Below are 115,343 nucleotides of genomic sequence, written 5' to 3'. Positions count from 1 at the left end.
ATCGGCACAGGAAAAACAGCCACTTCAGAGCAGGCAAATGAAGTGTGTGCTCATATCCGCAACGTTGTAAAACAATTTTCTTCCGAAGAAGCGGGCGAAGCGATCAGACTACAATACGGCGGCAGTGTAAAACCAGCCAATGTCGATGAACTATTGTCACAGGCTGATATCGATGGCGCACTTGTCGGAGGAGCAAGCCTGGAAGCTGATTCATTTGTTCAATTAGCGGAGGCTGGTGCCAAATGAAACAAGATAAACTAGCGGCGTTAATTATCCTGGATGGTTTCGGCATCCGGGACGAAGTGAAAGGGAACGCTGTCAAACAGGCGAACATGCCGAACTTCGACCGTTATTTTAATAAATATCCGCATACACAGTTGAATGCGTCGGGAGAAGCTGTCGGTCTTCCAGAAGGACAAATGGGCAACTCCGAGGTCGGACACCTGAACATCGGTGCCGGCAGGGTTGTTTATCAAAGCCTGACACGGGTCAATAAATCGATCAAAGAAGGCGACTTTTTCGAGAATGAAGCCTTGGTTAACGCGGTCAATCACGCCAAGGAAAACAACAAGGCCCTTCATGTTTTCGGTTTGCTTTCCGATGGCGGTGTACACAGCCATATTGAACACTTATTCGGTCTGTTGAAGCTTGCTTCCACTAAGGGACTTGAGCAAGTGTATGTTCACGGAATCCTGGATGGAAGAGACGTGGGCCAAAAATCTGCAGAGCAATATATCAGACAAACCGAAGAAATCATGGAAAAATACGGTGTAGGGGAATTTGCTACGATTTCCGGCCGTTATTATTCCATGGACCGTGACAAGCGCTGGGACCGCGTGAAAAAATCCTATGACGCCATGGTTTACGGTGAAGGTCCGAAATATAAAACACCATATGAAGTCGTTGATGACTCATATGAAAATGAAATCTATGATGAGTTCGTCCTGCCGTCGGTGATCGTCGATGAGAATGGACAACCGAAAGGGACGATAAAAGATGAAGACTCCTTGATCTTTTATAACTTCCGTCCTGACCGCGCCATCCAGATTTCCCGGACGTTTGCCAATGAAGATTTCCGTGACTTCGAACGTGGCGACAAATATCCGAAAAACCTTTATTTCGTGGGACTTACCCAGTTCAGCGAAACGGTCGACGGCTTCGTAGCCTACAAGCCAGTCAACCTCGATAATACAGTCGGAGAAGTATTGTCGCAAAACAACTTGAACCAGCTGCGCATTGCGGAAACGGAAAAATATCCGCACGTGACCTTTTTCATGAGCGGCGGAAGAGAACAGGAATTCCCGGGCGAAAAACGGATTCTTATCGATTCTCCAAAAGTCGCTACCTATGATTTGAAACCGGAAATGAGCGCGTATGAAGTGACAGATGCCTTGTTGAAGGAATTGGATGAGGGGAACCAGAACGCCATCCTCTTGAACTTTGCCAATCCAGACATGGTCGGTCACTCCGGTATGCTGCAGCCAACCATCGATGCGTTGGAAGCTGTAGATGAATGCCTCGGAAAAGTTGTCGACAAAATCATCGAGCTGGGCGGCGAAGCAATCATTACCGCCGACCATGGTAACTCGGATGAAGTGGTGACATTGGAAGGAAAACCAATGACAGCCCACACAACCAATCCTGTACCTGTGATTGTCACAAGAGAAGGGATTGAACTCCGCGAAGGCGGCATTCTAGGTGACTTATCGCCAACATTGTTGGACTTACTCGATGTAGAACAACCAAAAGAAATGACAGGTCAGTCATTAATCAAAAAATAAAGGAGAGATTTACATGCCTTACATTACAGACGTATATGCTCGCGAGGTATTGGATTCCCGCGGCAACCCTACAGTTGAAGTAGAAGTATTCACAGAATCAGGAGCATTCGGCTCTGCATTGGTACCAAGCGGTGCTTCCACTGGAGAACACGAAGCAGTAGAACTTCGCGACGGTGACAAAGAACGCTATCTAGGAAAAGGCGTCCTGCGCGCAGTGGAAAATGTCAACGAAACCATTGCACCAGAACTGATCGGCATGGATGTTACCCGTCAAATCATCATCGATCAGCTATTGATTGAATTGGATGGAACAGAAAACAAAGGTAAACTAGGTGCCAATGCAATTCTTGGTGTTTCCATGGCAGTAGCCCATGCGGCAGCCGATTACCTGGGGCAGCCTTTGTACAAATACTTGGGTGGTTTCAGTGCTCATACCTTGCCAACACCAATGATGAACATCCTGAACGGCGGTGAGCATGCAGACAATAACGTCGATATTCAAGAATTCATGATCATGCCTGTAGGTGCTCCGACTTTCCGTGAAGCACTGCGTATGGGTGCGGAAATTTTCCATTCCCTTAAAGGAGTATTGAAATCGAAAGGCTACAATACCGGTGTCGGTGACGAAGGCGGATTCGCTCCGAACTTGAAGTCGAACGAGGAAGCTTTCCAAACGATTATTGAAGCAATCGAAGCAGCTGGCTATAAGCCTGGCGAGCAAGTAAAACTTGCAATGGACGTCGCTTCTTCTGAGTTCTATGAAAACGGCAAGTACAACCTGAAAGGAGAAGGGGTTGTCCGTTCTTCTGAAGAAATGATCGACTGGTTCGAAGAAATGATTAACAAGTACCCAATCATCTCTATCGAAGACGGTCTTGATGAAAACGACTGGGAAGGCCACCGCATGCTTACAGAGCGTATCGGCGACAGAGTGCAGCTTGTCGGTGACGACTTGTTCGTAACCAACACCGTTCGCTTGAAGCAAGGTATCGAACAAGGTGTCGGCAACTCGATCTTGATCAAAGTAAACCAAATCGGTACACTGACAGAAACATTCCAGGCTATCGAAATGGCGAAACGTGCAGGCTACACAGCGGTCATCTCCCACCGTTCCGGTGAAACCGAGGATGCAACGATTGCGGATATTGCCGTTGCAACGAATGCCGGCCAAATCAAAACGGGAGCACCTTCCCGTACAGACCGTGTAGCGAAATACAACCAGCTTCTTCGTATCGAAGACGAATTGGTTGGCACTGGCGTATACGGCGGACTGGATTCTTTCTACAACCTGAATAAATAAGATTTTGAAGTTCCTTTCCTTTAACGAAAGGTCAGACTGTCGGATAAAAATCCGGCAGTCTTTTTTTGTGTTGTTCCTCCTTTCATCACTCCGAAATAAGTACTAGTCCTTTCTCTTATCGCTCTTCTCATCTCAATCCCAGCAGTTGATAGATGCTGCGCACTACCTATAGCGGTTATCCAACGCTTCGGTAGCATCCTTCGCTTTCCGCGGGCACGGCTTCAGCTAACTTGGTAAAGAAAAGCCCTTTACCAAGTGGATCTTCAGCTCGCGCTATTCCCGCTGGAGTCTTCGTATGCTCCCTGCGCTAAGGAGCATGCTGATTAGCGGAAGCGTAGACTTTTTCCTGAGAACCAACAAAGCCATCTTAAAAACGTTTGTCAGGAAGTAGGTATTCCTTTTCATAAAAGACAGTTGGAGTTCCCGTCTTATCTCCTGTTCTTGGACTTTCCGCTTGTTTTTCTAGCAATGTCATTTGATGATACGGGCCATGAAGTACGATGAATAAAAAAATGTCCAGTACACGCGTTTATAAACAGAAAGCTGTTCCTAGCGAAGAAAATACCCGGAGACTCCCGCGGGAGGAAAGGCCTCGGTGAGATCCCGCAGAGCGTCAGCTCGAGGAAGCTCACCAGCCGCCCGCGGAAAGCGCAGGGTATTTTCGCAGCGTCGAATTCCAACTCAACAAAAGTAAGAAGTCAGGAAGACGCATCCAAACTATGTCGCAGTTTATATTTTATACGAAAAAATCAAATGGTCAGCTTGATAGGGCGGAGCTTCGTTACAAGTAATTCAGTGAATTTTTTGTTGACAAGCGAGGGAGGAAATTCTATCATGATAATGAGAATCATTTTCAATTAAAGAGCTCTAATTGAAAACCACTCTATCTATACTGCTGCAAATCACCACTATTTTTATCGGCTGCCAAAAAACATGCTGCATGCTGGATTGATGAGACAGCTGGTCATTGATACATAAAAACAAAAGAGGAAAGGAATGGTTTTACAAATGAATACAAAAGGGAAATTTTCACTGGCAATCACGGTTATTTTGACTTTTAGCATTCTGGTTTTGTTTGGATGCTCAGTGGGCCAAACAAGTTCTGCATCTAAATCAGAAGATAACGAGGACGCTTCGGCCAATGAAGAAAACACCGAATATCCAATTGTGATCGAGCATGCCTTTGGCGAAACGGTCATTGAGAGCAAGCCTGAACGAGTTGCGACCGTTCAATGGGCGAATCACGATGTTGCACTTGCCCTTGGAGTAGTACCTGTCGGTTTCTCGGCAGCAAATTACGGGGTCCAGGATGGCAGCGGGATGTTGCCTTGGACAGCTGAAAAACTGGAAGAACTCGGAGCAGAAGATCCGAATATTTTCCAGGATACAGATGGTCTTGATTTCGAGGCGATTTCAGATACTAATCCGGATGTCATTTTAGCCGGTTATTCCGGAATCACACAGGAAGACTATGATATCCTCAGTGAAATCGCTCCGGTTGTTGCTTATAAGGATGGTCCTTGGCTGACCACTTGGCGGGAGCAAGTCAGATTGGATGCAGCAGGCATGGGAATGAAAAAAGAGGGGGAACAACTTATAAAAGACACCGAGAACCTGATCAAGGAAAAAGCAAGCGATTACCCTGAGATGAAAGGGAAAAAAGTTGTTTTTGCCAACTTCTCTGCCGATGATTTATCGAAAATTTATGTTTATACACCTGAAGATCCTCGAGGAGCATTCTTGACCGAGCTAGGAATGGAATATCCGGAAAGTGTAACGGATGAAATCACGGATCCAAACAGCTTTTCCCTGACCCTAAGCGCCGAGAATGCCGATGTCCTTAACGATGCGGATATATTGATCGGCTATGGTGATGAAAGTTTATACCAGGCAGTGAAAGAAGATCCTCTGCTCGGAAAAATCCCGGCCATTGAAAGAGGTTCTGTTGTATTCATTGGAAACAATACACCTCTAGCGGCATCTGGGAATCCAAATCCGCTTTCGATTGCTTATACCATTGACGACTATCTAGAACTAATTGGAGGAGCTATTGAAAAGCTAGATGAATAGTTTACCAAATTCCAAAAAGAAAGGCTTCACCCCGCATGTTCCGCACAACTTTGTCGCGGTGCTGGTTATTTGTTTCATTTTGCTGTGTTTATGTGTGGCTGCGTCCCTCGTCCTTGGCTCGCGCCCGATAAGTTTCGATGAATTGATAGATGGTTTGTTTCATCCGTCTATCGACTCTTATGAGGCTAATGTAGTGCGTAAAAGGGTCTCCCGCACCGTATTCAGCTTGTTTTGCGGTGCGGCACTTGGCATTTCCGGTGCACTAATGCAGGCGGTCACTCGCAACCCGATTGCGGATCCAAGCATATTGGGCGTCAACACAGGTGCTTCCTTGTTTGTGGTAGGCGGTATTGCATTCCTGAACATTAACACTGCCAATCAGTATATCTTGCTTGCCTTAGCAGGGGCGATGCTTACTGCTGTTTTCGTGTTTGGAATCGGGTCTATGGGACGGGGCGGTGCCACTCCCCTTAAGCTTGTGTTGGCTGGAGCCGCCACGAGCGCTGCCCTTTCTTCTCTGGTGACAGCAATCATGATTCCGCGCTCTTACGTTATGGATCAATTCAGGTTTTGGCAAGTGGGAAGCGTCAGCTCAGCAAACTGGAGCGATATTACTACCTTCCTCCCATTTTTGTTGATTGGAATTCTGCTGGGGATCATTTCCACCACCGCACTCAATGCATTGGCCTTAGGGGATGAAGTTGCTACAGGGTTGGGTGTTCGAACTGGCATGCTGCGCCTTGTTGCAGCTTTGGCTGCTGTTCTTTTGTGTGGAGCGACTACGGCATTGGCAGGGCCGATCGGTTTTATAGGCTTGCTGGCGACTCATGTCATGCGACTTATTCTAGGGTCGGACATGCGGTTTATTATTCCGATGTCAGCCATCTCCGGAGCCGTCATTTTAACGATATCAGATGTATGCGGGAGATTCCTCGGCAGCCCAGGAGAGCTTGAGGTCGGGGTTGTAACAGCTTTTGTAGGGGCTCCCATATTGATTATACTTGCCAGAAAGGCGAAAGTGCGTTCATTATGAAGAATAATAAATCTGTAGAGTTTATCATTGCAGGCAGACGTCAAAGACGCCGGCGATGGATAATTGTCACAGGAACTCTTGCAATACTTTTATTTATATTATGCTGGGCGATGCTCATACTGGGGAGCACCGTTTACCCAATAAAGGATGTATTGCAAGTCCTTCTGGGAGAAAAAATCAAGGGTGTGTCTTTTGCCGTCAATAACATTCGCTTGCCGAGAATGCTGGCTGGTCTTCTTGCGGGCTTTGCTTTTGGCATCGGCGGAAACACCTTTCAGACGATGCTGCGCAATCCACTCGCCAATCCGAATGTCATTGGAATCACTACAGGATCCAGCGCGGCTGCCGTTTTTTGTATTGTCATCCTGCATACTAGTGATGCGATTGTTTCTATGGCGTCCATCATTGCCGGTCTGGCCACTGTTTTGTTCATTTATCTGTTCTCAAGGGGAAAAACATTTTCGATAGGGCGGATCATCTTAGTCGGAATCGGTATACAGGCGATGCTTAATTCATTGATATCCTATCTTCTGTTAGTGGGAGCGCAACAAGATATACCCGCCGCACTTAGATGGCTCAGCGGCAGTCTCAATGGTTCGCAAATGCACGAACTTCCACTGCTTATTATCAGTGTTCTGTGCTTGGCGCCTATCATTGTAGCACTGGGGAAACAACTTGGCATTCTGGAGCTTGGAGAACAATCGGCCACTTCTCTGGGAGTAAGAACGGATATGACCAGAATTGTTCTGATTTTGAGTTCCGTGTGTATCATTGCATTGGCAACGGCCGTCACGGGGCCGATCGCCTTTGTGGCATTTCTTGCTGGACCGATTGCGAAAAGACTCGTAGGTGTTGGGTTTTCGAGCGCGATCCCGGCAGGTCTTGTTGGTGCCAATCTAGTTTTGGCGTCTGATTTGATCGGTCAATTTGCATTTGAGGTCCGATACCCTGTAGGAATCATCACCGGCATCATCGGTGCGCCGTATTTGATTTACTTGCTAGTCCGTATGAATCGAAAAGGAGAGTTGTAATGAAACCGAATCATATCTTTCAGGCAGAAAAGGTAATCGCTGGCTATGATGATAAAACGGTTATCCAAGAAATTAGCATGGAGATTCCAAGTAACAAAATAAATGTGATCATTGGTGCAAATGCCTGCGGAAAGTCTACGCTTCTTAAAACATTGGCAAGGCTGATTAAACCGATTTCCGGTAAAATCACCCTGGATGGAAAGTCGATCAGCAAAGTACCGCCAAAGCATCTTGCGCGTATTGTAGGGCTTCTTCCACAGTCACCGATCGTTCCTGAAGGAATCAGTGTGGCTGATTTGGTTGGACGAGGGAGGTTTCCGCATCAAGCCCTGTTTGGCGGTTGGACGAAAGAGGACTACGAGGCAGTTGCCGAGGCGATGGAAATCATGAATATCACAGAACTCGCCAATCAGCACATTGACGAGCTCTCAGGCGGTCAAAGACAGCGCGTCTGGATAGCGATGGCGCTGGCACAGCAAACAGACATATTATTTCTGGATGAACCGACTACCTTTCTTGATATCACCTATCAGGTGGAAATTCTCGATTTGCTTACAGACCTTAACCGAAAATACGGAACAACCATTGTCATGGTGCTTCATGACATAAACTTGTCAGCACGCTATGCCGACCATATTTTTGCTCTTAACAAAGGAAAACTGGTCGCAAATGGCTGCCCTTCCCGAGTCATCTCAAGTACGTTGATTAAAGATATTTTCGGACTGGATTGTACCGTGATAGAAGACCCGATTTCAGGTTCTCCTTTTGTGGTGCCGATAGGACGACATCACGTTACGAGTAGGACCGGTACTTATAGTTGAAAACAGGTGAATCATGGCGCAAAAAATTGCTCGCTTTAAGCAGTTTTTTTGCGTCATTTGCATGCTTCACCCTACGTACTACGTGGAAAGAGCATTTTATCCTGGGCTAAGCTGTCTTCTTAAGCGGCGGAATTTCTGCCGATGTGTCTTTTAGTGTTCAATAGAACTTCCAAAAGGGGCTAAGCCGCTTGCCTGCAATACAATAGGACTAGGTTGAATAAAACGCTTCCCGGGTATAAGCTGGATATAATCAAATCATCCTTTAACAAGGGAGGCAGGTAACATGGCATATGACGTGGAGGAGAAGAAAAGAAGAGCCGGTGAAAAAGCAGTCGAATACATAGAAGACGGGATGACGATTGGTTTGGGTTCTGGCTCTACCGTCTACTGGATGATGAAAAAGCTGGGAGAACGAATCAAGCAAGGGTTGGAGATTAAGGGAGTTCCTTCATCTTTGCGTACGGAAGCATGGGCCCAAGACTTTGGCATCCCCCTTGCCACTTTTGCTGAAATCAACAGGCTTGACTTGACAATCGATGGCGCAGATGAAGTCGATCCAGATTTTCAGCTGATTAAAGGAGGCGGTGGGTCCCTGCTTCGGGAAAAGCTAGTCGCTGACGCTGCAAAGAAACTAATCATTATTGTAGATGAAAGTAAGCAGGTTCGAAAGCTGGGCAGTTTTCCACTCCCTGTGGAGATTGTCCGCTTTGGTTGGGAAAACACAACGAGAAAACTTTCCTCCTTAGGATGTACACCAAAATTGAGGAAAACTGAGGACGGAGAAGTGTTTGTGACCAACAATGACAATTATATCGTGGATTGCGCTTTCGAGGCGATGGGAGACCCCGCAGCTGTACACCGTGAACTAAAACTGACATTAGGAGTGGTGGAAACAGGATTGTTTCTCAATCGGACGAACAAAGTGATTGTCGGCCGGAAAAGCGGTGTTGAAATTCTGGAAAGATAGGGTTGGAGAAAACTTGCAGACTATGCATCTGCAAGTTTTTTTGCCTTTCACATTGTGGTGAGTATGCACTTTAACAAAAGGGAAGCCTTGAAAAGAGATTGACAGGGGAGAAGGGATAAGCTAAGATTGCACTGTAAATGATAATGAGAATCTTTATCATTTATAATGATTACATAACCATACTTAAACTAAAAGAGGGGGACAAAATGAAATGAAGAAGTGGTATATACTTATAATCACGATAATCACGGCTGTTTTGCTGGCTGCCTGCGGAGACGGTTCCGATCAGGACGAGCAAGCCGGTCAAAAAGAAGATACCTCTGGGAAAGAAGCTATTACAGTAGAAGATGCATACGGCGAACAGTCTTTTGACCAGGCTCCGGAACGTGTCGTCGTATTGGAATGGGTTTATGCGGAAGATTTATTGGCTCTTGGCATTCAGCCAGTCGGGATGGCTGACATAGAAGGATATCATAACTGGGTAAACATCGAACCGGAGCTTGGAGAGGATGTCCAGGATGTCGGGACGAGACAGGAACCGAATTTGGAAGCGATTGCCGAGTTGGATCCAGATTTGATCATCACAGCGGGGTATCGTCACGAAGCGATAATGGACAGCTTGAAAGAAATCGCGCCGACTATGGCATTTAATCCCTATCCAGCGGAAGGAGAGGGGAATCAGTATGAGGAAATGACCGGGACGTTCAACGAATTGGCCAAGCTGTTTGGAAAACAGGATAAGGCTGACCAAGTTTTAAATGATTTGGAATCTGCCTATCAACAAGCGGAACAGGAAATATCCGACGCTGGGATGGGCGAAAAGCCGTTTGTGCTGTCCCAGGCATACAGTTCGGACAATAGTCCGGTAATCCGTTTGTTCAAAGATAACGCAATGGCAGTTCAAATCATGGAAAATATCGGATTGGAAAATGCCTACCAATCAGATGGATTCCAGGTATATGGATATGATGAAACGAGTGTCGAAACGTTGCAAAATTTCCAGGACGCACGCTTTTTTTACATCGTTCAGGAAGAAGACAATATTTTTGACGATCAGTTGAAAGGAAACCCTGCTTGGGAAAATCTCCGATTTGTCGAACAGGATGAAACTTATCGGCTGCCAGGGGACACATGGACATTCGGAGGCCCGTTGTCGGCAGGAGTATTTGCGGAACAAATCAAGGAAGCGCTAATCGAGTAGAGAAGTGATAGTATGAAGGATGCTTTTTTGAACGTGAATAAATGGTTGAAGACGGCTTTCACTTTTGGAGGGGGAGCCGTACTTCTCGTTTCCCTTCTGTTTCTGCACATCAATCAAGGGAGCGTCGATTTATCCTGGGGTGTAGTATGGAATGCTTTGGTGGCACCCGAAGACATCATTGAGCACCATACCGTACGCTATCTCCGCCTGCCGAGGGCAGTGATGGGGATTTTGGCTGGAGGATCCCTGGCTGTCTCCGGCGTTATTTTGCAGACGATCACGAAAAATCCACTTGCCTCTGCCAGTACACTTGGAATTCATTCTGGTACATATTTTGCGGTTGCTGTCAGTACCATCTTTCTTCCTGCCTCCCTTCCCCTTCAAGGATTGCTACCTGCGTTCCTTGGAGGTCTTTTCACCGCCCTGCTTGTTTATGGGCTGGCAGGAGGGACGGCGGCCAACCCGGTCAGAATGGTCTTGGCAGGAATGGTTGTAACCATCATGTTTTCATCATTTACTTCTGTCCTGCAAATATTTTATGAAAACGAAACAGCTGGTTTGTTTTTATGGGGAGCCGGAACGCTTGTCCAAAATGACTGGAGCGGTGTACAGTTTTCCATGCCTTTGATTGTGATCGGCATGGTCGTAGCGTTTTTTCTTGCAAAACAGCTTGATATTTTCCGGATGGGTGAGGATGTAGCGGCCTCTCTGGGACAGCAAGTGGGTCGGATCCGCATGATTGCGTTACTTGCTGCGGTGCTGCTCACAGCTGTAACGGTGAGTGTGGTAGGTCCCATCGGATTTGTCGGGCTGATTGCTCCCCATCTAATCAAGCTGCTCGGTTTTCGTAATCATTTTAGCCTGGTGACTGCGTCCTTTATCTGGGGGGCAAATGTTCTTTTAGGAGCGGATGTGCTCGCAAGATGGGTCGATCCTTCGTTTTCCGAGCTTCCTGTCGGGGCGATCACGGCCCTGATTGGAGCCCCATGGCTGATATGGCTTGTACTGAGAAACAGAAGCAGACAATATGGAGAAAAGAACACTGCTATGCTTGCAGGAAGCGTCAGACTTCCTCTTCAAGGCGGGTGGTTTATTGCAGGGCTTGTACTGTTGCTTATTTCCGCTATTGTAGTCGGTGCTGCCACCGGGAATAATGGCATTCAACTTACACAAAGTTTCTCAGCCGTTTTTGACGACGGGCAGGAGTTCCTTCGCAATATGATTTTTCAGTTACGCTTGCCACGTCTGCTTGTTGCCGCACTCAGTGGAGGACTGCTAGCTGTCAGTGGATTCGTCTTTCAAGGGGTGCTTCGCAATCCCTTGGCAGATCCTTCGGTGATCGGGATTACATCGGGTGCAGGGGTGGGGGCTTTGCTGGTCATTTTTTCTGCCTTTTCCGCAGCGTTTATTCCACTTGGTGCCTTCATCGGTGCACTTGCGGCATTTCTTGTGGTCATGGGATTATCCTACCGTGCCAACTTCCAGCCATCTTTGTTGGCATTGCTAGGAATCGGTGTTTCTGCTTTTGGCTCTGCAATTATCCAAATTGTCGTAGTGCAAGCGGATATGGCTGTGGCCTCAGCGCTGACATGGCTGTCTGGCAGTACGTATGCCAAAAGCTGGGAGGCACTGCTGTATTACTTACTCGGTCCTATGCTTCTTCTTGTTCCGCTTCTATATTTGCAAATAAGAAATCTGAACGTCCTGTCGCTTGGAGATGAAACAGCGAAAGGATTGGGAATGAAAGTGTCCAGGACACGTTTTTATATGGCATTGATTGCTTCCCTGTTGGCTGCTGCAAGTGTTTCAGCTGTCGGAACGATAAGCTTCGTCGGTTTGTTGGCTCCGCATGCTGCACGGATTCTGCTTGGCTCTGGTCACAAACAGCTGCTGCCCGCTTCTGCGCTGATTGGAGCAGTCTTGCTGGTGATTGCCGATATTTTGAGCCGGACGCTGTTGGTACCAAAAGAAATCCCATCAGGTATTCTGGTCGCTTTGATCGGCGCCCCTTACTTTTTATGGTTGATGTACCGCTCCTCACACGTGAAAAAAGCTTAGGGGAAACCGGCATCATTCACTGGCAAAAGACGAACGATAACAGGTTTTGAAATAAGGAAAAGAACTCCATTTCCTGCAATAAACTTATTATGAAGGTGCAACTCCGGCAAGGTATTTTGCTTTCTGCGGGCATGGCTTCAGTTAACTTGGTAAAGAAAATCGCTTTGCCAAGTGGGTCTTCAGCTCGTGCTCATCCCGCAGGAGTCTATATACCTTGCCTCCGTTTGCTTTGAATAAGCGCAGTATCTTGCCGTAGCGATAGGGGGAAGGCACTCTTCAAACAATAGAATAAAAGCAAGCATGTCATTAAAAAAACCGAACGTGTTCGAATGTTTCCATTCGAAGCATCGTTCGGTTTTTGTTTCGGTGTCTCTATAATATTGTTTCAATCATTTGAATTCAGCGATTTACTGATTTGTTTTTTCGCGGATGAACTGTTCGACTTCTTCTGCTGTATTCATCGACAACAGCTTGTCCTTGAAGGAGGCAAGCTCTTCCTTGGAAAGATCTTTGATCTGGGTTCTTGCAGGAAGAATCGAAGTCGCGCTCATGCTGAATTCATCCAGTCCAAGGCCAAGTAAGATTGGAATGGCGATTGAATCTCCGGCCATTTCTCCACACATTCCAGCCCATTTTCCTTCTGCGTGGGCAGCTTCGATGACGTTATTGACCAGGTTCAGAATCGATGGGTTATACGGCTGGTACAAGTAGGAAACCCTCTCGTTCATCCGGTCAGCCGCCATCGTATATTGAATCAAGTCGTTCGTGCCAATGCTGAAAAAGTCGACTTCTTTGGCGAATTGGCGTGCAATGACTGCAGTAGAAGGGATTTCTACCATAATGCCGATTTCGATATCGTCAGAAACTTCGGTACCGGCGTTCGTCAAGTTCTCTTTTTCTTCCAATAGAATCGCTTTTGCCTGACGGAACTCGTCCAGCGTGGCGATCATCGGGAACATGATTTTCAGGTTGCCGGATGTACTTGCCCGCAGCAATGCGCGCAGCTGGGTACGGAAAATGTCATCTCGCTCCAGACAAAGGCGGATGGCGCGGAAGCCTAAGAACGGATTCAATTCTTTCGGCAAATCCAAGTAAGAAAGCTCTTTATCTCCTCCGATGTCGAGTGTACGGACAACTACCGGTTTGTCTCCCATTTGTTCCAATACGGATTTATAGGCTTCATACTGTTCTTCTTCAGTAGGTAGTTCGCTTTTGCCCATGTAAAGGAACTCGGTACGGTAAAGCCCGACGCCTTCGCCGCCGTTATTGATAACACCTTCTACATCATCCGGAGTACCGATGTTGGCTACCAGCTCTACATGTTTGCCATCAGCTGTTTTAGTCGGTTCATCTTTCAGTTTGGCCCACTCTTGCTTTTGTTCTTCAAAGTCTGCTTGTTTTTGTTTATATGTCGCAAGTTGTTTTTCATCCGGATCGACGATGACTTCGCCGTCTATACCATCGACAATTACCAAGGTGTCTTTTTCCGCCGTATGGGTAATGTTCTTCGTACCCACTACCGCCGGAATTTCCAAAGATCTCGCCATAATGGCAGAATGGGAAGTTCTTCCGCCGATATTTGTGGTGAATCCTTTGACAAACTGTTTGTTCAATTGGGCGGTGTCGGAAGGAGTCAAGTCTTCAGCGACTATGACTACTTCCTCATCGATCAGGGCCGGATCAGGGAAGGTCACTTTCAACAGGTGAGCCATGACACGTTTGGTGACATCCTGGATATCGGCAGCGCGTTCTCTCATGTACTCATTGTCCATGTTTTTGAACATATCGATAAACATGTTTGCCGTTTCATCCAATGCTGCTTCTGCATTGACATTTTCTGATTTGATTTTATCCTTGATCGGGTTGATCATCTCCGGATCGCTAAGTACAAGCAAGTGCGCGGAGAAAATCTCAGCATGTTCGTCGCCAAGAGATTTTCTGGCATTTTCCTTGATGATTTCCAGCTCTTGCTTGGATACGGATAACGCATCGTTTAAGCGCTCGATCTCCGCATCAGGATTTTCGATACTTTTCTTATCGAAAGTAAGTTCCGGGACCTCTAATTTATATGCTTTGGCAATCGCGATCCCGCTTGATGCTGCAATACCCTTAATGCTGTTCATTATGTTTATTCTCCTAGCCCTTCATTTTTAATGGTGTCTACGATTGTCTGCAAGGCTTCTTCTTCATCAGAACCATCAGCAGTCACTTTGACTTCGGCATCCTTCGGAATACCAAGGGACATAACGCCCATGATCGATTTAAGATTGACGGATTTTCCGTTATACTCCAGGTTGATGTCTGATTCAAAGTTACCGGCTTTATTGACTAAAACCGTCGCTGGACGCGCGTGAACTCCTGTTTCGTCTGTGATAGTCATTGTTTTTTCTACCATAGATAAAACCTCCTATAAAAATTTATGATAAGCAAACAACGGGCAGTCTCCCTGTCCTATTTTACTCTTTTGTCAGGTCTTTTTTCAAGAATCCAAGAATGACAGCACTTACTGCAGAACCAATCAGGATTGCCAGCAAGTATAGTAATGGATTTCCTTCCACAAGCCCAGCTACTACAATACCACCATGGGGGGCTCTTAGTCCAATATCGAACAACATGGTCAGTCCTCCCGCGATGGCAGAACCGATGGCAACAGACGGGATGACCCTGGCCGGATCTGCTGCCGCAAACGGGATGGCCCCTTCTGTGATAAAGAAGGCACCGAGTGCATAGGCGGATTTACCTGCTTCCCGTTCCTGTTTCGTGAACTTGTTTTTGAAAAAGGTAGTGGCCAATGCCAGGGAAAGAGGCGGTACCATACCTCCAGCCATAATGGCGGCGATAAACGAAAAGTTATCAGCATCGAGCATGGCGATACCGAATGTATAGGCTGCTTTGTTGATCGGGCCGCCCATATCAATCGCCATCATGCCTCCCAGCAGTAATCCCAATAAGACTAGGTTAGAACCGCCGAGGCTTTCCAGCCAGCTGGACAATCCAGTGTAAATCGTCGTCAACGGTGGGTTGATCAACAGCATAATCAATCCGGTGATTCCAATCGAGAAGACTGGGTAAAGCAATACAGTTTTTAATCCATCAAAAATAGCCGGCAATACTTCCATAGCTTTTTTTACGAGCAGGGTGATATACCCGGCAAGGAAACCTGCGATCAAACCGCCAAGGAACCCGGAACCGCCATCTGCACCTTCCACACCGGAAGAGATGGCAATCAAACCAGCAACCATACCCGGCGCAAAACCTGGCCTGTCAGCAATACTGGAGGCGATAAATCCGGCAAGGACAGGAACCATCAGGAAGAAGGCGTTCCCGCCGCCAATCGTATTAAGCATTTCGGCAAAGCGGTTGTAATCGGCGCTTTCCGGGTCGGCTGAATTGATGCCCCACAAGAAAGAAATGGCAATCAGGATACCACCGCCGACCACGAATGGAAGCATGTTGGAAACACCGTTCATCAAATGTTTATAAAAGCCGGTACGTCCTTTTTCCTCCTGTTGTCCTTCTTCCTTACCTTCACCTCCGTCTCCTTGGTAAATCGGTGCATCCTTTTCAATGGCTTTGTTCAGCAGTTCTTGCGGCTGATGAATCGCCTTGCCTACAGGCACTTGAATCAAAGGTTTACCGCGGAAGCGTTCGGTTTCGATTTTGGTATCTGCTGCGACGATAATAGCATCAGCTGCTTCGATTTCTTCTTTGGTCAAACGGTTTTTCACCCCGCCGGAACCATTCGTTTCCACTTTAATCGAAATGCCCATTTCAGTGGCGGTTTCTTTCAGTTTGTCCGCCGCCATATAAGTATGGGCGATTCCTGTAGGACAACCGGTCACAGCCAAAATCCGGCTGGAAGCAGCTCCATCGGTCGTTTCCTCCTCGGCGGATTCGTCTTGTTCTTTTGCATCGACGACGGCCATCACTTCTTCCGCAGTGGATGCTTCTTCCAGCTTCTGGCGGAACTTTTTATCCATCAAGAAAGAAGATAATCGTGACAGGGTTTCCAAGTGTGTCTGATTGGCTCCTTCAGAAGCGGCAATCATGAAAAACAAGTGGGAAGGGGATTCATCCAATGCCTCATAATCAATTCCCTCAGCAGATCTCCCGAAAACGATAGCTGGTGTTTTTACAGCAGCTGTCTTGGCGTGCGGGATGGCAATCCCTTCGCCGATTCCGGTCGTGCTTTGTTCTTCCCGTTCGAGGATCGCTTTTTTATATTCCTCTTTATCGTTTAAACGGCCGGCTTCATCGAGTTTGTTGACAAGCTCCTCGATAACGCCGGGCTTGTCTGACGCCTTTAAATCAAGAATAATCGTGTCTTTTTTCAATAAGTCTGTGATTTTCATTGTTAGAACCTCCCTTTATCTAATGAATGAACGGTGACTTGAGGGAGCAGTCCGTCCACGTCTGTTTTGTTACATAAATCATCCTGAAACGCAGTGGCGCTCCCTGCCGCGACAGCTGTTTGAAAAGCTTGTTCCGGTTTGTTCCCGGCTGCAATGCTTGCGAGAAATCCTGCTACCATCGAGTCGCCGGATCCTACGGTGTTTCGAACTTCTCCAGCAGGAACATGTGCCTGCAAGTACGTATCGCCGCTAACATAAACTGCTCCTTGTCCGCCCATCGATATAATGACATGTTTGGCTCCTTGCTCGTGCAGTTTACTGCCAAAATGCACGGCATCTTCTACGGTGGTGATTGTGGTATCGAACAATTCACCCAGCTCATGGTGGTTTGGTTTTACCAGAAATACTTCCTGGCCGACGATTTTTTTCAGTGCGTAACTGGATGTGTCCGCTATCATGTTCACTTCATTATTCCGGCAAAATTCTGCCGCTTTCACATAAAAGTCAGAGGAAACAGTGGAAGGAACGCTGCCGGCGGCAACCAGATAGTCGCCTTTTTTCAGATTGGCGATTTTTTGAAGCAGTTTCTGCTCCTGTTCTGCGGATATTGCCGGGCCGGGTCCGTTGATTTCCGTCTCTTCTTCTGATTTTAACTTCATATTCACTCGGGTCGGGCCGTCCGTTTCAATAAAGTCATGGGTGATTCGGGCCTTGTCCAGCTCCTTTTTTATGAAGTCACCGGTGAAACCGCCGAGGAACCCTAGAGCCGTATTCTGTTGTCCCAGTCGCTGCAGCACTCTGGACACATTGATTCCTTTACCCCCAGGGTAATAAGCGGTGTCTTTCCCTCTGTTCAAACCTCCCTGTTCAAATCGTTCGACGTGGATGATGTAATCTACGGATGGATTCAATGTACATGTATAAATCATTTGTTACACAACCTTTATGTTTGTCTTGTCTTGATAAGGGGAGAGGATGTCTTCATCCTTTTCATTGGTGATAAGAAGTGCCTCTTCTAAACCTGCAATCTTGCTGAATGAAACCTGACCAAATTTCGTATGATCCGCCAGTACAAAACATTGTTGAGCTGAATGTAAAGCCTGTTGTTTGATCAATGCTTCTTCGGGATCGGGAGTAGTCAGTCCATAAGTTAAATCAATGCCGTTAACCCCGATAAAACATTTATCAAAACGATAGTTTTGCAAGCCGGTCTGGGCTCCGCGGCCAATCAAAGCTCTTGTCTTATGTTTTACCAATCCGCCAGTCAGATACGTGGTTATTTGCTGTGCGCTCAATGCGTCCAAATGGGTGAGACCATTCGTCACCACCGTGATATTTTTGTCCTTCAGGTGAGGAATCATCTCCAATGTCGTGGTGCCAGCATCCAAGTAAATGTATTCATCGTGTTCCACCAATGCGGCTGCTTCGGCAGCAATCCGCTTTTTTTCTTGAAGGTTTTTGGTCGTTTTTTCCGGAATGCTTAATTCCTGGCTGATTGTTTGTCTTGAAGCAGCTCCACCGTGGACCCGGACCAGCTTATGTTGGTTTTCCAGTTCGCTCAAATCTCTGCGGATCGTCGACTCTGAGGCTGTCGTCAGTTTGATGAGGTCTTGGATGGCAACGGTTCCATATTCGGCGACTTGCTTTAGAATTAATTGATGTCGTTCTGGTGTCAGGATAAGTCATCACCTCTATTTTTCTTTCAACCATCTAAATCATAAAGCAACCCCTTACATTTTTCAATCATAAATGTTCAAAAACATTCAAAAACATTCACCGCTGTCATAAAATAGTCACGGAAAAAACAGCCATGTTCCTAAGCAAATCTTTCCGTGTTCTCCATTAAATATAGAGTGGATTATAGTGGGATAGGAAATACGGATACAGCAACGGGGGAAAAAACGGAGGTCGGGGAAGTTGTCAGCCCAACGCTGCGGAGACGGATTGTTTTCCGGACAGGTGCAAATCCCGGACATTCTGTTTAAATCCGGGTATTAGCTTAACTCATGACATCATGGATCCAGTTGACGATGTCAGTAAAAACTTCTTCTTTGTTTATTTCATTCAACATTTCATGTCGTCCATTTTCATAAATCCGGATGGTGATATCCTGGATGCCGTGTTGATAATATGTGTCTGCAGTGCGAAAAACACCCTTCACCTGTTTTCCGACTGGATCTTTACTACCAGAGAAAAACAACATGGGAAGTTGTTTAGCAATGGATTCAATCCCGTCCGGATCATCCATATGGTCGAATCCTGTGAATAAATCTAAAAAGAAAGCGGCTGTCGGGACAAAACCGGAAAATGGATCGTTCAGATAAGCGCGAACCAGTTCGGAATCCCGGCTCAACCAGTCGAATTCAGTGACCCGATTATCAATGTTCCGATTGTAATTGGCGAAAGCCAGTTGATGGAGGAGCTTGGAGGGAACTTTTGGACCTCTGCGCTTTCTTTCTGCGATTGCCAGTATTTTTCCCAAATTATTTATCAAACCAGGGTGACTTCCTGTTCCTGAGAGAAGAACCCCGTTAAGCGCATGGCTATGCTGCTGGATGTAGCATCTTGCTAAAAAAGATCCCATGCTATGGCCAAGCAGGAACAATGGCTTTCCGGGATGTTCTCTTTCAATCGTTTTCGTTACGCTCCATAAATCATTGACCGTTTTATCAAAGCCGTTCTTTTCGTCAAGAAAACCGAGGGTGCCCTGCCTTTTGCCGGTGTGACCGTGCCCTCGATGATCATTTGCATATACCGCGAAGTTTCGTTCAACCATAAATTCGGCGAATCGCTGGTATCTGCCGGTATGTTCTGCCATTCCATGAGCCAGCTGTATGATGGCTTTTGGCGAATGATTTGACTGGTACCAATTCCGGACAAAAACCTTATGGTGCTCATCCGTGGTCAGCCAATACGTTTTTTGCTCCATATTTTTCCTCTCCTTTTATTTCATCATAATATTTATTTGGGAAACCGTCTAATATCGGCTTGCTAAGCGTCGGGGGATTATGCTACATTACTAGTATGTAATCGTCCGTTTATATGAGGTGTTATTGGATAAGAAATAGATTGGACAAGGATAATTTCTGGATGGACTTATAATCGGCGCAAATCAGCCGATAGTTTATTAGGGGGTGGAGCAGCATGTATGCAGCTGCGATTACGTTATTAATCATTGATGCAATTGCACTTATCGTATTGGTTTTACTTCAGTCCGGGAAAAGTGCCGGTCTTTCGGGAGCGATTTCCGGAGGAGCTGAGCAGCTTTTCGGCAAACAGAAAGCGCGCGGAATGGATTTAGTTCTTCACCGGGCCACCGTGGTGGCTTCGGTTGTCTTGTTCGTGCTCACGTTTGTTGTCGGTTTTATTTTGCAACCATAAGACTGGAGCCTGAACGGGACTGATTGAATTTGAATAAGGTATCCCAACGATCCCTTGCTGCAAGAGCGGCAGGGGATTGTTTAATTTTAAAGATAAGAAGGCCAGTCTTAACGCCCTCGAGGGTTTGTTGAAGTTTGTCGATAGCCCGCACGATGGGGGACGTGCAGGGGTTGTCATTGGAAGTGTTGATTTTAGCCTGATTCCTTTACAGGCGCTTGTGCTTTTCTTAACCCGGCAAGTAAAACCTTATCCCGTTACAATCCTTCATAAGAAAGCTAAAATAGGGGAAGAGAAACACGACGGTGAAATCTGTAAGAGGAAGCAGAAATTCCGTTGCACACAGAAAATACATGAAACAGCGAAAAATGAGGAGTGGAAGCAATTATGAAAATCAAACTGCCGGAACCATTTACGTTTGAAGGTGGAGAGCGCGCGGTATTATTATTACATGGATTCACAGGCCATACTGCTGATGTGCGGATGCTGGGCAGATACCTGCAAAAAAAAGGATATACTTGCCATGCACCTATTTATCGCGGGCATGGAGCACCGCCTGAAGAATTGATCAAAGCCCATCCGGATCAATGGTGGGAAGATGTCCAGGCAGCGATGAAACACCTGGAGGATATGGGACACCGAGAAATCGCCATTGCAGGACTGTCTCTTGGCGGGGTGTTGGGTTTGAAGCTAGCACATTCCCGACCTGTCAAAGCAGTCATCCCGATGTGCGCACCGATGTTTTTTGACAACGAAAAGCAGTTGACCAAGGGGTTTCAAGCATTCGCGAAAGAATTTAAACAACTGGAGAAAAAAGATGACCAGACGATTGAACGCGAAGTCCAGGAACTGCTAGACCATTCCAGCCGTATGTTCAAGGATTTAGGCGGACTGATTACTGAAGTGAAGGGAAAGGTCGATGAAATTTATGCACCGACTTTTGTGGTACAGGCCAGGAATGATGAAATGATCAATACGGACAGTGCTTCTTACATATATGAAAATGTGGAAGCGGACCATAAGGACATGAAATGGTATGAAAATTCTTCCCATGTGATAACACTCGACAAAGAAAAAGACCAGCTTCATGAGGATATTTATCAATTTTTAGAATCCTTGGAATGGAGTTAAGGCATAATAGAAATACTTATACCATTCTGGATAAAAAAGACCGAACGTAACGAATAAAAGACTAGTGAAGGAAGGTGAGCGTTTGGAAAACGAGATGAAACAGCAAATAATGGATTATTTCAAAGAGAATGCGTCCAAGCCATTGTCTGTGCAGGAAATCGAAGAAATTCTCGATTTGCAGGAGGCTGACGATTTTAAAATTTTGATGAAAAATCTTAATGAGCTGGAAGAAGCAGGAGAACTGGTCAGGACGAGAAAAAACCGCTATGGCCCCCCTGAAAGGATGAATTTGATCCGCGGAAAAATACAAATGCATGCGAAAGGCTTTGCATTCCTGATACCAGAAGAAGAAGGATTGGACGATGTTTATATCAATCATGCAGATTTACAATCTGCAATGAATAACGATAAGGTTCTGGTCCGGATTGAGGGAAGGGACGAGCATGGCAAACGGCCGGAAGGAGTTGTCGTCCGCATTTTGGAGCGTGCTGCCACTGAAGTGGTCGGTACTTACGATGATAACGGGAATTTTGGTTTTGTCATGGCGGATGACAAACGGATTCCGAATGATATTTTCGTCCCAAAAAGTGCTTCCAAGGGAGCAGTAGACGGACACAAGGTGATTGTCAAAATCACCAAATTTCCGGAAGGACGCATGAGTGCCGAGGGAGAAGTTTTGCAAATACTTGGTCACAAAAATGATCCAGGCATCGACATCATTTCCATTATCTACAAACATGGAATCAAAATCGACTTCCCGGAGGCGGTACTGGAACAGGCGGAAAACACACCGGAAACAATCCGGCCGGAGGAAATCGCCAACCGGAAAGATTTACGCGATGAAATGATTGTGACAATAGACGGCGCCGACGCAAAGGATTTGGATGACGCTGTCACTGTTAAACAATTGGAAAACGGCAACTATAAGTTAGGCGTCTATATCGCAGATGTTTCTTACTATGTAGAAGAAGGCTCTCCGATTGACGAGGAAGCGAATGAGCGGGCGACAAGTGTGTATTTGGTGGATCGCGTCATACCGATGATTCCGCACCGGCTTTCTAATGGAATTTGTTCTTTGAACCCACAAGTGGACAGACTGACACTTGGCTGTGAGATGGAAATCACGCCACAAGGAGAAGTCGTCAGCCATGACATTTTCCAAAGTGTTATCAAAACAAATGAACGAATGACCTACCATGACGTAAATAAAATTTTGGTGGATGATGATCCTGCTTTGAAAGATCGCTATGAGGAATTGGTTCCCATGTTCAAGGATATGGAAGAGCTTGCGGCCATACTACGCCGTAAGCGGATGAATCGCGGGGCCATCGACTTTGATTTCAAAGAAGCACAAGTCTTGGTGGATAAGGAAGGAAAAGCAGTAGATGTCGCACTACGGGAACGTTCTGTGGCCGAGCGTTTGATCGAAGAATTCATGCTTGCTGCTAATGAGACAGTGGCCGAGCATTTTCATTGGATGGAAGTTCCGTTCATTCACCGGATTCACCAGGATCCGAACCCGGATAAACTGCAGCATTTCTTTGAATTCATCGCCAATTTGGGTTACGTTGTGAAAGGGACATCGAACGAAATTCATCCACAGGCACTTCAGAGCGTATTGGAGGAAGTACAGGGAACGCAGGAAGAAATGATCATTTCCAAACTGATGCTGCGTTCCATGCAACAGGCGAAATATGACCCGCAAAGCATCGGTCATTTTGGTCTGGCGACAGATTTTTATACCCACTTTACTTCCCCGATTCGTCGTTATCCGGATTTGATTGTTCATCGATTGATCAGGACTTATTTGGTGAACGGCCAGTTGGATCAGCAAACACAGAAGCATTGGAAAGAAAAGATGCCGGAAATCGCCAGGCATTCTTCCGAGATGGAAAGGGCTGCTGTCGATGCCGAGCGTGAAACCGATGATTTGAAGAAAGCGGAATATATGCAAGATAAAATCGGTGAAGAGTACGATGGTGTCATCAGTTCGGTAACAGGATTCGGTTTGTTTGTCGAATTGCCGAATACGATCGAAGGACTTGTCCATGTCAGTTACTTGACCGACGACTATTATCATTTTGACGAAAAACATTACGCGATGATCGGTGAACGGACCGGCAACATTTTCCGGATTGGAGACGAAATCACGATCCGGGTGGTGAATGTCAATTTAGACGAGCGGGTGGTCGACTTCGAGATCGTCGGAATGAAACCGAGAAAGGCACGGGTTGCACCGGATCGTCCGAAGGTGATCACGGCCAAAAGGGAACGTACCAACAAACAAAACGGGAAAGCAAGCAAGAAACCGAAAGGCTCGTCGAAAAAGAGCAATGGGAAACGAAAGAAAAAGAAGAAGTAGGGCTTGTATTTTTTGGCTGTCGGCAGCATACCGGCAGCCTTTTTGCTTGTCTTTAATTGGCTGAGCGTTCATTTGCTGTTGATAGAAACTGCGACATGGTTTGAATTTGTCTTCCTAACTTCTTCCATTCGTTTAGTGGGAGTTCGACGCTGCGAAAATACCCTGCGCTTTCCGCGGGCGGCTGGTGAGCTTCCTCGAGCTGAGGCTCTGCGGGATCTCACCGAGGCCTTTCCTCCCGCAGGACAGGTGTTTTCGGTGGGACGAGTAATCGCAGTCCCAAGGAAGGCTGCGGCAGCGATGCATCGCACGAAGAAAATGGTTTTGTATTTTCGAGGAGTCTTCGGGTATTTTCTTCGTTAGGAACAGCTTTCTGTTTAAAAATGCGTGTACTAGACATTTTTTATTCATGGTACTCCAAGCATCGTATCATCAAAAGATTGCCGGGAAAACAAGCAGAAAGTCCAAGAACAGGATAATAAATGGAACTTCAACTATCTATTTATGAAAAGAAGTACACATTTCCTGACAAAAGCTTTTAAGATGGCTTGTTGGGACTCAAAGAAAAAGTCTCTAGGTTTGCGATAACACCATGCTCCTTAGCGCAGGTAGCATGCGCAGACTCCTGCGGGAAAAGCGCGAGCTGAAGATCCACTTGGTAAAGCGGTTTTCTTTACCAAGTTAGCTGAAGCCGTGCCCGCGGAAAGCGAAGTATGCTACCGAAGCGGTGGATAATACGCTTTTTGAATAAGCAATGGAAGTTCCCATTACAGTTACTGCGCAGTTTATATTTTTTACGAAAGAGGAACCGTAGAAAAAACACTCGCAGAGGTTTCAGCGAGTGTTTTTCAAAGAATCAGGAGAGCAGAAGTGCCAAACAAATGAACAGGATAGCCGAAATCAAGTAAACAAGCCCTAGTATGCGTGATTTGGTCTCCTTATTGCGAATGGAAATTCCTCCTGTAATAAAGAGAAACAAGGTGAATACGACAAACGCTGCCCAGCCCCAGCGGTAAGGGAGACCAAACTGGAGCCGGATCAAAAATAAAATGTTTGCCGGAATGGCAATAATCAATGGAATATATAAGGAGTTAAGCGTGACTTGTTTGTTCTGATCCATCGTAATGCCTCCTTATTAACTAAACTTACTATTCATTTACCCGATAAGTTTTTCCGTTAAATCCATGTCCCATACAAAACCCAGGGATCTTCGAGTCGGAACGCCTGCTTATTGGGGATACTTTCGAAAGCTGTCTGGGAAAAATCGAACCAGGCAGTCGGTTGAAGCTCATCTTTGGCCAAATGATCTTTGACAGTGTCCATGAAACCAGGCTGTTCAAAATGATCGTTCCAGAAGTATTTAATTTGAGCATACCATTCGCGCTTGTGATCGTTTTTTATGGTGAAGAACCGTTTCCTGTCCGGACTCACATAAAAAGTTGATTCTGCCAGATATTCATCTGTCAGCAAACCCGGAGTCAATGGCAGTGGATAATAACATTCGTAAGGAAAAACATTGATTGCATTCTCACTCAATGAATCAAGCAAAGCACGTTTATCTTTCACGTCACCGACACAATCCCATTTTGGCCCTGACGTTCCGGTTAGCAGTTTGCAATCGACTGCTGGCAACGAATGCAACTTTGTAAACACATCCAGATTGAGTTTTTCCAATACACGGCGTGCTGGAAAGTTATGTTCATTCGTATTCGCTCCCGCCCACCGGATCTGCGGGTTTTCTTTCAGGGTGGAAATGATGTAGGCCAACAGTTCTGTCGCATGCCCTTGAGAAAGAAAGCGGTTATCGCTTCGCAATCTGCCAAGCATCGCCATTCCCCCGGGAAACAGCGTATAACCTGCAATGGCAGCCAGTTGATTTCCCGAAAATAATCCAAAGAGTTCATGTGCGTTTGAATCAACTAAATCCGGGAAAATATCAACGACGTAATCGTATTCTAGATTTGTTTTCATTTGCTTTACTAAAATCCAATCATCGGAAGTCAGTTTTCTGATTTGCATTAAGTCTTGAGGCACTGTCATCGTACTCCTTCTGGTGATATTTCTTTCGGTATTTTCTCACAGACCTCCCCGATTTGCACTAAAAAAGTACGGGAGTCTTTTAAACGAAAGTGGACCGATAATTGGAATCGAACGGTTTTTTTGTTAAAATGAAAGGTACGGAAACATAGGAGGAAATAGGGATGCCAAAAGGACAAGGGAACACAATCGCACAAAATCGAAAAGCAGGACACGATTTTTTTATAGAAGAAACATTTGAAGCAGGCATCGTCTTGAAAGGTACCGAGATTAAATCAATCCGGGCCGGCAGGGTGAATTTGAAAGACAGCTTTGCCCGTATCGACAGGGGCGAGGCTTACTTGATGAATATGCACATCTCTCCCTACGAACAGGGCAACCGTTTCAATCATGATCCAACCCGGACACGCAAACTGCTGCTTCATCGCAAAGAGATCGACAAACTGATCGGAGCAACCCAGCAGCAGGGCTATTCACTTGTGCCCTTGAAGGTATATATAAAAAATGGTGTTGCCAAAGTGCTGATTGGATTAGGAAAAGGGAAGAAAAAGTACGACAAACGGGAAGATCTGAAACGTAAACAGGCTAAACGTGATGTCGACAGAGCCATCAAGGAAAGCCTGCAATGATTGCACTGGGTTGAAAAAAAGCGTATTTATGATATAATAAGAATTGTCTTAGGGACATTTACAACTCCATATGATAATGCTTGATTATATTTTCCGTTGTACCCTTTTTTACATGGGGACGTTACGGATTCGACAGGGATAGATCGAGCTCAGGCTGCGGGTCGAGGTTACGTCTCGTAAACCGTTACTCGCCTAAATATAACTGGCAAAGAAAACAATTACTCTTTAGCAGCTGCGTAAGCAGCACTAAAGGATCCTTCCTGCCATCGCCCGTGTGGCAGATTGAAGGGTCTCAACTGAAGCGGGCTACGCTGTCATCCACCGTCTGAGGATGCCAGAAGAGACTAATCAGACTAGCTCCCCGGAAGCCTGTTGGTAGGCTGAAAGGGTAGTGAATGATAATATACCAACTACGCTCGTAGATGCCTGAGTGCCGATATCTCTGGACGTGGGTTCGATTCCCACCGTCTCCACCAAATACATAGAAGATGGTTTTGGTGGATTTTCTATATCATAAACCGATAAAGCATAAGCTTTCACTTCAGGAAAGCTTATGCTTTATTTCATTTTTGGCCTTAGTGGTAGACATCAATTCATATTCTAATGATGGAAATTCTCCTGGTTGACAAAATACCCCGCAAGGTATATTATTGGTTTTGCATTACGAGATACCGGTATTTTGTAACGGAAACTGATAATAGGGCAGACGCCCATTTTTATTTCAATTTTTAAATACCCCCACGGGTAATTAAGAATCAACAAAGAGGAGGTTTTATTGGTATGTCAGAAACGAAAAAAACAACAATCGTTCTATTCAGCGGCGATTATGATAAGGCGATGGCCGCATACATCATCGCAAATGGCGCTGCTGCATATGACCATGAAGTCACCATATTCCATACCTTTTGGGGTTTGAATGCACTTAGAAAAGCAGAAAGCATGGAAGTGAAAAAAGGATTCATGGAGAAATTGTTTGGGAAAATGATGCCACGCGGTGTAGACAAAATGGGCTTATCAAAGATGAATTTTGCTGGATTTGGTCCTAAAATGATCAAGAAAGTCATGAAAAAGCATAATGCAATGAGCCTGCCGAACTTAATGGAAATGGCCCAAGAACAAGAGGTAAAGCTAGTGGCATGCACGATGACAATGGATTTATTGGGACTTCAAAAAGAAGAACTTTTAGATGATATCGAGTATGCCGGGGTTGCAGCGTACCTTGGTGATGCTGAAGATGGCAATGTAAACCTGTTTATCTGATCGTTTAGGTTCTCCCTGGTCACGAAAAGGGATGAGTCATATTTGTTCTCCATGCAAATGATTGGTATTTGTTTCAAACAAGGCTCATAGAAAGGAGATTATCAGCATGAAAGAAATAACAGCAAAAGAACTGCAGCGTTTTATGGAAAAAGATCAAACGTTAACTATTATTGATGTCAGGGAAACTGCTGAAGTGGCAGACGGAAAAATACCGGGTGCGGTTAACATTCCGCTTGGGTTGTTAGAATTCCGCATGCACGATTTGGATAAATCGGCCGAATACATTTTAGTTTGTCGTTCAGGCGGCAGAAGCGCGCAAGCAGTACGATTTTTGGAGAATCAAGGATTCGATGCCATTAACATGGCTGGCGGAATGTTAGCTTGGGAAGGCAAAACAGAATAATTTTTTTAAACTAAATTATACCCTGCAGGGTATAGGAGGTTGAAGTAATATGGAAAACGTGAAAGCCAATATAGTGTTGGATGCCAAAGGATTGGCATGTCCAATGCCAATCGTGAAAACGAAAAAAGCGATGAAAGATGTGGAAGCGGGGCATGTGATCGAAGTACAAGCAACCGATAAAGGATCGAAAGCTGATATCGAGGCGTGGGCCAACAGTGCCGGACACCAATATTTAGGTACACTGGAGGAAGGCACAACGTTAAAACACTATTTACGAAAAGCATCCGAAGAAGAAACGGTTGAAAAACAACATCCTAAAACCGCGACAAACGAAGATTTACAGGCAAAGTTATCGGAAAACATTGTTGTTCTCGATGTAAGAGAGACAGCAGAATTTGCGTTCAATCACATCCCGAGTGCGGTTTCTATCCCGCTAGGAGATCTGGAAAAACGTCTGGATGAATTAAACAAAGAGGATGAAATTTATGTCGTCTGTCGCACAGGAAGCAGAAGTGATCTAGCTGCTCAAAAATTGACAGAAAACGGTTTTGAACATGTCGTCAATGTTGTGCCAGGCATGAGTCAGTGGAACGGAGAAACGAAAAAACTGAACAATTGAGAATAAGGAAAAAACAAGAATTAACCATGATTTTTTTTGATTGAAAATATACGGTAGGGGGTAAGAATATGGGCGTGAACATGATGACCGCACATGAAGTCACGAAGAAGGTTATTAACAAGGAAGAGCTGTTTATTTTAGATGTTCGCAATCCGGATGCATTTTCAGATTGGAAAATTGAAGGAGAAAACTTCGACTATTTGAACATCCCTTATTTTGAACTGTTGGATGGAGTGGACGAAGTCCTGGATAAAATCCCTTCAAACAAAGAGGTATTGGTGGTTTGTGCGAAAGAGGGTTCGTCTGTAATGGTAGCAGAAATGCTGTCTGACGAAGGTTTGACGGTCTCTGTTTTGCAAGGTGGGATGAAGGCTTGGAGTGAACATTTAGAGCCTGTCAAAGTAGGAGACTTGAAAGGCGGCGGTGAAGTTTATCAGTTTGTGCGTATCGGGAAAGGCTGCTTGTCTTACATGGTTCTTTCGGATGGGGAAGCTGCAATCATCGATGCCACACGGATGATAGATGTTTTTATAGATTTTGCAAGAAGTAAAGAAGCAAAGATAACCAACGTGTTTGATACACATCTTCATGCAGATCATATCTCTGGGGGAAGAAAAATCGCTGAACAAACAGGTGCAACATATTGGATGCCTTCACAAGATGCACAGGAAGTTACTTTCACATATACAGCATTAGAAGGTGGACAGGAAGTAACCATTGGGAACACAGCGATTGATATCCATGCCCTATATACACCAGGACACACGATTGGCTCCACATCTTTTGTCGTAGATGACAAGTTTTTACTGACTGGGGATATTTTATTCATCGACTCTATTGGACGACCAGATTTGGCAGGAAGGGCCGAAGACTGGGTCGGTGATTTAAGAGAAAGCCTGTATACCCGTTATAGAGAATTGTCTTCGGAACTAATTGTTTTACCCGCACACTTTATGATTATGAATGAATTGAATGATGATGGAAGTGTTGGAGAAAAATTGGGTGTGCTCTTTAAGAAAAATCATGGGTTGAACATAGCGGATGAAACAGCGTTCAGGAAAATTGTAACGGAAAACTTGCCGCCGCAGCCTAATGCATACCATGAAATCCGTGAAACAAATATGGGGATGATCGACCCGGAAGAAGAAAAGCAAAGAGAAATGGAGATCGGGCCGAACCGCTGTGCAGTTCGTTGATCGAGGAAAGCGAAGAGAAAAATACAAGGAGGAATAGAAGATGGATGTAACTAAAGTAATAGATGCAAAAGGATTGGCTTGCCCAATGCCGATTGTAAGGACAAAAAAGGCAATGAACGATTTGGAATCCGGTCAAATCCTTGAAGTACATGCCACCGATAAAGGGGCAAAAAGCGATTTGTCCGCTTGGGCAAAATCCGGAGGTCATGAATTACTGAAAGATACTGAAGAAAATGATGTTTTAAAATTTTGGATCAAAAAGGGATGAAAGAGGGAACCGCTCTAGGTTCCTCTTTTTTTAAAGATAAGAAAGCATAAACCACTTCGAGGATTCGCTTAAGCTTGTCGGGGGTGCCCAAGGCGCTTGCGCTTTTCTTATAAGGAGGTTCAACCATGGATTTTTTTGTTATTGTGACGATTTTCTTCTTGGGTTTTGTAGGTTCGTTTTTTTCAGGAATGCTTGGTATCGGGGGATCTATTATAAACTTTCCCATGCTATTGTATATTCCTGCTGCCTTGGGAGTGGCCGAGTTCAGTGCCCATGAAGTTTCTGGAATTACTGCCATCCAAGTGTTATTTGCAACAATCGGCGGTGTATGGGCCTATCGGAAAGGCGGATTGTTGAATATATCTTTGATTGGTTACATGGGGGTTAGTATTTTAATCGGAAGTTTTATTGGTGGATTCGGTTCGACCCATCTATCAGAAAATAGTGTCAATGTCGTTTATGGAGTGTTGGCGATAATTGCAGTTATCATGATGTTCCTTCCGAAAAAGATAAAGGAGGAAATTCCTTTGGAACAAGTGACATTCAACAAGGGGCTAGCGGCATTTCTTGCTTTTTTAGTCGGGATTGGCGCTGGAATTGTGGGTGCTGGCGGTGCATTTCTTTTAGTCCCGATTATGTTGGGCGTTTTGAAGATCCCTACAAGAATGACTATCGCTTCTTCATTAGCTATCACTTTTTTATCGTCCATCGGAGCAACGATAGGAAAGATTTCTACAGGGCAAGTAGAGTATTTTGCCGCTGCAATTATGGTTGTTGCTAGTTTAATTGCTTCGCCTTTGGGAGCAAAGGCAGCTAAAAAAACAAATACGAAAGTGTTGCAAATGATTCTGGCATTGTTGATAACAGGGACTGCAGTGAAGATATGGATGGAGATTCTTTAAAACGGACATTATAATCGAAAAGAGATAACAACCGCATTTGAATGAAGGAGTGGGGGAGAATCAATGGGTTTCTTATCAATCGTATTCATACTCGTTTTTTTGACTCTCTATCAAAGATATTTCCCAGTACAGGGAGTCAAAGAACTGAGAAAACGGACAAATGATTTAAATAGCAAATCAGATGTGATATTTTTAGATACAAGGGACTACCAAACCTCGTCCAAAGAAAAAATCGACGGAAATACTTTTTGCATACCACTTCCCTATCTAAAACGCCATTATGTCCATTTGCCTATAGATAAAGATTTGATTGTCATTAATTCCGATCGAACGGAGAGCTATTTGAGTATTAGGTTGTTAAGAAAGAAAGGTTTTCGGGTAGTCGGCTATTTCTTACCTGGTAAAAAGAAGAAGGAGGAGTACCGTTATGGAATACAATGCTCAAATGAAAAATAGAATGAAAAGGATTGAAGGGCAAGTCAGAGGTTTGGTACGAATGATGGAAGAACAAAAGGATTGCAGAGATGTCGTTACACAAATGTCAGCCGTAAGAAGTGCTCTGGATAAAACAGCGGCGCTTATTGTAAGTACCAATCTGGAGCGATGCATTCGAGAGGAACAAGAAGCTGGGGAAAGCTCCGAAGAATTAATAAAAGAAGCGGTGAATTTACTAGTGAAAAGTAGATAATGCACTTAATTAGTTTCTTTTAACAGAAGCCTTTTTATTATAGTGATCACCAGATATTTTTTAGGTTTCATCATACGCTTACCCGTATATGTATGTTTTTGGATTGACCTGCAAAGCATGGTCGGCAGGCAAATACGCTGAACGTCTTTTGCTTTCTGAGGAAGTTGAAGCCGTGCCCGTGGAACGCGTAGTATCTTGCCGTAGCGATACGAACCACGCATCAAACAACAGGATGATAAGAAATCTATCTAAAGAACACAAATAGTAAAAGTCGAACGAATTTGATTGATAGTTCAAGTTCGCCCGGTTGTTGCTTTGGTGGCCATGCTTTTGTCTGGCCACTCTTCTGTTTAAAATTTCGTCTTCACGTTGGACGGTTATGAATTACCAGATAGATAAGCTCCTCGATGGACATTTTATGTTCTTGCTGCATACTATTTTTCCAGAGACCAATTTATCCGCCTACTGGGAATATACTTGTTTACAGGAGATTTCCTGTAAAGTTATCGGCGGATGAACATATACTAATCCCACTTGATGGCTATCTTGTGAGCAGAGGAGAAGATGTGCTTTGGAAAATGTAATGCTTGCTTTCGCCCTCACTTTAATGGCAGGTTTGGCCACTGGTATCGGGAGTTTGCTGGCCTTCTTCACTTCCACTACCAATACTAAGTTTTTATCCTTTTCCCTCGGCTTTTCTGCCGGGGTCATGATTTATGTTTCCATGATCGAGATTTTTGTGAAAGCCCAAGATGCCCTTGTCGGCGCGCTTGGCAATGGACCTGGGCACTGGTTTACGGTTATCGGTTTTTTCGCCGGAATGCTGTTGATTGCCTTGATTGATAAAATCATACCGAAGCAAGGGAATCCACATGAAGTAAAGAAAGTAGAGGATATGTCTAAACACAAACGGACTGTCAGCGATCCCTCCCTTTTGAAAATGGGCACCTTCACAGCATTGGCAATCGGAATCCATAACTTTCCGGAAGGGATTGCCACTTTTACATCGGCATTGCAGGACCCCGCGCTCGGTCTTGCGATAGCTGTCGCTATTGCTATTCATAATATTCCGGAAGGGATTGCTGTTTCGGTTCCTGTTTATTTCTCCACGGGGGATAAGCGAAAAGCTTTCAAACTGTCTTTCTTGTCCGGGTTGTCTGAGCCGGTCGGTGCTGTTGCTGCCTATTTTCTTCTTATGCCCTTTCTGAATGATGTAATGTTTGGAATGATTTTTGCTGCTGTCGCAGGAATCATGGTGTTTATTTCGCTTGACGAGCTGCTTCCTGCTTCCAAAAGATATGATGAAGCCCATCTATCCATTTATGGTTTGATCGGCGGCATGGCTGTCATGGCGTTGAGTCTTCTTTTGTTTATTTAGCATGGAACAGGAAAGGGAGCGGCAATAAAATTTTGCTGGCGACCTTTCCTTCTGGGTGCACGTTCCTTCTCAAATGATTTATACTTATTGGGGAACTCTATCAATGAAAACGAAAATTGGAGGATGACACGTGTTTTTCGCCATTATTTTTTTCTTAGTAGCGTCTTTTTTCCTGTCAGGCAGTGAAACTGCATTGACAGCCGTAAATAAAATGAAGGTGAAATCGAAAGCGGAGAACGGGGACAAGCGATCGCAAAATCTGTTGAAAATGGTGCAGAAGCCCGATGAATTGATTACGGCCATTCTGATTGGAAACAATATCTCCAATATCATGCTGCCGACGCTGGTAACAATGGTTGCCATCGAATATGGGTTCAATGTGGGAATGGCGACAGGGATTTTGACGTTTGTATTGATCATTTTTGCAGAAGTGTTGCCGAAATCGATTGCAGCTGCTTTTGCAGAAAAAGTATCCTATATAGTTTTTCCGTTCATTCGTCTGTTGATGATGATAACCAAGCCTTTAACCTTTCTATTGAACAAGCTGACCAGACTTGTTATCCGGCTAGTATCCAGTGAAGATCCGGACAAGGTTTCCATTTCAAAAGAAGAATTTATCACGATGGTCGATATCGCGACTGCGGAAGGAACATTTGCCAGCGAGGAAAAACACCGGATAAAGGGGGTCATCGATTTCCAGCGACTAGATGTGAGAGACGCATTGAAAACCCCGCGTATGGAAATCGACGGCATTCCCGCCGATGCTACCTATGAAACTGCTTTGTCCGACGTGATGAACAGCAATCATACGCGCTATCCTGTTTACCAGGACAACATGGATAACATTATCGGTGTATTCCATGCTAAACAACTGTTGGCCTGGTCACTGGAACAGGACAAGCCTTTAGAAGAATTCATGGACGGAGAACCGTTGTATGTTTTTGAGTTTTATTCCATAGAAAAAGTGTTCAAACTAATGCTGAAAGAACGGAAACATATGGCTATCGTTCTCGATGAATACGGGGGGACTAGCGGAATCTTAAGTAATGAAGATATTATCGAAGCGATGATCGGGCAGGAAATAAAAGACGAGACAGACGATAACGAGGAAGTCTTGATTGAGGAATTGGGAGAAAACAGAATAGTTTGTAACGGGAAATTATCCCTTCATCGATTGAATGAAATGTTCCGAACTGATATACCGGAAGAAGAGGATATCTTGTCGGGGTTTTTGTTACGTGAATTCGGTCGATTTCCCGAGGAGGGGGAAATCATCTATTTTCAAAATCTGCAATTCGAAATTCTGCGAGTAGAGGAAAACCGGCTCCAATCCATAGCCATTGAAAAAATGTCAGAGTGAAGGTCGTTGGAACAGGAGTAACTTGTTCTTATCCAGAGAGGTCTTGCACTCTACACAGGAATGTGGTGTTCCCTGTCTTGCTGCGGGTTCGTGGTGCGAGAGGGACGCCAATTTTTCATAGAAATACGGGAGATTAAAGATAGTCAAATGGATTGTACTATAAAGCCTGTTAACCAAAATAGGATCCACAGCGGACTTTTCAAGGAACCTCGGTCGTTCGTGTCAGCAGAAAGCGAGTTTAGTTCCTGTGTGGCTTGTGGGAAATCGCTACTTTGATGGTATATGGATTGAAAATCTATTTGCAGAGAACCCTGTTTTCTGACGGTGGCAAATAATAGCAAACCGGACGGTATTTCGAAAACTTTGGAAATATCGTCCGGCTTTTATATTGGCTACTGGGCTTTTATGCCAGTCATTTTCAAATCAAACTGTCTTAGAAAGACACTAGTTGCTGCTTTACTTTATTTTTATGACGATTTTTCCCTGGGCATGATGAGTTTCACTCAGTTTATGTGCGTCGCGTACTCCTTGGGTAGTCAGAGGGAAAGTTTTGCCGACGTTTGCCTTCACCTTTCCATCCTCCAGCAGCTTTCCGAGTTCTGCCAGTTGCTCGCCATCAGGGTTGAGCCACAAGGACCCCGATTTGATTTGTTTTCTGTCGGCAATCTCCTTGTCCGGTTCTCCGACAATCGAAACGAGCGTGCCGCCTTCTTTTAAGATTTCAAAGCTTTTTTTCTGTATATCCCCACCTAATGTGTCGACGACGATGTCATATTCCTGCAGTACTTCTGCAAAATCTTCTTCCTGGTAATTGATAAACCGGTCCACGCCTAACTGCTTCAGAAAATCTTCATTCTTTCCGCTGGCTGTGGAAGCGACATAAGCTCCAAAACTTTTGGCGATTTGGATTGCAAAACTTCCAACTCCGCCAGCTCCGGCATGGATCAACACTTTATCGCCTTCTTTTATTTCGGCGAAGTCTATGAGACACTGCCACGCAGTAAGTCCTGCCAGTGGCACGGCAGCGGCTTCTTCAAAGCTTATGTTTTCAGGCATTTTTGCCAGCAATCCTTCGTCAATGGCGGTGTATTCTGCATACGTACCATTCCGGGTAGTGGCTGGTCTGGCAAATACACGATCCCCTGGCTGAAACCGGGATACGTTTGAGCCGGTTTCATTTACGATTCCAGCGGCATCCCACCCTAAAATTATCGGGAAATCAAACGGCAGCATTTCTTTCAAATAACCTTCTCTCAGCTTCCAATCAATCGGATTGACAGAGGTGGCATGCATTTCGACTAAAACCTGTCCTGCTTCAATTGACGGTTTTTCCATCTCTATTTCATGTAATTGATCCGTGGATCCATATTGATCGATGACGACTGCTTTCATCATTACCCCTTCTTTCCTTCGTTTTCATCAAATATTACTACTTTTCCCGATTAACACTTCTGCCATTCGATAAAAGGTTACATTTATGGGTCTTGACGAACAAAATCCATGAAATCTATTAACTGGATTTTAATCGAGCTTCGAGTCAATGACAGCAAGAATGTAAAATCTCTATTATTTACCCCGTGATAGAAGTGAATAATCGTGGAATACAGCATAACCAATTCGTCAGAGTTACACAATCAAACAGCTTTCGAGGCGATTTTTGTTACTTTTTACCTGTAATTGATACACAATTGTAATATTGAGATAATATTTCTGTCATTTTGTAGTGATATACTACTAATTGCAATCGATAGATTTACGAGAAAAATAGATAACAATAACTACGAGAGAGTTCATACATAAATAGCGATTAAATTGTAAACAAGGTACTTAGGGGGAATAGCATGCTTACGAGAAAGTGGATCGGGATTAACACTGCCGTAATGATTTGTTTTGGAAGCGCGATCGCGGCACCGGCTGTTTCTGCAGAAACGAGCCTGGAAGACGAACAGCAACAAGTGCAAAGCGAACGGTCGGAAGTGCAGGCGGATATCGATGCGAAACAAGCAGAGATTGAAGAAGTACTGGCTGAATTGGAGCAATTAAACGAGCAAATCAAGCGGGTAGAGCAGGCGATCAAAGACAACGAGCAGAAAATCACTGATACAAAAACGGAAATCAAGCAGACCAAAGAGGATATCGAAAAACTCGAAGCGGAAATTGCCGAGCTTCAAGAAACAATGGAAAAACGATTCGACATTTTGAAAGAACGGGCAAAAACGTTACAAAAAAATGGTGGTACGGTCAGTTACATGGAAGTAATTCTAGGTTCGAAAAACTTTGGTGATTTTATTGATCGTGTAACCCTTGTATCGAAAGTGATGGATTCAGATGCCGATCTTCTGGAGCAGCATGAAGCGGATAAGGAAAAATTGGAAACGAAGCGCCAGGACATGGACGACAAGCTGGCTGATTTGAATGACATGAAAACAGAATTGGAAGGCATGCAGGCTCAGATACTTGAGCAAAAAGAACAAAATGATCAATTGAAGGAAGAATTGAAAGAAAAAGAACAAGCCACTCGTGATGAAAAAGCATCCTTACAGGAAAAGGATCAGCAGCTGGCTTCAGAGGAACAGCAAATTAAAGAAGATATCGAAAAACAGGAAACGCAGATTCAGGCAATGAGTATCGAGCAGTCACGCGATAATGCTTCGTCTTTCGGCAGGTCTTCGGCAGCATCCTCTGCCCCTAAGGCAACGGGAGCAAGCGGAAATGTAAGTACGGTTATTTCAGCAGGATATAAGTATATTGGCAATTCGGTATATGTATTTGGTGGAGGAAGAACGGCTTCTGACGTTGCAAACGGTCGATTCGACTGTTCCGGGTTTGTAAGCTGGGCGTTCTCCCAGGCGGGTGTAAGTGTTCCGGCAAGCACCGGAGCTTTGACAGGCGCTGGAAGCAAAGTATCTGCCGGCAATATGAAACCTGGTGACTTAGTCTTCTTTGATACTTACAAAAAAGACGGACATGTCGGTATTTATATCGGCGGCGGCAACTTCATCGGTTCCCAAAGCTCTACAGGGGTTGCTGTAGCAAACATGACCAGCGGTTACTGGAAAAATCACTTTAAAGGCCATGTTGTCCGGGTAATGAACTGAACGGGTGTATGAAAAAGTTAACATAGAGGACTTTCCGTTATGGAGAGTTCTCTTTTTATTGCAGGCCATGTGACTAACAGCCAATGATTAGAAGCATACTGTCAAATGTTGTCGCCGGACATCAGGAGGAATGCTTCCAATCCGCCGAGCAGTGGTGTTGATAAAAGACCCACTTATGAATGACTTAATGTTTAACTAGCGGGGTGCTATTGTGAAAAAACTTCTTTCTTCTTTTTTATTATTGATTATCTTTACCCAACATATACTGCCATCAAACGTCGATGCAGCTGATTTAAATGAAAAATTGTTGAGTGAATCCGCTATATTGATCGATGCGGATTCTGGACAGGTTTTATATGAAAAAAACGCAGAGAAATCAATGTATCCCGCTAGTTTGACCAAAGTGGCAACCGCCATTTATGCAATTGAAACGGCCGATTTAGATGAAGTGGTGACTGTTAGTGCCAATGCGCGGTCAGTTGAAGGAACGAGAGTATATCTGGAAGAAGGCGAGCAAGTATCGTTGAAAAAATTGATCCAGGGAATGCTCATCAATTCCGGCAATGATGCCGGCGTCGCGATTGCCGAACATCTGGGAGGAAGCTCTGCACAATTCGCGGATGATTTAAACAGCTATTTAAAGGCGGTCATCGGTGTTCGCGATACCCATTTCACCAATGCCCATGGTTTGTTCAATGAAAATCACACTACAACGGCCTCAGACCTGGCAAAAATAACTCAATACGCCATGAAAAATCCTACTTTCAAAGAAATATTTGGAACTAAAGAATTGAAGTGGGAGGGAGAAGCCTGGTCGACCACACTTTATCATCACCACAAAATGATGCGGGAGAATCCTTATGAAGGGATCACTGGCGGTAAAACCGGATATGTCGATCAGTCGGGACATACCTTGATCACGACAGCCGAGCGAGGTGACCAACGGTTGATTGCGGTAACGTTGAAAGCAGCGACACAAGATTGGGCTTACCAGGATGCTGAAGCTCTGCTTGATTATGGTTTTGGTTCATTCGAAACGGTCACCGTACCAAAAGGGACAGAGTTTGTTAGTGACAACGGTTCTGCGTACAGTACCGACCATGCGATTGTATACACCAAAATGAAGGGACAGGATGCAGAACTCTCGGTGGATGATCAAGGAAACTTGGCTATTGAACAGGAGAACCAATCATTGGACATTTCTTTTGAACTGAAAGGGGATAAAGATAAACAAGAAGCTGAAAAAAGCAAGAAAGCAGCAGCTGATCAACCCGATAAACAGTCCGGTTTTACTTCTCTGTGGATAATTGCAGGACTGGCAGGAATTGCAGTGGTGTTTTTCCGGAAATGGATCAAACGTGTGGTCATGTAGGAACGTCATTAGGATAAGACAGGTCTTGGATTTTACCTTTGCAGTACAGCGGAGGACCTTCAAATTTACTTGACTATAATAAAGCTCTCTGACCCTTTTCTTTTGAATGATGGGTTGTCCATTTAAAGAAGCTTAATTTATATCGAACTAAAAAGAAACCGAACGATTTCGAAGTGTATGCATCGAATCATCGTTCGGTTTTTGTACTTCCATGCATTGATGATTTTGACCAAAGCACAGGAGTGTCTTGTTTCAGGCAGTCGTTTTCTTGAACCAGTTAGCATGATTCTGTTGAATATGCCGCATACTAACAGAAGAAAACGAAAGAAAAGGAGTAATCCAGTGAACAACTTTGACGGCGTTTTATTCAGCGGTGAATTTTCTGATGATGATGAACTGTTTTATTTGCGGCGGGTGAAAAATCTGCAAACACAGTCCATCCTTTCCAATCGGCAATTGGAGCAGCTGTATCATTATTTGTCCAGACAAAATGACAGGCAGGAGAGCTGTACGATTACGGTGAATGATCAAATTCCCGTTCTTTTGACCCCGCAAGAAGCAGAGCAATTGTTGACAGAGCTGGACGAAATAATCACCCACTTGTAAAAAAGAATAGTAGGAGGAATTAGGATGACAAATAAACGGAAATCCATGAAAAATGATGCTGAAAAGGTAGCGGAAAAAATGTATGATCCTGCTGACTATCAGAAAGATGAACAGTTATCGAAAGGAATGGCTGTAACACATGAACAAGTTTCCGACGATTATACAGAGGGCACAATTGATGGAGCCATTGATGCAGTAGATGACAATGGCAATTTAATCAACCATCATGGGGAGAAGATGACAAATGACAGAAGGAGGGGTGAAAATGGTGGCAAGAAGGAATAAAATTCTTGTTCCGGAAGCTAGAGAAGGATTGGACAGGCTTAAGGCAAAAGTCTCCAACACGCAGGATCCGGATAAGGCAAAGTACGAAACAGCCGAAGAACAAGGCATTGATTTGAAACAAGGATACAACGGAAACATCAAGGCAAAAGATGCCGGGAAAATCGGTGGCAAGATCGGTGGCAATATGGTTAAAGAAATGATCGAAATGGCAGAAGAACAATTGAAAAACAAGCAATAAGCAGCTGTCTGGTTCTGGGTTTATCTCCTTTCCTTTGTGGTTATCGAATAGTAAGGAAAGGTGGGTGAGAGGATGACGAGACATAAGTTAAACGATCTTAGAGTGGGCGAAAATTACTCGGCCTCCGAGTTGGACAGCTTTGTTTCTTCAAGCGATGTAGTGATTATCTCATCAAACGACTCCCAGCTTTTTTCTGATCCAGAAAGAGAGTATAAAGTTGTCCACCAATTTAACGGTTTCTTTGAGCATTCTTCCGAAAATGGAGAAAAATATTTCAGGGACAAACCTGCGTTTTTAGTAGAAAAAGTATAGAGTGCCAGGCCGGGATTAAAAAAGCGGCAGCTCCTGTTTACTTATACAGGGTCTGCCGCTTGCTTTTGTTAACAGTGTTTGTTGTATGCCTGAGAAAGGTTTGCTGCGATATCTTCCACTTCATGATCTTCAATCTCTTCACGTGGAATAAAGTGAAGGACTTTTCCATCTTTCATAACGGCCATTGAAGGGGAGGAGGGTTCGATCCCCACAAAATATTCGCGCATCCTTGCCGTTGCTTCCCGGTCTTGTCCTGCGAACACAGTCACGAGGTTATCTGGCTTTTTATCATTGTTCAAGGATTCTCTTACCGCCGGTCTTGCAAGCCCGGCCGCACATCCACAGACCGAATTGACTACGACTAGTGAAGTGCCTTGAGTTGAATGGATAAATTCATCGACTGCTTCAGAAGATGTCAATTCCTCGAAACCAGCTTCTGTCAGCTCTGATCTCATCGGCTGAGATATTTCTTTCATATATTGTTCATATGCATTCATTTTGCTTCCTCCTTAACTTTCACTTTTGGTTGCTTCGGTCATCTGACTCCATACTGAACCTTTTGCTTCTTCCCCGCCTTTGATTCGTTCAAGGGCAAGGTTCACTTGCATCCTCACTTCGAATTCCGGATCATCGCTGGCTGCCTCCAAAGCAGGAATCGCACGTTCATCTCCTACCTCGTATAAAAACATGGCGGCACGCCAACGTACGAGCCGATTCTTGTCTTTCAGCGATTCAGTCATTTGTGGCATTGCCTGTTTGAATCCGAGATCTGAGATACAATCGCCTGCCGTGCGGCGGACAGTAACCACTTTATCGTGGAGGGCTTTGTATAAAAAAGGCAGCACGGCAGGATCTTCTATCATACCTAAGTATGCAGTGGCCAAACGACGGATAGAGGCTTTATCATCCTGTAATGCTTTATCCAAAAAAGGAAGGTCTTCTTCATCCGGCTCGCCCAGTCTGTCCAATGCCGCATAACGTTTTTTCCAGTCAGGATCGTCCAGCACTGCCGGGTTTGGACGTTCTTTTGCAGATTCTGTTGATTTCTGCTCTGTTCCATCCTCAAAGGCTAGGTTTACCAGTTTTTTTAACCGCTCCTCATCATAACTGGCCGTTATTTCATCCACGACAGTTTCTCCGATTTCCTCCAATGTACCATAACGGGGACTTTGCTCTATCCATTTCCGTTCCATCACCATGTTTGCTGATGCGGTGGACGCTTCCATTGCGGCATCCAGGAATCGTTGGGGCAGGCCGAATCGCTGTTCTCGATCACCGTCCTCCAATTTCACCTGCATTGGCAACCCACGGAACTTTTGGATATATACTTTCACTTCGCCAAAAGCGTCATCAGGCGTTTGGATGGCTTCTATCTTACCGGCTGATCCTGTCAGCTCTTCCCCGAAAATTTGTCTCGCCGCCGGCAGTATTGTTTCCCATGCATGCTTTGGATGGCGTTCCAACGCAAGGAAATCAGCGACCCGATAAATGCCCTTAACGCCTTCTATGTCAAATAGCGCTTGAATATAATCAGGAGCAGAACGTAAGTCGTCTCCTTGTTTATAGTTATGGTTTTGTCCTGCGGGTAATTCCTCGTCTACATTGATTTTCATCGAATGCGGGCTGGGAGTGGGCTCTATTGATATTATTTTCACTTATATCCCCCTTTCAAGCCTTCTTGACTGAAATTTTACCAGACTTTGCGGCGATAATCCATCATCCTGACAGCGACAGGGACACATGAATCTCATTGACAGGAATAAAAAGCCGGCTTGAATAATCAGTTCTGAAAACAATGGCCATATTTTTACTTTTGAAAAGTTGCCTGCTGAGTGGAGGAAAAGCTTCCTTTCTTTAAAACATCTTCGGTTTTGGTTATAGTAATAATCAAAGAAAAGGAGGAATAAGAAAATGGCGAAACAAGTGATTCTTTACAGCCAGGAGACCTGCAGTCCTTGCCATGCTGAAAAGGAGTGGCTGAAAGACAACGGAGTCTCGTTTGAAGACCGCGATATTCGCAGTGATTCTCAATACATGAACGAAGTGATGGCCTTGGGGGCCAGTGCAACTCCGGTGACAGTGATCAAAGAAGCTGATGAGCAGGAAGTTGTCATGGGATTTGACAAAGAACGGCTGTCCGTTTTGCTCGGAATCTAAAAGATGTAAAAGTTATCCGGCTGCATACATTGCAGACCGGATTTTTTTGCCTTGAAGAAGCTTAAACGACGGTTCAAGTTGCCAGCTGTTGTGTCGATTGGTTGTTAAGAAACGGTTTACCTTAGTTGGATGGGTAGATTCACTTATTCCGAGGAACGAAGAAGCCTTCCTTTTCCACAAAAATTTTGATAATTTTCGCTGGTGCGTTGACAGATGAAAATTACATGATAATATAAGGGTAGCTAATTGATAATGAATCTCATTATTAATTAGTCCTGGAATTACATAAGAGCAGACGGAAAGTGAAGGATTTTGTTATGAAGTTACGTTATTTGACACTAGCACTGATTGTACTATCGCTCATCTCGTTGTTTACCGGAGTGACAAGCCTGTCGCCTTCCGATATATTCAACCTTACAGAGGATCAGCTGGAGATATTGTGGGTGAGCAGGGTACCAAGGCTGATCAGTATTCTGATCGCCGGAATGGGAATGAGCATATGCGGTCTGATCATGCAGCAACTGAGCAGAAATAAATTTGTTTCCCCCACTACGGCCGGGACAATCGATTCGGCCAGATTCGGTATCCTGATTTCGCTGCTGATGTTCTCGTCTGCCGGCCCTTTGCAAAAAATGCTGGTCGCCTTTTTCTTTGCTTTGCTGGGTACTTTTATTTTCATGAAAATACTCGATAAAGTGAAGTTCAAAGATGCCATCTTCATTCCGCTCGTCGGATTGATGTTTGGGAATATTGTCAGTTCCATCACCACTTTTTTTGCATATAAAGAAGATTTGATCCAAAACATGTCATCCTGGCTCCAGGGCAATTTCGCTTTGATATTACAGGGGCGATACGAATTATTGTATATAAGCATTCCTTTGCTGGCGGTAGCGTATTTGTACGCCAACCGTTTTACGATAGCCGGCATGGGAGAGGAATTTTCAACCAATCTTGGTTTGAACCATAAACAAGTAGTCAATATTGGTTTGGTTATTGTGGCGCTGGTCACCACGGTTGTTGTTTTGACGGTCGGCATGATTCCTTTCCTGGGATTGATCATCCCGAACATCGTTACCATCTATCAGGGGGACCACTTGAAAAAAAGCCTTACTCATACTGCTTTGCTAGGTGCCGTATTTGTACTTGCTTGTGATATCATCGGCAGGGTGATCATTTACCCTTATGAAATTGCCATTGGAGTCACCGTCGGCGTCATCGGTAGCGGAATTTTTCTATACCTGGTATTGAGGAGAAAAGCGTATGAGTAATCGAACGAAACTGATCATACTTACAGTTATGTCTGCTGTCCTGGTGATTGTTTTTCTGTTTGGCAGTGCTGGCAGCAACTGGGACTACATACTGCCGAGAAGGACGACGAAAATTTTGGCTATCGCACTTACCGGCGGAGTTATCGCATTTTCGACTGTTATATTTCAAACCATCACCAACAACCGGATTCTGACTCCGAGCATCATCGGATTGGATTCACTATACTTATTGATTCAAACATTTATCATTTTTGTATTCGGATCGAACAGTGTGATGGTACTGAACAAAAATTTCAATTTCATTCTTTCGGTCGGCATGATGGTGTTGTTTGCCGGAGTGCTTTATAAGCTCCTCTTTAAGCAGAGTGGCAAAAATATTTACTTTCTCCTTCTGGTCGGATTGATTTTCGGTACATTTTTTGAAAGTTTGTCGACTTTCATGCAGGTGTTGATTGATCCGAACGAGTTCATGATTGTCCAGAATAAAATGTTCGCAAGTTTCAACAATGTCAATACCGATTTACTTGCTATTTCTTTTGTGCTGGTACTGTTGATTGTGATTTACTTTTGGCGTTTTTCCAAATACTTGGATGTGATGGCGCTTGGAAAGGAACAGGCGATCAATTTAGGGGTGGATTACGATTATGTGGTCAAACGGATGCTGGTCATCATTGCGGTCTTAGTGTCTATATCCACGGCGTTGGTCGGCCCGATAACCTTCCTTGGGTTACTTGTGGCCAATGTCGCTCACGAATTTTTGAAAACGTACCGTCATCGTTACTTGATTGTCGGGTCGATATTGATCAGTGTTGTCGCCTTGGTCGGGGGCCAACTGATTGTTGAGCGTGTGTTCACTTTTTCTACGACTTTGAGTGTAATCGTCAATTTTGTCGGTGGGGTTTACTTTATCTATCTTTTATTAAAGGAGAGTAAAGCATGGTAGTTGTAAAAGAAGTTTCCAAGCAATATGGAACGAAAAATGTAGTGGATAATGTGTCGATGAACATCCCCCGGGGGAAAATAACATCTTTTATTGGTCCAAACGGGGCAGGCAAAAGCACCCTGTTGTCCATGGTCAGCCGGTTAATTGCGAAAGACCATGGAGAAATTTTGATAGATGGCCAGGAAGTGAGTGAAAGCAAAAACAAAGAGCTGGCCAAAAAAATATCGATTCTCCGGCAGTCCAACCATATAAATATCCGGCTTACCGTGAAAGAACTGGTCAGCTTTGGTCGTTTTCCATATTCACAGGGAAAATTAAGCAAAGAAGACAAGCGGTTTGTCGATGAAGCAATCGCTTATATGGAGTTACAGGAAATCCAGGATAAGTTTCTCGACCAACTAAGCGGAGGACAGCAGCAACGGGCATATATCGCCATGGTAATCGCCCAGGATACGGAATATATTTTGCTGGACGAACCATTGAACAATCTCGATATGAAACATTCCGTGCAAATTATGAAAGTCTTGCGGAGGCTGGTGAATGACCTTGGCAAAACAGTCATTCTTGTCATTCATGATGTTAACTTCGCTTCTGTATATTCTGATTATATTGTTGCATTAAAAGATGGGAAAATTGTGAACAAGGGGCCGACAAACGAGATTATCGACAAGGCGGTCTTAAAAGAAGTTTATGATATGGATATTGATATCCAGGATATCGATCAATGCAAGATTTGTTTGTACTTTTCTTAATGATGTGTATCAAATGACAGGAAGGCATGCCGATTTTCCGTAAACCTGATCGACGCTTTCCCGAAGGACAGTCTGACAGTGGGCCCAATTAATAACTGTTCAATGATTGTTTTTAAGGGAAGAAGGAAGACAGGCCGAGGAAGAAAAGTGAGCTTTATTCTGTCAATTAAAAAAATTTATTTAGAGGTGAAAGGTTATGACAAAAAGATTAGCAATGCTAATTTCCATTCTTATACTGGCTTTGTTCACAGCTGCATGCGGCAGTCAGGACTCTTCTGGCGATGACGCTGCAGCGGCATCCGAAAGTGGAGAAAAGGAACAAAAGACCGTTACGGTCGAGCATGAGTTAGGGAAGACCGAGGTACCTGTCAATCCAGAAAAAGTGGTAGTCTTCGATTTTGGTACACTTGATACGCTGAATAAACTCGGCGTCGATGTAACTGCCGTACCAAAAGAAAATCTTCCGTCTTACTTATCCGATTATGATAGTGAAGAGTATGAAAATGCCGGAACATTATTTGAACCGGATTTTGAGAAATTAAGCGAAATCGACCCTGATTTAATCATCATCTCCGGTCGTACTTCCGAAGCATATGATGATTTAAACGAGCTTGCTCCTACAATCCATCTTGGTGTAGACACGACCAGATATATGGATTCCTTTAAAGAAAATGCAACAGTGCTGGGAGAAATTTTCGGGAAAGAGTCTGAAGTGGAAGAAGAACTGGCTACAATCGATGGACAAATTTCCGACTTGAATGAAAAAGCTTCTGCTAGCGGAAAAAACAGTCTGGTGATCCTTACCAACGATGGCAGTATCAATGCTTATGGTCCTGGCTCACGCTTTGGCGTGATTCATGATGTGTTTGGTTTTACACCTGTTGATGAAAACATCGAAGCATCGACTCATGGACAAAATGTTTCTTTCGAGTACTTAGCAGAAAAGGATCCCGATTATTTATTTGTCGTGGATAGGAATAAAGTGGTAGGCGGAGAATCATCTGCCAAAAAAACTTTGGAAAATAAATTGGTGCAAGACACCAAAGCATATAAAGAAGACAATATTGTTTATCTGAATCCAGATTACTGGTACCTATCCGGCGGAGGATTGATTTCCGTGTCGGAAATGGTAAACGAAGTTGCAAGCAGTATCGAATAATTTAAAAAGAGCGTGACAAAAGCATAGTGACCTGTATAAAAACCGGACGATTTTCCAATTCGTTCGGTTTTTAATCTTCTCTTTTGATAAGGGTGCCACACTCCACTCCGGCAAAGTACTTCGCATTCCGCGGGCACGGCTTCAGCTAATTTGGCAAAGAAACCCGCTTGCCAAGTGGATTTTCATCACGACTGGAGTCTGCGCACCTTGCCTCCGTTGGAAGGAGAGACTTTCTCTACTGGCAGGATTACCGTTTTGCCTATTGCCGTCCGGGATAGAAAGTTAAGACGTATGGAACCAGGAGTTCTTCTTTTATCAAAGAACAAAGGCCACCTTTCTGCTGGTTCTTCGTCACTGTTTAGATACCTTTCAGCCAATAGAAAAATTCGTTTAATCCATCTTGTCTCGGTAACATAAAATCAGAAACGCGAAAATGTAGCGAAGGCAAGATACAGAGACTCCGATGGAACAGCACGAGCTGAAAATCCCGCAGGAAAGCGGTTGGTGCTTTCTGTGAAAGTGAAACCGTGCTCGTGGAACACATATATGCTGAGACTCAATCCGCAATTTTTTCAGGATAATGCAATTACCACTAGGATGGAAAGGATACAATTTATTTACTATTTACACAAAAATATGTTGAATTGTGTCGAAAATATATTATAATGAATGCAAACCAACTAAATCTTTATACTTAGTCAAAAAGAACTAACGAAAAGGGCAAACTCTTTGAAAAAAGGGGACGCAAAGCTTAGGGTCTAAAGCCGTCAAGGTCAAGATCGCCTGGCTGCCGATATCTTTTCTATTAGTCTATGGCTATTCAGAGAACCAGAATAGCCACTTTTAATGACTATATTTGTTAGAATATTCAGATAAAGGAGTGGTTATCATCGTAACAAGTGAAAAGAATCGAGTTGTAAAAGAATTGTACAATGAAACGCTAAAGTCAATTCAAGCCGTCATTCCTTTGGAAGCAGAGATCGGCAAAGCGAAAGTACTACAAGAATCCTTGACGATTCCTTTCGGTGTATTAATCGAGGTGACGGGAGATGTGCAGGGGACATTGGTGTTGAAGGCAAACGACGGGTTATTTGGATCGATTGGTGAAGCAATGTTCGGCATGCCCCTTGAAGGAGAGATGCTCCATTCTTTCTCTGGGGAACTCGGCAATATGATTGCCGGCAGCATGTCTACCGGTATTTATGAAAAAGGGTTGGAAACAGATATTACTTCCCCCTTGGTCACATCGGATGGGGACAAGGTTCTTGAAAATTTCCAACAGGCAATACAAGTCGAGTTGACCTATGAAACCATCGGCAAGATGGAAATTGCTTTGTTGATTCATACATAAACAGACAAGATGTCATGCAGGTAAAAAACGGAAAGGAATGATGCGCCGGAAGAAAACCAAACATTGCCGTGACTGTAAAACAGCTTTTGGACCAACTCAAAGGAAGAAGGTGCTGCAATGAAATTATTTCAATTCAAGCGTCTAAGAACAAAGATTTTGGCGGGTTTCTCCATAGTTATTTTATTGGTAGTCGGATTCGGACTTTATAATTTTTTATCACAGGGAAAAGTAAACCAAGATACAGAATCGATTGTTACGGAACAGCTTCCATTGCTTATCGCCGATGAGCGGGCTGCATTTAATATAGCAGAAATGATCGCTTTGACAAGAGGTTATGTCATTTATGGAGATCCGGAATACCTGGAGCAGTTTGATCGATATGCTGAAGAGTTAGATCAAATGGAAAAAACGATATTGTCGTTAAGTGATAATGAGCAAGTAAAACAATTGGTGGAAAAAGGGGACGAATGGGAAACGACAGTCCGGGAACAAGTATTTGCCGTCTATAAGAACGGCAATGAAGACCAGGCGATATCTAATCTCTCCTTGCAAGTCAAACCGTTGGCCAGGGAGTTGATGAACGGTTTCAATGAGATGGCTGAACATAGGGAATCGGAAATCAAAACAGTTGGAGACAGTCTGGTTTCTTCGGGGAAAACAACACAAATCACCAGTGTAGCCATTTCCATCCTGGTTGCTGTACTTGGTATTTTAATAGCCATAATGACTGCCCGTATGATAACGAATCCTGTTTCCCGGGTGATGAAACGGATGAAACTGGTAGCGGAAGGTGATTTAAGCCATGAACCCCTGAAGGTACATTCCCGGGATGAAGTCGGTCAGCTGGTTACTGCAGTCAACCAAATGAACGACAACATGCGGGAATTGGTGACGGAAATCAGTTCGGTTTCAACGACTGTATCTGGTCAAAGCGAGGAATTGAGTCAATCGGCAAATGAAGTAAAAGAAGGAAGTAACCAAGTGGCAGTCACGATGGAAGAGCTCTCTTCGGGCTCGGAATCGCAGGCTAACACCACGACAGATTTGGCTGCATCGATGGCCGGTTTCACGGATAAAATTAAAGAAGCGCATGAAAACGGGAGTACAATTCATGATAAATCCGAAAGCGTCCTGAAGCTGACGGAGGAAGGCAGCCAGATGATGCATTCTTCCATTGCACAAATGAGCCAGATTGATGCCATCGTCAAAAATGCCGTGGAAAAAGTAAAAGGATTGGACAACCAGTCAAAAGAAATATCAAAATTGGTTGGAGTCATAAAAGATATAGCCGAGCAAACCAATTTGCTTGCACTAAATGCCGCAATCGAGGCAGCGCGGGCGGGTGAGCAAGGAAAAGGTTTCGCAGTAGTGGCCGATGAAGTCAGAAAACTTGCCGAACAGGTATCTTCTTCCGTAACAGATATCACGGGGATTGTAACAAGCATACAAGCAGAATCAGGTTCTGTTGCCGAAGCCCTTCAGGGCGGTTATGAAGAAGTGGAAAACGGGACAGCGCAAATCAAAACAACCGGCCAAACCTTTGACGGTATCAATCATTCCATCAATGAAATGGTCGAGAGTGTCACGGTCATAACCGGCAACTTGACCAGCATCGTAGAAACAAGTGGACAAATGAGCCAATCTATTGAAGATATTGCCGCTGTTTCAGAAGAATCGGCAGCAGGCATCGAGGAAACTTCTGCTTCCATCCAGCAAACAAGCAGTTCGATGGAAGAAATCGCAGACAGGTCCACAGAACTTTCCCGGCTTGCTGACAATTTGAACGGATTGATTGGACGTTTTAAAGTATGATGCAAAGAGCCATTGTTTTTGGTGGAGTTGTATTCTCCATGCACTCGGTGGAATTCCGGAGAGCATTAATTTAAGGAAGCTCACCAGCAGTCCTCGGAAAGCGAAGGTATTTCCGGCAGTGGCGCGCACCAATTCCAATGTAATGCAGGGGGTTGGTAAAACTGTTTTAGCTATATCGCAGTTTCTTTTCATCGCGACTTTTCGCAAGCAGTAAAGAAGGCGGCGATAGAAGCCTTTTTAAAAAGAGAAGTGTTACACGGAGAGAAGAATCTTCATGTCCTCTTTTTTCGCTATGCAAAAGTATTGGAATACAAAACAAGCGTAGTCCATAGTCATTCAAATGACAAAGGGTCTGCGCTTGTTTATTTAGCAAAAATTTTGTCTGCTGCCTTCTCCAAGGGCTTCTGCTTCAACTATGGGTGGCATTCGGTTTGCCCATGCTTGCTTTTTGTTTCAATGTTTTAACATAGGGAAGCAAAAAGCTGATTAAAACACCGCTGAACAACGCATTGATCAAGGTGCCTGGACCGATTGCACCGCTGCATAGAAATGCTAAAAGAACGAGGATGACACTTATCAAAGCTCTTGAATAGGTAACACTCCATCCGGTAATCTCCGTAATCACCATCATGGAGCGATCCATCGGATTCGGGGCAATTTTTGATTGAAGATAGGTCGCCACTCCAGCAGCCGTGAATAACAATCCTGCTGTGAAACAAACCGATTGTCCGAACAAGGTTTCTGGCTCTAGCCGGCCATTCAATAGATATACCCAGCCATCAATACCAGCTCCGGTAATAAAGGAAGTAATCATGGCGCTGAATTCAGGGAGGCTCTTTTTTGCCAAGGCGTTTCCTGCAATCATGGCAAAACCCACGACAACTTCCCAAGAGCCGATTGTCAGGCCGAAGGAACGATAGAGTCCGACCAGCAAGGCATCGAATGGAGATGTTCCTAGGTGCGATTGAATAGTTAGTCCTATCCCTAAGGTGAGAATGAGCAGCCCTGCCAAATAAAAAGGACTTTCTTGTTTAAGTGTCTGCATGGTTGGTCTTCCTTCCTATTCCGGTTATCCTAGTTCACTATATCAAAGTGAAAGGTATGCGGAAAGCTAAAGGTTGGTAATGAAAATAAATACAAGTAAGCCAAGTTGAAAACTTGTATTTTTTGACCCCCCTTTTGTAAAATGGAAGCAGACCGTAAGTATACGAAGGACAGGAGTGATAAAGGGTGTCTTACTTCTTGGACTCATTCGTCCAAAACAACCGCCAGCAGGAAATGCTGGAAACAGCAGAAAGCTTGGCGGCAAAATTTAAACAAAGAACGGAAGAAACAGAACAAAGTGCTCAATTTTCAAAGGATAATCTGGAAGATTTAAAACAGACGGGATATGTTACGTTGCCACTTCCGGAGAAATTTGGCGGAAAACACATCAATTTGAGCGAATTGCTGATGATGCAGGAAAGACTTGCGGAAGGAGACGGTTCTGCAGCGTTGTCAATTGGCTGGCACATGGGAGTTGTGATGGAACTCAGTGAACAACAGCTATGGCGCCAAGATCAATTTGAAGCTTTCGCACGGGAAATCGGTGAGAAAAAACTGGTTGTCAATCGGGCTGCATCCGAGCCGGCTACAGGCAGTCCGACACGCGGCGGCATACCAGAAACAAAAGCAGTCAGACAAGGGGAGCACTATATCGTCAACGGCAGAAAAACGTTTACAACGATGGCCAGCGTACTCGACTACTATCTCGTTACCGCTTATATAGAAGAAAAAGAAGCAATCGGTTCTTTTTTAATTCCGCGGAACACCCCTGGCCTCGAAGTGGAACATACTTGGGATACCATGGCAATGCGCGGAACCGGCAGTGATGATTTGGTATTGCAAAATGTAAAACTTCCCCGACAGGCTTTAGTTGAATTGAATCAAGGGAAATCATCAAAACCAAAAGGCTGGCTGCTGCACATCCCGGCATGTTATTTGGGAATTGCAGTCGCCGCCCGCAATGATGCTGTCACCTTCGCTAAAAATTATCAACCGAACAGCCTGAAAACTACTATTTCAGAAGTGCCGCACATCAAGCAAAAAATCGGTGAGATGGATTTGAAGTTAGTGCAGGCACATTATTTCATGTACGGAATCGCACGCAAATGGGATGAATATCCCGAATCGAGAGAGCAGCTTGGAACAGAGCTTGCTGCAGTGAAGACATCCGTTACCAATGCGGCAAATGAAGTGGTCGATTTGGCACTCCGTATTGCCGGAGGTAGAGGGTTGTCTAAGCAGTACAAATTTGAACAATATTATCGTAATGTGAGAGCAGGTCTTCATAATCCGCCAATGGATGATATGGTTATTCAAATGCTTGCCGGAAAAGCGTTGAAGTCTGTTTGATAATGCTGTTGGCAGGATAAGAATGCACCTGGGCTGAACTTTCTCTCAACTTGATTTGATGCGTGTTTCGCATCTTTCTGGAGTGGAAACCTGAAGGATAGAACGGTGCGCTTCTTGCTAATCAAAAAACCGAACGACTGGGATAATCGTTCGGTTTATATGTTTTTGTCACGATGCTTGGCCCGGCTTCTTTGATTAATGGAAGAGCGAACCGAGCTGATAGCCGATAAAAGCAAGAGCGATTCCGCCTGCATAAGTGAAAATAGTATAGAAAATAAATGCTCTTTTTTGCTTCCTCAGATGGAGTTGGACTGCTTCCAGTTTGAAAGTGGAAAAAGTAGTGAAGGCACCGCAAAAACCAGTTCCAGCCAGAAGCAACATATATTCACTTACATGGAGGCCGTTCAATAACCCGAGCAAAAAAGATCCTATGACATTTACAAATACTGTCGCAACCGGAATGGTAAATCGAACATGGTGTTTCAGCTGTTGACTGATTGCAAAGCGGGCGATTGCACCAATAAACCCGCCGATTGCCACCAGAAAAAATAGTAATCCGTTCATTCAGATTCACTCCTCACTACCGCCCGGTACCCCAGCTTGCTCATTGCAAGGCCGCCGAATATACTGATCAAGACATAAAATACGGCGAGCAGCTGCCTTTCATCCTGAAATAAATTGATTGTTTCCACACTCAATGTCGAAAACGTGGTAAAAGAACCGACAAACCCTGTTCCAATTGCTGTTTTCATTGTGGGAGATAGCTTCACAGCATGGAAAATGGACGCTGTCAGCCATGCCAGCAGAAAACTCCCCGCCAAATTGATGATTAAAGTAGAAACAGGAAATACTGCATCGGCTTGGTAAAATGCCAGTCCGACTCCATATCGCAACATGGCACCAAGCGACCCGGCTATTCCTACATAAAAATAAATCATACAAAACCTCCAATATTTTCCAATGCAAAAATGACTCCTGCCAGAATGTACACTGGCAGGAGTCATCAGCACGTCGGCGGTTAAAGGTGAACTCCATCACCTATCGAATCTTTTGTTAATATACATATATAGTACCACTTTACTGATGGGATGCAAATCATTCCTTACGTCAGAAACCAATAAATCAAGGAGAGGCATTTCTATGACGCACTTGTTAACAAAGGATTCCCTATACACTTTTGAGAAAATGGAAGCGGATATTCAAGAATTGGTGAGACGTTATCCAGACATCTTTCAAGCTGAAATAATCGGCGAATCAGTGGAAGGCAGACCCCTTTATGCTTTCAGGGTGGGAACAGGGAAGGCAAAAGTGCTTTTAAACGGATCCCATCATGCAAGGGAATGGCTGACCTCCTATTTATTGATGCAAATGGCGGAGGCTTACTCCTTGGCTTGGACTAAAAAAGAAACCATCTCCGGTTTTGAGATTCGTGATCTTCTCAGTAAGGCTTCCATCTGGTTTATACCGATGGTCAATCCTGATGGCGTCACCCTGGTGCAAAAGGGTGCCCAAGCCGCCAAGCAGCCAGACACCGTTTTACGGCTCAACGATAACCAAACTGAATTTGCGGGATGGAAGGCAAACATAAGAGGGGTAGATCTCAATCGACAATATCCGGCAGGCTGGGAAACAATCAAACCGACCGTCGACAGACCAGGTCCTATGAATTACAAAGGGCCTTACCCACTGAGTGAACCAGAAGCAAAGGCTGTTTACCATTTCACGAAAAAGCATCGTTTCCACATCGCTGCTGCTTACCATTCGTCTGGAGAGGAAATATACTGGAAGTACAAAATCGATGGGAAACTGCTGGCTATCAGCCGTGAAATAGCTGAAAAGATAAGCGGACAAACCGGTTATCGTCTGGTCGATCCAGGTCCCGATCCAAGCGGGGGCGGCTACACTGATTGGTTTTTAACAGAAATGAAAAGACCGGCGTTCACCCCTGAAATTTCTCCATACATCGGTCCCAGGCCAGTTCCTGTTGAACATTATCCTGCGATATGGAAACAAAACCAGTCGATTGGGCTGCTTCTTGCAGAAGAAGCCTGTGACCTTCTTTACAAAGTGTAGTTCTTTAAGTCCACTCTGAAACGGCCGCCTTCACCAGTGGTAAAATTGACAATCTGGCATGGACGGCCGATTATTCATCCTTCTTTTCGTCCGTTTTCCCGTCCTGTAATTCGATAATGTCCTGCCCTTCATTTTCTTCTGCAAATTCTGTTTGTAGACGAGCAGTCGTTTGTCTGTTTGCTTCTTCGTAATCCGGTTCATCATCCAGCACTCTGTTTTGCATGTACATATGAAAAATGACTTCAGCTGCTGCAATAAACAGGGCCGAAAACAAGGAGGCATTGACAACGGCGACGTCATTCCCGATAAAGAAGGTGCTCAATATCCAAACGGAAGCAAATGCAAGCCCAAAGTCGGCTATGGAGGCAGTCAGGTTGCCGAAACGCGGCAGGATGAATAGATCTCCAAGCAAGTAGGCGACTCCGGTGACAAGCAGTGTGATGATAAAGATATCCCCTGCCGTTGCAGTATAAAAAATGCCTAAAATCGAGTAAAGGACAATTCCGGTGACTGCAAATTTGATGACAAGCGCTCTTACATGTTCCATTGTATTCTTTCCTTTCATACTGGAATATACGTTCAAGCTTATTCTGTACGAAATGATAAAAATTATTGACAGAAACTAAAAAAAGCTTGAGCGAAAAAACTCCGATTACAAAAATCGCCGATAAATAGAGTAAAGGAAAGAAAATGAAAGGAATCGCTTTATGATTTACGTTTACATGGGGTTTGTCTTATTCGGTTCGGTGTGGTAAGATTCAATTTGTTTTGAGCGGATTTACTTTCTTGCAGAAAGTTCAAAATAGAAATGAAAGAGGTGTCGTGTTGAATCTATCTGCAATTAAACAGAGTTGGTTTGGCAATATCAAGGGAGACATATTAGCTGGGATGGTCGTAGCCTTGGCATTAATTCCGGAAGCAATTGCTTTTTCGATTATAGCCGGTGTCGATCCGATGGTCGGTTTATATGCTTCCTTTTGTATTGCCGTCGTAATTGCTTTTGTCGGCGGCAGACCGGGAATGATTTCCGCAGCAACTGGAGCGATGGCGTTGGTCATGGTCACCTTGGTCGCTGAACACGGTTTGCAGTATTTATTGGCTGCTACGATTTTGACAGGTATTATCCAGATTGTGATGGGAATATTCAAGCTTGCCAGGTTTATGAAATTTGTCCCAAGATCGGTGATGATCGGATTTGTAAATGCACTGGCCATTTTGATTTTCACTTCACAATTACAGCATTTTGTCGGTGAGTCTTGGCAGATGTATGCGATGGTGGCAGGAGCATTGGCCATTATTTATATTCTTCCGCGTTTTACTAAAGCTGTACCTGCTCCTCTAGTTGCCATCGTCGTCATCACCTTAATTGCGGTCTATACGGGAAGCGAAGTCCGGACCGTTGGAGATATGGGGGAGCTGACCCAAGCGCTTCCGTTATTTTTACTGCCGGATATCCCGCTGAATTTGGAAACATTGATGATCATCTTTCCTTATTCCTTGGCACTCGCTGTAGTGGGATTGTTGGAATCCCTTCTGACTGCCCAAATCGTCGACGATATGACGGATACAGAAAGTGATAAGAATAAAGAAACAAAAGGACAGGGAATCGCCAATGTTGTTGCCGGATTTTTTGGCGGTATGGCAGGCTGTGCCATGATCGGTCAATCGGTTATCAATGTGAAGTCGGGGGGCAATGGCCGTTTATCCACCTTGACTGCGGGGGTTTTCCTGATGATTCTGATCATGGTATTCAATGATTTATTGGTGCAAATACCGATGGCCGCCCTGGTTGGTGTGATGATTATGGTTTCGATCGGTACCTTCGATTGGTCATCGCTCCGGCATTTGCACTTGATGCCGAAAACGGACGCAGTCGTCATGGTTGTCACGGTGGCAGCTGTTGTGCTGACCCACAATTTATCAATCGGTGTACTGGTAGGTGTCTTATTGAGCGCCATCTTCTTCGCCGCCAAGATATCCAAGGTCCATGTCCACAGTCTACAGGTGGAAGCAGGACGTAAAAAAGTCTATGTGGTGATAGGTCAATTATTTTTTGCCTCCGTCAATGAGTTTGTAGCTTCGTTCGATTACAAAGAATCATGCGAGGAAATAGATATCGATTTAAAAGCAGCGCACCTATGGGACGATTCAGCTGTCGGCGCAATCGATAAAGTTGTTTTGAAGTATCAGGATAATGGAACAAAAGTAAATATTATAGGTTTGAATCACGAGAGTTCTATATTGGTCGAGAAGCGCGCGGTTTATAATAAACCAGACGCAAAAGCGGCCAATCATTGATAGAGGAGGGCAGGATGCTGAATAAAGCTCCTGTCCTGTTTTTTTCGCCAAAGAACTCCATCTTTAAGAGAAGAGAATCTTTGTTATAATTGGGATAGGAAATCTTTTTTCTGGAGGACATAGAATGTTTGATAAAATATTATTAGCTTCAGACGGCTCTGAACATGCTATCAGGGCTGTGGAAAAGGCATTGTTTTTGACCCAAAATAATTCAAACGCTTTCATCGAAGTGGTATATGTAGTGGACAGGGACAAATCAAAGGCAGACGTTTTGCAAAATTGGAATGCCGCCGATATTGATTTGAAGCGGAAGGAAAAACTCGCATTCACAGAGCAAAAGTTAAAACATGCCGGAGTTCGTTATCAGATCAACATTCTGCACGGGGATCCCGGGCCAAGCATCGTAAAACATGCCAATGAGAAAGCGTTTGATGTTTGCGTGATTGGCAGCCGCGGATTGAATTCCTTGCAGGAAATGGTATTGGGAAGTGTCAGTCACAAAGTGGCAAAACGGGCAAATTGTCCTGTGATGATTGTGAAGTAGTTGAACAAAAAAGATAAGAGCGGGGATATCCGTCCTTATCTTTTTTCTATGACTTTTTTTACTTTTTTCTTGCGGAAGACGATAAATTTCATCAAGAGAAAACTGGTGGAAAATGAAAGGAACATTGCGGCCCCTTTGGCGACATTGTGTACAAAAAAGCTTGGCAACGACAGAGCGGAAAACTGGAATAGCAGTTTGCTCAGGCCGATAAAAACCACATTGTTGATGACCCAGGCAACAATAGCCTGTAATGAGAATAAACCCAATTCCTTTGTGTTTATCCGGGCATGATGACTGAATGTATATTTTACATTCCATATATAGGAGTTCATTATCGCTAGAAAGTAAGCGATGGTGTTGAAGATAAACAGCATTCGTGTTTCTTCTGTCGGCCATATCCATAACAATAGATTTAATACGCCGATATCGATGGCGGCGTTGGCCAGACCGATAAAACTGAACTGAATTATCTGTGCTTTTACTTTTTTGGCCATATGATCCTTCTCTTTCTGGAGATTAGGTAATAAGTTTATCATGTTTCCAACTATACGTAAAAATACACCGCCTCCGGTTTCTTCCTTTTTCCATAACCGCTAGGAGCAACGATCGAAACAGGTTTTGGTTTTTGGATGAAAGGATACACACTTTATATAAATGGATAACACTTCTAAAGGAGTGAGTCTTGATGAAATTCGATAAACAGCTGAAGCAATTGGAAAATATCCAGTTACAACGTCCCAACAGAGTGCTCTCCATGTATCTGAATACGGACCCTTCTGATCCCGAGCAACAAGGCGGAGAATGGAAAATTCACTTAAAAAACGGGCTAAACCATTTTGAAAGTTATCTGAAGGAAAGTGGAGACAATCAAGAATTGAAAAATTTTCAAGCGGTCCGTGAAAAAGTGGAACGCTTTGTACAAGGGAATGAACAGGCATTTAAAAAAGGCATCGTTTTATTTGCTTCTGCAGACGAACAGGTATGGTTTGCCGAGCGGCTTCAAATGCGCTTGCAAACGGAGTTTCATTGGGAAGATGCCCCTGTTACAGACCAACTGAAAGAATTGAGGAACAAGTTTCCGAAATCGGGTATCATACTAGTGCAACAGAACCAAGTAAAAGTGATTGAAGCAGAATTGGGTGCCATCCTGGAAACGAAGCATTATGAACTGGATCTGGATACAGAGGACTGGCGTGAATATACTGCTGAACAAAAACGACCGATGTCCATGGGAAAAGGCGGTAAGGACCCAAGCCGCGACAGCTTTGATGCGAGAGTGAGCGCAAACCAGCAGCGCTGGTATAAAGGACTGGCACCGAAGCTGGATAAACTCGCCAAAGACAATCAATGGGACCGCATCTATCTTGTAGGGGAAAAAGAAGAGGCAAAAGATATGGAATCATATATGAACAAGGAAGTTTATCAGGTAGAAGGAAAGAATATGCTTGATCATGAAGAAATGAAAGTGATTGAAAAAGTCGTGGCATAATGGTCATGCATCTATTTTAGTGACTGAAATCCTAATAAAAAACATCGCCTTTTCTATAGGGAATCTGACCTCGTGAAAAGGCGGTGTTTTCTTTGATTCTTTTGTCTCTATACGAGATGTGGCGGGGTTCCCTGTCGTGATGCGGATTCGGGTCATTGCAGACCGATTTCACTTCATGCGATTTTGGGGTTTTGTGGAAAAAGCCATTCCGACTTTAAGAAGAAGGGCGGCCCTAGGTTGAAAAGCAAATCCATCCCCGTTTAAAAGAAACGCATGCCTTAAAGAACAGATTGGATGAATGGTTGTTTAAGACAAGTGAGGAAAGACAGGCGGAAAAGGACTGAAGGAATGTCCGGATGGATGCGTCGTCCGCGGAAAGAGAGTATATTTCCCCGGCAGCTTTAGATGAAAGGAGTCGTGCCAGAGAAAATCAAGGGTCTTAACCATACATACGAGAAAAAGGAGTTTATAATGAAAAAAAGCTGGGCATGTGAAAGGTATTGGAAGAATAAAATTGATTGTAGAAGTTGGCCGTGATCAGTTAACTTTGTAAGTAGTGCCTTTGTTTCACCTATATAGGCATTAAATCATGCTTGATCCACTGACCATAGTACTTTTGTAAGAAATTGTACGTAATCGGTTTCACGGCTGGATAAACTGGGAATCGGGCAACAAAACAACATAAAGATAGTTGGCTCAGTTTGCGGTGAAAAAGGGACCTGGCCCTGTTCCAGGCTAATTTATCTGGTAAAAGGAGACGATAAAGGTGAAACAAGTGGTAAAGATTTATACGAAAGCAGCTTGTCAAGAAAGCCAGTCGCTGAAAGAGTTTTTGTCGAAGGACCAGGTACCGTACGTTGAAGTCGACATTACTGAATCCGAAGAAAAACAAAGACAGCTGCAGTCAACAGCCGGTACAAACCTAGTGCCGACTATCGTAATTGAGCAAGAAGGCATCATCGGAAAAAAGAAGAATATCATTTATACCGGTTTCACCAACAACAAAGATGAAATCGACCGTACTATAAAACACTGAATCGACAGTTATTTCGTACTCACACGATAATGGAAAAAATGAAAAATAGCCATGGATGAAAGTCGGCGTCCTTTGCTTTTATAAGAAAAAGGGCTGTCCTAGAAAAATTGGACAGCCCTTTTTATATCTTGGTGAGATTTACGTTTACTTTAGAAGACCCTGTCAATCCTGTTTGCTGGATCAAATCGTCAGGAAGCCTGGCAAGACGGACAACGCCCATAAATTTCAAACTTGTGGTCCTCAACTTGGAAACCGCCCAATTCCCCTTTGACATTATCCATCGGACACGTTTCGATTTCTTTGGTAATCCCGCATTGCTTGCAGATGAAATGATGATGATGGTGACCGACGCAGCTGATTCTGAAGAGTTTTTCCCCTTCCAGCTCGGTTGATTCCAAAATCGCCAGTTCGTCGAACAAATGAAGATTCCGGTAAATCGTATCAAAACTGATGCCCGGGTACGATGGCTCCATGAAATTCAACAAATCCTTCGCACTGCGGTAACCGTCTTCCTGGTCGAAATAAGACAAAATATCCTTTCTTTTCTGGGTGTACTTATATCCCTTCTGTTTCAAGATACCCAATGCTTCTTCCATGTTCATTGCTGCGTCCTCCTTGTAAAGAAATTCATCCGGAGACGTTTTACGGTCAATGCCGCCAACAAAATGATAATAGAGGTCATCACGATTGTTCCTCCGGGAGGTATTTCAAAATAGTAACCGGAAACCAATCCGGCAATCACAGAGATTTCTCCAAAAACAACAGACAGTATAATGGATTGCTTGAATCCTTTCGCGAGCCGGATGCTTGCTGCTACCGGCAAGGTCATCAGTGCAGACACAAGCAGCACACCGACAATCCTGATAGAAGCTGCAATCACAAGTGCCGTCAATAAAATGAATAAGAAATGAATCCGTTTAGCATGAATACCTGAAACGACTGCATGTTCTTCGTCAAATGATAACATAAACAGCTCCTTAAAAAATAAGAACAAGACTGCAAGTACAATCACAGAAATAACGATAATGGTCCACAAATCAGAACGGCTGACCGCAGACACCGATCCGAACAAGTAATTGAATAAATCGGTGTTGAAACCATCGGCAAGCGAGATGAACACAACGCTCAAACCGACTCCGCCAGACAAAATGATGGGGATGGCAAGTTCCTGATAGGCTTTATATACACTTCGCAGCTGTTCGATGAATATGGAGGCAATCACCGAAAAACCCATCCCGCTGTAGAAAGGGGTAATAAAGCCGGCGGCAAATTTCTTTTCGATCAGTAAACCGAACGCAATCCCGGCCAGTGTCACATGGGAGAGGGCGTCGGCGATCAGGGAAAGCCGTCTGACTACGATGAACGAACCGAGTAGTGGAGCGATCAAACCGATCAACAAACCGGTATATAAAGTATTTTGTAAAAATTCGTATTGAAAAAAATTAGCTAACATGTTGACTACGCTCCTTAATGCTCATGGGACACCAAATTTAAGGCATGGCCGTAATAATTGGACAGTTCGGCGTCGGATAAAGAAGAAAACTGATCCGCGTTTCCGTGGAAATGCATCGTTTTATTCAAGCATACTATATTTGTCGCATGGTGTGTCATGGTTCCTATATCGTGGGTGACCAGCAGCAGGGTGATGTTTTTTTCCTGATTGAGTCTGTGCAGCAATCCGTAAAACTTTTGGACATGCTCCGTATCTACCCCGACAGTCGGCTCATCAAGAATCAACAGTTCCGGGTCGCTTACAAGTGCCCTGGCGATAAATACACGCTGTTGCTGACCTCCGGATAAATCACCAATATTCTCATGAAGGTAAGCGCCCATGCCTACTTGATCGACTGCTTGCTTTATTTTTTCCCGGTGACTTCGGGAGAAAAAGCGAAGATAACCGACCTTGGCAGTCAAGCCCATTGATACGACCTCTTCCACTGTGGCTGGAAACCCTCGGTTAAAGGTGTTTGCTTTTTGAGATACAAAACCAATCTTATTCCAGCTTTTGAATTTGTTGATCGGAGTGCCCAGTAACTCGATTGATCCATGTTGAGGTTTTAATAAACCGAGAATCAGCTTGATGAGGGTGGTTTTCCCCCCGCCGTTAGGGCCGACAAGCCCCATGAATGCTCCTTGGGGAATCTCGAAATTGATATGTTGCAAAGCTGGTTTGTGATCATAATAGAAATCGACATTTTGCATGGAGATCACTGTGTTCTTCATTCATCCATCCTCCTTTGTTGTTCGGTCTGTAGCTCTCTGGAGCACTTGAAGGTTTTGTTTCATCAGGGATAGATAATCTTCCCCATGATTGATATCTTCTTCGGTCAGGACGGCTAAATTATGAATTTGCAGGGCTTTGCCGTCTATTTCCCTTTGAATTTCTTTTGATACTTTGTCCTGGACATTTTGTTCGAAAATGACATAATCCATTCCGAGATTCTTTGCCTGTTCTATAATGTTGATCAAATCCTGCTGAGATGGTTCACTGCTGTTGGATATGCCATTAACGGCAATCTGTCTGATTCCATAACGATCTTCCCAATAACCATATGCGGCATGGGAAACCAAAATTTCCTTATGCTTGCTCTTACTTAACGTATTAAGGAATTGGTTATCCAATTTCGTTAAATCTTCTTGTAATGACGAAAGATTTTGCTGTAAAACAGCTTCATGGTTCGGGTATATGTCCGTTAATCGCTTTTCGATAATACCAGCCATTTCCTGCATTCGCAGAGGATCAAGCCAAATATGGGGATCGTGGCTTCCATGGTCGTGGCTATGATGTTCCGATTCAGCATGATTGCTGTCATGATCCGCAGTACTTTCGCTTGCAGTATGAAACAACTCTTCATATCCTGCCAGGCCGATCAGCCGAACCTCTTCTTGTTGCAAAGCTTCAGCTGTCGTGGAGGCGAATGATTCCAATTCTTCGCCGAGATATACGAAAGCATCGCCCTCGGCAATATCGGTCATTGTTTTGGCAGTAGGTTCGTAAGAATGGGCATCCGCACCAGGAGGGTATATGGTTGTTACTTCTACAAAGTCACCGGCCAATCTTTCAATAATGTATTGAATAGGATAGACCGTCGTATAAATGGTGTGCTCCGCTTTCTCCCCATAATTATCAGGGGAGGGGCTGCATCCAGCTTGCAGCAAGATGCCGCTGAATAAAAGGATCAATACTACCTTCCACTTCATCATTGTCCTCGTTTCTTCAAGTTTCTATTTATGTGGTAAACAAGATTTCTTACTATACTTATTGTCTTTCCTGACTTAAAAATGAATACTCTTCATTCTATCGTAATGATTATGGTTTGTAAATAATAACGATTCCGTTTTACTTGGGGAGGAGTCCGGGAGAGGCAAGGGACATCATAAGAAATACCCTATAAATAGTGCGGGGTAAAGAAAAACTCGCCAAATTGGCGAGCCATCAGATGAAGACAGAAGGACGGCGTTAAGTAATGCTTTTGCAGTCCATAAATGTCAGTGAACGAGGGATTTAGACTTGGATCACTGAATCTGTCGCTATGATATCGATAAATACTCTCTTGTTTTTCTGGAAGAGTTCCTGAAGAACCTGTGTGTTATATTCATTGAAAGAGGAGAGCGCTAATCGAGGGTATTGGTTCATAAAGCTGTCGGGATCGTCATTCGGAAAGTTAAGGAGTAGGATATGATCGGCCGGCTGTTTATCTGAAAAAAAGTACTGATTCAGATTGGCAGCAGATTCTGTCACCAGTTTGGCTTGCACAGCCTCCAAACGTAAAAATCCAGATAGCAGCCTGGCGTACAAGTAGGCAGTTTCTTTTGCTGGGTAAAGGATTAAAGCACTTGACCTGCAAGTTGTATAACGCTCCGTCTCTTGTTCAATTTGGATCAATAACTCTGTTACTATTTGCGTGCTTTTATGGTAAGCAACTGATGACAACTCATCAATAGCTGCCATTTGATTGAGTTTGGCCACGGCTGGAAACAATATTTTTTCGAAGATATGATGGTAATGAAGACCATCAGAAAGAGTCTGATACAAGGCTTTGACTTCGTTTTGGTCACCGGATGAAAGGTTGTCCAAAAATTCACGGAACAATTGCTCGTCCGATTTAGGCTGGAAAGCCAGAATTTTTTGAACTGTGAGCGAAAAGTTGGTCGGAAGTGAAAAATCACCACCTCCCTTTAACAAGCGTACCTGTGGAACGGTAGGATAGTATTTACTGACGCTTGAAATTTTTGCCTGCTCGTTATTGGATAGGAGTACCGTTGCATCATACGGATAAATCATAAGTGCATCGATAAAATGATAAAGTATATGCCAATCAAACTGCTTTTGATCCTTTAACAATATCTTAATCGCTTCATATGCCGGCACTTCTTCTTTGTAGGCGCGCTTCAATGTGAGTGCAGAGAAGACATCCACAATGGATAAGATTCGCAATTCTAATGGCAGCTGACCGCCACTTAGACCATCCGGATAACCGGAACCATCCAAACGTTCGTGATGGGAGCGGGCGAAAGCACCCAACTGTTCATACCCTAGGGATTGAAGCAGCCTTTCTCCGTCTGTCGTATGCTTCTGGATTTGCTTGAATTCCGCACCGGTCAGTTTAGCTTGTTTATGTAGTATTTCTCGTGGTGTTTCAATTTTTCCGATATCATGAAAAAGAAAACCAGCTGCGCAGGTCTCCAGGTCAGTGACAGTTAGTTTTTCTGCCATGAGGCTCCCTAGGACAAAAACATCGAAGGAATGGATATATGCATAAGAATCCCATTTATATAGAGCAGAAAGTGTGTCGGTTATACCGTAATTTTTATGAATGTTAATAAATAGTTGTTTTAGAAACAGCACTGTTTCTTTTCTGTTCAACAATTTACCATAGCGATATTCATAGCCTATTTTTTCGAGAATGTGAAAAAAATGTTTTCCCAGTTCTTCTTCTGAGTATTGCCCTCGGTTGGTTTCTAGCGGCTGGGTTGCAGTGATTCCCATAGTATTTGGTTGGTTTTCGTTAGCCGCTGTCGAAGTATTCGGTTCAATAACCTTCAATTCTTTTATTCCTCGTTTTTTTAAACGGTTGATAAGTCTTGGGGTCATTTTCGTCCCTTTTTTGATGATCAACGTATCACCGGCATAAATATCTTCTGCCAAACGTTCTTCCGGCAGCACTTGAGAAATGGACTTAGCTTTCATATAAATACCTCCCATTTGTTTTACTCGAAAGGAAAATCGAATAACTCCTTGACGGGAATATCGAGTGCCTCGGCTAGCCTGCGGATATTCAGTAAGGATATATTCCGCTTGCCGGTTTCAATTTCTGTGTAATATGATCTCGAAAATCCAGCCAACTCAGCTAATTCTTCTTGCGTCATCCGTTGATGAAGCCGATAACGCCGCAGCCGACTTCCGAATGTTTTCAGGAAACAGACGTCCTTTGACTGGTAGGCCACCGTAATCACATTATTCCCTCCCCCCGGTATATGGTTTGCTAACTGCCTCCTATGGAGCCCTGAAAGTATTTTACGTTCGTGGAGAAACGATTGCTTAACAGTAGTTGTCATTAGCAAACAGTTGCAGAAAAACGGTAAGAACTAGTTCAATTCATTGTAGATTCACTTATTGGCAACAATATGAAGTCGATGATTCCAAAGACTAGGGAAGCCAGTTACCTCATTAGATTAACAACTTAGTAAGTGTAAGGAATCAAAAGAACCATTCTGTTATAAGCCGGTTTCTTGGACTGCAGAGTATTAAGTCGAATCGCATGCAAGCACTCGCGTTGCATAGAAGGAGAACGCTTTCTGAAGGACGCAATTCGACATTATAATTCTAAAGTCCTACATCCATCTCTATCATATGACAATAGCCGACGGAGGCTCCACCTGATATAAGTGACATACAGAGAGACATGTTTAAGGAGAGGGACAATTCAGGAGGCACATAGAGGCACAGAGGCTCGACGAGAATCAAGCCAACAGAGCGTGCTGCATTTCCGAAAAAAACAGCCGAAGCTCAGAAGCATCGGCTGTTTATCGCATTTGGAGTAATGGCAACAGTAGGCTGTAAAGCGGACTTCCAGTCACTGTGGTGGCAACTGATTCAAATATCCGCTGTATTGCTGATAGGCTTGTTGAATCTTCTGCTGATCGGCTTTTTCAAGAGAATACCAGCCGTTCTTGAACATCAAGTTGTAAAGGGTTCGCTGGCAATCCTGGGTTTCTTTGCATATAGCTGCCAAGTCCTGATACAGCCCTTGATTGCTCGCCTCGTTCAAAGCAATACTGTATGCGCCGGTCAAATATTTCTCTGAAGCCAATACATCATTGACAAAATCTCTTTCACTCATTTGCGGTGTCTTCGGTACTTGTGTTTCCGGATTTTGCACTTTCTGTTGCTGATTCATGCTAATCCCCTTTCTAAATGACATTCCCGGGCTGGGTGTTCAAATGGCTGAGAATCTGCTGATAGTGGCGCTGATGCATCTTGGCGGTTGTATCAAGCGCCTGCTTTATTTCCGGTAATTGGCACTGTTCAGCATAAAAGTTGGCTTTTTTGCTGGCATTCAAATTCCAGGACAGCATATCGGTGATGTAAAGTAAATCTTTTTCGCTAATCATATTCGGCGGCTGCTGCATAGGTTGTTGGTTCAAGCGAATTCCTCCTTAAAAAAAGACTGTCGGTTCCCGTTTTATTATTGCCGGGTAGGTGCGTGGTTATTCTGCTTGCAACATCGTGATGAATTTTGTATGCAAAAAGTACCTCTTTCCCCGTAAAAATGATAGAATAGTACAAGAAAGCATACTAGTTTGAAAGTTTTCACATCGGCTGCGGCGGATATAGATAAGCAACCGTTTTGCTGAGTTTGCGTTTAATTAAGAAAGCGGTTCCGCTGTACTGGATGATTACTGGGGGGGCTTATAATGGAACAAATCCTGCGTAACTTCTTTTTATTTTTATCCAAAAACAAGTTTTTCACCAAGTTGGCTAAAAGGTATGGTCTACGCTTCGGGGCCGGCCGTTTTGTAGCTGGGGAATCGGTGGATAACGCCGCAAAGGTCATTGAGCAATTGAATCAAAAAGGGATGGTTGTTACTGTTGATCATCTTGGAGAGTTTATCGACAGCGAACAAGAAGCACGCCAGGCGGCTGATGAATGTGTGGAAATGATTGAAAAAATTGCCGAACAGAAGCTGGACTCTCAGCTATCTTTAAAAATGACTTCCATGGGACTGGATATATCGGAAGCATTGGTGATGGAAAACATGCGGAAAATTCTCGCTGCAGGAAAAAAACACGGTGTTTTTGTGACGATTGATATGGAAGACTACGAGCGCTGCCAAAAGACGATCGATATATTTAAAGAGTTAAAGGAAGAGTACGATAATATCGGTACCGTCATTCAAGCATATTTATACCGTACTGTAGGAGACATAGAGGAACTGAATGCTTATCATCCGAATCTCCGGCTGGTCAAAGGCGCGTACAAAGAGTCACCGAAGGTTGCTTTTCCGGATAAACAGGACGTGGATGAGAATTATAAGAAAATCATCAAAATGCATTTGTTGAATGGGAATTACACTGCCATTGCTACTCATGACGATGAAATGATCGCATACACAAAGCATTTGGAGAAAGAACATGACATTCCCAGGGATCAATTTGAATTTCAAATGCTTTACGGAATCCGAATCGATAGGCAGGAGGAACTGACTGCCGAAGGATATAAAATGAGAGTTTACGTTCCTTATGGTACAGACTGGTATGGATATTTTATGCGGCGCCTGGCCGAACGGCCGGCAAATGTGGCATTCGTTCTTAAAGGAGTCTTCGGTAAATAGACCACGAGCGACTGGGACAACCGAATGATTTCAGCGTTCTACTCTTTTATTATGAAAGTGCGATTTTCCACGATGGCAAGGTACTTCGCTTTCTGCGGCCACGGCTGCAGCTAACCGGCGGCTTGCCAAGTCGGTTTTCAGCTTGCGCTCATCCCGCCGGAGATGCCTTTTCTTCTGGCGGGATTTCCGCTTTGCCTAATCCCGCACCTATTACCCAATAGAAGAATATGGTTCATCCTGTCTTTATCATATGGAAATCAGTTCACGAAAATGCAGCGATACGAAGCACGCATCAAATGACAGGATAAAAAGAAGTCAATCCAAGGAATAGACAAATAAAAGTATCGGGCGGACTCGCTCGGTGTATAGAGTTCGTTTTTTGCTTTGGTGGGTATGCTTTTGTCCGGGCCACTATAAAATCTGCATGGAACCGGGAAAAAATGATTGCGAAATATCTGAAAATACCTTATAGTTGAATTAGATGCAGATAGGGAACTATCTACTTTTTTTACACGCATAGTGAATGAGTATTCATTCAAAATGATAGGGGGATAAAGGAATGACTCGAAAAATCAGACGTGCAGCCGTTTTGGGATCAGGAGTGATGGGATCCGGAATAGCGGCACACTTGGCAAACGTCGGCATTGAAACTTGGATGCTCGATATCGTACCCAAGGAATTGACGGATGAGGAGCAGGGCAAGGGACTTTCCTTAGAAGACAAAGTGATACGCAATAAGTTTGCGGATACAAGCAAAAAAGCGTTGTTAAAACAAAAACCTTCACCGCTTACCAGCAAAGGCAGTCTTGATTTGATCCATACAGGAAATATGTCGGATGACCTTGATGTGCTTGGAAAAGTCGACTGGATCATCGAGGTGGTCGTGGAAAATCTTCAAGTGAAAAAGCAGGTTTTCCAGAATGTAGACAAGTACCGGAAAACGGGAGCCGTTGTCAGTTCCAATACGTCGGGCATTTCCATAGAAAAAATGGCTGAAGACTGTTCGGATGATTTTAAACAACATTTTCTCGGGACGCACTTTTTCAATCCTCCACGCTATCTGAAACTGCTCGAAGTCATTCCGACCAAATGGACGGATGAGCAGGTTTTACGTGAAATGAAGCAAATTGGGGAAGACATCCTCGGTAAAGGAGTAGTCGAGGCGAAAGACACACCAAACTTCATCGCCAACCGCATCGGGACTTATGGGCTTCTTGTAACAGTGAGAGAGATGAAGAAACAGGGATTGAGCATCGGTGAAGTGGATTCGATCACCGGGCCCATGATCGGGAGACCGAAAAGCGCCACCTTCCGTACGCTGGATGTTGTAGGACTCGACACCTTTATCCATGTTGCTAAAAATGTCTATGACCAGGTGGAAGGAGACGAAAAACAGGTTTTCGAAATCCCGGAATTCCTGCAAACCATGAATGCGAAAGGCTGGCTGGGCCAAAAAAGCGGTCAGGGATTCTACTTGAAGAAAAAACAAGGCGGCAGCAGTACAATCTATGAATTGAACCCGGGAACTTTGGAATATCAGGAGCGTAAGAAGTTGAAAACCAAGGCGACAGAACAAGCCAAACAAGAAAAAGGTCCCGGCAGAAAAATGAAAGCGCTTGTATATTCGGAAGGTGATCCGGCAGGTGATTTAATTTGGTCCATTACGAAACCAGTATTGCTGTATGCTGCGCGACTCACTGGAGAAATCGCAGACGACATCCTTTCGATTGATGAAGCAATGAAGTGGGGATTCGGCTGGAGACTAGGACCATTTGAAATGTGGGATGCAATCGGTGTCGGAAAAGCAGTAGAACGCATGAAAGCTGATGGCGAAACTGTCCCGGGATGGATAGAACGGATGCTTGCCAATGGGGCGGAATCTTTCTATAAAACAGATGGAGGAAATCTGCTTTATTATCGGGATGGCGAATATCGACAAAAGCAGGTAAACCAGAAAGAGATTCATATTAAGGGCTTGAAGGAAAGAAAGGGAGTCATCAAGAAAAACACGGGAGCAAGCTTAATTGACTTGGGTGACGGGGTGGCCGGTTTAGAGTTTCACTCAAAGAGCAACGCCATCGGTCTTGACATCATCCAGATGATCAACTACTCCGTAGAAGAAGTTGAAAAGAACTTCCAGGGTCTGGTCATCGGCAACCAGGGGAAAAACTTCTGCGTGGGAGCCAATCTGGCGATGATGCTCATGGAAGCACAGGATCATAATTTCTTTGAAATAGAAATGGTCGTGAAACATTTTCAAAATGCCATGATGAAAGTCAAATATGCAGAAAAACCAGTTGTGGCTGCGCCGTTTGGAATGACACTCGGCGGAGGTGCAGAGGTTTGCCTGCCGGCCAGTTCGATTCAGGCAGCGCAAGAAACGTATATTGGGCTGGTGGAAGCCGGGGTTGGCCTGATTCCTGGAGGCGGCGGCAATAAAGAACTATACATCAAGCAAGTAAGAGATTTGCCACAGGGGATCGAGTTTGATTTGCAGAAAGCTGCCAATAAAGTTTTTGAGACAATTGCTACTGCCAAGGTTTCAACGTCGGCAGCTGAAGGGCATGAGAACGGTTTTCTGAACAAACGTGATGCAATCAGTGTCAATACTGACCATTTACTTCATGACGCCAAGCAAAAAGTGCTTGCATTGAGCAAGGCAGGGTACGAGCCGCCAAAACGGGAGAAAATTCCTGTCGTGGGTGAGGCCGGATATTCCGCCATGTTATTGGGGGCCAAGTCACTGGCGTTTGGGGGGTATGCATCGGAGCATGATGTGAAAATTGCAGATAAACTGGCATTTGTGCTCGCGGGTGGACGCCTGCAGTCGGGAACGCTTGTCGATGAACAATACTTACTGGATTTGGAACGGGAAGCGTTTCTAAGCCTGATCGGTGAGAGAAAAACACAGGAAAGGATGCAGCACATGCTGCTCAAGGGAAAACCATTGCGTAACTAATGCCATATTTATTTAGAAGAGGGGGAAGTGCTGTGAAGGAAGCAGTGATTGTTTCTGGCTCGAGAACACCGGTCGGAAAGGCTAAAAAAGGTGCTTTAGCCAATGTCCGTCCCGATGATCTTGCAGCTTTGACTATCAAAGAAACGTTGAAGAGGGCTGACGGATATCAAGGCAATATCGATGATGTGATTATCGGCTGTGCAATGCCGGAAGCTGAACAGGGCATGAATATGGCCCGTAACATCGCCGGACTGGCAGGATTGCCATTGGATGTCCCCGGCATAACAGTCAATCGCTATTGTTCGTCCGGCCTGCAAAGCATCGCTTATGCAGCAGAACGAATCATGCTGGGACATAGCGATGCTATCATCGCTGGCGGGGCCGAATCAATGAGTTTGATACCAATGGGCGGCCATGTCATCAAACCTAATTTGGAGCTGGTGAAAAATGCACCAGGCTATTATATGGCAATGGGTCATACTGCTGAAGAAGTGGCCCGAAGGTTCGATATATCCCGTGAGGATCAGGATGCATTTGCGGCCAACAGCCATCGAAAAGCAGCCAATGCTCTGAAAGAGGGTAAGTTTGATGACGAAGTAGTTCCGGTAGAAGTTACCGCAAGGCAAATCGGTCAGGATAACAAAGTTGAAGAAAAAACATTCCTGTTCAGTAAAGACGAAGGGGTCCGCGCCGCTACGACAGAAGCAGTGCTGGCCAAATTGAAGCCAGCATTTGCGCTGAAAGGAACTGTAACAGCCGGCAATTCTTCACAAATGAGCGATGGCGCTGCTTCCGTGTTGGTGATGGACAGGGAAAAAGCGGAAGCAGAGGGACTGAAGCCGCTGGTTAAATTCCGTTCGTTCGCATTAGCGGGAGTGGAACCGGAAATCATGGGAGTCGGTCCGATAAAGGCCATCCCGAAAGCCTTGAAGTTAGCTGGTTTGGATCTCTCTGATATTGGATTGTTTGAATTAAACGAAGCGTTTGCTTCCCAGTCGTTGCGTGTCATTCGGGCTCTGGAACTGGATGAGGATAAAGTCAATGTGAACGGAGGCGCTATCGCACTCGGGCATCCACTTGGCTGCACTGGTACAAAGTTGACGCTCAGCCTCATTCATGAAATGAAACGCCGGAATGAACAGTTCGGTGTCGTCACCATGTGTATTGGAGGAGGAATGGGAGCTGCAGGTGTATTCGAACTAGTTTAGTATTTTCTACTATTAAGAAAAAGGGGCGAAAAACATGAGTGAAACCAAAGAAAAAATGTTTAAAGGCGGCGCATTCATCATAGAAGATTTAGAGCCGGAAGATATTATTACTCCGGAAGACTTCACGGATGAGCATCATATGATTGCCAAGACAACTGAAGACTTTGTTGCAGGGGAAGTCGTTCCGAAAATCGATAAGCTGGAAAACCATGAATTTGAACATTCTGTGCAACTTTTGAAACAGGCTGGAGAACTTGGGCTTCTGGGAGTCGATGTTCCAGAAGAGTATGGCGGATTGGGATTGGACAAAATCAGTTCTTCCCTGATTACTGAAAAGTTCTCGAAAGCCGGCGGATTCTCGGTAACACACGGAGCACACGTCGGAATTGGGTCCCTTCCAATCGTCTTTTTCGGAAATGAAGCGCAAAAACAAAAGTATCTGCCACTTTTGGCAACAGGTGAAAAACTCGCCGCATATGCATTGACGGAGCCAGGTTCCGGTTCGGACGCCCTAGGAGCCAAAACAACAGCAAAACTAAATGAAGCTGGCACCCATTATTTGCTGAATGGAGAAAAACAATGGATCACCAACTCGGCTTTTGCTGACATTTTCATTGTGTATGCCAAAGTTGATGGAGAGAAATTTACAGCCTTTATTGTGGAAAGAGAATTTCCGGGTGTTTCGACAGGCGCTGAAGAGAAGAAAATGGGAATCAAAAGCTCCTCCACGAGGACGGTCATTCTCGAAGATGCCGAGGTTCCGGTAGAAAACGTACTCGGTGAAATCGGCCGGGGTCATGTAATCGCGTTTAACATTTTGAATGTCGGGCGTTATAAATTGGCCATTGGCGGTGTTGGCGGTTCAAAAATCGGTATCGAGTTGTCTGCCAAGTATGCCAATGAACGCAAACAATTCAATACCCCAATTTCCCGCTTTTCTTTGATACAGGAAAAACTGGCTACCATGGCCGCTAAAACATATGCCAACGAGAGTGCGGTGTATCGTACAGTCGGTTTGTTCGAACAGCGGATGAGCAATCTGAGCAACGAGGAACTCAATGATGGCAAGGCCGTTGCAGCGGCTATTGCGGAGTACCAGGTGGAATGCTCATTGAATAAAGTCTCTGCGACAGAACTGATGGACTTTGTAGCGGATGAAGCGGTCCAAATCCATGGCGGTTATGGCTTCATGCAGGAATACGAAGTGGAGCGGATGTACCGGGACTCTCGTATCCAGCGAATTTTCGAGGGGACAAATGAAATCAATAGGCTGCTAGTTCCTGGTTCTCTTCTGAAAAAAGCAATGAAAGGTGAACTGCCATTGCTGCAAAAGGCCCAGGCGCTGCAGGAAGAATTGATGATGCTGATGCCGGAAGAAGTGGGTTCGGAGCCACTGGAACAGGAAAAATATCTGTTGAAAAACGCGAAAAAAATCGGCTTGCTGGCCGCTGGGCTAGCAGCACAGAAATATGGGAATAAACTGGAACAAGAGCAGGAAATCCTTGCTAATATAGCTGACATAGTCAATGAGGTTTATAACATGGAAGCGGCCGTCTTGCGTACAGAAAAAGCAATCAACAAATCTGGATTGGAAGCGAGCTCGCTTAAGCTTCTTTATACCCAGGTATATGTACAGGAAGCGTTCAATCGAGTAGAAGCTAATGCTAAGGAAACATTGATTGCAAGCGAAGAGGGGGACACATTGAGAATGATGCTGTCCGCGATGCGTAAGCTGACAAGACATGATCCGACCAATGTCATTGCCAAGAAGCGGGAAATCGCCAAGCGGATAATTGAAGAAGAAAAATATGTCGTCTGATCATTAATCTTATTTAAAGGGCCGCCTCAGTCAAATTGACTGAAGCGGCCTTTTTACATGGGACCCGCATTGCGTATCGATTCGTAAAGCAAAGGTACAGCTAACAGAAGGTTGTTTAAAAGAAAGTTTCGTCATAAAAATTATAGACTGCGCAGTAACTGTAATGGGAAGTTCCATTGCTTATTCAAAAAGCGAATTACCCACCGCTTCGGTAGCATACTTCGCTTTCCGCGGGCACGGCTTCAGCTAACTTGGTAAAGAAAAGCCCTTTACCAAGTGGATCTTCAGCTCGCGCTGTTCCCGCTGGAGTCTGCGTATGCTACCTACGCTAAGAAGCATGCTGCTTGTCGTAAGTATAGAGAATTTTTTTTTTGAGACCCAACAAGCCATCTTAAAAACGGTTGTCAGAAAACATGTACTTCTTTTCATAAAAAGAAAGATGGAATTCTGTATTTGCTCCTTCTCTTGAACTTCTTCCTTGTTTTCCCAGCTATGTCCTTTGATGATACGGTGCATGGAGTATTATGAATAAAAAAATTCGAGTACACGCGTTTCTAAACAGAAAGCTGTTTCTAGCGAAGAAAATACCCGGAGACTCCAGCGGGAGGAAAGGCCTCGGGGAGATCCCGCAGAGCGTCAGCTCGAGGAAGCTCACCAGCCGCCCGCGGAAAGCGCAGGGTATTTTCGCAGCGTCGAACTCCCACTCAACGAATGGAAGAAGTCAGGAAGACAACTTCAAACTATGTCGCAGTTTCTATCTGCAACGACGGTTATTCAGTAACGAAGCGAAACAAATTAAGTAAATTTTCTCATGGAATTTATCAGCTTGCTTTTCTCTCCAGTGCAGACTGCTGACATATATGCTTGTTGGCAGTTTTGCATGAAATATATAAGCAAGTTATGATAATATAGGAAGAAATTAAAGGGGGTGCTGCCATGTCACTGAAATTTTACTGGTATCCAAACTGTGGTACTTGCAAAAACGCGAAAAAATGGCTGGACGACAACAAAGTCGATTATCAGGAAATACATATTGTGGAAGAAACGCCGTCCAAAAATGATTTGAAAAGCCTCGTGGAAAAAAGCGGACAGCCTGTGAAGAAATTTTTCAATACAAGTGGAAAAAAGTATCGAGAATTGGGCTTGAAGGATAAATTGAAAGAAGCAGATGAAAATCAGATGCTGGAATGGCTGGCTTCGGACGGAATGTTGATAAAGCGGCCGATTTTAGAATCCGAAGAGAAAGCAACAGTCGGTTTTAAACCGGAAGTCTATGAAGAAAACTGGAAATGACGAATTGAAGCAAACCACTGGAATTTGCCTTGGGGAGCTACTATATTAGATGAAGGATGTTCGCTGTTTGGAGGAAACTTGGAACAGGACAGTTGGACAAGTTAAGACAAATAAAAGCAGATAAGGAAAGTGGAGGTTTTATACGATGAGTTTACCAAAGGAATTACGTTACTCTGAAGAACATGAATGGGTCAAAGTGGAAGGGGAGAAAGTCCGGATCGGAATCACAGACCACGCCCAATCCGAATTGGGAGATATTGTTTTTGTCGAACTTCCGGAAGTCGGAGATACTATTGAAGCGGACGAGCCGTTTGGCAGTGTCGAATCCGTGAAGACGGTATCTGAGTTGTATGCTCCAATCAATGGTAAAGTAGTGGAAGTAAACGAAGATCTCGATGATAGTCCTGAATTTGTCAATGAATCTCCATATGAAAAAGCGTGGATGATCGTCGTGGAAACAGAAGATCTTTCGCAAGTCGATGAACTGATGAGTGCTGACCAATATCAGGAAATGATCGACGAAGAGTAAGCTTCTTCCGTATTCCGCGTCCATCTTTTTTATGTCATTGTCTATGCCATGCATCAAAAAAGAAATAATCAATACAATGATTATAGAGAGCGAACGCAATCCCTTGTTACCGTTAATGTGACAGGGGATTATTGTTAAGCAGGATGGCCGCGTTTTAAACTTATCGATTAAAAAGCAGGTGAACGCTATGAATGATGCTGACAAAGTGATTATTGTGGAGGGGCGGACCGACAAGGTACAGATTCAGAAAGTGATTGATGAAAAAATAGAAATCATTTGCACCAATGGTACTTTGGGAGTCGAAAGGCTGGAAGAGCTGTTGATAGAATATGATCTGGATAATAAGGACGTCTTTATACTGGTGGATGAGGACAATGCAGGACATAAACTGCGAAAGCAATTGTCCTTCGAACTCCCTCATGCCGAACATATCTATGTAGATAAAACCTTCAGGGAAGTGGCGGCTACTCCAGAAGCGGAATTAGCAGCAGCTCTATTGAGCAGAAGCATAGCAGTGAATCCACTTTATCTATAGAGGTGGCGGATAAGTTATATTCAAAAGGAAAAGGGATGGAATTTATGTTGGCAATTTCGGATGAACACGCACTCAAAGACTTTTCAAAAGGGTTTGTGTTTATTCATACGCCTTTCTGCGGCACATGTAAAATGGCGGAGAAAATGCTGTTGGTATTAGAACAAATCGAAGAGGCATCACTTTTCCATGAAATGAATGCCTCTCTTTTTCCGGGCTTCATGCAATCATTTCACATAGAAAGCGTTCCCTGTCTGTTAATAGTGGAAAATGGCCGGGTGCAGGAAAAAATATACGCATTTCATTCGTTAATGCATATTCAGGAGAAGATACAGAAATACAGAAACTAAAAAGGAAGGAATATTTCCCGAGAAATACTCCTTCCTTTTTTGCTTATGTCTTTTGGAAGACTCCATCTGCTTTTCTTTTTTGCAGGAAATACATGCTGGATGGCGAACTACTGTTAACAGGGAGGCGGTAGTCTTGTCAGAACAACTTTTGGCAGAATGGAAACGGCGTTTGGAAGATCGTGAAGATTTGTTGTATTTATATGAACAAAAGCACTTGGACATCAAAGTGGATGTAGGTGAATTCTCGGCTTGGGTTAAATTTCGTTCAGGAATTGTGGAACTCCATGCCGATTCACAATTCCCGTCTGCTGCCCCTTTAAAGGTGAAGGTGAACAATGACATAGCAGAACAACTTTTTAACGGGGAGCGGAAGCTGACAGCTTTCCCTGCAGGGCTTGCCTCCTGGACAGGGAGGTACAGGGACTGCCTGCTTTTTGAAACATTGCTGTACCTGCCTTAAACGAGTTGCCTGCCCAATGCTTGGACAATAGATAAAAAAGGTGCTTTGTCGCCAAACTGAGCCGCTATATCACCCTGCTTGTCAATAATGACAGTACTGGGAACCCCTTGACAGCGGTACATATCGTAAACGTTTGTCCCTTCGTCCGACAATGTCGGCTGTTGCAGAAACTTCTTATGGAATGCTTCTGCTTCATCCACCGAACGTTCTCTCCCAGTCACATTGATGGTCAACATTTTTATATCATTTTTGTTGATTGTTTTATATAACTGCTCTTTTTTGGGTAAGTCCGCTGCGCAGTCCGGGCACCAGGATGTCCAAAAGGTAAGCATGATCACCTTGCCAAGGTCCTTTTTCAGTTGATAGGTCTTTGGGGTACCCAGAATCGGAAGCTCGAAAACCGGGGCTTTCATCCAACCACTCCTTGCTTCTCAGTAAGTTTTTCTTGTTGTATATGCTAACATAACCAAAAATGGAAAACGATTATCGCACTTCAATTAATGAATTAGCTTGACACCTAACTGCGCCAATGCTAAAATCCTATTTAGCGCTTAAGGAACGACCTAATTAAATATTCTAATCTCTTATCAAGAGAGGTGGAGGGACTGGCCCTGTGAAGCCCGGCAACCGTTAACCAGTTTTTACTGGTTAAAATGGTGCCAATTCCTGCGAAGCAATAAGCTTTGGCAGATGAGAGAACATGAAAGTAGTCATACTGCGTCTTTCTGTTCTCTTGTGAACGGAAGGACGCTTTTTTAATACACACAAAAGAAGTATTAGGTAGTTCGGCAAGTATTGCTGAGGAGGAAGAAAGTTGATTTCAATTAAAGGCTTGAAAAAAGTTTATCCAGCCAAGCATCAGGATGTCCTCGCTGTCGATAACCTCAACCTGGAAGTAAGCAAAGGGGAAATTTTCGGGGTGATCGGATACAGTGGTGCTGGTAAAAGTACGTTCATCAGACTGCTTAATCGGCTGGAAGAACCGACTGAAGGACAAATTTATATTGATGGAAAAGAAATATCTGCAATGGGAAAGCAGCAGCTGCGTAAATCACGACAGGAAATAGGGATGATTTTTCAACATTTCAACCTGCTCTGGTCCCGTACCGTTCGTGACAACATTGCTTTTCCGCTGGAAATAGCGGGAATTCCCAAGGGGAAAAGGAGAGCCAGGGTCGAAGAGCTGATAGATTTAGTCGGGCTTAAAGGAAGAGAAGATGCCTATCCTTCGCAATTAAGCGGAGGGCAAAAACAACGGGTCGGCATTGCAAGGGCGTTGGCCAACAACCCAAAAGTGCTGTTGTGTGATGAAGCCACATCGGCGCTAGATCCGGATACGACGGATGCGATATTACGGCTGCTTGTCGATATCAATGAAAAATTGGGGTTGACCATCATTTTGATCACACATGAGATGCATGTCATCCGTAAGATTTGTCATCGGGTCGCTGTGATGGAGTCAGGAAGAGTAGCAGAGCAAGGCGATGTGCTGGATGTTTTCTTGCATCCCAAACAGCCTGTTACCAAGCGGTTCGTTGAACAAGTCATGGGAGACAGGGATCAAGAAGAATCGCTCCATTTATTGGAAAATTATCAAAGCGGGCAAGTTGTACGGCTTCATTTTGTGGGAGAAACAACCAATCAGGCGCTGATAAGCCAGGTGTCAAAGCGATTTGATGTGGCTGTCAATATCCTTCAGGGTAAAGTCACTCAAACACAAAAAGGGGCATATGGAACTTTGTTTGTCCATATGGACGGCTCTGCAGAAGAGATAGCCAGGGCGATTGCCTTTATCAAAACCACCTCGGTAGAAGTGGAGGTGGATCCAAATGCTGAGTGAACTTTTTCCAAACGTGAAAATGGAGGATATTTGGACAGCGATCGGTGAAACATTTTATATGACACTGATATCGGTGGCAGGGACGATTGTTTTAGGGGTCCTGTTGGGACTTTTATTATTTCTCACTGCCAGAGGTGGTTTGTGGCAAAATAAAATATTGAATTTTTTTGCTGCAGCGCTGGTGAATATCTTCCGGGCCATCCCATTTATCATTTTGATTTTATTGTTATTCCCATTCACTGATTTTCTTATAGGCACGATTCGTGGTCCGAAAGCGGCGTTGCCAGCTTTGATCATCGGTTCGGCACCGTTTTATGCAAGGTTGGTGGAAATCGGTCTGAAGGAAGTGGACAAAGGTGTAGTGGAGGCCGCCAAAGCGATGGGTGCAAAAACGCACACGATTATCTTCAAGGTTTTGCTTCCGGAATCGATGCCTGCTTTAGTATCCGGGATTACTGTAACAGCAATAGCATTGATTGGCTATACGGCTGTTGCCGGAGTGATCGGGGCCGGGGGTCTTGGAGATTTCGCCTATTTTTATGGCTTTCAACGTCGCGAATTTGACGTCGTGTTTATCTGCACCGTTTTAATAGTAGTAATTGTATTTATTTTTCAGTTTATCGGTGATTATATCGCCAATAAATTAGATAAAAGATAAGGCACTTTCCATCATACAGTTCCGTTGTCATGTTCCGTATATAGGGTGTAGTGACTTTATATGGAAAACGCAGGCATAAGGAAAGCAATACCGTATGCGAAAAGGGCCAAGTTTAAAACATGAAAAGGGGAAATGAGATCATGAAAAAGTATTTATTTTTGTTACTGACTGCTGCGGTTCTTGCAGTGTTGGCTGCTTGCGGCAGCTCGGATGAAGATAATTCGTCCGATGGAGGGACTTCTGGTGGAGGAGACGAATCAACAGAAATAAAAGTAGGGGCGTCAAGTACTCCTCACGCAGAAATTTTGGAAGAAGCAAAACCGTTGTTGGAAGAGCAAGGTGTTACTCTTACGATTTCTGAATATCAGGATTATGTCTTACCTAATCAGGACTTAGAGGATGGCGAAATTGATGCCAACTATTTTCAGCATAAACCATACTTGAAGGATCAAATTAATCAGTTCGGCTATGACTTTGTCAGTCTTGGAGGGGTTCATGTCGAGCCGATGGGAGTCTATTCCAAGAATATCTCCAGCATCGATGAGATACCAGATGGAACAGAAGTGATCATCAGCCGTTCTGTTGCCGACCATGGACGTATTCTCAGCTTGTTTGAAGCGAACGGTTTAATTAAATTGGATGAAAATGTCGACAAGGCAGCCGCTACGACGGATGATATAGTGGAAAATCCGAAAAATTTAACCTTTTCGCCGGACGTTGATGCTGCAACGCTTCCTGAAATGTATGAATCCGAAGAAGATGCCTTAGTGGCAATCAATACCAATTATGCGCTGGAGGCGGGCTTAGTACCGACAGAAGATGCCATTTTTGTGGAGGATGAAGATTCGCCTTATGTCAATCAGGTTGTAGTCCGTTCCGAAGATAAAGATAACGAAGCGCTTAATACATTGGTTGAAGTATTGCAATCTGAAGAGATTCAGAACTTCATCAGTGAAAACTATGATGGGGCGATTGTGCCGGCGGCTACTCCTGGAGACTGATTTTTTGGAAACAGCCGAAATCAGCAGAAATTCCTTACATTATTGAAGGTGGATGATTTAAGCCGCATATGATGGAACATAGCGGTGCAGAGAAGCATTTTCCTGTTTATTTCCTGTTTGGGAAGGGAAAAGAATCCGTGATACAATTTGTTTGTCAGAAAATATAACAATCCCGAAAGGAAGGATTCATTATCACAGACAGTGGTATAGGTCTGAATTATACCTCAGAGATGGAAAAAGCCATGCATCAAAACCATGGAATTGGTTATGCGGAGTATGAAAGAAAGCTTGACAAAAGACTCGAGGTCGAAAAAGAAAGAGAAGACAGCTATCGGCAGAGCCGCCGTGTTGTCGCTGAAGTTGAACGGCAAGTCCACCGCTGATACGGTGGTGGAAACAAATAGAAATTTCATGGTAAATCCCCTGCTGCTTGTTTTTGGCGGCAGGGGATTTATGTTACATTATAGATAGAGCGATGTGGATGATTAGGTATAGTAAATGGTTGGCAGGTACATTCTAATCGAAAATTTGAAAATGTTGATAATAGATTCGAAATGATATAAGATTGTAATGAGAATAAATTGAGAATGGGTGTAAATCCATTCTGCATTAATAAAGAGTAACTGGAGGTATTGTTATGGCAGGTTCAACATTGGAAATAAAGGATCTTCATGTATCGATTGAAGACCAGGAAATACTTAAGGGAGTTAATTTGACAATTAAGGGCGGCGAATTCCACGCTGTTATGGGTCCTAACGGAACTGGTAAATCAACGCTGGCATCCGCCATCATGGGGCATCCAAAATACGAAATCACGCAAGGATCTGTTCTTCTCGATGGAGAAGACGTACTGGAAATGGAAGTGGACGAACGCGCCAAAGCTGGTCTGTTTTTGGCAATGCAGTATCCTAGTGAAATCAGCGGTGTAACTAATTCTGATTTCCTTCGTTCTTCCATCAATGCGCGCCGTGAAGAAGGCGACGAAATTTCCTTGATGAAATTCATCAAAGAGATGGATGAAGCGATGGATTACTTGGAAATGGATAAAAACATGGCGCAACGTTATTTGAATGAAGGGTTTTCCGGCGGTGAGAAAAAACGTAATGAAATTCTTCAATTAATGATGATTAAACCGGAAATTGCCATTCTTGACGAAATCGACTCCGGACTTGATATCGACGCATTGAAGGTTGTTTCCAAAGGAATCAACAAACTTCGCGATGAGAACTTCGGCTGCCTGATCATCACGCACTATCAAAGACTGTTGAACTACATCACACCGGATAAAGTCCATGTCATGATGCAGGGCAGAGTGGTTAAATCCGGCGGTCCTGAGCTTGCACAGCGTTTGGAAGCAGAAGGATATGAGTGGATCAAAGAAGAACTAGGCATTGAAGATGAAACTGTAGGGCAAGAAGCGTAACAGGAAGGAGGGGTACCATGACTGTAGAAACAAAACTGCCATACGATCAAGAATATATCAGCCAGTTTTCACAAAAGCATAAAGAACCGGAATGGATGAAGTCATTGCGCCTTCAAGCATTGGAAAAAGCTGCTGCGCTTCCAATGCCCAAACCGGACAAAACGAATATCACGAACTGGAATTTCTCCAATTTCAAGCATGAAGCGGCTGGAGAACCGATTCAGTCTTTGGAAGATCTTCCTCAGGAAATAAAAGTGTTTCTTGATTTGGAAAACACGGAACAAAATCTTGTCATCCAGCGTAACCATTCAGTGGCATATGCTTCCCTGTCACCAAAGCTGAAAGAGCAAGGCGTCATCTTAACGGACATCTATACGGCCATGGCGGAACATGGGGAACTCGTCCAACGTTATTACATGAAAGATGCAGTAGGGGTAGACGAAAACCGCATGACTGCATTGCATGCTGCGTTGATGAACGGTGGTGTGTTTGTCTATGTGCCGAAAAATGTCACTGTTGAAGAACCACTGCAATCGATTTTTTGGCAGGAGGATGCCGAAGCGGCTTCATTCAATCACGTAATCGTCGTTGCCGAAGCGAACAGTTCCCTGACTTATGTGGAAAATTATATTTCACATAATCAAGAGGAAGAAGCTGTAGCCAATATCGTCACGGAAGTTATCGCCCATGACAATGCGAACGTTTCATTCGGTGCAGTTGATAACTTTGCACAGGGAACAACTGCATATGTAAACCGTCGTGGCGTTGCTTACCGCGATGCTGTAATCGAATGGGCGCTCGGACAAATGAATGACGGTAACACCGTTTCGGAAAATATCACTCATCTTATTGGGGATAATTCAGTTTCCAACGCCAAGACCGTTACTGTCGGACGTGGCAAACAATCACAAAATTTCACAGCGAAAATCGTCAATCATGGCCTTCAGTCGGATGGCTACATTCTGCAGCACGGGGTCATGAAAGACAGTGCTACGTCGGTGTTCAATGGAATCGGAAAAATAGAGCATGGTGCTTCCAAATCGAACGCTGAACAGGAATCCCGTGTATTGATGCTGAGCAAGGATGCACGCGGAGATGCCAATCCGATCCTTCTCATCGATGAAGATGACGTAACGGCCGGACACGCTGCTTCTGTAGGCCGTGTCGATCCGATCCAGCTATATTATTTAATGAGCCGTGGTATTTCCAAGCAGGAAGCAGAACGTCTGGTTATCCATGGTTTCCTTGCACCGGTGGTTACACAGATTCCGATCAAAGCGGTAAGAGAACAGTTGACAGAGGTAATTGAAAGGAAAGTATATTAATGGACGTCAAAGCCATTAGGGAACAGTTTCCGATTTTGAACCAGGAGATAAATGGACATCCGTTGGTTTATCTGGATTCATCGGCGACTTCCCAAAAACCGGTTTCAGTAATCAAGGCAGTAGAGGATTACTATAAACAGGATAATTCCAATGTCCATCGCGGTGTCCATACACTGGGAACAAGGGCTACAGATAAATATGAAGGTGCCAGGGAAAAAGTGAAGAAATTCATTAATGCATCCAGTACCAAAGAGGTGATATTCACCCGTGGTACAACGACTTCCATCAATACTGTGGCATACAGTTATGCCCGGGCAAACCTGAAGGAAGGCGATGAAATTGTAGTGACGCCAATGGAGCATCACAGCAATATCATTCCATGGCAGCAGGCGGCCAAAGCCACGGGGGCTACCTTGAAATATTTGCCCTTGCGACCGGATGGTACAATAGAGATGGAGGACGTAAAGGATACGATTACGGACAGAACTAAAGTGGTTGCTGTCATGCATGTATCCAATGTCCTGGGAACCATCAATCCTATCAAGGAGATAACAGCTGTCGCTCATCAGCACGGCGCTGTGATGATGGTGGATGGTGCCCAGAGTGTCCCGCACATGCAAGTGGACGTTCAGGATTTGGACTGTGATTTCTATGCTTTTTCCGGCCATAAGATGTGCGGCCCCACCGGCATCGGCGTTTTATATGGAAAGAGAGAACTGCTTGAGAACATGGAACCAGTAGAGTTCGGCGGTGAAATGATTGACTTTGTCAATCTGTATGATTCCACCTGGAAAGAACTGCCCTGGAAGTTTGAAGGCGGCACACCGATCATCGCAGGGGCAATCGGTCTCGGAGCGGCTATCGACTTCCTGACGGACATCGGCATGGAAAACATTCATGAGCATGAAGACCAATTGATTGCTTATGCAATGGACCGTATGAAGGCGCTGGACGGATTGGAGATTTACGGACCGGAGCAACGCGCAGCGTTGATCACCTTCAATCTTACGGATGTCCACCCGCATGACACGGCGACCGTTTTAGATGCAGAAGGAATTGCAGTAAGAGCGGGGCATCACTGCGCACAGCCGCTGATGAAGTGGCTGGAAGTGACAGCTACCGCCAGAGCCAGCTTTTATTTATACAATACTCCAGAAGACGTCGATCGTCTTGTGGAAGGACTAAACAAAACGAAGGAGTATTTTGGAGATGTCTTTTGATAATCTCGATACGTTATATAGGCAGGTCATCATGGATCACTATAAAAACCCCCGCAATCGTGGAACATTGGCGGACGATGCTTTGACAATCGACATGAACAATCCGACGTGCGGGGACAGGATTCAAATTCATCTCCAGGTGGATGACGGTATCGTCGAAGATGCTAAGTTTGAAGGGGAAGGATGTTCGATCAGTCTTTCATCCGCATCCATGATGACGCAGGCTATAAAAGGCAAGAAAGTAGACGACGCTTTGAAGATGTCCAAAATTTTCTCGGATATGATGTTAGGCAAAGAAGTGGAAGAAGATGATATAGATTTAGGTGATATCGAAGCTTTGCAGGGTGTTTCTAAGTTTCCTGCCCGGATCAAGTGTGCCACTCTGGCGTGGAAAGCGATGGAAAAGGGCGTAGGCGAAGAGCAATAGAAACAACTTATGGAAGATAATTACCTAATAGGAGGTTTTCGACATGGCGAAAAAAGCGCCCGAAATTGAAGATTATAAATATGGGTTCCATGACAAGGATATTTCGATTTTCCGTACGGAAAGAGGCCTGACAAAACGGGTTGTTGAAGAAATTTCCCGTCAAAAAGACGAACCGCAATGGATGCTCGACTTCAGACTGAAAGCTCTCGAGCAATTTTATAAAAAGCCAATGCCTCAGTGGGGCGGCGATTTATCCGAGTTGGATTTCGATGAGATCACGTATTACGTCAAGCCTTCTGAGAAATCCGAACGTTCCTGGGATGAAGTTCCAGAAGAAATCAAAAATACTTTTGATAAATTGGGGATTCCGGAAGCAGAACAGAAGTATCTCGCAGGTGTTTCTGCCCAGTATGAATCAGAAGTTGTTTACCATAGTCTCCAGGAAGACTTGGAAGAAATGGGTATCGTCTTTAAAGACACCGATACCGCATTAAAAGAAAACGAGGACTTGTTCAAGGAGTATTTCGGCAAAGTTATTCCGCCTTCTGACAACAAGTTTGCGGCACTTAACTCTGCCGTGTGGTCCGGTGGTTCCTTTATTTATGTACCGAAAGGTGTAAAAACCGACACACCGCTTCAGGCATATTTCCGGATCAACTCAGAAAATATGGGTCAATTCGAAAGAACCTTGATCATTGTAGACGAGGGCGCATCCGTCCATTACGTAGAGGGATGTACAGCGCCTGTATATACAACGAATTCCCTGCATAGTGCAGTCGTTGAAATCTTTGTTAAAAAAGATGCTTACTGCCGTTACACTACCATTCAAAACTGGGCAAACAATGTTTACAACCTGGTTACGAAGCGTTCGATTTGTGACGAAAATGCTACCATGGAATGGATTGACGGAAACCTTGGTTCGAAGCTGACGATGAAATATCCGGCAGTCATCCTGAAAGGGCAAGGAGCCCGTGGCATGACCTTGTCTATCGCATTGGCAGGGAAAGGTCAGCATCAGGATGCAGGGGCTAAAATGCATCACCTTGCTCCTAACACATCTTCCACCATTGTTTCGAAATCGATATCCAAGCATGGCGGTAAAGTAACTTATCGCGGTATCGTTCAATTCGGACGTAAAGCAGAAGGCGCCCGGGCCAATATCGAATGTGATACGTTGATTATGGACAACAAATCAACTTCCGATACCATCCCGTACAACGAGATTTTGAATGAAAATATTTCGTTGGAGCATGAGGCGAAAGTTTCCAAAGTATCAGAAGAACAATTATTCTATCTGATGAGTCGTGGTATCTCTGAAGAAGAAGCGACAGAAATGATCGTCATGGGCTTCATCGAGCCATTTACGAAAGAACTGCCAATGGAATATGCAGTTGAAATGAACCGCCTGATCAAGTTCGAAATGGAAGGTTCTATTGGATAATTGAATAATTTAATGTAATAATAAAAGGGCCCTGGAATAGGGCCCTTTTTTCATAGAAATACAACATGACGGGTAAAGGATTTTATGATCGATTGATTCTTTGTCCTCGAAATTTCTATAAGGGCCATCCCTTCCATTTACCCCTTTTACAGAAGAGTGACATCGGGTAAACATAAGGGTATAGCAAACCGGAATTGGACTAGTTCCTTGCAACGGTCCGGTATTCTGCCGGATTATCATACATAACTTTAACAGATAGAAGGGAATCAGACTGTGGTTTACGTTTTAAGTGTTTTAATCGGTTTTTTAACAGCTTTTGTCGGGAGTATCGCTGGTTTGGGAGGAGGGATCATTCTTGTTCCGAGCTTGTTGCTGCTCAGTCAGCTGCTAGATAGTTTCAGTTGGGCGGCACCGCAAAATATTGTCGGCATTTCGTTGCTGGTGATGGTTTTTACCGGACTATCTTCCAGCATATCCTATATGAAGAAAGGCAGAGTCGATTATCGCAGCGGCAGGATTTTCTTATCCGGCGCGATTCCAGGCGGCATTCTTGGCTCATGGCTCAATCAGTTTGTCTCGGAGGACGCTTTTTCCTTATACTTGGGAATATTGATGCTGTTATTATCAGCTATGTTTTTTATCAAAAAGAAAGAACCTATCGTGAGTCAGCCGGTCCACAGCAAGGGTATAGTCAGAACCGTCCTCATCGATGGGGAAAAGTTTTCTTATACGTATTCGATGGCTGCTGCAGTATCCATCGCTTTTGCTGTTGGTGTGTTGTCAGGAATGCTTGGAATCGGAGGCGGATCCTTGATCGTTCCGGCAATGATTCTTCTATTCGGTTTCCCGCCGCATATCGCCACGGCTACTTCGATGTTCATGATTTTGTTTTTAAGCTTGATTAGTTCTTCGACTCATATTGTGTTGGGGCATGTACCTTGGCAGTATGTGTGGCTGTTCATTCCTGGTGCCTGGATTGGCGGCACACTTGGTGCAAAGGTCAATCAGTTGCTTAAAGGGAAAACGGTGGAATGGATACTCAGGATATTGTTGGTGGTAATCGGTTTTCGATTAATTTTACAAGGTATTGGATAGGAGACTTTAAGATGGAAGAGAAGATTTTCCTTTATTATACAAATGACTTACACAGTCACTTTGAGAACTTGCCGCAAATCATTGGTCACTTCAATGAGGAAAAAGAAGCGAGAGAACGTAACGGCCAGTCATACTGGATGATTGATATCGGCGATCATGTCGATCGCTCCCATCCAATCGCAGAAGCAATGAAGGGAAAAGCCAATGTGCAGTTATTGAACGATGCAGGTTATCAGTTCGCCACCTTGGGAAACAACGAAGGGATCACGCTCGATCATGATGATTTATTCCATCTATATGATCAGGCCGACTTTCAATTATTGTGTGCAAATCTTATCAGTCTGGATGGACTGCAGCCGGACTGGTTGAAGCCAATCTCCTATGTCACTACGGAAACGGGCGTACGGATCGGCTTTATTGGACTGACTGCACCGTTCAATGATTTCTATCATTTACTGGGATGGAGTGTCGCCAATCCTTTTTCCGTCATCGAAGAGTATCTTCCTCAGCTGGAAAAACAAGCAGACATCATTGTGCTCCTTTCCCATCTGGGTATCACTGATGATGAGGAAATAGCCAGGCGATACCCGCAAATCGATGTCATTATCGGAGGACATACTCATCACCTATTCCGTGATGGAGAGTATATAAATGAAACATTGCTTACTGCGGCAGGTAAACATGGTAAGTATGTAGGAGAAGTGATTTTGACGTGGAATCATGTACAGCGGAAACTGATTCGAAAAGAAGCTTACGCGAGCAGTACAGAATATTTTCCAAAGGATGAAGAGACGGAGCAAAAACTGATGGCATATCAAGATCAGGCGAATGACTTACTCGGGGAAACAGTGACGACTTTGGAGAAACCACTGGAATTTGGCTGGTTCAAAGAAACCTTTATCATGAAACAGCTAGTCGAGACGTTGAAGGAGTGGACGGGGGCAGACTGTGCCATGTTGAATGCCGGACTTCTGCTGGATAGATTTGAGCAAGGGGATGTGACCTACGGGGATATTCACCGGATTTGCCCTCATCCAATCAATCCTTGTCTCGTCACGTTGCAAGGAGATGAATTGCTGGAAGTCATAAGGGCTTCTTTCACCAAGCAGTTTACGGAATTGAAATTGCAAGGTTTCGGTTTTCGCGGTGAAATAATCGGCCGAATGGTCTTTGGCGGTGCAATCGTGAAAACGAGCAAGCTGGCAGATGGCCAAGAACGGGTCGATTATGTAGAAGTAAACGGCAAGCCTCTGGATGTGGATGAACAGTACAAAGTGGCAACCGCCGATACGTTTACCTTCGGACGGTTGCTTCCGGAAATCGCAAGAGCGGAGAACAAGCAGTTTTTCATGCCTGAATTTTTGCGTGACTTATTGGCCGATACGTTAAGGAAAAAAGTAGCTTCTGAATGACACATATGCTCCTGATATCCATATAGTATGGTGAAGGGAGTGTGGCCATCTTATGATTTCCATCAAGCCTGTGTTTATCGAGGATATTCCTTTTACGGCAATCCGCGTGGAATTGCCAAAGACCAATCTGTTGATTGTTTCGAATGATACCGGGTATATTATGTGCGGCGCTCTTGACGTCGACTTGTTAAGCGAGAAGCTGGCAGAACGAAAAGTGATAGCTGCCCGGGCTGTAGGGGTCAAAACAATTGAACAATTGCTTGAAGCTCCACTGGAGAAAGTGACGAATGCTTCCAGGGAAAAAGGCTGGCAGGAAGGAATGACAGGAAAAGAAGCTCTGTTGAAAATCGCAGAGCTGGATGAAAGAAAAAAATAGACAAATTCCTACAAATTTAGTTTGATTTCTCCTATAAATCCTCTATACTCGATATAGAGGATTTTCTTGTTGTCTATACAAGGGAATCAACTGTTTCATTCTAAATGGTGCGGTTAGGAGATAGATATGAGAATTGCAGCAACCAAGTCAATTGAACCCGGAACAAAGCTTGCTAAAGCAGTATATAACGAAAACGGACAAATATTGCTTCAAGAAGATGTCAGTCTTACACAACGGATGTTGAAAAGACTGCTGAAATATAACATTACATACGTACACATAAAAGATTCGTTGACGGAGGATATCGACATTTCACCTCCGATTCCCGAAAAGCTGCGAATGGAAGCCTATCAAACGATCAAGCATTCTTTTTCAGCTATTCAAAGCCAGGGTCTCGGAGAAAACTCGTTTGTATTCGAGAAAGCGGGCAATGAAATGACGGATATGGTTGGAAGTCTCTTGGATGAGATTCAACATGCGGACCAGGTCATTTCCATCTTGTCGGATGTATTCCTGACCGATAACTATGTGTTTTCCCATTCACTTAATGTGACAATATATTCCCTGGCTTTGGCTACAGAGCTTGGAATGCCGCGTTCGAAAATGGAGGAAATAGGTCTTGGGGCAATGCTTCATGATGTGGGCAAGATGTTCATTCCGCAGGAAATCTTGCAAAAGCAAGGAAAGCTTTCTGACACCGAGTTTGAAATCATTAAAGGGCACACGGATATCGGCTTCGAATTCCTGCGAAATAATCAGAACATCCCATTGCTCGCAGCTCACTGTGCCTTCCAACATCATGAACGATTGAACGGAACGGGATACCCCCGCGGGCTTACGGAAAGTGACATCCATCCGCATGCCAAATTGATCGGCATAGCGGACGTATTCGATGCCATTACCAGCAACAGGGTGTATCGTGAAGCTATGCTTCCACATGAAGGGCTGGAAGTCCTATATGCTGGAGCCGGAGACCTGTTCGATCGAGAACTGGTGGAGGCCTTTCGCCGGACTATCGCAGTTTATCCAACAGGATTGATGGTCGAACTCAGCGATGGAAGAGCCGGAATCGTTGCAAAACAAAACCAACAGCTTTGTGAACGGCCGGTGATCCGTATCCTGGAGGAAGACGGCAACGCAGTAACGGTTCCATATGAGATCGATCTTGCTGAACATTTGAACCTGATGGTAACCTCTTGTTTTGCAGCGGATTTGGCAAAAAGTTAATGCAGTATAAAATTCTAACCTCCTGCTAAAAAGCATATGTTTTTTTGAGGGGGTATTTATTTTGAGAAAAAACAGGAATTTCAAGGGCCGTATGGCACCGCCTCCGTTTCGTCATGTGTTCGTGGTTACAATCGTCTTTTTTACAATATCTTCTTTGGTCAGTATTTTGATAATCAACCGCGGGCTTGAGCCTACGCTTATGGATATTGCGGAAACTAGGGCTCGGCAATATGCCAGAATGGCGATTAATGAAGCAGTGAGCAAAAAAATTGCCGATGATTTGGAATACGATGAATTGATCCAGGAAAAGGTCGATAATGAAGGGAATGCGGTTTCGGTAGGATGGAATTCCGTTGTAACCAATCGTGTGGTACGGAATACCACCAACCGGGTGCAAAATTTTTTAAAGCTGTTGGAAAAAGGACAGGTTCCGGACCCGGGAAGCACGCTTGATGTGGAGCTGGAACCAGAAGAGAAGCCTTCCATCGAATCGGTCAAAGAAGAACCGACATTGATTCAAATCCCAGTCGGCCAAGCGCTGGGAATCCCGTTGTTGGCAAATTTGGGGCCTGAAATCCCTGTCAATATAGAAGTGATTGGCGATGTTCAGTCGGAACCAGTGATGGAACGTGAAGAACTGGGGATCAATAATGTATATTTCGCTCTGTATGTAGAAATGGAAGTCAGTCTGCGAGTGGTTGTTCCGTTCCAAACCAAAACGACACAAATCAGTTCGAAGATAAAAATCGATGATCGGGTGGTCAGCTTCGATGTTCCATATTATTATAACGGAAATGGCGGCGGAGAATCGCCGCAGCTCTCGATTCCGATGGAACCCTTGCAATAGCAGCCAGCCACTGGTACAATATACGAGGAATTGAATAGCGAGACCTTATCAGATCGGTGAGGTAGAGGTGCAGACAGGATGAGTATCCTTTTGGAGGATGATAACTGGGAAGAATGGTGAAAGGCCTGTTTGCCGAAGTATGAGGGAGTGTCAACCCCTTATTGCTGGTATTATCTCGAACAGGGATAGTACTGTCATGTCTGGAAAGAATAGCATGAAGGGCTACTGATCGAAATGGAGGATAACAGAATTGCTTATAGAAGCAGTGATAGGTTATTTTCTATCACTGCTTCTTTCTGTTTAAAGACACATTTCTTGTTGGCGAATTTATCATAATCCGCAAGTCGAAGGGGGGCAGGCTGCACCCGGCTTTTTCCTTTCGGACAACCCGATCGGCCGGATGCCCTCTGACTTACCGTGCGTGAGACCAGACAGGTTTTCCTCATTTTTTTCTTCAGCATGTCAATCCATTCATTTCCATAACCAAACAGTAATGGAGGTACAACATGGAAGGAACAATTTATTCATTGATTCCTGCCCTGCTGATGCTTGTGCTTGTACTGGCCACAAGAAAAGTATTGTTGTCATTAGGGGCAGGTGTATTGATCGGAGCTTTCATGCTTCATGATTTTTCGATTTCGCAAACTGCCGGAGAAATCTGGCTTGTTTTCCGAAACATCTTTTACGCGGATGGCGCGTTAAACACCGGGAACTTATATTTATTGATATTCTTGCTATTGTTAGGAATTGTCACAGCTTTTTTGACCGCTTCAGGTGGAAGCAGGGCTTTCGGTGAATGGGCGATCCGTAAAATAAAAACAAGAAAAGGGGCTCAGTTGATGCCTGCTGTATTGGGGGTCATCATTTTTATCGATGATTACTTCAACAGTCTGGCTGTAGGTCAAATCGCTCGTCCGTTGACGGACCGTCATCATATTTCCCGTGCGAAGCTCGCTTATTTTATCGATTCGACTTCTGCTCCGATAACGGTAATCTCGCCGATATCAAGTTGGGGAGCTTATATTATCGGTACATTAGGCAGTATATTGGCAGCCAATGAAATAACCGACTATGGGCCACTGCAAGCGTTTGTCGCAATGATTCCATTGAATATGTACGCTTTTGCGGCCCTTTTGCTGGTGTTTTTGACGGCTTTGTTGAAGGTGGATATCGGTTTGATGAAAACCCATGAAAACCGGGCCATGGAAACCGGAGAACTGACGGACCCGGAGCGGGGAGAGATTGCAGGCGACTTGGAACAAAGCTTTGCAGCCAATGAAAGCGGAAGAATCTACCACCTCATCATACCGATTCTTTTATTGATCGCCGGTACAGTCGCATTCATGATCGGAACCGGCATGGACAACACGGATGGTCCGGCAGATGTGTTGGACGTATTCGCCAATACGGACGTCAACCTGTCTCTGTTTTGGGGAGGGCTTATAGCGGCTCTAGGTGCAGCAATCCTATACAGTGTGCAGGACTCATCGAAAACGAAAATTGGCAAAGTATTCCTGGAGGGAATCAAAGCGATGCTTCCTGCCATCTACATTTTAGTTTTGGCATGGATGATCGGTTCGATCATAGATAGTCTGGCGACTGGCGAGTACTTGGCAAACCTCGTGCAGCAAACCTCTTTGAATTCAGCATTCCTGCCATTTTTGATTTTCATTGTAGCTGGCTTCATGGCATTGGCTACAGGAACATCCTGGGGAACCTTTGGCATCATGCTGCCGATCGCAGCAGAAATTGCGGCACTTACAGATGGGCAACTTGTCCTTCCGGCTATGGCTGCAGTGTTGGCCGGGTCTGTGTTCGGCGACCATTGTTCACCGATTTCCGATACATCGATTCTCTCTTCTACCGGTGCAGGCTCCAACCATATTGATCATGTCCTGACCCAGTTGCCTTATGCATTCATCGCGGCAACAGCATCAGTTATCGGATATTTGATTCTTGGGATAACAGGCCAGACCTGGATTGCATTATTGCTTACTTTGGTGCTTATCATGATTACAGCAATCCTGATACACAAAGCAAACGGAAAAAGCAGTCAACACAAGTGAATGAGCAAAGAAGTTGAAATAAAAAAAGCATAGAACCAAAATCAAAACCGAACGGTGTAATCGTTCGGTTTTGCTGTGCATTCACTGTAAGAATACAAACCGATTTAACCTTCTCTTGTGAACTGTGCACTATCCGGCAAGGCATTTTGCTTTCTGCAGTGCAAGGTTCATCACGCTTTCCAGCTGAGCTTGCACACCTTGCTACCGTCGATTGGCTGTCTTCGGTAATAGAAATATCATACCTTTTCTTACTTGTCATATTCTTACAGGAAAAAGGGCCCAGAACCTTTCTCCTAAATCTTCCTTTGACATTCTGGTTTTGTCTACTATATAATACAATCATAAATATCAGAAAAAAATAAAAATTTAAAACATTCGTTACACATAGAGGATGTTTTAAAAAAACAGGGGAGGTACAAACATGGAAAATCGATCACAATGGGGAACACGATTAGGTTTTCTGCTGGCAGCGATGGGATCTGCAATTGGTTTGGGAAATATTTGGCGATTCCCGGCTACAGCATACGAAAACGGAGGGGGCGCATTTTTTCTTCCATATTTATTTGCACTGTTGACTGCCGGAATTCCGCTATTGATTTTGGAATACACCATCGGCCATAAATTTCGGGGTTCTGCTCCGCGTTCTTATGGGAAAATCAGTAAAGGGATGGAATGGATTGGCTGGTGGCAGGTAGCTGTATCGTTTGTCATTTCTACTTATTACCCGGTTATCATTGCTTGGGCAATTATGTATGCTTATTTTTCTTTCGGGCAACAATGGGGTGGAGATGCTACAGCATTTTTTGTCGGAGACTACCTGCAATTAGGCGATCCAGGAAGCTTCGGAGCGATGGTGCCGAGCGTATTGCTGCCATTGATTGCCGTGTGGGCTGTCGCTTTATTTTTCTTGGGCCGAGGGGTCAAAAAAGGGATAGAGGTAGCAAACAAGATTTTCATTCCCACGTTGGCGGTCATTTTTGTGATCATTGTTATCAGAGCAGTGACACTAGACGGGGCGATGGAAGGGTTGGATGCTTTCTTCAAACCGAACTGGTCGGCAATTGCCGATGGGCAGGTATGGGTTGCAGCCTATGGCCAAATATTCTTTAGTTTGTCGATCGCTTTTGCAATCATGATTACGTATGCTTCTTATTTACCGAAAAAGTCTGATATTACCAACAATGCATTTATCACCGGTTTCGCCAATTCATCTTTCGAGCTATTGGCTGGTATCGGAGTATTTGCCGCATTAGGCTTTATGGCAGTCCAGTCCGGTCAGGAAGTATCGGAGGTAGTGACTGGCGGAGTCGGCCTTGCGTTTATGGTTTTTCCGGAAATCATCAGCCAGATGCCGGGAGCTGGATTTTTCGGATTCTTGTTCTTTGCGTCGCTTGTGCTGGCAGGTTTGTCTTCGTTGATATCCATTTCGGAAACATATATCGCTGGTATTCAGGAGAAATTCAACGTATCACGCGGCAAAGCTGTTTTATTCGGCGGAGGGCTTGCAGCAATTCTTTCATTGGCCTTTGCTACAAAGGACGGTTTGAATTTGCTTGATACGGTCGACCATTTCATCAATAACTACGGAGTAGCCCTTGCTGGTTTGTTCGAAGTAGTGGCCATTGCTTGGTTTGCAAAGTCTTTGAAAGATTTTCAAAGCCACGCCAATTCTGTTTCTGATATCCCGCTAGGGGCTTGGTGGAGAGTATGTCTCGGTGTCATTACTCCTATCGTTTTAGGCTATATGATGCTGCAGAATCTGAGAGGCGAAGTCTCAGAGGCTTATGGCGGTTATCCGATCGATTTCTTGTTCAACTACGGTTGGATAGTAGCTATCGGGGCGATGTTCGCCGGTGCCTTGCTAACCTTGAAAAAATGGCCGGATCGGGCAGCAGAAGTTTCATCAAGCGAATCGGAAGACAAGGAGGTGGCTCAATAATGTCAGGAGGAGCCATAACCATGGCAATCATCGGGGTTGTCGTCATCTGGGGCGGATTGATTGCCAGCATTCTTTATGCAAGGAAAGTTGCGAAAGCGAAATAAATTCATGATAAACCGCCTCACCGACACGGTGAGGCGGTTTTCGTTGTAAAAGAGCAGGGAAAGGGATTTCCGGCTTTTCAGCATTCATCCCAAAAAATCTCAAGGCCCCTAGCGAAGTATGGCTTCTCTAGTGCTTAGCCTTTATACACATTCATTTAGTTTCGGGCGTTTCGTTCCCATTTTTTTAAATGAGGGTATGGATCGAACGACCATTCACTATAGCCGTTGTCTTTATACATCCCGTAATGAAGATGTGGTGGGAATTTTCCGGAAGTGCCGGGTGGCCCATATCCTGTTGCTCCCACTGAACCGATGACCGTCCCTGGTTCCACGACATCGCCGACATTTATCCCTTTCTCGTAACCGTTCAGGTGAGCGAAGTAGTGATAATGGTTATGGATGTCCCGGATCCCGATCCGCCACCCTCCATATTTATTCCAGCCTTTCATTTCTACAACTCCATAAGTGGTTGCTTTCACCGGTACTCCGTAGCCTGCAAATATGTCGGTTCCTTCGTGGATTCTCCTGCCCCCGAAACCACGGGCATCTCCCCATGTATTCCGGTAGCTATAGTTTGCATGCAAGGGGAGGGGGAAATCGGTTTTATCCAAGGTGAGTGTACCGAACTTTTCGTATATTTTTGCAATGCTCATGATCGTTTGCACAGTCAATTCACGTTGGTAATAGTTCCATAGGGAGATTTTGATGTCCTCTTTATTGTTCCCGAATTGATTTATCCAATGGGCCATTGTGTACAAAACATCTTCATCATTGCTTTTTTCGGCCAATCCATCCCCATCTCCGTCACGCCCCCAGCCGTTGGAAACGGCTATCAGCTCTTCTGAAGTAAAGCCGGGATTGCTGACTCCGAACCAGAGCTCGTCCGGGATATCGATCGAAGTGAGTCGTTCCGCTTTGTCTTCTTCTTTTTGAATATTATGTTCATACTGATCAATTGCAGCAAAGTAATACCAAGGGATATGTGTAATGGCTTGTGTCTTTTTGAAAAGCGCCATTTTTGTCTGTTTTTCATCTGGTACCTTTTCTTCAGCTATTACAGAAGAAGAGAAGAACAAAAAGAAAAATGACAATGCGGCAAAGCAAGTTGTTTTTGATTTCAAGGTTATTCACCCCCCGGTTCTAAGTTTTCTGGTATTAGTGTGCACGAGTAATCCGGAAAAACAATTGGAAACTTATACATCCTCGAGGAGTTCACAAAGCAAAGGATGCTCCAAAGCCATTGTTGGAACATCCCTGTCTGTTTCCGTTTTATTCTGTCATGGCATCGTCATCCCGGTCCTTTACATCGGCTTCTGGCCAGCCCTCTCCTTGCGGGGCTTCTTTCATGCTTTCCATGATACTGCGGAGTGTATTCTCATAGTCGTCGTCTAGCGTCGAAGAATTTTTCAAGCTTTGGATTTCTTGAAAGGATACATCCTTGTCAGACACGATGATATCGTAGTATCCGGGCATTAAAGACATTGCAGTTTTTTTTGCTATGGATGCTGCTTTTTCTCGTTCCATGTTTTCCGGTCTGTGATAGGCGATAAGCACTTCATCGTCGGTTACAAGTGTTGCAGCTTCCTCAAAACCGTCATAGCGAAGAATCATTCTGGTGATGGTATCGGCCATTTTATTCCGGTCGATGCTGACCATTTGTCTGCTTTCTTCATCACTGTCAAGTTCATCTTTTTTATATCGTACATAACCAAGCTTCGAGGTGACGTCATTCTCATCCATCGTGCCGGTCCCTTGCTCATTATCGGCTTCCGTACCGTTTAAGGAACGGTCCACTTCTGGATCGGCCCCTCTGTTCCCAGTGGCGCATCCGGAAGCCATAAGGAGAGCAGCCAGCAGCAATGGGAAACTTCTTCGTTTATTCATCATGAGTACCCTCCTGACTTTTGATTGTTGTTCCCCCTTGTTTTAGTTTGTTGATTTTCTTTCGGTTTCATGCTGGGAAAAAACGGAGATGTATTTCTACAAGAAAAAATGTGGTACACTATTAACAGGCTTAAGGAGTGGATGTCATGATCGAAATAGAGGGCAAAAATTACGAAGTAGTAGAGAATGTGAAGGATGGCTTCCAGGAAGAAGCGATAAAACAACGATTCAGTGATATTTTAAGCAAATATGATTTTATAGTCGGCGATTGGGGCTATGAACAGCTCCGTTTGAAAGGATTTTATGATAACCAGAATCCCAAAGCGGGTTTTGATTCAAAGATAAGTACGCTCGATGATTATCTATATGAGTATTGCAATTTTGGCTGTGCCTATTTTGTCATGAAACGCATTGACCAGTAAAGCGCGAATAGAGCCGCGGAAGAACTATTCCTGTTCTTCCTGCGGCTCTACGTCACCTTTATGGTCATGAGGCGGATGTGCAGGTCCCACCTGTCTTGGCAAATCATCATGAAAATCTTTGTCCGGGAAGTTGAATGCACTATGAAACCGCTGTTCTTCATGCCAAGGAGTGCTTTTATTTTCCACTGGTTCGGATTTGTTGATAGGTGATCCATAAGCACCTTCGGGGACTTCTTCTGCTGCCAGGAAGTTTCTCCTGTCCTCGACGGTAGAGACATCAGAATACTTCTGCTTTTTTCGCTGCTTTTTTTTCATCTACTGTTCCTCCCTTATGGATAGCTTGGCAAAAGGGAGAGGTGAATATACGAAAAGAATTGCTCCAGAAACTTCCTGCTTTCCTCAATCAAGCACTTCGGTTAGAAAACGTCTCAGTTCCTCCGCTCGCACTTCCGTGAGGTGAAACTCATGTTCGAGGTTTCCTTCTTTGGCCGCGTCTTCTTTATCCATTATAGTAAAGCGGTTTCCGCTCAGATCGATTACCATTGTTTTTCCCTGATATTGTTCAGAATGAACAAGTGCCAGATCAAACCGCTGATGGTTCGATTTAAAGCTGATAAAACGGGTTTTTACTTCCTGGATTTCATCTTTAATGATCATTCGTTCTTCCGCCAATGTTATTCCTCCTAATAAGAATGCGTTTGTGTCTCTGTACATCATAGCAAAGTTCCTTTTGCTTTTAAACCACTGCCTGTATGGATATAGTTATGGTATGATAAGGACAAAATCGATTAGTTGTCGGGAGGGACAAGTCATTGTATTTTGTAGACAGAAGTATTATTGAACGTCATTTATTATATATGGATGGATTGATGACCGAATTCGACCAACATACTTACGATTCATTTTTGGAAAAACTCAGTTTGGAGAGAATGACACATATGGTGATTGAATCGATGCTCGATGTTGGCAACATGGTCATTGATGGTTTTATTATGCGTGATCCAGGTAGTTTTTTCGATATCATCGACATTCTGGTGGATGAAACAGTGTTGCCTGCAGAGGAAGCAGACGGGTATAAGCAAGTGATCGAATTGAGAAAGATGCTGGTAAAGGATTATTTGAACATCGACCATGAAGAGATTTTACGGGTGATTAAGACGAATTATGCTTCGATTGAAATGTTCAGTTCCAGGATCAATGATTTTCTTGATAATGAAACGGATGTGGCCAATACATTTTCGGGCAATTGATACGAGTTCGATGAAAATCCTTGCCAAATGGCGGGGTTTTTTCCATTGGACCGACAGCAATGGAAACTGAACAAAAGGAAGGACAGGTGAGGAACTACCATGAAAAACTATCAGGCTTATTTGATCGATTTGGATGGCACCATGTATAAAGGGATGCAGTGCATAGAAGATGCTCCGGCTTTCATAGCAAAAGTAAAAGAAAGAAACCTGCCACATCTGTTTTTGACGAATAATTCTTCCTTGACCCAGCGACAGATAGCAGACAAATTGAATGGCATGGGAATAGCTGCCGAGGAAGGCGAAGTGTTTACTTCGAGCATGGCGACTGCGGCCTATATCCGGCAGGAGAACCCCGATGCCACCGTTTTTGCCATTGGAGAAGGAGGATTGATGGCAGCGTTGGAGCAGGAAGGACTCACCCTGTCCGGTGAAAATGCTGATTATGTGGTTATCGGTATCGACCGGGATATCAATTATGAAAAACTGGCAAAAGCTTGCTTGAATGTTCGCGAGGGGGCACAGTTCATCTCTACCAACGGGGACATAGCCATTCCGACAGAACGTGGCCTTGTACCAGGAAACGGAGCGATCACTTCCGTGGTCTCCACGAGTACTGGTAAGCTTCCGCTTGTCATCGGAAAGCCCGAGAGCGGGATAATGGAGCAGGCATTAAAAGAGCTGGGCGCATCACGAGATGACACGCTAATGGTCGGAGATAATTATGACACAGATATTTTGGCAGGAATGAATGCAGGTCTTGATACGTTGATGGTGTTCACCGGGTTGACATCAGAGGAACAATTGAAAGGATATGCGGAACAACCGACTTATACGGTGCAAACGTTGAAAGATTGGCTGGACAAGCTGTAAGAACAAAGAAAAGCCCAAGCGACCCTGACATTTGTTAAAATGAGGAACCTCGATCCAAGGTGGGAAAGGGTAGGCCCCTTCGTTAGAAACAGGAAGTCCTCCAGCCGCCCGCGTAAAGCACATGGTATTTCCGCCGAATGAATGCAGGAGGTTAGCTTGTCGCTGTTTTTGTCCATTTGGTGGCCGTATATAACCGAGCAGTGAACCCATATAAAAAGACGCTTGAACAATGTGTTCAGGCGTCTTTCTCTATCTAATCGATATCTTTTTCGTCGTTCGCACTATGTGCCAGCCTGCTTGATGCAGCTGCAGCAATGGCGCCCACGATGTCATCCAGGAATGTGTGGCATTCTCCAGTGGATTTATCATTCAATTTTTTTAAAATACCCGGCTTTTGTTTGTCGATATAACCATAGTTTGTAAAACCGATGGAGCCATACACATTCACAATAGAAAAAGCGATGATTTCATCTACACCATACAAACTTTCGTCAATTTCGATTGTATGCTGAAGCGGCTCTTCCAACTTTTTTTGCTCGGCAAGCACATCCAGCTGGATGCCTGTCAGGATGGCGTTTTGAATTTCCCGCTTGCTTAGCACCCGGTCTACATGGTGCTTACATTGCTCCAAGGTAAGATTTTCATGATATTTATTTTGTAAGTAATAAACAAGATCGGCAATGTCATCCATGGTAACTCCACGATCGACGAGCCATGACCTTGCCTTTTGTTCTAGTGCGGATTTTTTTGTATTATTCTCCATAGCAAGACACCTAACCTTATAATTATTTCTACTCCTTACTATACCCTAAGCCAGCATCGATAAATCAAAAACAAGGTTCGAATTTGTTCTGAGTCTTCATATGCTGAACTAAAAGCAAAAAGGAGAGAGTGATCCATGCTGGAACTTCTATCCGAATATACCGACGGCTTTCAGGGCAGTGAAGTGACACTAGATGGGGTGAAAGGCTACCGTCAGGAAAAGGATTGTTTCTTTATTATACCAAAGTCAGCAAGTGATAAGCGGTATTTCGAACAAAAAGCAGTTGGCGAGTACTTTTTTCAAAATGGGTTTTCTCGTCTGGCAGTTCCCATTGTGAATAAGCAGGGCGATCTGTTCACCGAATATGGCGGTCAACCTTACGTTGTATTGTATGCAAACCTGTCCGAAGATCGGGAATATACAGACCATGGCGCTGATTTGGCTATGTTCCATCAACTTGGCAGAAATTATCCTTACCAGCCGTCAGAGGCTGTTGCCTACGGACAATGGAAACAGTTATGGATCAGCAAACTGGCGTTGTTTGATTCCATTTTCCAGCAGCAGTATAACGAACGGCCGGTGTCCCGATTTCAACGATTGTTCATCGATACATACCCGTATGTGAGCGGGTGTGCGGAAAATGCCCTTCAATATTTGCAGGAGGCAGAGTCCGAACAGCATTTTGACGATGGGGATGGGGGCTGCTTCACCTTTCAACGATATGGGGGACAAGTGAAAGGACAAACGATTTGGCCGGATGAAATTGTTTATGATCATGCCGCAAGGGACATTGCCGAGCAGATCCGCATGATGCTGTTGCAACCAGATTCAGGGTTTTACCGCGTAGAACAATTTCTTTCCGAATATCAGGCTGTCAAGCCGCTTTCCATCTTCGGCTGGCGATTGGTTTATGCTCGATTGCTGCTGCCAATTCATTTGTTCGATTATATCGAAACAGGAATATCGAGTCGCGACCCCGAATTCACTTATAAGGGATACGCAGAGCTGTTGGAGAATCAACCGGAATACGAGCAGAAAATGAGAACTTTTTTTGCCGATCTGGGCCTCGATGCAAAAGCATTGCATATCCCTGTATTAGATTGGTAAGAAAGGATGTAACTATTATGATCAAACCATATCTCTATGTGACCCGTAAACTACCGGAAGAAATTATCTCACCTTTTCAGCGTCACTTTGATATCCAGATGTGGCCGTATGAGGAGAAACCGGTTAATCGAGAAACGTTGGAAAAAGAAACCAAACGTGCTGATGCCATACTCACCATGCTCTCAGATCCAATGGGCGGTTCGCTGCTTGAGCAGGCTGAGAACTTGAAAATTGTCGCAAATCTCGCTGTCGGGTACGACAATATCGATATTGCTGCTGCCCGTAAATTGGGAATCACTGTTAGTAATACCCCTGATGTATTGACGGAGACTACCGCAGATTTAACCTTTGCTTTGCTGCTGGCAACGGCGCGAAGAATTGTGGAAGCCGACAGCTTCATCAAGCAGGGGTTATGGAAGAATTGGGCACCTTTCTTGATGGCCGGTACAGATGTTCATCATAAAACATTGGGAATCATCGGCATGGGAAGAATCGGAGAAGCAGTCGCACGCAGAGCCCAGGGCTTTTCTATGAATGTTCTTTACCATAATCGTACAAGGAAACTTCAAGCAGAAGAAGCACTCGGGGTCCATTATGCAGAGTTCGACCGCCTTCTAGAGAAGGCTGATTATGTTGTTTGCCTGGCACCTTTAACAGACGAGACCAGGTATATGTTCGACAAGGAATCATTTTCCAAGATGAAAAAGACTGCTGTCTTTATCAATGCTTCCCGTGGGAAAAATGTAGATGAGAAAGCATTGTATCAGGCATTGATCCAGGAAGAAATAGCTGGTGCTGGCCTGGATGTTTTTGAAGATGAACCGATTGATTCCACACATCCATTATTAACGCTGCAACAGGTAACTTGTCTTCCGCATATAGGTTCGGCAACAACTGAAACAAGAAAGAGAATGATTGAGTTGTGTCTGGAAAATATCGAACGGGTGCTAAGTGGGGAGAAAGCGAAAACACCGGTATCCTGACAGATAGGACCTGCTGTGCAGATTGGTGCTATTAAAGTGATTATTTTCTTAACATTCAAAAACCTCCTTGCTAAACAAGATGGAGACAGGTATAATGTCCTCTATAGATAAACAGATGTATATTTATAACATACACGAGGAGGCGGAATAATGACGGGGAAAATCAGCATCGGTCTGTGCGGCCTCGGCACAGTCGGCACAGGAGTTATCAAAATTCTGCAAAACCACCAGGAAGAAATCAAGTATAAGCTCGGTTGTGAACTGGAAGTAAAGAAAATTCTGGTACATACGCTGGAAAAGGCTAGAAATATTGAAGTGAATGCTGGTGTGTTGACGACAGAACCGGATGACTTGGTCAGTGATCAGGAAATCGATATTATCATCGAAGTCATGGGAGGAATCGAGTCTACTTACGAACTGCTTGAAAAGGCATTGCATCATAAAAAACATATCATTACTGCCAATAAAGATTTGATGGCTGTATATGGACAAAAACTCCACAAAATAGCGAAAGCAAATGATTGTGATATTTTCTATGAAGCAAGCGTGGCAGGAGGTATTCCGATTCTCCGCTCGTTGACAGACGGACTCGCTTCCGACCGGATTCAAAAGATGATGGGAATCGTCAATGGCACTACTAATTATATTTTGACCAAGATGACCGACGAACAGCGAACTTTCACCGATGTCCTGAAAGAAGCGCAGGAACTCGGGTTTGCAGAGTCCGACCCTACAGCAGATGTAGAGGGGCTGGATGCTGCTCGTAAAATGGCGCTCTTGGCGAATTTGGCTTTTAAGATGGATATTCACTTAGACGATGTTGCGGTGACCGGAATTACATCGATATCTCAGGAAGATATCGTGTTTGCCAAACGGTTGGGTTATGTTGTAAAGCTTATCGGGATTGCGTCTATGGGCGAAGGGAAGGTAGAGGTAAGCGTCGAACCTACATTGCTGCCACAGGACCATCCGTTGGCTCTTGTGAAAAATGAATACAATGCTGTTTATGTACATGGGGAAGCAGTCGGTGAAACCATGTTTTATGGTCCAGGGGCAGGCAGTATGCCGACAGCAACATCCGTGGTTTCCGACTTAATGGAAGCTGTAAAGAACATTAGGCTGGGCATTAGCGGCAATTCGTATATCACACCCCAGTTCACAACAAAGTTAAAGAACGATTCCGAAAAACATTCCCGCTATTTTGTCAGGCTGGAGGCGGATGACCAAGCAGGAACTTTTCAGGAATTGACCAATGTATTTACAGATCAGAATATCAGTTTTGCAAAAATACTGCAGCTTCCTGGAAGTGCAGAAAACACAGCGGAAATCGTGATGGTCACCCATCATACAAGTAAACAACAGCTGATGAACAGTTTAGAGAGCCTGAACAACCTGGATGTTGTAAAACGGCTTATTAGTTATTATCGAGTAGATGGGGAGGAATGAACATGGCTTGGCAGGGATTGTTAAAGCAGTATCAGGATTTTTTGCCGGTAAATGCAAACACGCCCAGTGTGAGTTTGCAAGAGGGGAATACGCCGCTGATTAAGCTGGAAAAATTATCGGAACAGTTGTCTGTGCAAGTGTATGCCAAAGTGGAAGGAGCGAATCCTACCGGTTCCTTTAAGGATCGGGGCATGGTGCTGGCTATTGCAAAAGCGGTGGAAGAAGGAGCGAATGCCGTCATTTGCGCATCGACCGGAAACACAAGTGCATCTGCTGCAGCCTTTGCCTCAAGAGCTGGTTTAAAGTGCATCGTCGTTATTCCGGAAGGGAAAATTGCGCAGGGGAAGCTTGCACAGGCTGTGATGTATGGGGCGGAAGTGTTTTCGATTGAAGGAAATTTTGATGACGCGCTTAAGGCGGTAAGGCAAATAAGCAAGGAACAAAATGTCACGCTGGTGAATTCGGTGAACCCTTATCGGATAGAAGGGCAAAAAACCGCCGCCTTTGAAGTTTGTGAAGAGCTTGGAAAAGCTCCGGATTACTTATTTATACCTGTTGGAAATGCAGGGAATATCACGGCCTACTGGAAAGGATTCAAAGAATTTAATGAAAGACATCGATCCGGTCTTCCAAAAATGATGGGGTATGAAGCAAGTGGAGCGGCTGCAATCGTTCATGACCGCGTATTCGAAAAACCGGAAACCGTAGGAACTGCAATCAGAATCGGCAATCCGGCCAGTTGGAAGGGCGCAGTACAAGCACGTAACGAATCAGGTGGCGCAATTGACGAAGTAACAGATGAAGAAATGATCGCTGCTTATCAATGGCTCGCTGCCAATGAAGGGATTTTTGCAGAACCTGCATCCTGTGCCTCGGTGGCCGGCTTGTTCAAAGCCGACAGAAACAACCAGCTGGAAAAGGGATCGACCATTGTGACAGTTTTGACCGGAAATGGTTTGAAAGACCCCGACACTGCTATTGATTATAGCACCATCAAACCAAAGGTGCTTCCGAATGATCAGGAAAAAATTGCAGGGGAAATCAGAGGCCGTGTCCTTGTATGAATTTCACCGTCAAAATTCCATGCAGTACCTCTAATTTAGGTGCAGGTTTCGATTCGATCGGTTTGGCCCTGAATCTGTATTTGGAACTGGAGGCAAATAAGTCCGATGCATGGGAATTCATTCCCCTTTCGAAGACGTTGCAGGACCTCCCTTCGGGGAAAGACAATTTCATCTATCAGATTGCTGATAAGGTGGCCCGAAAGTATGGTTTTGCACAGTTACCTCCATGCCAAGTGAAAGTAAAGAGCGAGATTCCGCTTGCCAGAGGACTCGGCAGCAGTGCGACTGCCACTTTGGCCGGGATAGAGCTGGCCAGTCAGCTGCTTGATTTGCAGTTGAAAACAGAAGAAAAGCTGGCTATTGCTACAGCTATCGAAGGGCATCCAGATAATGTAGCCCCTTCTCTGCTCGGGGGATGCGTGATTGGGCATTATCAAGAGGAAGTAAACTGTGTTCAGCTCCCGTTTGAAAATGTATCACTAATCGCAATGATTCCTGAATTTGAGTTGAAAACAAAAGCTGCGCGGGCAGTACTGCCCAAAGAGCTCTCCTTTCAGACAAGTGTCCATGCCAGCAGTATAGCAAATGTCAGTGTGGCAGCCATTTGCCAGCAAAATTGGCCGCTGCTCGGCAGTTTGATGAAAAAGGATTTGTTCCATCAGCCTTACCGAAAAAAACTTGTACCGCATTTTGAACAACTACAGACTTACTTGCAAGGAGAGGTCTATGGCTTGTTCATAAGTGGTGCGGGCCCCACTGTCATAGCCTTGGCAGAAAAAGACGTACCGGAATCACTGCTAGCTGAATGGCAGAACAACTTCCAAACCTGCCATTGGATGAAACTCCAAGTAGACACAAATGGCATGGAGGTAAGAAAAGCGAAAACGCCTTGAACAGCGACGTATAAACTGGACTGCGCCGTCGGAGATAAAGGAAACACGGAGCGAAAGCGACGATGTTGACTTTCACCCAAGGGGGTATAAGGGCGACTAAACCTCTGGTTACACCAATCGGCAAGTCTTCTTTATCGCACAGAGGCAAAGGAAGTTTACTAGTCGATAGGCGTTGTAGCTAGACAAAGAAAAGCGAAAACGCCTTGAACAGCGACGTATAAACTGCGCCCCCGCATCGGGGATGGTTCGATGTTGCCGCGCAATGCGGGATGGGTTAAATGGAACAAATAAAAAACGAAGGTGCTGTGATACGGTCAGCTGCCTTCGTTTTTTTATAAGAGGTGTTTATTTTGTATTCTCATTTTGTAGAAGTTTTTAAAATACTTGTTCGATTTCCGTTACACCTGGTACTTCGGCCATGAGAGCCCGTTCGATTCCAGCCTTAAGCGTAATTGTCGAACTTGGACAATTGCCGCACGCTCCCATTAGGCGAAGACGTACAATGCCTTCATCTACATCAACCAACTCAACATCCCCGCCATCACGCAATAAAAATGGACGCAGTTTGTTCAACACTTCTTGTACTTGTTCTTGCATCATCCATCTTCTCCTTTCCTGATTACATTTCTTATTATAGATGGTTTTAAGCAAAAAATCTATCATTAATGATTTTGATTCTCAATTAGGTGTGTTTATCATTATTTTATTATTTAAAGTTGAATTTGTAAAATAAACTTTTAAATTTATGTATAATGGCAAGGAAAGGATATTGCTGTTGTTTTTGAAAGTGGCTTTTCTTTATGCAATTGTCTTCTTAGCAGGGGGCAGGGGAGTAACCGCGTTTTCAGGAAAGTGCGGGGAGCCTCAAGGCTTTCATCACCGGGTATAGCCAGCCGAAAATGAAAGCTTTCCATCAATAACAGTTATTATTGATGGATAACAGTGATTTCTTGGAAAAACGCTTATATAAAGGCAATATAGCCGCAAGGGAGGGGCAGCGATTGAGTGATCAATCTGTTAAGTTAACCGTGTATGGAGCGAATCAGATTTGCGCCAGTTGTGTTAACGCACCAGGTTCAAGAGAAACCTATGAATGGTTGCAAGCAGCCATTGCACGGAAATATCAGGACGCTTCCATTGAATACGAATATATAGACATTTTCCAGCCTTCTGACAAGGAAGAACAGGAGGCGTTTTCCAGGCGGGTGCGAAATGAAGAATTTTTTTACCCTGTTGTGTTGATAAACGGCAAAGTGGTGGACGAAGGAAATCCACGTTTGAAAAAAGTTTTTCAGGCTCTGGAGGCACACGGAATACAGTGAAGATGAAAAATAGACTTATCGAAAGACAATTGTTTGGACAGGCCGCCCTGTGGTACGATTAGTATTCAATGAGGATGGACCTTTTTGTGCACATTGCTTGGCATGCAAAAGGCAGGACTCCACATAACAGACCATGGGTTTGGTCAGGGAAGAAGGTAGAAATATTTGTTGAATCCAACTATCGAATTTTGTATTAACAATATAGTGAGCGGTTCGCAGAAAGCAAAGGAAGAGCTTGATAAAGACCCTGACTTAGATGTCATAGAATATGGTTGTACAAGCTTTTGCGGGCTTTGTTCTCAGTTTTTGGTTGCGATTGTAAATGGGGAACCGGTAACTGCTGGTAGTCCAGAAGAATTAGTGGACAATGTTTATCAGTATCTTGAGGAAAATCCCATGCTATAAATAGAGCCATCCTGCTTGCTGGTGATGGCATAACAGTTACTTCGTGAGGCTAGGTGATCAAGGTGGAAATACCTTATACAAAGATGCACGGATTGGGCAATAGTTATATATTTTTGAATTTATTTTCTTTTTCTGTGGAAGAATCAATATTAGTCGATTTGGCTCGGAAAGTATCCGATGTAAATACCGGAATAGGTTCAGATGGGTTGATTTTGATTCATCCAACCGCTGCAGCAGACGTGGGCATGCGTATTTTCAATAAAGATGGATCGGAAGGTAAAAACTGCGGAAATGGCCTTCGCTGTGTCGCGAAATACGCATTTGAGAATAACCTGGTAAATAAAACGCAGTTTGTTATTGAGACCCGTGCCGGTAATGTAACAGCTGAGGTCTTTCTTGATGGAGATACCGTCGAGGAAGTGACGGTTGATATGGGCAAGCCGATTTTAAATAGACAGGCAATTCCAATGCTTGGAAATGACGACACAGTGATTTCGGAAGTATTCGAAGTGAATCATCATCTTTTAGAATTAACGGCCGTTTCTATGGGGAATCCTCATGCAGTTTTTTTTGTGGAAGACATCAATGATGCCCCGCTGTATGATCTCGGCCCGTTGATTACGAACGACGATCGGTTTCCCGAAGGAGTCAACGTGGAATTCATCGAGATGATTTCCGAAACCGAAATGCATTTTCGGGTATGGGAAAGAGGATCGGGGGTCACCCAGGCTTGTGGAACAGGTGCCTGTGCAGCTGCCGTGGCTAGTATTCTGAATGGGTATGCCCAGAAGGATACGGAAGTTTGTGTCCATCTAAGCGGGGGAGATTTGTTTATCAAATGGGCTGGAGATGGCCGCGTCTGGATGCGGGGCAAAGCAGAAACAACGACAACAGGAACCTTTTATTGGAAGCGTTAATGTTGATGTATTCCCGCTTCCTTAGTATACTAAAGAAGACGAATTGACTATAAGTCTTTATCATAAAGCAAGAGGGAAGACGGAAATTTAGGAGGGCTTTGTATGACCATCAATATTACGGACAATGCAAGTCTGCAGATCAAAGAAATGATGAAAGAAGAGGAATCTTCCGACGTTCGCCTCCGTTTTGGCGTGAAAGGCGGCGGCTGCAGTGGTTTATCTTACTCCATGGGGTTCGATGAAGAAGTTAATTCGGAGCTGGATAAAGTCGAGGAAAGCAATGGCATTCCTTTGATTATCAGCCAACAAGACATCCCGATTATCGAAGGGACGACAATTGATTTTAAACAAAACATGATGGGCGGCGGATTCACCATCGATAACCCAAACGCCATCGTTTCTTGTGGCTGTGGTTCATCTTTCAAAACAGCGACAAATGCCGGTACGCCAGATCCGGATTGCTGATCAAAAATCACAAAAAAACAAGAGCTTGGGACAAAAGCATAGCGACCAATGTAAAAACCGAACGATGAATTCGTTCGGTTTTTGTCTTATGAATAGCACTCCACTCCGGCAAGGTATTTCGCTTTCCGAGGATACGGCTTCAGCTAACTTGGCAAAGAAAAGCACTTTGCCAAGTGGATCTTCAGCTCGCGCTCCTCCCGCAGGAGTCTACGCACCTTGCCTCCGTTGAATGAAGATGGTTTCTCTTCTGGCGTGATTTCCGTCTTGTCTATTGCTGCTTCGAATAGAAAGCTAAACCGCATGGAAGCGAGGAGTATTTTCCTTCCTATGCTGTTGATCTGCTCTTCCAATTTCTGAAGAATAACGAATCTTCCCCTGCTGATTTTTCGTCTTCGTCTCTATTTAGAAACCTAAAGTCAATAGAAGAATACGGTTTTGTTTATTTTTCTTGGTATGTAGAAATCAAGACCACGAAAACGTAGCAGAGGCAAGATACGGAGACCCCAACGGGAACAGCATGAGCTGAAAATCCCGCAAGAAAGCGGTTGGTGCTTTCGGAGGAAGTTGAAGCCGTGCCCGTGGAACGCGTAGAATCTTGCCGTAGCGCTGCGAAGCACCGATCAAACAACAGGAAAAAAGAAGTTTTTTGAACATACGAGGAAAAACCGAACGAATTTGATTGACACTTCGAATTCGCTCGGTTTTTGCTTTGGTGTCCATGTGTTTGTCCCGGCCACTTTGTTTATCGTTAAATTATACTACATGTAACGACCTTGTTCCGGGACTGCGATGGTGTCAAAATTGTCGACGAGTTTTTGCAGTTCCTGGGCGAGAAAATCTCCTGTCATTGGAATCCCGTGGCCTGTCGCAGCCAGGAGAGGTCCCAGCTCGTTGAGTTTGAAGACGGATTGCTTTGCGGCATCCCAGTCCGTTGTTAAATATCTAGGAGGACCGCTGATTTCTTGTTTTTGTGTCATTACGTTATACAACGATTCTTGTTTGACTGTGACAAAGGCATCACCGGCAATTAAAGAACGATCCTCTTCACGGAACAGGGAAACATGTCCTTTGGTATGCCCTGGTGTATGAATCCATTCCCATCCCTGCATGCCAGGAACCGAGTGGTCATCGGGAAGCGGTTTGACATACTCGGAAATGTCGATACTATGGTTTGGAAACATCGGCGACATTTTGGCGACCAATCCGCCGTCGACGGAAGCATCGGGTTCTGGATAAGATTCTTTGCCAGTCAAGTATGGCAACTCATCCTTATGGGCATACACAGGTACCGGCCATTTTTCGAGCAGCTCGACAATCGCTCCGACATGGTCAAAATGTCCATGAGTGAGGATAATGGCTTCCGGTTTGGCATCCTTTCCAAATCGATTTTCTGCCGCATCTATGATTTTATCGGCTGAACGTGGCATTCCGGCATCGATGATTGTCCATCTATCGCCAGGATGTCCATAAAAATACATATTGACGACTTGAATCGGGAAGCAATAAAGGTCGGTCAGAAGCTCTTTACCAACCCCGCTGGCAACCGAAGTGGCCGGAATGAGTCTATCTTCAAATTCATTTTCCATGTACAAGCACCTCCATTGGCATATTCCATTCGTATTATCCCCGCAAGCAGCCATCCTATCAGCAGCCAGTGGAAGACTTACTTATAGTTGTATACCAACGCCATCCTGTCTCTAAACAAAAAGCTGGTTAAGGGGAGGGAAGTTTGCTTTAATTAACCGTCTTGAAATTTGTTGTTAGCTATATTTTACCCTTTTGATAGAAACTGCGACATGGTTTGAATTTGTCTTCCCAACTTCTTCCACTCGTTGAGTGGGAGTTCGACGCTGCGAAAATACCCTGCGCTTTCCGCGGGCGGCTGGTGAGCTTCCTCGAGCTGACGCTCTGCGGGATCTCACCGAGGCCTTTCCTCCCGCAGGACAAGGAAGGCTGCGGCAGCGATGCATCGCACGAAGAAAATTGTTTTGTATTTTCGAGGAGTCTCCAGGTATTTTCTTCGCTAGGAACAGCGTTCTGTTTAGAAACGCGTGTACTCGCATTTTTTTCATAATACTTCATGCACCGTATCATCAAAGGAGATAGCTGGGAAAACAAGGCAGAAAGTTCAAGAGAAGGAGCAAATACAGAATTCCAACTTTCTTTTTATGAAAAGAAGTACATGTTTTCTGACAACCGTTTTTAAGATGGCTTGTTGGGCTTAAAGAAAATTCTCTATACTTACGACAAGCAGCATGCTCCTTAGCGCAGGTAGCATACGCAGACTCCAGCGGGAAAAGCGCGAGCTGAAGATCCACTTGGTAAAGCGGTTTTCTTTACCAAGTTAGCTGAAGCCGTGCCCGCGGAAAGCGAAGTATGCTACCGAAGCGGTGGATAATACGCTTTTTGGATAAGCAATGGAAGTTCCCATTACAGTTACTGCGCAGTTTATATTTTTTACGCTATGGCAGAAAATAAAAAAACTTGCAGAAAAACGTTTAGGTTTTCTGCAAGTTATAAAATATAGTGAGCAATTAAAACATGCTTGTGGAATGCTTTGGCTGTACACGAGCGTTGGGATCGATATAGTTTTTCGCGTTATTGACTGCTGTCGGTCCTTCGCCGAATCCGGAAGCAATCAAGTTGACCTTGCCAGGGTAGGTACAAATATCACCGGCTGCATAAATGCCAGGAATATTTGTTTCCATTTTCGAATTCACCACTATACTGTTCTTTTCTATTTCCAAATCCCATTTCTTGATTGGGCCTAGGGAGGAAATGAAGCCATAGTTGACTAAAACCGAGTCTACATCGATCAATTCTTCTCTGTCACCTTTTACTTCTTTCAGTTTCACTTGCTCTATTTTATTTTCTCCGATCATTTCTTCCGGAACAAACGGAGTCATGATATTCACACTGGAATTCATCAATTTTTCTACACTATGTTCATGGGCGCGGAAATTATCTCTCCGATGTACCAATGTCACTTCCTTGGCAATCGGCTCCAGCATCAAGGCCCAGTCAACTGCAGAGTCACCGCCGCCGCACAATAGGACGCGCTCTCCAGCATACTTATTCATATCTTCTACGTAGTAGTTAAGATTGATCCCTTCAAATGCTTCGATACCCTCAATTGTCAAACGACGCGGCTGGAACGCACCATTACCCGCTGTTATGATGATGGTCTTGGTATAGTGCACATCATTTGTATTGGTAGTCATTTTGAAAGAACCATCTTCCAACCGTTCAATCGCTTCAACGGACTGCCCCAGGACTATGGCAGGGTCGAACATGTCAGCCTGTTCTTTCAGGTTGTCTACTAGCTCCTGTGCGCGGACTTTAGGAAATCCAGCCACATCATATATATATTTCTCTGGATAAAGAGCAGACAACTGTCCTCCGATATGTGGTAAACTTTCCAATATTTTTACGCTGGCTTGCCGCATACCGCCATAAAAGGCAGTGAACAAACCGACAGGACCAGCGCCGATTATTGTCACATCATATACCTCGTTGGTCATGATTGATTCCTCCTATTACCTTGGATACACAACCACTATTCTAACATAAAAAGGAGTTCCGCTAACAATGAATGACTCTCCCGTTATAATTTCAATTTTCTAAAAAAGAAAAATTGGCTTGAAAGTTGTATGAAAAAGGGCTAAGATTATCATTGTGTTAAATATATTACGATATTGTGACAATTACATACAACCCCGGTCAACTAGTTCTTTTTTACTAAGTGTGCGGGATTGCGGAGATTACAGCCGTTTTTCTGATTGTCTTTTTATGGAGGATTACGTGAAAAACATCACGTAATAATAATCGTAAACTTTCGGAAAATAAAAGTAAGCCAAATAAATATTAAATGGAAGTGATCAGAATGAACAAGCCAAACATTGTCATCCTTGGAGCCGGATACGGCGGGATCATGACAACTGTGAAACTGCAAAAAAAACTTGGGGTCAACGATGCGCACATCACACTTGTCAACAAACATGACTACCACTACCAGACTACATGGCTACATGAAAATGCCGCCGGAACGCTTCATCAGGACCGTACTCGCCTGCCGATCAAAGATGTCGTTGATTTTAGTAAAATCAACTTTGTTCAAGATACGGTCGTCAGCATCGATCCGGACGAAAAACAAGTTAAGTTGGAAAACGGCCAGCTCGACTACGATTATCTGGTAGTTGCCCTAGGCTTTGAAGCAGCGACTTTCGGAATCCCAGGATTGCTTGAAAATGCTTTTACCATCAACAATATCAATTCAGCCCGTCTGATCAGGGAACACATTGAATACAATTTCGCTAAATACAATAATGAAGCCGAGAAGAAACAAGAGCGTTTGAACATTGTTGTCGGCGGAGGCGGTTTTACGGGAATCGAGTTTGTAGGAGAACTTGCCAACCGCATTCCGGAGCTTTGCAAAGAATATGATATCGATCGCAGCCAGGTCCGGATCATCAATGTAGAGGCCGCACCTACTGTTCTGCCGGGATTCGATCCAGCATTGGTGGAATACGCAATGAATGCGTTGGAAGCGAAGGGAGTAGAATTTAAAGTTGGTGCTATGTTGAAGGAATGTACGCCAAATAGCATCATTATCGAAAAAGATGAAAAACGGGAAGAAATACCGACAAATACTACCGTATGGGCTGCTGGTGTGAGAGCGAATTCCCTGGTGGAAGAGTCCGGCCTGGAAGTGAACCGGGGCAAAGTAGAGGTCCAGAAAGACCTTCGTGCACCTTCTCATCCTGATGTATTTGTAGTGGGTGACTGCGCATTGATCATGAACGAAGAAACAGGACGTCCTTACCCGCCAACAGCTCAAATTGCCATTCAGGAAGCTGAAGTAGCTGCTCATAACCTGGCGATACTTGCGGGCGGCGGGACTCAATTGGAAAGTTTCGCGTATAACGATCGCGGAACAGTTGCTTCCCTGGGTCATGACGATGCGATCGGTGTCGTATTCGGCGATAAAAAATTATTCGGCTGGTCGGCTTCGGTCATGAAAAAAGTCATCGATAACCGTTATTTATTGAAGCTTGGAGGCGTCGGTCTCCTGTTGAAAAAAGGGAAATTCAACTTCTTTGGCTAATGTGTCATGTTAAAAGGGCTGTCCCACGGTTCAATACAACCGTTCGGACGGCCCTTTTTTGTGTAGGCTGTTCTCTATCGCGGCCCTTCGTCAATCTATTTAATGGATGGTAGTGCATTACCGCGATAAAACACCCGTCTTACGATGGGATGCTTCAGACAGGGTACAACTAATAAAGCCAGGGAAGAAAAGGCGGTCTGCAAACGGCGGTTGCGCAATTGTTTCTTTCGCTATAAAATTGGTTGTGGATGAATTAATGGGCGATTGCGCTCAAGGGGGAAAAGCGGTTGATACAGCTAGTCGTATCTATTTTACTATTTTTTGTCTTATTTTTCGGGATTGCATTTATATTGAATATGTTGCTCCGCCAATCGTGGCTGATGGCATTTATATATCCGATCATCGTTTTGTTGATTGTAGATGACATTCCCTTCAAAGAGTATTTTACCAATACCGGCAGTGCATTTCAGGATTTGGGAGACAGGTTGGTCGGACTTACAATCGTTGACATTGTCATATTAGTCAGCGGATTTATCGGCACGATTGTATCCGGCATTGTAATCAGGATGTTGCGAAAAAACGGCTACCAGATGTTCTGATTTACGTTTGATTCATGATGTTTTGTATAATTTTTCTCATTTATGGAAAGGATGACATCCAGAGAGGTGTTATCCATGAGAAAATCAAAATTTCTAAGAAGAAGCATGATGATCCTTTTGTTTCTTGGAGCATTCTATGCTACGTTTGGGGCACTGACAAATGTATCGGCAATGGATTTGAAAAACGGCATCAGTGAAAAAATGAACGGCGCCCCTGCAGATCAAAAATCATATGGCCTGCAGTCTGAAAGAAAAGTCAGTTTGTCGAAGAAATCATTAAACCATCTAAAAACAGAAACGACTTATATATCCAGTCAACAGGTAAAGGGTCCAGAAACCCTGGAGGAAGCAATCGATTTCGATCAATATCCCAGTGCCACCGTGATGGCCACAGGATATACGGCAGGCGTGGAGTCAACTGGAAAATCCCCTGACCATCCGCAATACGGAATCACTTATTCCGGAGTCAAGGTCACGAGAGATTTATACTCTACGATTGCTGCTGATTTGACTGTTTATCCGATCGGAACCATCCTTTATATTCCAGGCTATGGCTATGGAGTGGTTGCAGATAAGGGATCGGCTATCCAAGGGAACAAAATTGATTTGTACTATCCAACAGTCGAAGATGTCTTTGCCAAATGGGGCAAAAAAGAAGTAGAAGTATTTGTTGTGGAAAAAGGCGATGGTTCGCTTACAGAGAAAGAATTGACGGCGTTGAATGAAACGGAGGCGCTGCAAGTATTTCGCGAGCAAATAAAAAAGAGTTGAAACGAATAGAAGGCTGGCAAAGGAAGAAAGCAGCACGGAGTTAAACCGGAAGTGCTATTGTTTTCCTTGGGTCAGCCTTCTTTTTGTTTTCATAGATAACCAAACAAAAAACCCGCCGATTAAGCGAGTTTTTCAGCAAGCAAAGTGCCCGGAGAGGAGAGGATTCCCCCTTTATTTTTTACGTAAACTGGTAAAGTACCAACGCGATGATAATACCGCATAAAGCTCCGAAAAACACCTCTATCGGCTGGTGACCGAGCAGTTCTTTCAGTTCCTCCCGCT

General features: G+C 44.3%; 118 protein-coding genes, 1 other RNA gene and 4 riboswitches (2 of these 123 running past the window's edge). Of the genes, 85 read left to right on the top strand and 34 right to left on the bottom strand.

Translation table 11 applies throughout. The annotated features are described in order from the left end of the window. The 10 genes from tpiA to ABVF09_RS13355 form a co-directional block, all read left to right on the top strand. Positions 1-246, top strand: the end of a protein-coding gene (gene tpiA, locus ABVF09_RS13400; RefSeq protein ID WP_371069386.1) for a triose-phosphate isomerase. It extends 513 nt beyond the left edge of the window; only the last 246 of its 759 coding nucleotides appear in the window; the start codon falls outside the window, past its left edge; its stop codon occupies positions 244-246. Continuing rightward, positions 243-1,781 (top strand): 2,3-bisphosphoglycerate-independent phosphoglycerate mutase, encoded by a 1,539-nt coding sequence (gpmI, locus tag ABVF09_RS13395; protein ID WP_026569484.1) that lies wholly within the window; start codon positions 243-245, stop codon positions 1,779-1,781. Before tpiA ends, gpmI begins: the two co-directional genes overlap by 4 nt. A 13-nt stretch (positions 1,782-1,794) precedes the next feature. Continuing rightward, entirely contained in the window at positions 1,795-3,081 is a 1,287-nt protein-coding gene (gene eno, locus ABVF09_RS13390; protein WP_026569485.1) for a phosphopyruvate hydratase, read from the top strand. Positions 3,082-4,077: 996 nt separating this feature from the next. Beyond that, positions 4,078-5,151 (top strand): iron-siderophore ABC transporter substrate-binding protein, encoded by a 1,074-nt coding sequence (locus ABVF09_RS13385; RefSeq protein ID WP_371069385.1) that lies wholly within the window; start codon positions 4,078-4,080, stop codon positions 5,149-5,151. Beyond that, entirely contained in the window at positions 5,144-6,184 is a 1,041-nt protein-coding gene (locus ABVF09_RS13380; protein WP_026772324.1) for a FecCD family ABC transporter permease, read from the top strand. The genes ABVF09_RS13385 and ABVF09_RS13380 overlap by 8 nt, the downstream gene beginning before the upstream one ends. Next, complete coding sequence (locus ABVF09_RS13375; protein WP_026569488.1) at positions 6,181-7,215, top strand: FecCD family ABC transporter permease; 1,035 nt, start codon at positions 6,181-6,183, stop codon at positions 7,213-7,215. Before ABVF09_RS13380 ends, ABVF09_RS13375 begins: the two co-directional genes overlap by 4 nt. Then, complete coding sequence (locus ABVF09_RS13370) at positions 7,215-8,036, top strand: ABC transporter ATP-binding protein (RefSeq protein WP_153465348.1); 822 nt, start codon at positions 7,215-7,217, stop codon at positions 8,034-8,036. Before ABVF09_RS13375 ends, ABVF09_RS13370 begins: the two co-directional genes overlap by 1 nt. 283 nt (positions 8,037-8,319) lie before the next feature. After that, positions 8,320-9,003 carry a ribose 5-phosphate isomerase A gene (rpiA, locus tag ABVF09_RS13365; protein ID WP_026569490.1) on the top strand — a complete coding sequence of 228 codons (684 nt, stop codon included), beginning with the start codon at positions 8,320-8,322 and terminating at the stop codon, positions 9,001-9,003. Positions 9,004-9,214: 211 nt separating this feature from the next. Continuing rightward, the gene (locus ABVF09_RS13360; RefSeq protein WP_026569491.1) at positions 9,215-10,204 is read left to right on the top strand and encodes an ABC transporter substrate-binding protein; all 990 of its coding nucleotides are present in this window, start codon (positions 9,215-9,217) and stop codon (positions 10,202-10,204) included. Positions 10,205-10,216: 12 nt separating this feature from the next. Further along, the gene (locus tag ABVF09_RS13355; RefSeq protein WP_371069384.1) at positions 10,217-12,262 is read left to right on the top strand and encodes an iron ABC transporter permease; all 2,046 of its coding nucleotides are present in this window, start codon (positions 10,217-10,219) and stop codon (positions 12,260-12,262) included. A 407-nt stretch (positions 12,263-12,669) separates the two neighbouring features. Here the strand turns inward: ABVF09_RS13355 and ptsP are convergent, their stop codons facing one another. The 6 genes from ptsP to ABVF09_RS13325 all read right to left on the bottom strand — a co-directional run bounded on the left by ptsP (position 12,670) and on the right by ABVF09_RS13325 (position 19,543). Then, a complete protein-coding gene (gene ptsP, locus ABVF09_RS13350) occupies positions 12,670-14,385 on the bottom strand; it encodes a phosphoenolpyruvate--protein phosphotransferase (protein WP_371069383.1) in 1,716 nt (571 codons plus the stop codon). Between the two features lie 5 nt (positions 14,386-14,390). Further along, on the bottom strand, positions 14,391-14,657 hold the full coding sequence (locus ABVF09_RS13345; RefSeq protein WP_026569494.1) for a phosphocarrier protein HPr: 267 nt from the start codon (positions 14,655-14,657) through the stop codon (positions 14,391-14,393). A 61-nt stretch (positions 14,658-14,718) separates the two neighbouring features. Continuing rightward, positions 14,719-16,614: a PTS fructose transporter subunit IIABC gene (locus ABVF09_RS13340; protein ID WP_371069382.1), complete on the bottom strand. Its 1,896-nt coding sequence runs from the start codon at positions 16,612-16,614 to the stop codon at positions 14,719-14,721. Positions 16,615-16,616: 2 nt separating this feature from the next. Then, entirely contained in the window at positions 16,617-17,543 is a 927-nt protein-coding gene (gene pfkB, locus ABVF09_RS13335) for a 1-phosphofructokinase (protein WP_026569496.1), read from the bottom strand. Positions 17,544-17,546: 3 nt separating this feature from the next. Further along, positions 17,547-18,293 (bottom strand): DeoR/GlpR family DNA-binding transcription regulator, encoded by a 747-nt coding sequence (locus ABVF09_RS13330; protein ID WP_026772331.1) that lies wholly within the window; start codon positions 18,291-18,293, stop codon positions 17,547-17,549. Positions 18,294-18,613: 320 nt separating this feature from the next. Then, positions 18,614-19,543, bottom strand: a complete 930-nt coding sequence (locus ABVF09_RS13325) for an alpha/beta hydrolase (protein WP_371069381.1) — start codon at positions 19,541-19,543, stop codon at positions 18,614-18,616. Between the two features lie 215 nt (positions 19,544-19,758). Here ABVF09_RS13325 and secG point away from each other — a divergent pair, with 215 nt between their 5' ends. The 4 genes from secG to rnr all read left to right on the top strand — a co-directional run bounded on the left by secG (position 19,759) and on the right by rnr (position 23,485). Continuing rightward, positions 19,759-19,995, top strand: a complete 237-nt coding sequence (gene secG, locus ABVF09_RS13320; protein WP_026569499.1) for a preprotein translocase subunit SecG — start codon at positions 19,759-19,761, stop codon at positions 19,993-19,995. A 76-nt stretch (positions 19,996-20,071) separates the two neighbouring features. Beyond that, the gene (locus ABVF09_RS13315) at positions 20,072-20,383 is read left to right on the top strand and encodes a hypothetical protein (RefSeq protein WP_153465338.1); all 312 of its coding nucleotides are present in this window, start codon (positions 20,072-20,074) and stop codon (positions 20,381-20,383) included. After that, positions 20,380-21,123 (top strand): alpha/beta hydrolase, encoded by a 744-nt coding sequence (locus tag ABVF09_RS13310; protein WP_026569501.1) that lies wholly within the window; start codon positions 20,380-20,382, stop codon positions 21,121-21,123. The genes ABVF09_RS13315 and ABVF09_RS13310 overlap by 4 nt, the downstream gene beginning before the upstream one ends. A gap of 94 nt (positions 21,124-21,217) precedes the next feature. After that, complete coding sequence (gene rnr, locus ABVF09_RS13305) at positions 21,218-23,485, top strand: ribonuclease R (RefSeq protein WP_037329459.1); 2,268 nt, start codon at positions 21,218-21,220, stop codon at positions 23,483-23,485. Between the two features lie 853 nt (positions 23,486-24,338). Here rnr and ABVF09_RS13300 read toward each other — a convergent pair. Both ABVF09_RS13300 and ABVF09_RS13295 read right to left on the bottom strand, forming a co-directional pair. After that, a complete protein-coding gene (locus ABVF09_RS13300; protein WP_026569502.1) occupies positions 24,339-24,602 on the bottom strand; it encodes a hypothetical protein in 264 nt (87 codons plus the stop codon). Between the two features lie 56 nt (positions 24,603-24,658). Beyond that, positions 24,659-25,522: a GNAT family N-acetyltransferase gene (locus ABVF09_RS13295; RefSeq protein WP_371069380.1), complete on the bottom strand. Its 864-nt coding sequence runs from the start codon at positions 25,520-25,522 to the stop codon at positions 24,659-24,661. A gap of 161 nt (positions 25,523-25,683) precedes the next feature. Between ABVF09_RS13295 and smpB the strand changes: the two genes are divergently transcribed. From smpB to ABVF09_RS13240, 11 genes are all read left to right on the top strand, one after another. After that, complete coding sequence (smpB, locus tag ABVF09_RS13290; RefSeq protein ID WP_026569504.1) at positions 25,684-26,148, top strand: SsrA-binding protein SmpB; 465 nt, start codon at positions 25,684-25,686, stop codon at positions 26,146-26,148. A 114-nt stretch (positions 26,149-26,262) separates the two neighbouring features. Next, positions 26,263-26,624: a transfer-messenger RNA gene (gene ssrA / locus ABVF09_RS13285) on the top strand. Between the two features lie 304 nt (positions 26,625-26,928). Then, complete coding sequence (locus tag ABVF09_RS13280; protein WP_026569505.1) at positions 26,929-27,408, top strand: DsrE/DsrF/DrsH-like family protein; 480 nt, start codon at positions 26,929-26,931, stop codon at positions 27,406-27,408. 106 nt (positions 27,409-27,514) lie between these two features. Further along, positions 27,515-27,811 (top strand): rhodanese-like domain-containing protein, encoded by a 297-nt coding sequence (locus ABVF09_RS13275; protein WP_371069379.1) that lies wholly within the window; start codon positions 27,515-27,517, stop codon positions 27,809-27,811. A gap of 49 nt (positions 27,812-27,860) precedes the next feature. After that, complete coding sequence (locus ABVF09_RS13270; RefSeq protein WP_371069378.1) at positions 27,861-28,430, top strand: sulfurtransferase TusA family protein; 570 nt, start codon at positions 27,861-27,863, stop codon at positions 28,428-28,430. Positions 28,431-28,498: 68 nt separating this feature from the next. Continuing rightward, positions 28,499-29,626, top strand: a complete 1,128-nt coding sequence (locus ABVF09_RS13265; RefSeq protein ID WP_371069377.1) for an MBL fold metallo-hydrolase — start codon at positions 28,499-28,501, stop codon at positions 29,624-29,626. 40 nt (positions 29,627-29,666) lie between these two features. Next, the gene (locus ABVF09_RS13260) at positions 29,667-29,894 is read left to right on the top strand and encodes a sulfurtransferase TusA family protein (protein ID WP_026772341.1); all 228 of its coding nucleotides are present in this window, start codon (positions 29,667-29,669) and stop codon (positions 29,892-29,894) included. A gap of 125 nt (positions 29,895-30,019) precedes the next feature. Next, the gene (locus ABVF09_RS13255; protein ID WP_153465332.1) at positions 30,020-30,796 is read left to right on the top strand and encodes a sulfite exporter TauE/SafE family protein; all 777 of its coding nucleotides are present in this window, start codon (positions 30,020-30,022) and stop codon (positions 30,794-30,796) included. Positions 30,797-31,223: 427 nt separating this feature from the next. Next, positions 31,224-31,484 carry a metal-sensitive transcriptional regulator gene (locus tag ABVF09_RS13250; RefSeq protein WP_026569511.1) on the top strand — a complete coding sequence of 87 codons (261 nt, stop codon included), beginning with the start codon at positions 31,224-31,226 and terminating at the stop codon, positions 31,482-31,484. Positions 31,485-32,067: 583 nt separating this feature from the next. Beyond that, positions 32,068-32,862: a zinc transporter ZupT gene (gene zupT / locus ABVF09_RS13245; RefSeq protein ID WP_035426756.1), complete on the top strand. Its 795-nt coding sequence runs from the start codon at positions 32,068-32,070 to the stop codon at positions 32,860-32,862. Between the two features lie 130 nt (positions 32,863-32,992). Beyond that, positions 32,993-34,222: a hemolysin family protein gene (locus tag ABVF09_RS13240; RefSeq protein ID WP_153465330.1), complete on the top strand. Its 1,230-nt coding sequence runs from the start codon at positions 32,993-32,995 to the stop codon at positions 34,220-34,222. Positions 34,223-34,678: 456 nt separating this feature from the next. On the opposite strand, the gene ABVF09_RS13235 is transcribed toward ABVF09_RS13240, so the two are convergent. Next, positions 34,679-35,614, bottom strand: coding sequence for an NADP-dependent oxidoreductase (locus tag ABVF09_RS13235; RefSeq protein ID WP_371069376.1), 936 nt, complete (start codon positions 35,612-35,614; stop codon positions 34,679-34,681). A gap of 449 nt (positions 35,615-36,063) precedes the next feature. Here ABVF09_RS13235 and ABVF09_RS13230 point away from each other — a divergent pair, with 449 nt between their 5' ends. The 6 genes from ABVF09_RS13230 to ABVF09_RS13205 all read left to right on the top strand — a co-directional run bounded on the left by ABVF09_RS13230 (position 36,064) and on the right by ABVF09_RS13205 (position 40,133). Then, positions 36,064-37,320 (top strand): coiled-coil domain-containing protein, encoded by a 1,257-nt coding sequence (locus ABVF09_RS13230; RefSeq protein WP_371069375.1) that lies wholly within the window; start codon positions 36,064-36,066, stop codon positions 37,318-37,320. 211 nt (positions 37,321-37,531) lie between these two features. Continuing rightward, positions 37,532-38,692: a serine hydrolase gene (locus tag ABVF09_RS13225; protein WP_037329399.1), complete on the top strand. Its 1,161-nt coding sequence runs from the start codon at positions 37,532-37,534 to the stop codon at positions 38,690-38,692. Positions 38,693-39,034: 342 nt separating this feature from the next. Next, on the top strand, positions 39,035-39,298 hold the full coding sequence (locus ABVF09_RS13220; RefSeq protein WP_026772345.1) for a hypothetical protein: 264 nt from the start codon (positions 39,035-39,037) through the stop codon (positions 39,296-39,298). 24 nt (positions 39,299-39,322) lie between these two features. Then, positions 39,323-39,583, top strand: a complete 261-nt coding sequence (locus tag ABVF09_RS13215) for a YozQ family protein (protein ID WP_081704652.1) — start codon at positions 39,323-39,325, stop codon at positions 39,581-39,583. Beyond that, entirely contained in the window at positions 39,567-39,821 is a 255-nt protein-coding gene (locus tag ABVF09_RS13210) for an alpha/beta-type small acid-soluble spore protein (RefSeq protein ID WP_026569517.1), read from the top strand. Before ABVF09_RS13215 ends, ABVF09_RS13210 begins: the two co-directional genes overlap by 17 nt. Before the next feature lie 72 nt (positions 39,822-39,893). Further along, a complete protein-coding gene (locus ABVF09_RS13205) occupies positions 39,894-40,133 on the top strand; it encodes a hypothetical protein (protein WP_026569518.1) in 240 nt (79 codons plus the stop codon). 68 nt (positions 40,134-40,201) lie between these two features. Here the strand turns inward: ABVF09_RS13205 and ABVF09_RS13200 are convergent, their stop codons facing one another. Together ABVF09_RS13200 and ABVF09_RS13195 are read right to left on the bottom strand one after the other, a co-directional pair. Then, positions 40,202-40,630: a BrxA/BrxB family bacilliredoxin gene (locus tag ABVF09_RS13200; protein WP_026569519.1), complete on the bottom strand. Its 429-nt coding sequence runs from the start codon at positions 40,628-40,630 to the stop codon at positions 40,202-40,204. A gap of 12 nt (positions 40,631-40,642) precedes the next feature. Continuing rightward, on the bottom strand, positions 40,643-41,788 hold the full coding sequence (locus tag ABVF09_RS13195; RefSeq protein ID WP_026772346.1) for a conserved virulence factor C family protein: 1,146 nt from the start codon (positions 41,786-41,788) through the stop codon (positions 40,643-40,645). A gap of 256 nt (positions 41,789-42,044) precedes the next feature. Here ABVF09_RS13195 and ABVF09_RS13190 point away from each other — a divergent pair, with 256 nt between their 5' ends. The 7 genes from ABVF09_RS13190 to ABVF09_RS13160 all read left to right on the top strand — a co-directional run bounded on the left by ABVF09_RS13190 (position 42,045) and on the right by ABVF09_RS13160 (position 49,575). Beyond that, entirely contained in the window at positions 42,045-42,290 is a 246-nt protein-coding gene (locus ABVF09_RS13190) for a glutaredoxin family protein (RefSeq protein ID WP_026569521.1), read from the top strand. 317 nt (positions 42,291-42,607) lie between these two features. After that, positions 42,608-43,558: an ABC transporter permease gene (locus ABVF09_RS13185; protein WP_026772347.1), complete on the top strand. Its 951-nt coding sequence runs from the start codon at positions 42,608-42,610 to the stop codon at positions 43,556-43,558. Between the two features lie 28 nt (positions 43,559-43,586). Then, on the top strand, positions 43,587-44,501 hold the full coding sequence (locus ABVF09_RS13180) for an iron chelate uptake ABC transporter family permease subunit (protein WP_371069414.1): 915 nt from the start codon (positions 43,587-43,589) through the stop codon (positions 44,499-44,501). After that, positions 44,495-45,253 carry an iron ABC transporter ATP-binding protein gene (locus ABVF09_RS13175; RefSeq protein WP_026772349.1) on the top strand — a complete coding sequence of 253 codons (759 nt, stop codon included), beginning with the start codon at positions 44,495-44,497 and terminating at the stop codon, positions 45,251-45,253. Before ABVF09_RS13180 ends, ABVF09_RS13175 begins: the two co-directional genes overlap by 7 nt. A 196-nt stretch (positions 45,254-45,449) precedes the next feature. Beyond that, positions 45,450-46,412 carry a siderophore ABC transporter substrate-binding protein gene (locus ABVF09_RS13170; RefSeq protein ID WP_026569525.1) on the top strand — a complete coding sequence of 321 codons (963 nt, stop codon included), beginning with the start codon at positions 45,450-45,452 and terminating at the stop codon, positions 46,410-46,412. A 709-nt stretch (positions 46,413-47,121) separates the two neighbouring features. After that, positions 47,122-47,207: riboswitch (cyclic di-GMP riboswitch) on the top strand. A gap of 61 nt (positions 47,208-47,268) precedes the next feature. Further along, positions 47,269-47,763, top strand: a complete 495-nt coding sequence (locus ABVF09_RS13165; protein ID WP_051382216.1) for a chemotaxis protein CheX — start codon at positions 47,269-47,271, stop codon at positions 47,761-47,763. A 117-nt stretch (positions 47,764-47,880) separates the two neighbouring features. Beyond that, positions 47,881-49,575: a methyl-accepting chemotaxis protein gene (locus ABVF09_RS13160; protein WP_371069374.1), complete on the top strand. Its 1,695-nt coding sequence runs from the start codon at positions 47,881-47,883 to the stop codon at positions 49,573-49,575. Positions 49,576-49,984: 409 nt separating this feature from the next. On the opposite strand, the gene ABVF09_RS13155 is transcribed toward ABVF09_RS13160, so the two are convergent. Next, the gene (locus tag ABVF09_RS13155) at positions 49,985-50,620 is read right to left on the bottom strand and encodes a YczE/YyaS/YitT family protein (protein ID WP_371069373.1); all 636 of its coding nucleotides are present in this window, start codon (positions 50,618-50,620) and stop codon (positions 49,985-49,987) included. Positions 50,621-50,805: 185 nt separating this feature from the next. Between ABVF09_RS13155 and ABVF09_RS13150 the strand changes: the two genes are divergently transcribed. Continuing rightward, positions 50,806-51,969 (top strand): acyl-CoA dehydrogenase family protein, encoded by a 1,164-nt coding sequence (locus ABVF09_RS13150; protein WP_371069372.1) that lies wholly within the window; start codon positions 50,806-50,808, stop codon positions 51,967-51,969. A 195-nt stretch (positions 51,970-52,164) separates the two neighbouring features. On the opposite strand, the gene crcB (ABVF09_RS13145) is transcribed toward ABVF09_RS13150, so the two are convergent. Next, entirely contained in the window at positions 52,165-52,533 is a 369-nt protein-coding gene (gene crcB, locus ABVF09_RS13145; RefSeq protein WP_371069371.1) for a fluoride efflux transporter CrcB, read from the bottom strand. Beyond that, on the bottom strand, positions 52,530-52,907 hold the full coding sequence (crcB, locus tag ABVF09_RS13140) for a fluoride efflux transporter CrcB (RefSeq protein WP_026772354.1): 378 nt from the start codon (positions 52,905-52,907) through the stop codon (positions 52,530-52,532). The genes crcB (ABVF09_RS13145) and crcB (ABVF09_RS13140) overlap by 4 nt, the downstream gene beginning before the upstream one ends. A gap of 49 nt (positions 52,908-52,956) precedes the next feature. Further along, positions 52,957-53,017: riboswitch (Fluoride riboswitch) on the bottom strand. A 92-nt stretch (positions 53,018-53,109) separates the two neighbouring features. Here crcB (ABVF09_RS13140) and ABVF09_RS13135 point away from each other — a divergent pair. After that, a complete protein-coding gene (locus ABVF09_RS13135; RefSeq protein WP_026772355.1) occupies positions 53,110-54,042 on the top strand; it encodes a M14 family metallopeptidase in 933 nt (310 codons plus the stop codon). 70 nt (positions 54,043-54,112) lie between these two features. On the opposite strand, the gene ABVF09_RS13130 is transcribed toward ABVF09_RS13135, so the two are convergent. Beyond that, the gene (locus ABVF09_RS13130) at positions 54,113-54,589 is read right to left on the bottom strand and encodes a YndM family protein (RefSeq protein ID WP_026569533.1); all 477 of its coding nucleotides are present in this window, start codon (positions 54,587-54,589) and stop codon (positions 54,113-54,115) included. Positions 54,590-54,867: 278 nt separating this feature from the next. Between ABVF09_RS13130 and ABVF09_RS13125 the strand changes: the two genes are divergently transcribed. Continuing rightward, the gene (locus ABVF09_RS13125) at positions 54,868-56,340 is read left to right on the top strand and encodes a SulP family inorganic anion transporter (protein ID WP_371069370.1); all 1,473 of its coding nucleotides are present in this window, start codon (positions 54,868-54,870) and stop codon (positions 56,338-56,340) included. A 124-nt stretch (positions 56,341-56,464) separates the two neighbouring features. Continuing rightward, entirely contained in the window at positions 56,465-56,884 is a 420-nt protein-coding gene (locus tag ABVF09_RS13120; protein WP_026772357.1) for a universal stress protein, read from the top strand. A gap of 35 nt (positions 56,885-56,919) precedes the next feature. Here ABVF09_RS13120 and ABVF09_RS13115 read toward each other — a convergent pair whose 3' ends face one another. Beyond that, on the bottom strand, positions 56,920-57,378 hold the full coding sequence (locus tag ABVF09_RS13115) for a GtrA family protein (RefSeq protein WP_026772358.1): 459 nt from the start codon (positions 57,376-57,378) through the stop codon (positions 56,920-56,922). 191 nt (positions 57,379-57,569) lie between these two features. Between ABVF09_RS13115 and ABVF09_RS13110 the strand changes: the two genes are divergently transcribed. Both ABVF09_RS13110 and ABVF09_RS13105 read left to right on the top strand, forming a co-directional pair. Beyond that, positions 57,570-58,373: a VLRF1 family aeRF1-type release factor gene (locus tag ABVF09_RS13110; protein ID WP_026569537.1), complete on the top strand. Its 804-nt coding sequence runs from the start codon at positions 57,570-57,572 to the stop codon at positions 58,371-58,373. A 766-nt stretch (positions 58,374-59,139) separates the two neighbouring features. Then, positions 59,140-59,409 carry a glutaredoxin family protein gene (locus ABVF09_RS13105; protein ID WP_026569538.1) on the top strand — a complete coding sequence of 90 codons (270 nt, stop codon included), beginning with the start codon at positions 59,140-59,142 and terminating at the stop codon, positions 59,407-59,409. Positions 59,410-59,597: 188 nt separating this feature from the next. On the opposite strand, the gene ABVF09_RS13100 is transcribed toward ABVF09_RS13105, so the two are convergent. The 8 genes from ABVF09_RS13100 to ABVF09_RS13065 form a co-directional block, all read right to left on the bottom strand. Next, positions 59,598-60,011, bottom strand: a complete 414-nt coding sequence (locus tag ABVF09_RS13100) for a Fur family transcriptional regulator (RefSeq protein ID WP_026772359.1) — start codon at positions 60,009-60,011, stop codon at positions 59,598-59,600. Continuing rightward, on the bottom strand, positions 60,008-60,862 hold the full coding sequence (locus tag ABVF09_RS13095; protein ID WP_026569539.1) for a metal ABC transporter permease: 855 nt from the start codon (positions 60,860-60,862) through the stop codon (positions 60,008-60,010). Before ABVF09_RS13095 ends, ABVF09_RS13100 begins: the two co-directional genes overlap by 4 nt. Before the next feature lie 14 nt (positions 60,863-60,876). Continuing rightward, positions 60,877-61,632 carry a metal ABC transporter ATP-binding protein gene (locus tag ABVF09_RS13090; RefSeq protein WP_026569540.1) on the bottom strand — a complete coding sequence of 252 codons (756 nt, stop codon included), beginning with the start codon at positions 61,630-61,632 and terminating at the stop codon, positions 60,877-60,879. Beyond that, positions 61,633-62,610, bottom strand: a complete 978-nt coding sequence (locus ABVF09_RS13085; protein WP_371069369.1) for a metal ABC transporter solute-binding protein, Zn/Mn family — start codon at positions 62,608-62,610, stop codon at positions 61,633-61,635. A gap of 304 nt (positions 62,611-62,914) precedes the next feature. Continuing rightward, positions 62,915-64,600, bottom strand: a complete 1,686-nt coding sequence (locus ABVF09_RS13080; protein WP_371069368.1) for an HD-GYP domain-containing protein — start codon at positions 64,598-64,600, stop codon at positions 62,915-62,917. A 20-nt stretch (positions 64,601-64,620) separates the two neighbouring features. Next, positions 64,621-64,866 (bottom strand): helix-turn-helix domain-containing protein, encoded by a 246-nt coding sequence (locus tag ABVF09_RS13075; protein WP_051382217.1) that lies wholly within the window; start codon positions 64,864-64,866, stop codon positions 64,621-64,623. A gap of 620 nt (positions 64,867-65,486) precedes the next feature. Beyond that, positions 65,487-65,810 (bottom strand): spore coat protein, encoded by a 324-nt coding sequence (locus ABVF09_RS13070; RefSeq protein WP_026569544.1) that lies wholly within the window; start codon positions 65,808-65,810, stop codon positions 65,487-65,489. A gap of 13 nt (positions 65,811-65,823) precedes the next feature. Continuing rightward, positions 65,824-66,057: a spore coat protein gene (locus tag ABVF09_RS13065; RefSeq protein ID WP_371069367.1), complete on the bottom strand. Its 234-nt coding sequence runs from the start codon at positions 66,055-66,057 to the stop codon at positions 65,824-65,826. Between the two features lie 270 nt (positions 66,058-66,327). On the opposite strand from ABVF09_RS13065, the gene ABVF09_RS13060 reads away from it, so the two are divergent. The 9 genes from ABVF09_RS13060 (at position 66,328) to ABVF09_RS13020 (ending at position 76,395) form a co-directional block, all read left to right on the top strand. Beyond that, positions 66,328-67,245 (top strand): proline dehydrogenase family protein, encoded by a 918-nt coding sequence (locus ABVF09_RS13060; RefSeq protein ID WP_026569546.1) that lies wholly within the window; start codon positions 66,328-66,330, stop codon positions 67,243-67,245. Positions 67,246-67,804: 559 nt separating this feature from the next. Next, positions 67,805-70,204 (top strand): 3-hydroxyacyl-CoA dehydrogenase/enoyl-CoA hydratase family protein, encoded by a 2,400-nt coding sequence (locus ABVF09_RS13055; protein WP_153465301.1) that lies wholly within the window; start codon positions 67,805-67,807, stop codon positions 70,202-70,204. A gap of 32 nt (positions 70,205-70,236) precedes the next feature. Continuing rightward, positions 70,237-71,412 carry an acetyl-CoA C-acetyltransferase gene (locus ABVF09_RS13050; RefSeq protein WP_026569548.1) on the top strand — a complete coding sequence of 392 codons (1,176 nt, stop codon included), beginning with the start codon at positions 70,237-70,239 and terminating at the stop codon, positions 71,410-71,412. 34 nt (positions 71,413-71,446) lie between these two features. After that, positions 71,447-73,231 (top strand): acyl-CoA dehydrogenase family protein, encoded by a 1,785-nt coding sequence (locus ABVF09_RS13045; RefSeq protein WP_153465298.1) that lies wholly within the window; start codon positions 71,447-71,449, stop codon positions 73,229-73,231. Positions 73,232-74,167: 936 nt separating this feature from the next. Continuing rightward, complete coding sequence (locus ABVF09_RS13040; RefSeq protein WP_026772365.1) at positions 74,168-74,524, top strand: arsenate reductase family protein; 357 nt, start codon at positions 74,168-74,170, stop codon at positions 74,522-74,524. A 145-nt stretch (positions 74,525-74,669) separates the two neighbouring features. Further along, entirely contained in the window at positions 74,670-75,053 is a 384-nt protein-coding gene (gcvH, locus tag ABVF09_RS13035) for a glycine cleavage system protein GcvH (RefSeq protein ID WP_026569551.1), read from the top strand. A 187-nt stretch (positions 75,054-75,240) separates the two neighbouring features. Continuing rightward, on the top strand, positions 75,241-75,588 hold the full coding sequence (locus ABVF09_RS13030) for a toprim domain-containing protein (RefSeq protein ID WP_026569552.1): 348 nt from the start codon (positions 75,241-75,243) through the stop codon (positions 75,586-75,588). A gap of 44 nt (positions 75,589-75,632) precedes the next feature. Next, entirely contained in the window at positions 75,633-75,935 is a 303-nt protein-coding gene (locus ABVF09_RS13025; protein ID WP_026569553.1) for a thioredoxin family protein, read from the top strand. A 133-nt stretch (positions 75,936-76,068) separates the two neighbouring features. Further along, positions 76,069-76,395: a hypothetical protein gene (locus ABVF09_RS13020; RefSeq protein WP_026772366.1), complete on the top strand. Its 327-nt coding sequence runs from the start codon at positions 76,069-76,071 to the stop codon at positions 76,393-76,395. Here ABVF09_RS13020 and ABVF09_RS13015 read toward each other — a convergent pair. After that, positions 76,392-76,808 (bottom strand): TlpA family protein disulfide reductase, encoded by a 417-nt coding sequence (locus tag ABVF09_RS13015; RefSeq protein WP_026772367.1) that lies wholly within the window; start codon positions 76,806-76,808, stop codon positions 76,392-76,394. The two genes, ABVF09_RS13020 and ABVF09_RS13015, sit on opposite strands and share 4 nt — an antisense overlap. 168 nt (positions 76,809-76,976) lie before the next feature. Next, a riboswitch (SAM riboswitch) is annotated at positions 76,977-77,092 on the top strand. A 117-nt stretch (positions 77,093-77,209) separates the two neighbouring features. On the opposite strand from ABVF09_RS13015, the gene ABVF09_RS13010 reads away from it, so the two are divergent. From ABVF09_RS13010 to ABVF09_RS12930, 17 genes are all read left to right on the top strand, one after another. After that, a complete protein-coding gene (locus ABVF09_RS13010) occupies positions 77,210-78,235 on the top strand; it encodes a methionine ABC transporter ATP-binding protein (RefSeq protein WP_026772368.1) in 1,026 nt (341 codons plus the stop codon). Then, complete coding sequence (locus tag ABVF09_RS13005; RefSeq protein ID WP_026569557.1) at positions 78,225-78,893, top strand: methionine ABC transporter permease; 669 nt, start codon at positions 78,225-78,227, stop codon at positions 78,891-78,893. The genes ABVF09_RS13010 and ABVF09_RS13005 overlap by 11 nt, the downstream gene beginning before the upstream one ends. Positions 78,894-79,033: 140 nt before the next feature. Further along, the gene (locus tag ABVF09_RS13000) at positions 79,034-79,894 is read left to right on the top strand and encodes a MetQ/NlpA family ABC transporter substrate-binding protein (RefSeq protein WP_026569558.1); all 861 of its coding nucleotides are present in this window, start codon (positions 79,034-79,036) and stop codon (positions 79,892-79,894) included. A gap of 230 nt (positions 79,895-80,124) precedes the next feature. Then, a complete protein-coding gene (locus tag ABVF09_RS19795; RefSeq protein ID WP_474103981.1) occupies positions 80,125-80,277 on the top strand; it encodes a YuzK family famiily protein in 153 nt (50 codons plus the stop codon). Positions 80,278-80,531: 254 nt separating this feature from the next. Next, positions 80,532-81,317: a Fe-S cluster assembly ATPase SufC gene (gene sufC, locus ABVF09_RS12990; RefSeq protein WP_026569559.1), complete on the top strand. Its 786-nt coding sequence runs from the start codon at positions 80,532-80,534 to the stop codon at positions 81,315-81,317. Between the two features lie 17 nt (positions 81,318-81,334). Beyond that, a complete protein-coding gene (sufD, locus tag ABVF09_RS12985; RefSeq protein WP_026569560.1) occupies positions 81,335-82,642 on the top strand; it encodes a Fe-S cluster assembly protein SufD in 1,308 nt (435 codons plus the stop codon). Then, entirely contained in the window at positions 82,642-83,862 is a 1,221-nt protein-coding gene (locus tag ABVF09_RS12980; protein WP_026772369.1) for a cysteine desulfurase, read from the top strand. Before sufD ends, ABVF09_RS12980 begins: the two co-directional genes overlap by 1 nt. Then, complete coding sequence (gene sufU, locus ABVF09_RS12975; protein WP_026569562.1) at positions 83,852-84,289, top strand: Fe-S cluster assembly sulfur transfer protein SufU; 438 nt, start codon at positions 83,852-83,854, stop codon at positions 84,287-84,289. The genes ABVF09_RS12980 and sufU overlap by 11 nt, the downstream gene beginning before the upstream one ends. 43 nt (positions 84,290-84,332) lie before the next feature. Further along, positions 84,333-85,730, top strand: coding sequence for a Fe-S cluster assembly protein SufB (gene sufB, locus ABVF09_RS12970; RefSeq protein ID WP_026569563.1), 1,398 nt, complete (start codon positions 84,333-84,335; stop codon positions 85,728-85,730). A gap of 273 nt (positions 85,731-86,003) precedes the next feature. Next, positions 86,004-86,825: a sulfite exporter TauE/SafE family protein gene (locus ABVF09_RS12965; protein ID WP_371069366.1), complete on the top strand. Its 822-nt coding sequence runs from the start codon at positions 86,004-86,006 to the stop codon at positions 86,823-86,825. 11 nt (positions 86,826-86,836) lie between these two features. Next, positions 86,837-88,237 (top strand): bifunctional metallophosphatase/5'-nucleotidase, encoded by a 1,401-nt coding sequence (locus tag ABVF09_RS12960; RefSeq protein WP_153465290.1) that lies wholly within the window; start codon positions 86,837-86,839, stop codon positions 88,235-88,237. A 52-nt stretch (positions 88,238-88,289) separates the two neighbouring features. Then, positions 88,290-88,613, top strand: a complete 324-nt coding sequence (locus tag ABVF09_RS12955; protein ID WP_371069365.1) for a YunC family protein — start codon at positions 88,290-88,292, stop codon at positions 88,611-88,613. Positions 88,614-88,739: 126 nt separating this feature from the next. After that, positions 88,740-89,840 carry an HD-GYP domain-containing protein gene (locus ABVF09_RS12950; RefSeq protein ID WP_026569567.1) on the top strand — a complete coding sequence of 367 codons (1,101 nt, stop codon included), beginning with the start codon at positions 88,740-88,742 and terminating at the stop codon, positions 89,838-89,840. Positions 89,841-89,901: 61 nt separating this feature from the next. Further along, entirely contained in the window at positions 89,902-90,687 is a 786-nt protein-coding gene (gene yunB, locus ABVF09_RS12945; protein WP_051382219.1) for a sporulation protein YunB, read from the top strand. A 54-nt stretch (positions 90,688-90,741) separates the two neighbouring features. Then, a riboswitch (Lysine riboswitch) is annotated at positions 90,742-90,920 on the top strand. A gap of 273 nt (positions 90,921-91,193) precedes the next feature. After that, a complete protein-coding gene (locus ABVF09_RS12940) occupies positions 91,194-92,753 on the top strand; it encodes a Na+/H+ antiporter NhaC family protein (RefSeq protein ID WP_371069364.1) in 1,560 nt (519 codons plus the stop codon). Positions 92,754-93,174: 421 nt separating this feature from the next. Continuing rightward, a complete protein-coding gene (locus ABVF09_RS12935; RefSeq protein ID WP_026569570.1) occupies positions 93,175-94,692 on the top strand; it encodes a sodium-dependent transporter in 1,518 nt (505 codons plus the stop codon). Beyond that, positions 94,692-94,796 (top strand): methionine/alanine import family NSS transporter small subunit, encoded by a 105-nt coding sequence (locus ABVF09_RS12930; RefSeq protein ID WP_152525584.1) that lies wholly within the window; start codon positions 94,692-94,694, stop codon positions 94,794-94,796. Before ABVF09_RS12935 ends, ABVF09_RS12930 begins: the two co-directional genes overlap by 1 nt. A gap of 155 nt (positions 94,797-94,951) precedes the next feature. On the opposite strand, the gene ABVF09_RS12925 is transcribed toward ABVF09_RS12930, so the two are convergent. Both ABVF09_RS12925 and ABVF09_RS12920 read right to left on the bottom strand, forming a co-directional pair. After that, positions 94,952-95,917, bottom strand: coding sequence for a M23 family metallopeptidase (locus ABVF09_RS12925; RefSeq protein ID WP_371069363.1), 966 nt, complete (start codon positions 95,915-95,917; stop codon positions 94,952-94,954). Between the two features lie 148 nt (positions 95,918-96,065). Beyond that, on the bottom strand, positions 96,066-96,680 hold the full coding sequence (locus tag ABVF09_RS12920; protein WP_026569572.1) for a YhcN/YlaJ family sporulation lipoprotein: 615 nt from the start codon (positions 96,678-96,680) through the stop codon (positions 96,066-96,068). Between the two features lie 146 nt (positions 96,681-96,826). On the opposite strand from ABVF09_RS12920, the gene ABVF09_RS12915 reads away from it, so the two are divergent. Next, complete coding sequence (locus tag ABVF09_RS12915; protein ID WP_026569573.1) at positions 96,827-97,102, top strand: YutD family protein; 276 nt, start codon at positions 96,827-96,829, stop codon at positions 97,100-97,102. A 24-nt stretch (positions 97,103-97,126) separates the two neighbouring features. Here ABVF09_RS12915 and ABVF09_RS12910 read toward each other — a convergent pair whose 3' ends face one another. After that, a complete protein-coding gene (locus ABVF09_RS12910; RefSeq protein WP_026569574.1) occupies positions 97,127-97,417 on the bottom strand; it encodes a hypothetical protein in 291 nt (96 codons plus the stop codon). Positions 97,418-97,501: 84 nt separating this feature from the next. After that, positions 97,502-97,774, bottom strand: a complete 273-nt coding sequence (locus ABVF09_RS12905; RefSeq protein ID WP_026569575.1) for a DUF3055 domain-containing protein — start codon at positions 97,772-97,774, stop codon at positions 97,502-97,504. 140 nt (positions 97,775-97,914) lie between these two features. Between ABVF09_RS12905 and ABVF09_RS12900 the strand changes: the two genes are divergently transcribed. Then, the gene (locus tag ABVF09_RS12900; RefSeq protein WP_153465285.1) at positions 97,915-98,352 is read left to right on the top strand and encodes a DUF86 domain-containing protein; all 438 of its coding nucleotides are present in this window, start codon (positions 97,915-97,917) and stop codon (positions 98,350-98,352) included. A 99-nt stretch (positions 98,353-98,451) separates the two neighbouring features. Then, positions 98,452-99,222, top strand: coding sequence for a TIGR01457 family HAD-type hydrolase (locus tag ABVF09_RS12895; protein ID WP_026569577.1), 771 nt, complete (start codon positions 98,452-98,454; stop codon positions 99,220-99,222). 253 nt (positions 99,223-99,475) lie between these two features. Here the strand turns inward: ABVF09_RS12895 and ABVF09_RS12890 are convergent, their stop codons facing one another. Continuing rightward, positions 99,476-99,985, bottom strand: a complete 510-nt coding sequence (locus ABVF09_RS12890; protein ID WP_026569578.1) for a phosphatidylglycerophosphatase A family protein — start codon at positions 99,983-99,985, stop codon at positions 99,476-99,478. Positions 99,986-100,120: 135 nt separating this feature from the next. On the opposite strand from ABVF09_RS12890, the gene ABVF09_RS12885 reads away from it, so the two are divergent. From ABVF09_RS12885 to thrB, 5 genes are all read left to right on the top strand, one after another. Then, positions 100,121-101,092 carry a protein kinase family protein gene (locus ABVF09_RS12885; protein ID WP_051390391.1) on the top strand — a complete coding sequence of 324 codons (972 nt, stop codon included), beginning with the start codon at positions 100,121-100,123 and terminating at the stop codon, positions 101,090-101,092. 17 nt (positions 101,093-101,109) lie between these two features. Continuing rightward, positions 101,110-102,075 (top strand): 2-hydroxyacid dehydrogenase, encoded by a 966-nt coding sequence (locus ABVF09_RS12880; RefSeq protein WP_153465283.1) that lies wholly within the window; start codon positions 101,110-101,112, stop codon positions 102,073-102,075. Between the two features lie 150 nt (positions 102,076-102,225). Then, entirely contained in the window at positions 102,226-103,521 is a 1,296-nt protein-coding gene (locus ABVF09_RS12875) for a homoserine dehydrogenase (protein WP_026569580.1), read from the top strand. A 2-nt stretch (positions 103,522-103,523) separates the two neighbouring features. Beyond that, positions 103,524-104,585 carry a threonine synthase gene (gene thrC, locus ABVF09_RS12870; protein ID WP_026569581.1) on the top strand — a complete coding sequence of 354 codons (1,062 nt, stop codon included), beginning with the start codon at positions 103,524-103,526 and terminating at the stop codon, positions 104,583-104,585. Then, the gene (gene thrB / locus ABVF09_RS12865) at positions 104,582-105,478 is read left to right on the top strand and encodes a homoserine kinase (protein WP_153465281.1); all 897 of its coding nucleotides are present in this window, start codon (positions 104,582-104,584) and stop codon (positions 105,476-105,478) included. Before thrC ends, thrB begins: the two co-directional genes overlap by 4 nt. Positions 105,479-105,853: 375 nt before the next feature. Here thrB and ABVF09_RS12860 read toward each other — a convergent pair whose 3' ends face one another. Next, complete coding sequence (locus tag ABVF09_RS12860; protein WP_026569583.1) at positions 105,854-106,075, bottom strand: NifU family protein; 222 nt, start codon at positions 106,073-106,075, stop codon at positions 105,854-105,856. Positions 106,076-106,479: 404 nt separating this feature from the next. Here ABVF09_RS12860 and ABVF09_RS12855 point away from each other — a divergent pair, with 404 nt between their 5' ends. The 4 genes from ABVF09_RS12855 to ABVF09_RS12840 all read left to right on the top strand — a co-directional run bounded on the left by ABVF09_RS12855 (position 106,480) and on the right by ABVF09_RS12840 (position 108,587). Continuing rightward, the gene (locus tag ABVF09_RS12855; protein WP_237648714.1) at positions 106,480-106,800 is read left to right on the top strand and encodes a YuzD family protein; all 321 of its coding nucleotides are present in this window, start codon (positions 106,480-106,482) and stop codon (positions 106,798-106,800) included. A gap of 168 nt (positions 106,801-106,968) precedes the next feature. Continuing rightward, on the top strand, positions 106,969-107,205 hold the full coding sequence (locus tag ABVF09_RS12850; protein WP_026569585.1) for a YuzB family protein: 237 nt from the start codon (positions 106,969-106,971) through the stop codon (positions 107,203-107,205). Positions 107,206-107,267: 62 nt separating this feature from the next. Next, a complete protein-coding gene (gene dapF, locus ABVF09_RS12845) occupies positions 107,268-108,122 on the top strand; it encodes a diaminopimelate epimerase (RefSeq protein WP_026569586.1) in 855 nt (284 codons plus the stop codon). A 102-nt stretch (positions 108,123-108,224) separates the two neighbouring features. Further along, complete coding sequence (locus ABVF09_RS12840) at positions 108,225-108,587, top strand: HesB/IscA family protein (protein ID WP_153465277.1); 363 nt, start codon at positions 108,225-108,227, stop codon at positions 108,585-108,587. 758 nt (positions 108,588-109,345) lie between these two features. Here the strand turns inward: ABVF09_RS12840 and ABVF09_RS12835 are convergent. After that, positions 109,346-110,173, bottom strand: coding sequence for an MBL fold metallo-hydrolase (locus ABVF09_RS12835; RefSeq protein ID WP_153465275.1), 828 nt, complete (start codon positions 110,171-110,173; stop codon positions 109,346-109,348). Between the two features lie 948 nt (positions 110,174-111,121). Continuing rightward, on the bottom strand, positions 111,122-112,108 hold the full coding sequence (locus ABVF09_RS12830) for an NAD(P)/FAD-dependent oxidoreductase (RefSeq protein ID WP_026569589.1): 987 nt from the start codon (positions 112,106-112,108) through the stop codon (positions 111,122-111,124). A 362-nt stretch (positions 112,109-112,470) separates the two neighbouring features. Here ABVF09_RS12830 and ABVF09_RS12825 point away from each other — a divergent pair, with 362 nt between their 5' ends. The 3 genes from ABVF09_RS12825 to ABVF09_RS12815 all read left to right on the top strand — a co-directional run bounded on the left by ABVF09_RS12825 (position 112,471) and on the right by ABVF09_RS12815 (position 115,061). Continuing rightward, positions 112,471-113,691 carry an NAD(P)/FAD-dependent oxidoreductase gene (locus ABVF09_RS12825; RefSeq protein WP_153465273.1) on the top strand — a complete coding sequence of 407 codons (1,221 nt, stop codon included), beginning with the start codon at positions 112,471-112,473 and terminating at the stop codon, positions 113,689-113,691. A gap of 287 nt (positions 113,692-113,978) precedes the next feature. After that, complete coding sequence (locus ABVF09_RS12820) at positions 113,979-114,290, top strand: YuiB family protein (RefSeq protein ID WP_026569591.1); 312 nt, start codon at positions 113,979-113,981, stop codon at positions 114,288-114,290. Positions 114,291-114,365: 75 nt separating this feature from the next. Continuing rightward, complete coding sequence (locus tag ABVF09_RS12815; protein WP_026569592.1) at positions 114,366-115,061, top strand: 3D domain-containing protein; 696 nt, start codon at positions 114,366-114,368, stop codon at positions 115,059-115,061. A gap of 178 nt (positions 115,062-115,239) precedes the next feature. Here ABVF09_RS12815 and ABVF09_RS12810 read toward each other — a convergent pair whose 3' ends face one another. Then, positions 115,240-115,343, bottom strand: partial view of a divergent PAP2 family protein gene (locus ABVF09_RS12810; protein ID WP_026569593.1) — the final stretch only. 370 nt of this gene lie beyond the right edge of the window; only the last 104 of its 474 coding nucleotides appear in the window; the start codon falls outside the window, past its right edge; it ends in the stop codon at positions 115,240-115,242.

The organism is Sediminibacillus sp. JSM 1682029, from assembly GCF_041366435.1.
Lineage (GTDB): Bacteria > Bacillota > Bacilli > Bacillales > Amphibacillaceae > Sediminibacillus > Sediminibacillus terrae.
The sequence above is the reverse complement of the archived record's forward strand: the minus strand, read 5'-3'. Positions and strand labels throughout refer to the sequence as shown.

What these genes read in the sequence shown, in the direction of transcription:
- ABVF09_RS12910 (WP_026569574.1), bottom strand. Translation starts at nt 97,417, where the DNA reads ATGAAAAAAAAGCAGCGAAAAAAGCAGAAGTATTCTGATGTCTCTACC.
- ABVF09_RS12955 (WP_371069365.1), top strand. Translation starts at nt 88,290, where the DNA reads ATGATTTCCATCAAGCCTGTGTTTATCGAGGATATTCCTTTTACGGCA.
- ABVF09_RS13340 (WP_371069382.1), bottom strand. Translation starts at nt 16,614, where the DNA reads ATGAAAATCACAGACTTATTGAAAAAAGACACGATTATTCTTGATTTA.
- ABVF09_RS13215 (WP_081704652.1), top strand. Translation starts at nt 39,323, where the DNA reads ATGACAAATAAACGGAAATCCATGAAAAATGATGCTGAAAAGGTAGCG.
- ABVF09_RS13250 (WP_026569511.1), top strand. Translation starts at nt 31,224, where the DNA reads ATGGAATACAATGCTCAAATGAAAAATAGAATGAAAAGGATTGAAGGG.
- ABVF09_RS13110 (WP_026569537.1), top strand. Translation starts at nt 57,570, where the DNA reads ATGAAATTCGATAAACAGCTGAAGCAATTGGAAAATATCCAGTTACAA.
- ABVF09_RS13355 (WP_371069384.1), top strand. Translation starts at nt 10,217, where the DNA reads ATGAAGGATGCTTTTTTGAACGTGAATAAATGGTTGAAGACGGCTTTC.
- ABVF09_RS13370 (WP_153465348.1), top strand. Translation starts at nt 7,215, where the DNA reads ATGAAACCGAATCATATCTTTCAGGCAGAAAAGGTAATCGCTGGCTAT.
- smpB (WP_026569504.1), top strand. Translation starts at nt 25,684, where the DNA reads ATGCCAAAAGGACAAGGGAACACAATCGCACAAAATCGAAAAGCAGGA.
- rpiA (WP_026569490.1), top strand. Translation starts at nt 8,320, where the DNA reads ATGGCATATGACGTGGAGGAGAAGAAAAGAAGAGCCGGTGAAAAAGCA.
- ABVF09_RS13255 (WP_153465332.1), top strand. Translation starts at nt 30,020, where the DNA reads ATGGATTTTTTTGTTATTGTGACGATTTTCTTCTTGGGTTTTGTAGGT.
- ABVF09_RS13205 (WP_026569518.1), top strand. Translation starts at nt 39,894, where the DNA reads ATGACGAGACATAAGTTAAACGATCTTAGAGTGGGCGAAAATTACTCG.
- ABVF09_RS12895 (WP_026569577.1), top strand. Translation starts at nt 98,452, where the DNA reads ATGAAAAACTATCAGGCTTATTTGATCGATTTGGATGGCACCATGTAT.
- ABVF09_RS13235 (WP_371069376.1), bottom strand. Translation starts at nt 35,614, where the DNA reads ATGAAAGCAGTCGTCATCGATCAATATGGATCCACGGATCAATTACAT.
- crcB (WP_371069371.1), bottom strand. Translation starts at nt 52,533, where the DNA reads ATGAACGGATTACTATTTTTTCTGGTGGCAATCGGCGGGTTTATTGGT.
- ABVF09_RS13180 (WP_371069414.1), top strand. Translation starts at nt 43,587, where the DNA reads ATGTCTGCTGTCCTGGTGATTGTTTTTCTGTTTGGCAGTGCTGGCAGC.
- ABVF09_RS13265 (WP_371069377.1), top strand. Translation starts at nt 28,499, where the DNA reads ATGGGCGTGAACATGATGACCGCACATGAAGTCACGAAGAAGGTTATT.
- ABVF09_RS13260 (WP_026772341.1), top strand. Translation starts at nt 29,667, where the DNA reads ATGGATGTAACTAAAGTAATAGATGCAAAAGGATTGGCTTGCCCAATG.
- ABVF09_RS13275 (WP_371069379.1), top strand. Translation starts at nt 27,515, where the DNA reads ATGAAAGAAATAACAGCAAAAGAACTGCAGCGTTTTATGGAAAAAGAT.
- sufC (WP_026569559.1), top strand. Translation starts at nt 80,532, where the DNA reads ATGGCAGGTTCAACATTGGAAATAAAGGATCTTCATGTATCGATTGAA.
- ABVF09_RS13085 (WP_371069369.1), bottom strand. Translation starts at nt 62,610, where the DNA reads ATGAAGTGGAAGGTAGTATTGATCCTTTTATTCAGCGGCATCTTGCTG.
- ABVF09_RS12885 (WP_051390391.1), top strand. Translation starts at nt 100,121, where the DNA reads ATGCTGGAACTTCTATCCGAATATACCGACGGCTTTCAGGGCAGTGAA.
- ABVF09_RS13135 (WP_026772355.1), top strand. Translation starts at nt 53,110, where the DNA reads ATGACGCACTTGTTAACAAAGGATTCCCTATACACTTTTGAGAAAATG.
- ABVF09_RS13170 (WP_026569525.1), top strand. Translation starts at nt 45,450, where the DNA reads ATGACAAAAAGATTAGCAATGCTAATTTCCATTCTTATACTGGCTTTG.
- ABVF09_RS12875 (WP_026569580.1), top strand. Translation starts at nt 102,226, where the DNA reads ATGACGGGGAAAATCAGCATCGGTCTGTGCGGCCTCGGCACAGTCGGC.
- ABVF09_RS12915 (WP_026569573.1), top strand. Translation starts at nt 96,827, where the DNA reads ATGATCGAAATAGAGGGCAAAAATTACGAAGTAGTAGAGAATGTGAAG.
- sufU (WP_026569562.1), top strand. Translation starts at nt 83,852, where the DNA reads ATGTCTTTTGATAATCTCGATACGTTATATAGGCAGGTCATCATGGAT.
- ABVF09_RS13115 (WP_026772358.1), bottom strand. Translation starts at nt 57,378, where the DNA reads ATGGCCAAAAAAGTAAAAGCACAGATAATTCAGTTCAGTTTTATCGGT.
- ABVF09_RS12825 (WP_153465273.1), top strand. Translation starts at nt 112,471, where the DNA reads ATGAACAAGCCAAACATTGTCATCCTTGGAGCCGGATACGGCGGGATC.
- ABVF09_RS12830 (WP_026569589.1), bottom strand. Translation starts at nt 112,108, where the DNA reads ATGACCAACGAGGTATATGATGTGACAATAATCGGCGCTGGTCCTGTC.
- ABVF09_RS13025 (WP_026569553.1), top strand. Translation starts at nt 75,633, where the DNA reads ATGTTGGCAATTTCGGATGAACACGCACTCAAAGACTTTTCAAAAGGG.
- ABVF09_RS19795 (WP_474103981.1), top strand. Translation starts at nt 80,125, where the DNA reads ATGGAAAAAGCCATGCATCAAAACCATGGAATTGGTTATGCGGAGTAT.
- thrC (WP_026569581.1), top strand. Translation starts at nt 103,524, where the DNA reads ATGGCTTGGCAGGGATTGTTAAAGCAGTATCAGGATTTTTTGCCGGTA.
- ABVF09_RS13325 (WP_371069381.1), bottom strand. Translation starts at nt 19,543, where the DNA reads ATGGAGCAAAAAACGTATTGGCTGACCACGGATGAGCACCATAAGGTT.
- ABVF09_RS12840 (WP_153465277.1), top strand. Translation starts at nt 108,225, where the DNA reads ATGACCATCAATATTACGGACAATGCAAGTCTGCAGATCAAAGAAATG.
- ABVF09_RS13080 (WP_371069368.1), bottom strand. Translation starts at nt 64,600, where the DNA reads ATGAAAGCTAAGTCCATTTCTCAAGTGCTGCCGGAAGAACGTTTGGCA.
- ABVF09_RS13095 (WP_026569539.1), bottom strand. Translation starts at nt 60,862, where the DNA reads ATGTTAGCTAATTTTTTTCAATACGAATTTTTACAAAATACTTTATAT.
- ABVF09_RS13005 (WP_026569557.1), top strand. Translation starts at nt 78,225, where the DNA reads ATGCTGAGTGAACTTTTTCCAAACGTGAAAATGGAGGATATTTGGACA.
- ABVF09_RS13015 (WP_026772367.1), bottom strand. Translation starts at nt 76,808, where the DNA reads ATGAAAGCCCCGGTTTTCGAGCTTCCGATTCTGGGTACCCCAAAGACC.
- ABVF09_RS13100 (WP_026772359.1), bottom strand. Translation starts at nt 60,011, where the DNA reads ATGAACATGGAAGAAGCATTGGGTATCTTGAAACAGAAGGGATATAAG.
- ABVF09_RS13120 (WP_026772357.1), top strand. Translation starts at nt 56,465, where the DNA reads ATGTTTGATAAAATATTATTAGCTTCAGACGGCTCTGAACATGCTATC.
- ABVF09_RS13000 (WP_026569558.1), top strand. Translation starts at nt 79,034, where the DNA reads ATGAAAAAGTATTTATTTTTGTTACTGACTGCTGCGGTTCTTGCAGTG.
- ABVF09_RS13160 (WP_371069374.1), top strand. Translation starts at nt 47,881, where the DNA reads ATGAAATTATTTCAATTCAAGCGTCTAAGAACAAAGATTTTGGCGGGT.
- ABVF09_RS13040 (WP_026772365.1), top strand. Translation starts at nt 74,168, where the DNA reads ATGTCACTGAAATTTTACTGGTATCCAAACTGTGGTACTTGCAAAAAC.
- ABVF09_RS13380 (WP_026772324.1), top strand. Translation starts at nt 5,144, where the DNA reads ATGAATAGTTTACCAAATTCCAAAAAGAAAGGCTTCACCCCGCATGTT.
- ABVF09_RS12835 (WP_153465275.1), bottom strand. Translation starts at nt 110,173, where the DNA reads ATGGAAAATGAATTTGAAGATAGACTCATTCCGGCCACTTCGGTTGCC.
- ABVF09_RS13090 (WP_026569540.1), bottom strand. Translation starts at nt 61,632, where the DNA reads ATGAAGAACACAGTGATCTCCATGCAAAATGTCGATTTCTATTATGAT.
- ABVF09_RS12960 (WP_153465290.1), top strand. Translation starts at nt 86,837, where the DNA reads ATGGAAGAGAAGATTTTCCTTTATTATACAAATGACTTACACAGTCAC.
- ABVF09_RS13295 (WP_371069380.1), bottom strand. Translation starts at nt 25,522, where the DNA reads ATGACAGTGCCTCAAGACTTAATGCAAATCAGAAAACTGACTTCCGAT.
- ABVF09_RS13175 (WP_026772349.1), top strand. Translation starts at nt 44,495, where the DNA reads ATGGTAGTTGTAAAAGAAGTTTCCAAGCAATATGGAACGAAAAATGTA.
- ABVF09_RS13190 (WP_026569521.1), top strand. Translation starts at nt 42,045, where the DNA reads ATGGCGAAACAAGTGATTCTTTACAGCCAGGAGACCTGCAGTCCTTGC.
- ABVF09_RS13360 (WP_026569491.1), top strand. Translation starts at nt 9,215, where the DNA reads ATGAAGAAGTGGTATATACTTATAATCACGATAATCACGGCTGTTTTG.
- sufB (WP_026569563.1), top strand. Translation starts at nt 84,333, where the DNA reads ATGGCGAAAAAAGCGCCCGAAATTGAAGATTATAAATATGGGTTCCAT.
- secG (WP_026569499.1), top strand. Translation starts at nt 19,759, where the DNA reads ATGTATGCAGCTGCGATTACGTTATTAATCATTGATGCAATTGCACTT.
- ABVF09_RS13070 (WP_026569544.1), bottom strand. Translation starts at nt 65,810, where the DNA reads ATGAATCAGCAACAGAAAGTGCAAAATCCGGAAACACAAGTACCGAAG.
- ABVF09_RS13200 (WP_026569519.1), bottom strand. Translation starts at nt 40,630, where the DNA reads ATGAATGCATATGAACAATATATGAAAGAAATATCTCAGCCGATGAGA.
- ABVF09_RS13230 (WP_371069375.1), top strand. Translation starts at nt 36,064, where the DNA reads ATGCTTACGAGAAAGTGGATCGGGATTAACACTGCCGTAATGATTTGT.
- ABVF09_RS13270 (WP_371069378.1), top strand. Translation starts at nt 27,861, where the DNA reads ATGGAAAACGTGAAAGCCAATATAGTGTTGGATGCCAAAGGATTGGCA.
- ABVF09_RS12935 (WP_026569570.1), top strand. Translation starts at nt 93,175, where the DNA reads ATGGAAAATCGATCACAATGGGGAACACGATTAGGTTTTCTGCTGGCA.
- ABVF09_RS13055 (WP_153465301.1), top strand. Translation starts at nt 67,805, where the DNA reads ATGACTCGAAAAATCAGACGTGCAGCCGTTTTGGGATCAGGAGTGATG.
- ABVF09_RS13060 (WP_026569546.1), top strand. Translation starts at nt 66,328, where the DNA reads ATGGAACAAATCCTGCGTAACTTCTTTTTATTTTTATCCAAAAACAAG.
- ABVF09_RS12880 (WP_153465283.1), top strand. Translation starts at nt 101,110, where the DNA reads ATGATCAAACCATATCTCTATGTGACCCGTAAACTACCGGAAGAAATT.
- ABVF09_RS13130 (WP_026569533.1), bottom strand. Translation starts at nt 54,589, where the DNA reads ATGGAACATGTAAGAGCGCTTGTCATCAAATTTGCAGTCACCGGAATT.
- eno (WP_026569485.1), top strand. Translation starts at nt 1,795, where the DNA reads ATGCCTTACATTACAGACGTATATGCTCGCGAGGTATTGGATTCCCGC.
- ABVF09_RS12980 (WP_026772369.1), top strand. Translation starts at nt 82,642, where the DNA reads ATGGACGTCAAAGCCATTAGGGAACAGTTTCCGATTTTGAACCAGGAG.
- ABVF09_RS12815 (WP_026569592.1), top strand. Translation starts at nt 114,366, where the DNA reads ATGAGAAAATCAAAATTTCTAAGAAGAAGCATGATGATCCTTTTGTTT.
- sufD (WP_026569560.1), top strand. Translation starts at nt 81,335, where the DNA reads ATGACTGTAGAAACAAAACTGCCATACGATCAAGAATATATCAGCCAG.
- thrB (WP_153465281.1), top strand. Translation starts at nt 104,582, where the DNA reads ATGAATTTCACCGTCAAAATTCCATGCAGTACCTCTAATTTAGGTGCA.
- ABVF09_RS12920 (WP_026569572.1), bottom strand. Translation starts at nt 96,680, where the DNA reads ATGAATAAACGAAGAAGTTTCCCATTGCTGCTGGCTGCTCTCCTTATG.
- ABVF09_RS12940 (WP_371069364.1), top strand. Translation starts at nt 91,194, where the DNA reads ATGGAAGGAACAATTTATTCATTGATTCCTGCCCTGCTGATGCTTGTG.
- ABVF09_RS13280 (WP_026569505.1), top strand. Translation starts at nt 26,929, where the DNA reads ATGTCAGAAACGAAAAAAACAACAATCGTTCTATTCAGCGGCGATTAT.
- ABVF09_RS13030 (WP_026569552.1), top strand. Translation starts at nt 75,241, where the DNA reads ATGAATGATGCTGACAAAGTGATTATTGTGGAGGGGCGGACCGACAAG.
- ABVF09_RS13385 (WP_371069385.1), top strand. Translation starts at nt 4,078, where the DNA reads ATGGTTTTACAAATGAATACAAAAGGGAAATTTTCACTGGCAATCACG.
- rnr (WP_037329459.1), top strand. Translation starts at nt 21,218, where the DNA reads ATGAAACAGCAAATAATGGATTATTTCAAAGAGAATGCGTCCAAGCCA.
- gpmI (WP_026569484.1), top strand. Translation starts at nt 243, where the DNA reads ATGAAACAAGATAAACTAGCGGCGTTAATTATCCTGGATGGTTTCGGC.
- ptsP (WP_371069383.1), bottom strand. Translation starts at nt 14,385, where the DNA reads ATGAACAGCATTAAGGGTATTGCAGCATCAAGCGGGATCGCGATTGCC.
- ABVF09_RS13045 (WP_153465298.1), top strand. Translation starts at nt 71,447, where the DNA reads ATGAGTGAAACCAAAGAAAAAATGTTTAAAGGCGGCGCATTCATCATA.
- ABVF09_RS13310 (WP_026569501.1), top strand. Translation starts at nt 20,380, where the DNA reads ATGAAAATCAAACTGCCGGAACCATTTACGTTTGAAGGTGGAGAGCGC.
- ABVF09_RS13185 (WP_026772347.1), top strand. Translation starts at nt 42,608, where the DNA reads ATGAAGTTACGTTATTTGACACTAGCACTGATTGTACTATCGCTCATC.
- ABVF09_RS12860 (WP_026569583.1), bottom strand. Translation starts at nt 106,075, where the DNA reads ATGCAAGAACAAGTACAAGAAGTGTTGAACAAACTGCGTCCATTTTTA.
- gcvH (WP_026569551.1), top strand. Translation starts at nt 74,670, where the DNA reads ATGAGTTTACCAAAGGAATTACGTTACTCTGAAGAACATGAATGGGTC.
- ABVF09_RS13375 (WP_026569488.1), top strand. Translation starts at nt 6,181, where the DNA reads ATGAAGAATAATAAATCTGTAGAGTTTATCATTGCAGGCAGACGTCAA.
- ABVF09_RS12930 (WP_152525584.1), top strand. Translation starts at nt 94,692, where the DNA reads ATGTCAGGAGGAGCCATAACCATGGCAATCATCGGGGTTGTCGTCATC.
- ABVF09_RS12950 (WP_026569567.1), top strand. Translation starts at nt 88,740, where the DNA reads ATGAGAATTGCAGCAACCAAGTCAATTGAACCCGGAACAAAGCTTGCT.
- ABVF09_RS12890 (WP_026569578.1), bottom strand. Translation starts at nt 99,985, where the DNA reads ATGGAGAATAATACAAAAAAATCCGCACTAGAACAAAAGGCAAGGTCA.
- ABVF09_RS13300 (WP_026569502.1), bottom strand. Translation starts at nt 24,602, where the DNA reads ATGGATCAGAACAAACAAGTCACGCTTAACTCCTTATATATTCCATTG.
- ABVF09_RS13345 (WP_026569494.1), bottom strand. Translation starts at nt 14,657, where the DNA reads ATGGTAGAAAAAACAATGACTATCACAGACGAAACAGGAGTTCACGCG.
- pfkB (WP_026569496.1), bottom strand. Translation starts at nt 17,543, where the DNA reads ATGATTTATACATGTACATTGAATCCATCCGTAGATTACATCATCCAC.
- ABVF09_RS13155 (WP_371069373.1), bottom strand. Translation starts at nt 50,620, where the DNA reads ATGCAGACACTTAAACAAGAAAGTCCTTTTTATTTGGCAGGGCTGCTC.
- zupT (WP_035426756.1), top strand. Translation starts at nt 32,068, where the DNA reads ATGCTTGCTTTCGCCCTCACTTTAATGGCAGGTTTGGCCACTGGTATC.
- crcB (WP_026772354.1), bottom strand. Translation starts at nt 52,907, where the DNA reads ATGATTTATTTTTATGTAGGAATAGCCGGGTCGCTTGGTGCCATGTTG.